Here is a 115,343-nt window from a genome sequence, read left to right as displayed (position 1 = left end):
TGGAGGTGATGTTCAGTTTCGCGTATTAAGCGTTCCGCAGACCTCTCATCATCGATATATTTACCAAGCTCCCGTGTGAAAGAAGTCAGTTGATGCCACGGGTCTGTCCTTGTTTCATTGTCATACGGCGTTAGGCTCTTCAATGGAGAAATACCAGATAACCGAGCAGAAATCTGAGCTAAATTCGGTGAAATCAAAATGTTCTGTGGTGAAACTTGGCTTAGCAGCTCCAAGTTAGGCTGGAAGCCTATGCCAAGGTTAGTAGACCCTGACAACCTAGGGGTAGAGAAGGATTGGGCCTCAGGCTCCGTCAGCGACGTAGGTATTATATCCATCGCGACCAGTGTTTCGATGATACGGATATCGAGAGCGGCAATGGCTGAACTATTAGAAGACGCAAGGCTTTTAATAGGCAGTGTTAAAACCGCAATGATGGCCATCACCACGACGCTATTAAATAAAAGCCTAAAGGCGATCATGAAACCCAGCATGATAATCTCTTATGTTCGACTAAGGCGAGAATTGATGGCGGCAAGGAAGGGGCTGCTGCCCCTTTCCTTCCGCTTTTTTAGGCTGGCGCTTTGAACATAGCAAGTTCGATTAGAACTCGAAGCGAACACCGCTATAGAATGTTCTGGGGTCACCCACGCTTATCCGGGTGTTGCCTCCTGAAGCAACAATATACTCTTCATCTGTAACGTTTTTGACACCTAGGTCGAAACGCAAGCGGTTGGCATTACCAACAGGGAGGTAGTACCAGAGGCCGGCATCGACAACGGTATAGTCGCCAAGCTCAAAGCCACGGAGCGTCTCACCAAGATTGTTAACATGGCCATTATCACCATAGCGGTTGCTGGCATAGGTAATGCCACTGCCGATACCTAGCCCCCGAAGCGCGCTTTCTGGGTTCTGGAATTCGTAGCTTGCCCAAAGGCTGGCAGTCGTGTCAGGTACGTTACGCGGTTGATTGCCGTTCGTTGCTTCGTTATCGCTAACTATTTCGGCATCAAGCAAGCCAATAGCGCCACGCAGGTTGAAGCCATCGACTGGGTTAGCGGCTATGGAGACTTCAGCACCTTTAGAGGTGATGCCACCGGTTGGTACCGGTTCTCCGTTGATGGTTTCGACCACGTTATCTTCTTCAAGGTCAAAAACAGCGCCGGTAATAAAGTAGCGGTTATCGGGAGAACTCCACTTCACGCCTGCTTCAACCTGTCGACCTTCTCTAGGATCCTGTTCGAAAGCTTCTTGATTTCCTACATATATATTTTGAGGCTCGAAGGTGTCTGCATAGCTGAAGTACAGATTTAACCCTGGCATGGTCTCCCAGACCAATCCGAGCCCCTTCGTAAGCTTGCTGCTGCTACCTGAGTCGATATCGCTTGTTGAATCTGTCAAATAGTTATCGTTATGGTAGCTGCTCTCCGATATTTCATATCTAAGCCCAAGGTCAAGCGTCACTGTGTGCGTTAGTGAGAACTCTGTAGCCGAGAATACGCCATGCGATTTTTGGCTGACATCGTAAAATTGTTCGCTGCTGGGAGAGTCAAGGTCATTAATAAGAGTGAAAGAGTCAGGCGATGATACAGTGCCCCCAATCTGAGGATTACCGCTTAAGTAACGCCACTCATGGCTGAACTCTCGATATTCCACACCCGTTGCTACACGTATTGGTATAGCCGTGTCGATTTCACCGATGAGCTGAGAGCGAGCAAATTTATATATACGCATGCGGTCTTGGTTGGCACCCACACGTCGGATTAGCGTATCTTCGGTAAGCTCGCTGCTAACATCGGCCCCTACAGAAATGACTTCGGCACGAAGATCCTCTCCCGTTTCTCTAGAATAAAAGAGCTTGCTGTCGATTTCCCAGGCTGGATCTGCCAGCGGAATGATGACGTCAAGCTCAGCAAGGTGATATTCACTGTTGCGCTCATTGGGAATATTGCCATCGAAGCGAGTATCAAAAGGAACATCCGCTAGTCGGCGTCGCAAATCCCCCTCTGGTACCGTAATTAATCCTCTATCTATTTCTCGGCGATCTTTAGAATACTCATGATTGAAGCCTACGCTTGCACCGGAATCACCATGCCAGAGTAGCGCAGAAGATAAAAACTGCCGGTCAACGTTGGTATCACGAAATGTCTCGCTGTCCTCAAGCGAGCCTGTGATTCGATAGGCCAAGTTTTGGCTCTCACCGACGGGGCCCGTGAGGTCGATAGTTCCACGTCGTTGCCCATGCTCATCGAAGGTTGTCGAAATGGAATGTTCGCGTTGAAATTGTGGCTGTTTGGTTTCTATATTAACGATGCCGCCTGGTGACATCCGGCCGATATCGGCCACGGGCCCTTTGATGAGTTGAACATTATCGATAGTGGCTGGATCAATACGGCTTTCATGACTAAAAGGAACGCCATTACGATAGAAATTATCGTTGCGGTTGAAGCCGCGAATCAATGAGTGCTCGCGGGTGCCACCATAGCCATCAGCCACAACCACATTGGGTGATAAGCGAAAGGCATCGGCCATTTCTCGAGCCTGCTGATCAAGCAAGAACTGCTCAGGAATGACGTCGATGGATCGAGGTACATCAATAATATCTTTGGGAAGACGCATTGAGGAGTCAGCGTATCTGCCTTCATAGCGAGCTGGCAAAGTTCCGTAGACGGATACCGTGTCCAGATTCTGGTCAGTTTGTCTATTAGTGACTTCCAGCCGATAACTCCCATCAGCACGGCGCACTGGCGCAAGCCCAGTACCCGCTAGCAAGCGCTGCAACCCTTCATCAACGTTGTACTGCCCCTGCAGACCATTGCTCTGCTTACCGCTTGTCAACGACGCATCAAAGGCAATCTCGATACCTGCACTGACCGCAAACCGGTTAAGGGCCGTGTCGAGTCGTCCTGCTTCGATGGAGTAACTCTGCTGAGCGGCAACGCCCTGCCCTGCTACTTGTTGGGCAAGCGCCGTGGCGGGCAATCCGCCTGCCAGGCAACTGGCCAGCAGGCCGTATTTAATGGCTCGCGCCAGAGGCGTTTGAATAAAGCGAGAGTGCGCTTGCTGCGTCGTCATGAAGATCCCCGTTGAGTGATGCATTTTTTATGTCTACATCACCTCTTCCGAACGAGAACGAGAATCCCTCAATATTTTGTAGAATTTTTTCTAACCGCCTTCTTGAAGCCCTTCGCGCTTGGCTTACGAGAATCCTGGCATAGTCTTAAAATATCGGCTTTGTCATAGCGAGTCCACTGAAGCGATCTCGGGTTAAGAGCCACCGTTGGCTGAAATTAGCTGCATTGCGGTGCTCCTTTTCATGGCGGTCAACGCTTAAACATGTCGTCCAGGCTAGTAGCGAACAACACCTCTCGCATCCAGTCTTTCAACTGATCATGGTCGGCTTGTGCAAGCGCCGTTTCCACCCACCCGGGCACCTCACCAAATTTAAAGGTGAGTTGCGTGCGTACCATCTCGCGAGCTTCCTCCAAACGTCCTTGTTGAAGTCCTTCTAGACGTCCTTCTTGCCGCCCTTCCTGCCGCCCTTCCTGCCGTTCTTTTTGGCGCCAGTTTTCTAAGTTTTCTGCCAACATATCTCTGTCCTCCACTAAGCTATGTAACTGATCCAGATTGATGCCTGCATTCAGCCGTTGTAGGTGGCGTTTGAGCCAACGGGTTAGAATTTTATCAATCCGCTCTTTGTTTGGGCCGTTCTGGATAATGCTGACAATCCTGTCTACTGCCTGCTGTAGCGAGGAGTGGTCGATTGAGGCCTTTTCAATTCCAAACACACCGCTTAAAGCACTGTGGCGCTGGGCTAATTCCTCATCAGTGTAGGCGCCTTCGTCTATTAAATAATAGCGTAAATGTGGCTGGTAGGGCTGTAAGAAAGCAGGAGGCTCGGGCTGCACCATGTCGTAAATATCTTGCTTGGCCTGCCAGCGTCGTGAACCATTATACAGCACGATGGGGAAATACCGGCGGTAGCCCTTGGCTGGCGGTGGTGGCGTTATTTTTTAATAAGTGATCGTAGAAGCAGGCGACGTAGTGCATGAGCCGAATCGGCATGGCGTGGTCGATTGTGGATTGAAACTCGAGCAGCAGGTAAAGATAGACTTCTTGGGTAGCGCCTTGCCAGTTCACTTGCACTGACCAGACCAAGTCTTCAAATTTTTCTTCAAACAGCGGGGTAATGTAATTGCCGCTATGTAGCTGCAACGTTGTGAAATCCATCAACTCGGCAATGCCCGAGGGTGTAAAACCTTCAATGAGCTGTTGAACAAACTCCGGGTAGCTGAAGAGTTCCTTGTAGCCAGTGTCGTAGTGATTGGCCATGAGTTCTCCTGTTGTGTACTAAATAGTCTATACCCTCACCGGCCACTTGCCCCCACCATGCGCGCCAGTACCCGGTATTTAAGCCAGAAGCGGTGAACCAGTGCCACCTCTTAATATGAACGGTGACTCACCCATATAGCAGCCTCATCGGATTGAGTATTTCTACCGAGGCAATATCCGGTAAGTCAGGGCGTAGATCATTGATCAAATCGACCAGCAGATCAGGCTTTTCGGCAAATAGCCGCTTGAAAACGTAGTCGTTGGTGGGGTCGAGCGACTCGCTCATCATCACTCCTCAACGCTTGGCTTCAAGGTCACCCACAGCGGCGTGCGGTACACCAGCTCCAGCGACAAAGCATCGGCGAGGCTTGCCAGGGCGCGGTCGGTATCTTCAAGCGAGAACACACCGCTCACCCGCCGGTCAGCTACCTCCGGCGCGCAGCGCAACACCCCATGGCGATAGCGCTTCAAGGTATCGAGTACCTCGATCACCCGCATGCTCTCCGCCACCAGCCGCCCCTCAAAGCGCGCCAGTTCGGTCGCGTCTAGCGGTTCGGGCGAGGTCACCCGCTCGGCATTCATGGCGGCTTGCTGGCCGGCATCCAACGTCGTCCGCCCAGCGCTTCCCCGCCGTTCCAGAGCCACCCGCCCCTCGAAAACCGCTACGTGGGTGCTATCGCTATGCTGCTGCACGCTGAAGCGGGTGCCCAACGGATAAGAAAGCCCTTCTCGCGTCATCACGCTGAACGTGCGGGCATCTGGGGTTTTAGAGGTGGTAATCAGCACCCCGCCACGCAGAAGGTGGAGTCGCCGTTGGTGGCCATCGAAGCTGACGTCAATGGCGGTATCAGTATCCAGGCGCAGCTGAGTGCCATCGCTCAACGTCACGTCACGCATCTCGCCAATGCCGGTCGCGTAGTCGGCAAACTGGCGCTGCCATTGAGGCGTGCGCGGCAGCCCAAATCCCAGGCCACCTGCGAGCAGCGCAACGCCACCCCACTGCAGCAGATGACGCCTGGAGACCTGCGAGGAGGCCTCGAATAACTCACTGCGCGCCGCATGGCGCGGCAACGTTCCCAGTTGACCGTCGACCGCCTGAAGCTGCTGCCAGGCACGTTCGTGCTCCGGCGCGGCTTGCCGCCATTGCAGGCAAGCCTTGCGCTGGGCGTCGGTGGCGTCGTCGCTCCATAGCCGTGCCATCCACAAGCTGGCCTGCTCCAGAACAGCAGGGGAGATGGTTTCTTGAGAAGGCGTCTCTTGGGAGGCATTGGCGGATGGTCGGCTCATGGCATCGGCTCGCTTAGGGTTGAGATTCATGCATGGCCTGATGGCACACCAGCAACGCCTTGGCGATGTACTTCTCCACCGATGAAACCGACACCTCCAAGGCATCAGCGATTTCCTGGTAGCTCCGGCCATCCAAGCGGCACATCAAAAAAGCCCGGCGAGGTTTATTGGGCAACCCATGCAGCAGCGCATCGATCTCGACCAGCGCTTCGATAGTAAGTGCTTGCTCCTCTGGCGAAGGCGCCATGGTCTCGGGGAGCAGGCTCAGGGCTTCAAGGTAGGCGGTTTCGATCCGCTGACGGCGATAGTGATCGATCACTAACCCCTTGGCGATCTGAGTTAGAAAACGCCGCGACTGTTCCGGCTCGGGTGTGGTGCCCCGCGCCAGTATGCGTAGGTAGGTATCGTGAGCGAGATCCGCAGCGGTATGGGAACAGCCCAGCTTGGCGCTCAACCAGCGCCTCAGCCAACTGTGATGATTATGATAGAGCGCGTCGAAAGGAGCCTCGCGCCTACCCTGCTGCTTTATCGATACCATCGCCCGTTGCCATTGATTGCCTGTGCCGAATGCCCCAAAAAGTGGGCAACACCAGAGGCAAACAATAAGTGATAATACGTATCATTACAAATGATGTGGCGACGTAAAACACCTGCAAATAACAGATCGATGCTAGGGAGTGGTTGGCTCCTCCAGTGCTTCGACAAGGGATTCGGCGAAGCGGAGGGCGGAGGGGAGTCCTCCAGCGATCCAGAAAGTGCTAGGAAGCACAATGACATCACCGCGTCTTACACTGGGCAGGTAACGCCATAAAGCAGTACGAGCTATTTGCTCCTCGAGACCAGCTGAATTATAGGATCTGATAATCACTAATCTGGCCTCAGTATCGAATAAATTCTCAACGCCTACTTGGGCATACCCCCACTGATTAGTTGCTCCTTGCCAAGCATTGCATAACCCCAATTTCTGAGAAACAGCATGCAACAAGCTATTTTCGCCAAATACACGGATATGCCTTTCATCCAATAGCTGTACATACAGCATGGGCGTACAGTCTTGCGCGACTCGCTCTCTTAGGCTGTCCAATCGCATCTGAGCTGCTTGAACAAGATGGTTTGCTTGTTGCTGTTGATCGACCAACTCACCAAGTTCGTACGTGAATATTAATAGGCGCTCCCATACATCACCCTCGCCAGTATAGGGGTAGCTATTAACAATATTCACTGGCGCCACTGAAGAAAGCCGTGCTTTTTGGCTAGTTTGCCAAGGTGCAAGTAAAACTCTGCTAGGCGAAACTTGTTGGAGTAGCTCCATATTAGGCCCTGGCAGCCCAGTCTCAATCACGTAGGAGGATTCGTAGGTATTACCTGTCCAGAAATTGAAAGAGCTTCCCTGCTTGACCATAACTGGGGATACACCTAATTCAATCAGTGTCTCCGCGACTGGAAAATCAAACGCTGCGACGGCTGAATGTGTGTCTGCTTGGGCTCCTGTAAAATGCATGGCAAAAAAAAATGCAATTATAACCTTAAATAGCATTCGACAAACAACTATCAAATCAAAAAGCATGTTTTTCTCTTTCAATAATCGCAAAAAATGATTAGCAAGCACTCACACTTTAGGTTTCTTCCTTTCTCGGATAAACAGAGAAAACACACCCACTTATGTATAGACCTCTGACAACAAACATTGGGAGGTTACCTAGTCAGCAACCTCCCTTCTAGTTCAGTAACTATAATTCATATTAAGTGAAAAGTTGCGAGGATCTCCATAGTAATTGTGCCTAGTGTTAGCTCGAACCGTCGAATAATATTTTGCATCAGTAAGATTATCCCCCTTAAAGCTAACATCAAAGTTCTCATTGAAGCGGTAACCTAGCTGAGCTGAAAGTAAGGTGTAGCCTCCTTGCTCCCAGCGATTAGTGCCATCTTCGGCATAAATGCTGCTGACAGTGTTAACACCAGCACCAATACGCCATCCTTGGTTGGCATCGTCAGAGAAGCGATAACGTGTCCAAAGTTTGAAACTATGCCGTGGCGTATCAGGTGATAGCGATAATCCATCTAAACTTGCATCACGCGTATACTCAGTATCTGTATATGCGTAACTGGCACTTACATCTAAACGTGGTAATGGGCTGCCGGAGATTTCTGCTTCAAAACCACGGCTGCGCGTCTCTCCCAGCGGGATAGAAAAAGCAGAGTTGTCGGGGTCTGTGTAGGCTCGGTTCTGATCCTCAATATTGAATACGGCAAGATGCCAATTGAATTCGCCGTCGGGTGATCCCCCCTTCACACCAGCTTCAATTTGTTCTCCTGTGCGTGGCTCAATAATCTCCCCGCTAGATTCGACCTCTGTTTGCGGCTGAAAGATATTTGACATGCTTGTATAAAAATTAATGCTTGGGGTTATTTCATAGATAATCCCGTAATAAGGAGAGAATTCTCGGCCACTGCCACTTCTATGACGCCCCCAATCTCCTTCGGCAAGGTCTGATGTAATGTCGTACCAATCGAGACGCCCGCCAGTTACTAGGCTTAGGTGTGATGTGATAGACCAGTTGGCTTGCCCGTATATGCCCTTTTGCTTCAAATAGGCGCCGACATGCCCAGCATACAGAGGATAGCTATCAGGCTCTGGCAATTCGTGTGGGGAATAGAGGTTCTGGAGTGAATGCTGATTGAAATAATCTCCCTCCCCATAAGAGTATTGACTAAGCTTGTCTTTGTCGTTGTAGCTGGCTCCTAAAGAAGTAATATGCTCGGAACCGAATAGACGAAAAGGAGTGGTTAGACTGATATCCATTGACTCGTTTTTATCTCGATTATGCCAAGAAATATTTCGAGTCAAAATGTCACCAGAGTATTCATCAAGTACTAAAGCACCTTCGCTACTCGTGACATTCATTCTATATGTTTCGATCTGATTAGCTTTCAAACTAAAGATGCCACCATTGTCAAGATAATGTTCTACATCAGCAAAGTAGCGTGTCGCATTTGCGTGCGAACGATCCCATGACGAACCGAGATAGGTTGAGCGGTCAAGATCAAATAAGTTGCCGTTGCTGGCAACGGGCAAACCAGAATGAGGGCGAGAATCCCCCGTCTGCCTAGCGACGCCGACCGATAGAGTAGTGTCTGGAGTGATATCGTATTCCAACGTGCCGTAACCAACAGAGTCTTGAGCATAAACCTCATCGACGAACGACTCTTGTTCATCGTAGACCCCCACTATCCTGCCGCGTAGGCTACCACTCTCGTTTAGCGAACCAGTGACGTCAATCGTACTGCGATAGGCGTCCCAAGTGCCGGCAGACAGCGACATATCGAAGCCAAAATCTCTCTGGGCACGTTTTCGCACCAAATTGACAGTGCCGCTGGGCTCGCCACTACCCATGAGTATACCCGTAGGCCCCCGCATGACCTCAATACGGTCGTAGAGCGCCGTGTCATAAAGCTTAGTATTAGCTAGGGCGCTGTAGGGTGCTGTAACTCGGCTTCCATCCAGCATAAGAGAATCAATATCATAACCACGAGCCCTAAGTTGATACTGATTTGGCCCGTATGTCATCACGCTGACACCGGTAGTCTGCTCCATTGCCTCCTTGAGGGAAGTCAAATTTTGATCATCGAGTCTTTCGCGAGTCAATACGCTGACCGACTGTGGGATATCCTTGATGGCCTGTTCTCTAAAACCAATGGTGGTTCGATCTGTAGTAAATGAGTCGCTGCCCTCCGTCGTCAGAGAGCTTTGCCACTCAGCCTCAACCCGCACCGTCGAGAGCTCCACATCAGCAGGCCGCTCTACCAACCGATAGCTACCATCGGCTTCCTTAACCAAAGACAAACCACTCCCGCTGAGCAGTGCCCGCAATCCCCCTTCAACGTTGTAATCACCGGATAGCCCGCGGGTTTGCTTTCCCTGGGTCAGGCTGGCATCGAAATAGATGACCACGCCGGAATCGGCGGCAAAGCGGCTGAGGGCGTTGCCCAGGTCACCGGCGGGCACTTCAAAATGCTGCGCACCTTGCTCGGCTTGTTGTGGAGAATGTTGTTGAGACTCTTGCTGGGCGTGGGCGGACAGTGGCAGCAGCACGCCGGGCAGTGATAGCGCGGTACACAGCATTGCGCCGCTAACCGCCTGGGTGAGCCGGGACTTTGTAAACGTCGTGTGGTGCATGGGTTCCCCTCTGGTGAGCAACAAAAAAGTGCGTCTTTAACCAGTAAGTCGAACGGGGAACCCAAAAGGTACCGTCATTGGCAAAAATTATTTTTCTTCATCGACTGTCACCCAATAACGCGTGCGGAAATTGACCGACACCGGGAAGGATTTACTCAGCGCATGCAGCGCCTGATCGGTATCGTCCACCCTGAAAGCGCCGGTAATACGATAATTAGCCACGCTAGGCGCGCAGCGTAAAACACCCGTTCGGTAGCGGCTCAGTTCGGCAAGAAACGCCTCCAGACGCATGTTCTGCACCACCAGCATCTGGCGCGTCCAGGCGTCATTAGTGGGTGCCAGTTCTGTCGGTGGGGAAGCGGTGTCATTGGTAAAGGTGAGCTGCTGGCCGGCAAGGCACTGGTTTTGAGACCCTGTGCGAGTAGTCACTTCCACACTGTGCTCGAACACAGCCACGTGGGTTTCCGCTTCCAGCATCCGCACCGAGAACCGCGTCCCCTGGGCCCGCACCCTGCCCTGCGGCGTTTGCACAATGAAGGGGCGCGGGTTCTCGGCACTGTCACTGGCGGTGGTCACCATGATTTCGCCTGCGCGCAATATCACCAGGCGCTCGTTGGCGTTAAAGCGGATATCCACCGCTGAGGCGGTGTTGAGTATCAGGCGGGTGCCATCTGCCAGCGTCAGCTGTTTGGTTGCCCCCGTGGCCGTGTGATGATCAGCAAGCCATAGCTCCACGGGGGCGTGGCGGTAGGCGACCACACCCAGCGTCCCCGTGCCCAGCATCAGTGCCAGGCCTTTCAACACACTACGACGGCTCGTACTGAAGTGCTGTTCGGCACGCTCCAGCGTATTCAGTGCCAGGTGGTTCGGCACTCGACCAAGCCGGGCCTGCAGTTGGTCGACCCGCTGCCAGGCCCACTGATGCATTGGGTCGCTGTCTAGCCACTGTTGCAGGGCCTGCTCGTCTGCTGGCCCGGCCTCTTCCGAACACAGGTGTGCATACCAGTGCGCAGCCGCTTGCAGCGCCTCCCGCCGGGACTGGGTCAGTTCATGGGGTGCTGTGGAAGCCAAAGGTTACAGCTCCGCTTCCAGCGCATAGAGCAAACACGCCTCGGTGGCCTTGGCCATGTATTTTTTGATTGAACTGAGCGATACGTCCAGCTCCCGGGCAATATCTGCGTAGCGCATACCCTGTAATTGCGATAACAAGAAGGCACGCCGTACTTTGTTCCCCAGGCCGCTGAGCATGGCATCCAGTTCGTGCAGGGTTTCCAGTATGATGGCCTGCTCTTCTAGCGAAATGGCAACCGGTTCCGGCTGCAGGGCCATGCTTTCCTGATAGGCCTTTTCCAATGCGTGGCGGCGGAAATGATCGATCAAAACCCGATTGGCGATGGTCGTCAGAAAACTGCGTGGCTCACGGATAGCCTCAAACTGATGCTCGGCATCGCTGCGCCCCAGAATGCGTACAAAGGTATCCTGCGCAAAATCCGCCGCCTGCTGCGAACAGCCCAAACGGCTACGCAGCCAGCCAAGAAGCCAGCGGTGATGGTCGGAATAGAGAGTATGTACCTGCTCGCGCAGTGGATAATTCCCAGACGGCATGGCTACTTTCTGGCCTCAACACTATGCAAATGATAATTATTGCCATCATATTGGGTGACCCAGGAGGATACAAGCCCTTGCTATTGATTCCTGAGTTTATGTATTTGGGAAAACACAACTGCCTTGACGGTTGGGAGGCAGATCAATGTTTGGCCCGCTAGGTGACGGCCTACTCAGTGGTAGTGCTTTCCTCCAATGCCTCGACAAGGGCCTCGGCGAAGCGGAGGGCGGAGGGGTGAACGCCGGCTATCCAAAAAGCAGATGGTAAAACGACATAATCGCCTCGCTGCACACTGGGAAGGTAACGCCACATACCACTAGTTTCGATATTGTTTTCTATACCTACCGGGAATGCACTTTCGAGGACAACCAGTCTCGCTTCTTCCACATTAAAAAGCTCCCTGATGCTTACCATAGAATACCCCCACTGATTGGTTTTTTCTGTCCATGCATTGCTTAAATCCAATTTCCGAAGCACACCCTGAAACATACTGTTGCTGCCATACACGCGGGCATATTGCTCAGTGACTAGTTGGACAATAAGCAGTGGGGGCTGAGGGCCTACGTTGCTTTTCAAGGTGTCTAGATGAGATCGCGTGTCTGACACTAGCTGTTCGGCGTTTGCTCGTTGATTGACTGACGTACCAACTTCAAGGGTAAAACCCTCAAGGGTTTCCCAAAAACCGTTACTTCTGTCACTAACATAAGGGTAGGATTCGAGAATAGTGATAGGTGCAATGCCATTTAGCCTTTGGCCTAGGCGAGTCTGACTAGGCGAAAGAAGTATTCTCTCAGGTGAAAGGTGATTGAGCAGTTCCATATTTGGGAAAGTCTGTGTCCCAATATCGGTGATATTAGCATCTTTATATTCACCTCCAGTCCATGTGTGGAAAGCAGTAATATTACCCAGTGATGCGGAACCAGGTTCAAGCGAGAGAACTGTTTCTGCAATCGACCAATCAAATACTGAGATGGGTGAGTCCGCTTTAGCTGCCATTGATGAGTTGGCTATTAACGAAAAGTATAAGACATAAGCGGTCAAGCGCCAGTTCCTGGTGATGAAGCTGAATGGGTTCACTTCAGGCCCCTTCTTAAACGATGGTCTGATGCTTTTATAGCAATGCCATCTCTTTATTGGCTGTCTATAGACTTTAATTTTTTATGACAAATAGTATTCAGCCCTGTTGATACAGGGCTGAACATCAATCGTATCAAGATGATTTTTTAGAAATCATACTCCACTGTCATCATGAAGTTTCGAGGTGCGCCGTAATAATTATGCTTTGTAGTCCCCCTAACGGTAGAGTAATACTCTTTGTCTGTTAGGTTATTGCCATTCAATGAAACATCCAAATTCTCATTGACGCGATAGCCGAGCATGGCAGAAACAGTGGTATACCCGCCCTGTTCAATACGTGTATCACCGCTTTCAGCGTAAATACTGCTGACAGTATTTACGCCAGCGCCAATACGCCAGCCTTGATCAGGCGCGTCGCTAAATCGATAACGTGACCATAGGTTGAAATTATGCTCAGGTGTGTCAGGCGAGAGTGTGAGCCCTTCTGAACTAGCATCTCTTACGAACTCAGTTTGGGTATAGGCATAACCTGCGCTGATATCCCAGCGGGGTAGCAGTTGGCCGCTGACTTCGAGCTCGAAACCTTCGCTCTTAGCCTCGCCGATGGGAATTGAAAAGCCTGGGTTATTCGGATCTGTATAGGCGCGGTTAGTGTCTTCAATACGGAAAACTGCAGCGTGCCAGTTCAAGTTACCCTCAGCGTGTGAACCCTTAATACCGGCCTCGTATTGCTCACCCTCTCTTGGCTTAATAGGGTCACCATCAGTTCCTACAGCCGTTTGCGGCGCAAAAATACCAGTATAGCTTGTATATAAGTTGAGCTCTTCGTTGAGGCGATAGATTAATCCTGCATAGGGGATAAATTCGGTGCCATCATCCCCGGACGTTTCACCACCAAGAAAGTTATTGGTTTCCCACCAATTGATACGGCCACCAAGCGCAAGTGTAAAATCATCTAAAATATTGAATCGAAGCTGGCCGTAGGAAGCATGTTGTTCGATATTAAGTTCTGTTCTCCCTGGGGTGCCGTCAAAATCTGGTTCTGTGCGGTTATGGATTGGGTCGTAAATATTCTGGGGAAGATATTGAGGAGCACCGTAGACCCACTCATTGCTTACTTCACTGTTTTGATAGCTGGCACCAAAGACAGCTTCATGGCTCGCCCCAGCCAATTGAAAAGGAGAGCTAACCTGTGTCTCTATATAATCGTCTTGCTTCTCTAGATCCCATGCGATCTGACGAATTCCAAAATCACCTGTACCTTTATCAGCAGTGAGAACTCCTTCACTACTTTTTCTTAGATTTGCATCACGGTCCAGGCGATTAGCCTTAAAGGTTATTTCGCCACCGTTAGCTAGGCGATGCTCAAGTTCTATAAAATAGCGTTGCGCATCTCCTGTCTGCTTATCCCAGTCGGATCCAAGATAGGTCGAGCGGTCTACGTTGGGCAGAGTGCCATCACTGTATGCCGGTAATCCAGAATGAGGACGAAACTCTTCATCTTGTACAGTAACACCCATTGAGAGTGTCGTTTCGGGGGATAAGTCAAACTCAAGCGTGCCATAGCCGATTTGGTTCTCTGAGTAAACGTGATCAATAAAAGAGTCTCTGTCATCGTAGACACCAACGAAGCGTCCCCGCACTCGTCCCTTGTTATCAAGCGAGCCGGTAACATCGATAACACCCCGGTAAGCATTATCTGTACCGGCAGAAAGGGAAACAGAGGCTTGGCTTTCTGCTAGCGCGCGTTTACGTACCAAGTTGATGGTGCCGCTGGGTTCACCGGATCCATGGAGAATTCCCGCAGGGCCGCGCAACACTTCAATACGATCTAGCAAAGCCGTATCGAATACTCCAGCGCTTTCCCAGGCGCTGCCCACATCCTGAACTGGACTGCCATCCATGAGAAAAGAATCAATATTATAGCCACGAGCCTTGATTGTGTACTGGTTCCCCCCGTATTCGTTCACAGTGACGCCCGTAACGTTACGCATGGCCTCGGCCAGTGAGGTAGTCCCTTGATCATCCAGACGTTCCCGCGTTACGACGCTGACGGACTGCGGCGTTTCCTTAACTGACTGAGAAGCTAAACCGATGCTAGTGCTTTCACTTGTATAGGAATTACTGTTCTCGGTCATGCCGTAGGGCAGACGTGCTCCTGTCACCTCAACCGTCGACAGCGCCACACCATCTGGCCGCTCCTCCAACCGATAACTCCCATCCCCCTGCCGTACGGCCCTAAGACGGGTGCCATTCAGCAGTCGCTCCAGCCCTTCATCAACGCCGTACTGGCCCTGCAACCCAGGACTTTGGCGCCCTTCACCTAACTCGCCAGCGCCGCTGATAAAAACACCCGCTTCAGCGGCGAAGCGATTGAGCACCGTGCTGACCGGGCCCGCGGGAATATCATATTGGCGTGTTTGCTGCTGGGCGGTTTGCGCCATGGCGGGCAGCGACAGCAGCGGCGTGACTAACAAACCGGCGGCGGCGAGGTGTACCGCCAGCGCGAGGGCGCGGCGACGCCGTGGGAGCTGACGAGTAACGGTTAGTGACGGTTGTAACGCGGTGCGTTGTTGCGGCATTTCGATTCCCCTTGCAGATGATTTTTGGCTGCTTATATAGGGGAATCGAACCAGCGTGGAAAAAGGGAACCGGAAAAGCGTTTTTTTATTATTGGCTCGTTTTATTCGCGCTCTGCCCCAGCCGCCTCGATCTTGATCCACCAGGGCATGACTTGGCGCACTTTTAACAGCGGCAAGAGATTAGCCACTGCACAGCGACAATAGACCGGACTTAAAGGCGTAGTGCCAGTTGCAAATCCTCGTGCTCAAAGGCACTGGACATGCGCGTGATCTCTGTACGTCGGGCGCCGACCTCCTTTGCCACTGACTGCCAAGTCTGCGTGGCCTCTGCCACTTCGCGGATAATGGTTCGTGCTGATTTCAAGCCTAAGCCAAAGTACTCAGCGGCCTCTTCCAGTAGCCCCAGCGAGCAAGTTCCTTCATCAAGATCAATATTAGTGGTCAGAATACGCGCCTTCATATCCACAGGTGTCGGATTGAGATCGTACGCTGGCGACAACATCCATCCTCCCCGACCCGTCCATAGGAAGCCGTGGTTGCGTAGATGATCGTCAACATTGGACACCAGCACATTGAAGGCTACCCGGCGATAGAGCTGCTCCGAATCTACCTTGGCCTGCGCGCCATGCGCCGTTAGGGCATCCACCAATTCGGGATAGCTTCCTCGCTCACCATCCCGCGATCCGGTCATCGACATGGCAGACAGAAACGGAATGCGCCAACCATCCGCGCGATCAAAGCGACGCGATAACAGCACAGCTTTCCCGGCAACCTGCACTAGTTGGTGCTTGGGAGTCTCAATACCCGCCCGTTCAGCCAGCCTGAGTGCAATCTCCTCCCAGGTTTCCATGCTGTACTCATCTGTATCTTTCGGGAACTTAGCAATCGACAAATACCCGTGCTGGTCGACCACAGACGCCTTGGGTCTGGCTCCCCCCAGTGAAGACCCAGGCGCGAAAATAAGCCGAAGATCCTCCTCGGTTTCCTCATCACGGCCAATCCGCTCGGTAATTTGCAGCAAACGACCGAGTTCAACCAGTGCGGGTACGCCTTCACTAACCGGCGCCTGAAATACGTCACCCCCATGCCAGCGAAAACGCAGCGCCCCAAGCCGGGTTTCGTCAGCCACGCCGAGTAAGTAATGCAGTTCCCCTAGGGTACGTACCTGCCGACCTTCTCGCTCTGCCAAACGCCGCTCTGCTCGCTGCATCAAACGCCGCCCCCAGGTATCCGGCGCCGAGTCACCGATCGAACCAAATAGAGGCTGCCCCGCCTGGGGCGGAAACGTGCCTGCTGTCAGGGCCAGCGCAGACTCAATCGAGAACCGGTTAGCGTCCTTGAGCCAGTCAGCGGCGTACTCAAAGGTAACGGTCTCGCCTCTTCGTGACGCCTGTCGGCGCAACAGCCCCAATTGGCGAACCTGCCCTTGCAGATCGATGTAAACGTCAACATCAGTCATGTGGCTGCTTCTTAGTGGCTACAGGCATACGCACACGCTTGGGTAGCGCTGCGGAAGAGAGGGCTTGGCCGACCTCATCCTGGGAGGGATCGGCAAGCTGCTCAAGTCGGTTGAGCATGCCCAAGGCTTGCAGTGCCGCCGCGTAGATTCCCATGCTCACGCCTGGATCACCCGACTCAATTCGCTGCAGAGTTGCCCGGCTGGTAAAGGCACGTTCCGCGACCACGGCCATGGTCAACCGCCGCCGCTGCCGTGCTTCTCGGAGGTCGGCACCCAGTTTGCGCAGCACGCGTTTAACTGCGGCAGAGGGGTAATGAGGAGTCGGCATTATGTAACCTTCATGCTTCATTAATTCCAATAATGTACTACGAAGATTACAAAACAACAATGAAATGATGAAGATTCCCAGAGAGAAAAAAGGAACCCGAAAGGTGTTTGTTATTGCTGACCAGCCTTTATTCAGAGGCTGCCCCAGCCGCCTCAATCTTGATCCACCAGGGCATGACTTGCCGCACCTTCACCGGCAGCGTGGTCTCGACCATGTTCAGGGTGCGCTCCAGATCGCTAAGCGGGAAAGCACCGAGCAGGGTGAGATTCGCCACCGCGGGATCGACCTCTAGGCGGCCGTGGTGATGCTGCCTCAGCTCTGCTGCGAAGCTCTTCAACGACATATTTTCTGCCAGCAACACCCCTTTGGCCCAGGCGGCCCGACTGCCGTCGGCAGGGTTGAGTTCGCCAATGCCGTTAGCGGCGTAGCTGGCCTGCTGCCCGGCGTCGACTACCTGGCGTTGGCCAGCATGGTCGGCATCGCCGTGGGTCTGAATAGCCACCGCGCCTTCGAACACCGCCAGCAGTTCGTCGGCCTGGCGCTGGTGCACGCTGAAGCGTGTGCCCAAGGGGGTCAGTCGGGCACTTCGGGTATCCAGGTAAAAGGGGCGTTCAGGGTCTTTACCGGTCGTAATCAGCACTTCACCCGTTACCAGTTGCAGCCGGCGCCGCTCCCGGTCGTAGTCGACGTCCAGCGCCGAGGCGCTGCTTAGCCATACCTGGGTGCCATCCTCCAATTCAATGCGGGAAATTTCGCCGGTGGCAGAGCGGTAGTCAGCGCCCCAGTAGGCCACCCATTGCGGCAAGGGTGTCCACTGCCAGGAGAGCCCTACCAGCACAGCCACTATCGCCAAGCTAGAGAGCCCACTCAGCAGATGCCACCGCCCCCGCCGCCGATGCCGCGCCGAGCTGATGACCTGGTCGGCAGCGTGGCGCTCGGTTTCATCCAGGTTGGCGGTAAAACGTCGGCTGACGCCTTCCACCTGCTGCCAGGCCCAGCGGTGAGTGTCGTTGGCATCATGCCAAGCCTGCCAGCGTTGACGCTCAGCTGCCGACATCTCCCCCGCTTGCCACTCGGCAAACCACTCGGCGGCCTCAGCCAAGGCGCGGCGCTTGGCGGTGTCATCAAGGCGAGCGGCCGAGGTCATTTAAAGGCTGGCCTCGAAACCGGCTTCGATCAACGCACACTGCAACATGGCCTGAGCCATGTACTTCTTGACCATGCGTTCGGAAACGCCCAGCTCCTCGGCAATCTGCCGATAGGGTTTACCCTGCAACTGCGACGCCAGAAAAGCCGTCGCCACCTTGTCGGGCAGCTGCGCCAGCATGCGGTCGATCTCGCACAGCGTCTCGATCACGATCTGCTGGTGTTCGACGGAAGGCAGGGTTGCCTCAGCGCGGGCGGCCAGGGCTTCTTGCCAGGCTTTTTCGATATCCAGACGGCGCCAATGATCCACGCACAGCCCCTTGGCCATGCGGCTGAGATAGGCCCTGGCGCCGTCGAAGCTATCCAGATGGCGCGGCGTTTGCAGCAGGCGCACAAAGGCGTCCTGGGCCAGATCAGCCGCCGACTCGCCACAGCCCAGCCTTCGGCTCAGCAACTGCTGCAGCCAGGGTTGATGGTGGTGATAGAGTTGGCCAAGCGAGTCCCGACAGCCCGTGTGATATGCCGTATTCTCAGCTGATTGATAGTTACTCATTAGCTTTCACTCATTCACCCTAGCCACCGCATCGCGGCTGGCGGCTTCCCGCTGCTCACCGGTGAGCTCCACCAGCTGCCCGCCGCGCATTTCCAGCAGGCGGTCGGCCTGGTCGAAGTAGTGGTCGTCGTGGCTGATCACCACCAGCGTTTTGCCGAGTGCCCTTAGTTGGGGTAGTAGTTCGCGGTAGAACACTCGCCGGAACTGGGGATCCTGGTCAGCGGCCCACTCGTCCAGCAGTAGTAGGTCGCGCTGCTCGGCCACGGCCAGCAGCATCGCCAGGCGCTTGCGCTGGCCCTGAGAGAGGTTGGCGTTAGTGACCCGGTCGCCGTCGAAGTCGAGCTTGCTCTGCATGCCTAGTGCGGCCAGCCACTCCTCCATTAGCGCCGGGTCGGGTGACTCGCCTGCGGGGCCCATCAACCGGTCAAAGAGATGCAGGTCGGTATAAATCGCCGAGAAGTGTTGGCGATAGCGTGTCCAGTCTTCTTCCCGCAGCGGCATGCCATCGACCCTTACGCAGCCGCTTTGCGGCTGGTAAAGCCCGGTGAGTAGCCTCGCTAGGGTCGATTTGCCACTGCCGTTGCCGCCGATTAGAAACACTACTTCGCCGCGCTTTAAGGTTAGATCGATGGGGCCGATAGCAAAGCCCGGCCGGGACTCCTCATCCGGGTAGCGATAGCTGACCTGCTCCAGGGTTAGCGCCTGCCAATTATGGCGCAATGCAGAGTGCCCGAATGCTTCACGGTGTTCGGCCAGGTCTAAACTGCTGATCTTTTCGAATGCCACCCGGGCGTTAATCAGCGTCGGAAAGGCACCAATGGCTTGAATCAGCGGCGCGCGCAAAAACAGCAGCGTGAGCGAGAAGGTGGTCGCCACCTGGGCCGACGACCAGCCTAGGCCGTTGGCCAGGAAGAACACCACGCCGATGGCGCCCAGCATCATAATGTTGAACCAATTCACCGCGCTCAGATGATAGGTATCACCAAGAATAAAATGGCGCCGGCAATCCTTTGCGTTAGGCGTATAGACATCGCGATACAGCCATTCGGCGCGGTCACGGTTGAGCGCCAGCTCTTTGCGCCCCTCAATCACCGACTGATAATCTGCGTAGAGACGATCCTGTATTTCGCGCAATTTGGCCATATGCCCATAGACCCGCGCCACCAAGCGTATGCCAATTAAAATAGTCACGATCACCCAAAGCGCAGTGACACCCAGCATGGCAGGCGAAAGCCACGCCAAGTAAAGCGTGGCACCTACCGTCAGCACCCCGCCCTGCACCAGTTCCGGCAAGCGTATAAACGCCACGGTCACTGAACTTACATCGGTAGAGAGGCTCGCCAGCAGACGCGCACTGCCAATCTGCTCGGCGCGTTCGATATTGGTATCCAGAATTCGCTTGATCAACTGCCCCCGCAGCCGGTAGACGAAATGGTGACCCAGCGTGGTCAGCGCCAACTGCGATGTCAGGGTAATCACCAGTAGCAGCGCTATCAGCGCCAGGAATTCGGGCAGGATGCGCCAGGGGTCGGCGAAGGTGCCCAGCAGTCGTTGATTAATAAAAGCGATAACACCGATGCCTAAGCCAGCGCTTGCCAGACTAAGCAGCACTACGGCCACAAAGGGCCAACGATAATCACGCCATACGATTCTGAACAGTTCCATTAACTTTGGCTCCTTGCAAGAGTTGAACGCTAAAGGAAGCGCTGCAGCGTGCCGTACTACCCTAACGGCGTTTCTTGGCCGGCTTATTTTCGGGTTTTAGCGGGCAGCCGCCGCACAACGGCTCATTGGGCAGTCGGTATTTGATACAGCATAGCCGCCGTACACGAGCAGGTGTTTCACCGCCCAGTTCCAGGTAACGCACTGGCTGATAGAGTGGATTACGGCGCCCATCGGGCAGCGTCTTGGTGGCGAGATAATCCAGTAGCGGTTCTCCCGCACCGCTGAATTCCGGGTGCCGCGAACAGGTCTTTCCCACGAACTCCACGTAGTGACCAAGATTGCTCCAAAACACCTTGGCAGAAAGTCCGGAGACCACAGCGAGCGCCTCGATCAGTGGCGCGCAGTGGTCATCGAATAGGCTACTGAAACGTGCCTGAAGCGTTTTTGAGGCCAGAGGGACGCCGCCATGCGGCAACCAGATACGAGCAGTCTGACCATAGTCGCCAAACGCCAGTCGCAGCTCATCCCCGCCGACCAGCAGGTCGTAACCCAATAGCAGGTTCGCCACCAGCGTCGGAATAGAGACACTGCTGAAATGAAATTTCGACCATATCGAAGCAGCAGCCAGAAAATCAGCATCGTCACCGTGGCACCGGCGGTAACGCGATAGCTGGGCGAAGAGCACTTCATGATCCAGTAGTTCAGTAGCCGCCAATGTCGTCTCATCAGGCTGACCAAAACAGGGGGCCTTGGCGTTATCCAGCGGCGGCTGGCGGTAAAGCGCCAACAACACCTCCGCGGGATCCGCCACAGCCCAAAGCTCACTCGGCTTGATCGCCACATGGCTCATAGCCGCCGCAGTCCCCACATAAAGTAAGCCCCGCCAATCAAAGAGGCGACCAAGCCCGCCGGTATTTCATATGGGAAGATAATCTGACGGCCGACCCAGTCCGCCAGCACCATCAGCAGCATGCCGATCAACGCCGCCCCCAGCAGATGCTGCCCTGCCCGGGAGAAGCCTACCAAACGCGCCATATGCGGCGCTAACAAGCCAATAAATGACAGTGGCCCGACTACCAGGGTAGCGCAGGCGGTGAGCAGTGCAACGAGCAGTAGCAGCGCTAAACGGGCACGGTTCAGCGTTACCCCAAGCGCCTTGGCCGTCGGTGCGCCTAACGGCAAGATATCCAGCCAACGTGTAAACGGCAGCGTGACCAGTGCCAGTACGGCGGCAATACCGCCGACGATAACGGCGTTGGTGATATCCACGTAATAGGTAGACCCCGCCAGCCAGGCGATCACCTGCTGGCCGCGAGGGTCGCCGCCCGCCAGCATTACGCTGCGCACGGCGTCAAACAGCGCACTAACCGCCACCCCGGTGAGCAACAGGCGCTCGGGGAGATAACCGCTCTTGCGGTTGATGCCCACTAGCACCACTAACGTCGCGAAGGCCCCCAGGGTGCCGACCCCGATCAGCATCGCGTTGGTTGGCGCGGGCAGCAGGAAAATCCCCAAAATCAGCGCGATGGCACAGCCACCGCTAATACCCAGCACTTCGGGGCTGGCCATGGGGTTAGCGGAAAGGCGCTGTAGAATCGTCCCGGCAATCGCCAGCATTAAACCGCTGGCGGCGGCCGCCATCACCCGAGGCAGACGCCACTGCATCACGTTCCAGCTATCCGGCGACAGCAAGTACCAGCCATCAACCCCCTGGCCAACCAGCAGCCCAAGCAGCGTGGCACCCAATAGCGCGAGGATTAAACCGGTGGCCAGGCGGGAAGGCACCGGGTGACGATGGGCGAAAACGCCTGCTCCTTTAGGCGGCTGGTCACCCTGGAGCTTCAAGCGTGGAATCAGCCACATTAACAGCGGTGCCCCCAGGGCTCCGGTAATCGCCCCGGTAGGGATAAAGGCCGCCACCATGCCACCAAACTGCTGCAGCAGCAGATCCGTGGTGGCCAATAGCACCGCCCCCAATAGCGCCGACCATAACAGCCGTGGGCCCAACCGGCGCGCCCCGGCCATGCGCACAATGTTGGGTGCGGCCAGGCCGATAAAGCCGATGATGCCCACCACGCTGACAATACTGCCGGTAATAAACACCGCCAGCCCCATACCCGCAAAGCGTAGATAGGCAAGCGATACCCCCAGACTCTTGGCACTGGCATCGTCCAGTTCCAACACCGCCAAGGGGCGCAGCAAAAACCACGCTGCTACGCAGCTAATTGCCAGCCGTGGCCAGAGAATAGCCACGCCGTCCCAGCCATTTTGCGCCAGCGAGCCCGCACCCCAAATTAGCAGCCCGGAGAGCGCTTCGTGGTTAAACAGCAACAACGCGGTGGAGAGCGCCCCCAAATACAAATTGACCACCAGACCCGACAGCACCACCACAATAGGGGCCAAACCGCGCCGCCAGGAGAGCAGGAAAACCAGCCCCACCGCCAGTGCGCCGCCCAGCAAAGCCACCCATTCGCGCCCCACCACTAATAAGCCAGGGGCCATTAACGTAGCGGTCATCAACGCCAAATTAGCGCCCGACGCCACCCCCAGGGTGGTGGGCGACGCCAAGGGGTTGCGCAGCACCTGCTGCATGAGCACACCCGCCAGCCCCAAACCGCCCCCGGCCAGCAGCGCGATCGAGAGGCGCGGCCACCAAGCGTAGTAGAGCAGCAGCTCGTCAACATTCTCAAAGGAAGGCGCCACTAGCGCCTGCAGGCCCAGCGCAAAACCGCCTTGGCCCTCTAGGCCAATCCAAAATAGCACCACCATCGGCAGGCTAAGCAATAAGCAGGCTTTCGCAGGCGACATACCTCCCACTCGTTGGGCAACTTGTGAGGCGCCTAGCATAGCGGGCACCCTTTTGTGATCACCGAACATCTCGCCACGCGGGGCGTAATAGGCAGCAGCGTCATTGTCTAAGCCTTAATCGTTCTGGAGGTTAATAGTTAAATTATTGACAACGATTCTAAATGATAATAATTAGCACTACAATTGACTCCTTAATTGATGCACAAGTAACGGAGCCTCCTTATGGCAGCCAAACCGAGCTACCAGCTTTTCGATATCACCCTCGCCCGGCGCACTCAAGTCAGCGCCTCGCTCGTCAGGTTCACCTTTACCGGCCCAGACGTTGGCCACATGGCGACCTACGCTCCGGATCAGCGCGTCAAACTGTTCTTTCCCGAAGGCGGTGGCAGCCTCGACCCGCTGTTTGAGATCGCCAAGCTGGAAGAGCATGACTGGTACGGCGCCTATCGCGCACTACCAGATGCCCAGCGGCCCTCTGCGCGTACCTATACCATTCGCGCCTTGCGGCCGGAGAAGGCCGAGGTAGACGTTGAATTTGTGCTCCACGGCGACAATGGGCCCGCCTCACGCTGGGCAATGCACGCCCGCCCCGGCGACCGCCTGGCCATGACAGCCCCCGACGCCAATGCGGAAGGCCCAAAGCTGGGTTACGAGTGGAAGCCCCCCCAAGGCGTGCGCCGTATTCTGATCATCGCCGATGAAACCGCTCTCCCCGCCGCCGCAGGCATTCTGGAAACCCTTGATGACCTGCCGCTCAAACCCAGGGTCGAAGCGCTGTTCGAAGTGCCCCGCAGTGATGACGTTCAGCCGCTGCCCCAAGCCGCTAAGCTGCACTGGCTGGCCCGTGATGCTGAACCCGGCTGCCAGCACGGTGAGCTGTTGATGAGAGCAGTGCGCGATATTGATTTGCATAAAGAAATTCAAGCGCTAGGCGGCACGCCTGCTAACGTTACTATCAGCGCCACGTCCAACGACGAAAGCGACGATGAGGACGGCCCGCTCTGGGAATCCGCCACTCTAGACGACAGCGCGCCCTTCTACGCCTGGATCGCTGCTGAAACCAAGGTCGCCATGAAGCTGCGCCGCTATTTAGTCAACGAGTGCGGGCTCCCCAAACAGTACGTCACCAGCATGGGCTACTGGCGCCAGGGCAAGGCCAATGGATAAAGGCGCAGCAAACGGCACGGCGCTAAACAGTGATCACATAAGCAAGCCAGCTCAAGCACCCATTGGCTGGCGAGACAGCCCTAGCCACTACGGACGCATAAGCCGTGCGCTTCACTGGCTGACCGCCGCGCTGGTCACACTGCAATTTACTGTGTTGCTGGCTTGGCGGGGAATGGGCGAAAACGCTATCACGCTGTTTTTGGCGAGCATTGGGCCTCATGGCTCGTTAGGTTTTATGATTTTGATAGTGACTATGGCACGCCTTGGCTGGGCATGGGTCAACCGCAAGCAGCGTCCTCCGCAGCCGCTCGGATGGGGTGGCCGCATAGCGCGCCTTGTACATATCACTTTTTATGCGCTCCTGCTGTGTCTGCCTGCTTTCGCCATTTTGCGCCAATACGGCCGTGGCGGGGCGCTGCGCTTTTATGGCATAGAGCTACTGCCCGAAGCAGAACGAGACATCACCTGGATGATCGCCCCCGCCGATCTGCTTCACGGCCCACTCTCGTGGCTGCTATGTGGATTAGTCATCGGCCATATTGCGATGGCGCTGATTCACCGCTTCTGGCTTAAAGACCGGGTACTGGCGCGCATGGTGGGGGCAAGGGGCCAGTAGGCACGCAAATGACACAGTCGATATTTTAGGATTCTCGTATTGTCTGAGGAGCACTGATGAGCGAATTACTCGACCCCACCAACGACTACGTTTTCAAACGGCTATTTGCCGAAGCGCCTGATCTGCTGGTCGATTTGATCAATGATCTACGCCCGGACTTACCGGATATTGCCTCGGTAGACATACTCAATCCGACCATTAAGCCTGACGAGCTATACGGTAAATACATCATTCTTGATGTCTTGGCACGCGATGGCGAAGGCCACTGCTATAATGTGGAAGTACAGGTGCGTCGCTATGATGCATGGCACAAGCGCGGTGTGTTTTATCTGGCCCGTATGCTGGGCAACCAGCTTGAAGCGGGTGAGGATTATCAGGCGCTGAACGCCTCGGTGGGACTACACCTGCTTGATTTCGATTTGTTTACTGCAACGGCGTCTGAGCGCCACCAAGCGGTGTGGCGGTTTGAAATGCGCGACGAACAACAGCCCAGCGTCTCGCTGGGGAACATTCTGCAGATGAACCTAATCGAATTGAAAAAGGCAGATCGCCTGGGGTTGACGGAAGGCCCACTACGGGCCTGGATCACCTTCTTTAAACACTGGCAGGAGGAACTCACCATGGCCAATATTGCCCACGAACCGGTTAAGAAAGCGATGAGCCGCATCCGCGAACTCAGTGCCGACGAAGAGGCTCGGCGTTTGGCGTTTGTACGCGAGCGGGCATTGCGGGACGAGGTATCGTTTTTGAACCAAGCCAAGCGCGAAGGACGGCAAGAAGGGCTTCAACAAGGGCTTCAACAAGGGCTTCAACAAGGACGTTTGGAGGAAGCCCGCGAGATGGTACGCACGCAACTCACCTTTAAATTTGGTGAGGTGCCCGAGTGGGTGGAAGCGGCGCTTGCACAAGCCGACCATGATCAGTTGAAAAACTGGATGCGAGAGGTTCTGTTCGCCACTAGCCTGGACGACATGTTTAAGCGCTGACAGCCATACGGCTATTTGCCGAAGCGCCTGATCTGCTGGTCGATTTGATCAATGATCTACGCCCGGACTTACCGGATATTTCCTCGGTAGACATACGCAACCCGACGAGGCTGCTCCGCGATAGGGTACGCGTCACGCCAAGCCTCTGGGCATGCTAAACTGCTGTTCGTATCGCCGTTTTTGTTCTGGAGGCCGCCGTGCAGGATGCCCATCGCCGTAAGCTCCCCATCGGGATTCAGACGTTCTCGGATATCCGCGAGGGCAACTATTACTACGTCGATAAAACCCCGCATATCGAGCGTTTGGTTAACCAGAACAAGTACTACTTCCTCTCGCGGCCACGCCGCTTCGGTAAAAGCCTGTTGCTGGATACCCTGCGCTGCCTGTTTGAAGGCCGCCAGGCGCTGTTTGAAGGGCTGTATATTCACGACAGGTGGGACTGGCAGCAGCGCTACCCGGTGATTCGTATTAGCTTTGCCGATGGCGTGATGCAGAGCCGTGACGGGTTGGACGAGCGTATTCGTGAGCAGTTGCGGGTTCAACGCGAACAGCTCGGCATTACCCAGCACCATAAAACCGATATACCGGGTGAATTTTCTGCCCTCATCCGCGCCGCCCACCAGCAGTACGGCCAGCGGGTGGTAGTGCTGATTGACGAATACGACAAACCGATTCTGGATAACATCCTGGCCCCCGAGCGTGCTCGGGAGCTGCGCGAGGGGTTGAAGAACCTCTACAGCGTTATTAAAGACGCCGACCCACACTTGCACTTTGTGCTGCTCACCGGCGTTTCCAAATTTAGCAAGGTCAGCCTGTTTTCAGGATTGAACAACCTCAACGATATCACTCTAGATGCCCCCTTCAGCACGCTTTGCGGCTACACCGACGAGGACATCGATACAGTTTTCGCCCCGGAACTACCCGATCTTGATCGCGATGAGATCCGCCAGTGGTACAACGGTTACCGCTGGGGTGGACGTGCGGTAACGTCCGTCTACAACCCCTTCGACGTACTGTTGCTATTTCAGAAACGCGAGTTCGGCCCTTACTGGTTTGAGTCCGCAACGCCGACCTTTTTGGTCGATATCCTCAAGCAGCGGGGAGTATTTACCCCTCGATTGGAGACCTTACAGGCAAAAGCGCAGTTGCTAGGGCGCTTTGATGTGGATGACATCACCACCGAAGGGCTACTTTTTCAAACGGGTTATATCACCATTAAGGACGTGCAGGAGCCCATGCTGGGCTATCGCCTCTATACGCTAGGCTTTCCGAATCGAGAGGTGGAAAGCAGTCTCAACGATTTATTGCTACCAGTACTGGGTATCAACGCAAGCGAGGCGCAAACTCATCAACTGGCGTTATTCGATATTTTTCAGCGCCATGATCTGGCTGCTTTGGAAGCTCACCTCAAAGCCCTTTATGCAGGGCTCCCCCACGACTGGTACCGCAACAACCCCATAGCCCAATACGAAGGCCACTATGCAAGTGTCTTCTATAGCCACTTTGCCGCTCTGGGCGTCAAAGTGACGGTGGAAGACGCCAGCCACCACGGCAAGGTGGATATGAGCGTGGACGTTGGTGGGCATATTTACCTGTTTGAGTTCAAAGTGGTCGAGCAATTGCCTGAAGGCGCGGCGCTTGCGCAAATCAAACATAAAGGCTACGCCGATAAGCATCGCGCCTCTGGCAAACCCATCCATTTAATTGGTGTGGAATTTTCCAGCGTTCAGCGCCAGATTGTAGCGTTTGAGGTAGAAACCTTGCCTAAAGGCGCTTGAACCACCCCTGGTTTACTATGGCAGTACGCTTGCCTTCACCCTGCCGCGTGAAGAGGAGTGACCTGAGCGCGTGGACGCTGTGACGCTTGCCATAGCTCATACTTGAGCTGCATTTCCAGCCACATTTCGGCGCTGGTACCCAATGCTTGCTCAAGCCTCAGTGCCATGTCGGCAGAAATACCGGCATTACCGTTCAGAATCCGCGATAGCGCAGTACGCGTCACGCCAAGCTGCTGGGCCGCCTGGGTAACAGAGATATCGCCAATGTACTCGCGCAAAACAGCGCCAGGATGAGCGGGATTATGCATGCGGTTCATGCGACCTCCTAGTGATAGTCTTGATAATCAACGAGGATGGCATCCTTACCTTCGAAAGCGAAGGTGAGTCGCCAGTTGCCACTGACAGTGATAGACCAGTGTCCTTTCAGCTTGTGGGACAATGGATGCAGCCTCCAATCCGGCGCATTCATATCCTCAGGGGCTTTTGCACTGTCCAGCGCGGTTAGCTGGATTTGCAACTTGGTCGCGTGCTTGGCCTGAATACCAGAAGTTGAGCCGGTTTCGAAGAACTTGCGCAGGCCTTTGTGTCGAAAGCTCTTGATCATATGCGCAGTGTATAGCCACGCTACACGTCTATCAACTATGTAGCCTCAGCCGTCTTTAACACTTCCTCCGTACCACCTGGCTGCTCTGGCGCCAACAGCTAGTAGCGGTCATCCAGATGTATACTTATCACTACCGTTTACAGGATCGTTACCGTGTGGATGTGGTCAGTATGGCGGTGCTTACGGATTTACGAGAGGACTTCCTGCCCACGAAGCTTTATTACCAGCGCCTGGGACTGTGAGCTAGCGTTTACCGGCGCTGGTTCGCCGCTTCTGGCTTAAAGACCGGTTACTGGCACGAATGATGGGGGTTAGTGGCCAGTAGGCTCGCAATGACACAGTCGATATTTTAGGATTCTCGTATCGTCTGAGGAGCACTGATGAGCGAATTACTCGACCCCACCAACGACTACGTTTTCAAGCGGCTATTTGCCGAAGCGCCTGATCTGCTGGTCGATTTGATCAATGATCTACGCCCGGACTTACCAGACATTGCCTCGGTAGACATACTCAATCCAACCATTAAGCCTGACGAGCTATACGGTAAATACATCATTCTCGATGTCTTGGCACGCGATGGCGAAGGCCACTGCTATAATGTGGAAGTACAGGTGCGTCGCTATGATGCGTGGCACAAGCGCGGTGTTTTTTATCTGGCCCGTATGCTGGGCAACCAGCTTGAAGCGGGTGAGGATTATCAGGCGCTGAACGCCTCGGTGGGACTACACCTGCTTGATTTCGATTTGTTCACTGCAACGGCGTCTGAGCGCCACCAAGCGGTGTGGCGGTTTGAAATGCGCGACGAACAACAGCCCAGCGTCTCGCTGGGGAACATTCTGCAGATGAACTTAATCGAATTGAAAAAGGCAGATCGCCTGGGGTTGACGGAAGGCCCACTACGGGCCTGGATCACCTTCTTTAAACACTGGCAGGAGGAACTCACCATGGCCAATATTGCCCACGAACCGGTTAAGAAAGCAATGAGCCGCATCCGCGAGCTGAGTGCCGACGAAGAGGCTCGGCGTTTGGCGTTTGTACGCGAGCGGGCATTGCGGGACGAGGTATCGTTTTTGAACCAAGCTAAGCGCGAAGGACGGCAAGAAGGACGCTTGGAGGAAGCCCGCGATATGGTGCGCACGCAACTCACCTTTAAATTTGGTGAGGTGCCCGAGTGGGTAGAAACGGCGCTTGCACAAGCCGACCATAATCAATTGAAAGACTGGATGCGAGAGTTGCTGTTCGCCGCTAGCTTAGACGACATGTTTAAGCGATAGCAGTCATGTAATAGCGCAGCATATAGCTGCGCGCGATTGCTAAGACGTCAAACTTGCCTCTACCGCCTCACTAGTCGGCTGCTCACCATCTAGCTGTTCTGTCGCCAACAGCTTGCCGCTCTCCAGCCTCACCAAACGATCCGCGAGGTGGAAGTAGCGGTCATCGTGGGTAATCACCAACACCGCTTTACCCATGCGCTTCAACTCGGGCAATACCTCGCAGTAGAACACCTCCTTGAATAACGGATCCTGGTCTGCCGCCCACTCGTCAAACACCAAAAACGGGCGATCTTCAAGGTAGGCCACTACCAACGCCAAGCGCTTACGCTGGCCCTGGGAGAGTGCCTGGGTAGTGAACGCACCGTTCTCAACGCGCACCTTGTGCTGCAGGTGCAACTTGGCCAGCAGGCGATTACCCTCCTCGTCCAGGCCATCACGCGGTGCCTCTAACAGACGTTCAAAGAGATGGAAGTCTGAGAACACCACCGAGAAAAGCTGCCGGTAGGCATCCCAGCCATCCGCCTCAACACGTTCGCCATTGAGCAACACCTCGCCACCTTCCGGCGGGTAAAGCCCCACCACTACTTTGGCCAGCGTGGTTTTGCCGCTACCGTTGCCCCCCACCAGAAACACCACTTCCCCCGGCGTAAAGCTAAGATTAATCGGCCCCAGCTCAAAGAAATCATCGCTCTGCTCGTGGTAGTACTGATGGGTGACGTCGCGCAATTCAAGCCGTTGAAAATCAGGCGCCTGAGGTGACGCCTGCCTCTCCTGCCCATGGGGCATCTCGCGTGTGATGTCATCAATTCGGCTAGCAGCTACCCGCGCCATATTGATCCGCGGAATATTGATCAGCAACCCTTCAAGGGGCGTCACCATAAACACAAACACCAGGGCAAAACCGGTCATTACCTGGGTTTGATTAGGCCCATCCCCCGCCAATACAAACAGCACCAGGCCAATAAAGGCGTACATCAGGAACTGCCCCCAGCTGGTCGAGATCACGAACAGCGACATGCCATAGGTACGCAGCCGCCGCACGCCTTCAACCGACTCCCCGAGTATCTGATCCATAAAGACTCGACTCTTGCGCTGATGCAGGCGCAGCTCTTTTGCCCCATCGGTCAGCGCGCGGAAATGCCCAAACAAGCGATCCTGCTCTGACGAGGCACTCTGGAGATAGTGAATAGCGCGTAAATGCACCAGATGGTAGCCGACAGCACCCAGCCCAATCACCCCTAAAGCAAACAAGAACACCTGCCATGAGAGCATCGCCAGGTAGCCCAAGCACCCCACCACGATGACCGTATTGGTCAAAATCACCGGCAAGCTAACGAACAGTACCGCCACGTTATTGCTGTGTTCGGTGAGCGCCGACTGGATCCGAGCACTGCCCACACGCTCGAAGTGAGCAAAGGGGGTCTCGGCCACACACTGGGCGACAAAACTGCGTAACTCGGCCAGCGCCCGTTGCCCCAACCGCTCAAACAGCGCCGTCGACACCATCCGACAGAGCATTAGAGCCACGGCAATGCCCGCAAAGGCCCAGGCAGCACTAGCGCGACTGGCGGCATCGCTGGTTAACGCCACATTGATTTGGGCAATCAGCAGCACGCTGAAAAGCCCCGAGAGAATACTGGCCAGCGCAGCAGCGGCCATCAACCCGCGGGTTCGACGAAACAGATAGGAAAGCACATTCACCTCGTTGGAAAGCGATTGAAAATCGACAGCTACTTCTAAAGACGAACCGCCCACACAAAAAGTTAATCAATATTTATGTAAACAAGCCTCATTCTCATTCGTCCTTAGATAAGGAAGTCAGTAACGCCGCCCTCCGATGGGGTGATTTTTTTGCTGTTTTTTTTATTCGTTTCTTTGACTCGTTCTTATTGATAGGAGCTTAGCGGTGTCCAGTTCTGTCCAGGCACAAACACAGGTGCACGTACCCTCTGAAAGCCCCACGGTAGCCTCGCTGCTCTCACGACCAGAAGGGGGCACCTATCGCGTTACCTATGAGATCACCACGCAGACACTTTATGTGGAAGGACATCAAGAACGTCTTGAGTGGTTGTTAGTAGATGACAACAGCACCTTGACGCTGCAGTGGGCACAGCGTTCAGCACCTCCTCTCCCGGCGTTACTGGCGGCTATCGAAGGGGCTTTTGCCTTTCACCCTGGGGCTGTAGCGCTTCGTTTACAGCTACCCACTGTTTTGCATGCCAATCTGTGTGCCAACGGAATCGCGGTTAAAGATCCCAATGGCAAACTCTGGGCCTATGCGGAGCTGTTTTGGCAGTTGCCCGCGCTTTGGCTCACCTCCCCTTCCATCTCCCCCTACCCGCAGCAGCCAATTTTGGAGAATGGAAAACGTCATCCACGCCGCCCGCCGCGCCCCAGCGGCACGGTCTATCAGCGCCATATTGCCTGGCTGAATGCCACCCTGAGTTTCCGAGTGCTTGACCTGGAACTTGACCTTGAACGCTTTAACCGCTGGATGAACGACCCGGTTGTCGCCCACTTCTGGGAAGAGCAGGGCGATCTGCAACAGCACCGCGAACGGCTGGAGCGCACGTTGCAAAACCCCAGCGTTGTGCCGCTGATCGGCTGTATCGACGGCGAACCCTTCGGCTACTTCGAGACCTATTGGGCCAAGGAGGATCGCATCGGCGCTTATTACGCTGCCGATGACTTTGATCGCGGCTGGCACGTGCTGATCGGCGAGGCTGCTTTTCGTGGGCAACCCTATGTGGCTGCCTGGATGCCCTCCATCTCGCACTACCTGTTTCTGGATGACTGCCGCACCCAACACCTGGTGATTGAGCCCCGCGTAGATAACGCCAAGATGCTGCACAACCTTGCCCAGTGCGGTTACGCCCATGTTAAGGCGTTCGATTTCCCCCATAAGCGGGCCATGCTCGGTATGCAGCTACGCGAACACTTTTTTAACGAGCGCAGTTGGATTCCGCTGCCTCCGCACCCTGGGTCAGCGCCACGACCCGACCCACGCTTCACCCCATAGACATGTCAGCCACGAGGACTCTTATGCATATTCACGACTTGATCGGCATCGGCTTCGGCCCCTCCAATATTGCCCTGGCCATTGCGCTTGACGAGCAACGTCAGGCAGGGCAAGCGAAGGATGCCTTGTTTATTGAGCGCCAGCCCTGCTTTGCCTGGCACCCGCATATGCTGCTGGAAAATGCCCATATGCAGATCTCCTTCCTCAAAGACTTGGTCACGCCGCGCAACCCTGGGAGCCGTTTCAGCTTCCTCAATTACCTCCACAGCAAAGGCCGCCTGCAAGACTTTATCAATCTGCAGACCTTCTTCCCCAGCCGCCACGAGTTCAATGACTACCTAAGCTGGACGGCCAGACACTTTGAACACCAATGCACCTATGGAGAGGATGTGTTTGAAGTACTGCCCGAAACTGACAAGGACGAGGTCGCCTATCTCCGCGTGCGTTCACGGGATGAGAGCGGCGCGGTACAGGAAAGGCTCACCCGTTCACTGGTGATCAGCGTGGGCGGCGCGCCCAATGTGCCTGAATGCTTCGCCGGGCTAAAAGACGACCCAAGGGTCTTCCACTCCAGCCACTACCTCCGGGAGTTGGAAAAGCAAGACGCCCCCAAACGCATCGCTGTGATTGGTGCGGGCCAGAGCGCCGCTGAGATATTCCTGGATCTGCACGGCCGCGAAGGCATCCAGGTGGATCTTATTAGCCGGGCATGGGCCTTTAAACCCTCGGACGATAGCCCTTTTGTTAACGAAATCTTCAACCCCGAATACACCGACTACGTGTTCAACAACCCCACTGGCCAGCGGGAAGCGCTGCTACAGGAGTACAAAAGCACTAACTACTCAGCCCCAGACTTGGCGCTGATTCAGGAAATTTACGATGTGTTCTACCAGCAAAAAGTAACCGGCCAGGCCCGCCACCGCTTCCGCCGCCGCCATGAGGTGATCGGCAGCCAAGCAGGCCCTGAAGGCGTTGAGCTAAATGTGCGTGATTTGGAGAGTGGCCATACGGATATCACCCGCTACGATGCCGTGGTGTTAGCCACCGGCTATGTACGCGACACCCATAAACGGCTGCTGGCCCCCGTTGCGGGCTACCTGCCAGATTTTGCCGTCAACCGCCACTATCAGCTCTACACCAAGCCTGAGTTCAAACCGGCTATTTTCCTGCAAGGCAGTTGCGAACCCACCCATGGCTTGAGCGACACTCTGCTGTCGATTTTAGCGGCACGGACAAGTGAAATTTGTGAAGTACTGAATGAGGCACTGCCAACAGCCCATTCCGGCGTATCAACTCCCTCACTCGTAGGCGCGGACTAACCAAGCACTATCAACGCATGGCCGCTCTCTCAGAGCGGCCCCTAATACCGAGACTTACGCCCATTATGTCCTTACATCCTGATGTCGCCGCTTTCTTAGACCTGGTCGCCGATAGCGGCAACCCACCTTTCCACACTCTTTCACCAAAACAAGCACGCGCTGCCTACGAGGCATCATCACAGATGCTTGATGAGCCAATAGCTAACGATGCAACGGCACTGAGCATCACCTGTCGAGATGGGCACCTTCTTGAACTACGCCACTACCAAGGCGAGGAGTTAGCGCCCACCCTGCTCTACTTCCATGGCGGCGGCTACCTACTGGGCAGCCTGGATTCTCACGATTCGCTCTGCCAAAGCATCGCTCAAGCAACTGGCTACACAGTGTTGGCTGTCAACTACCGCCTGGCCCCCGAGCACAAGTTTCCGACAGCTTTTCACGATGCTGAAGACGCCTATTGCTGGCTGCTGAAGCATGGAGAAGCGATGGGCATCGATACCTCACGTATCGCCGTTGGTGGTGACAGTGTAGGGGGAACCCTCGCCACGGCTCTTTGCATATCAGCACGTGACAATGGTTGGCACCCGCCACGCTGCCAAATTCTGCTCTACCCCTGCACCAGTGCCTGGCAGGACAGTGAATCCCATCGCCGTTACGCACAAGGCTACCTGCTGGAAGCAGACACCCTGCAGTGGATGTTTGGCCACTATTTAAATAGCGAAGAGGAACGCCACGACTGGCGTTTTGCGCCGTTGGAGGCTGTGGAGCTCAACAACCTACCACCTGCGTTTATCGCCCTAGCTGAACATGACCCCCTGGTCGATGAAGGCATCGACTACGTGAACCGTTTACAGGAAGCGAACGTGGACACCCAACTGACTATTTACCCCGGCATGGTGCACGACTTCGCACGCCTGGGCAGCATCACACCTGATGCCACCGGCCAGGTACGCGCGGATATCGCCAAGGCGCTACAGCACCATCTTGGCAAGCACCCAAGCCCAGTTGATGTTTAATTACCGCCGCATGGGGCACTGCATGGATGGTAAATGTAGCGCCTCTAACCACAGGTACCTTTTTAAGCAACAGAGTGTTGCAAGAGCGTACAAACTCAGAACATAATACTAATAATAACAATTACTATTAACATACAAATACCATGCAAGGGGATTACTATGCATCAACTTCGTACCGGCCTGCGCAGACACCTGCTCACTGTGGCCATTGCCAATGCCTGCGCGGCGACGCTATTCGCGGCACCGGCTGCTCTCGCTCAAGGCACTGATCTACAATCTAACGAAAGCAGCGAAACAAGTACCACACTACCTACCCTGCAAGTAACCGAAAGCCGTCTCTATGAAGAAGCCACAGGGCCTGTACAAGGTATTGCCGCCACTCGCAGCGCAACAGGCACCAAAACCGATACACCAATTATTGAAACGCCGCAGTCTATCTCGGTTGTTAGCAGTGAGGAGTTTAAAAACTACGGGGCTCGGAACTTCACTGAAGCGCTCGGCTATACTGCTGGCATCTCCAGGTTCAATGGAGCCGAACGAACCACGGAAGGGCTAAGAATTCGCGGTTTTCGCAACACAACAACCTACCGAGACGGCAGCAAATACCAAGCCAACATGTATGACGGTCAGCAAGAGCTCTATGGTCTGGAACGGCTGGAAGTACTTAAGGGCCCCTCATCAATCTTGTATGGTGTGGCTGCCCCAGGAGGCATTCTTAATGCCGTTAGTAAACGCCCCACCAGTACTCCACTACGCGAAGTTAATATCGAGGCAGGTAGTTTCGACCGACGTCAAATATCTGCGGACTTTTCCGATTCCTTGGATGAAGATGGCGTATGGTCATACCGTATTACCATGCTGCATCGGGACAGTGACAGCTTCGTCGACCACGTGCCGGATGATCGCACCTATATCGCTCCAGCTTTAAAATGGCAGCCTAGCGAGAATACTTCGCTCACCCTACTGAGTGAATATCAGCGCGACGAAACGGCCTATGTGTATGGACTACCCACCAGCGGCACCATTCTTTCTAACCCGAATGGTGACATTCCTCGGGAGCGGTTCACTGGGGAGCCCGGCTTTGATGAGTATGATAACGAGCGTTATTCGATCGGCTACTTGCTCGAGCACGACTTCTCTAACAGCCTCCACCTACAACATAGCCTCCGCACTTTCCGGGCCGATCGAGATTTTCCTCAGATAGGTCTTGGCCAAAGTATCGATCAGCGGATTTATGCCCGGAGCGCCCAGGATCGCCGTGATGCCTCATCGGGCTTAACCTCAGATACCTCCTTGCAATATGACTGGGAGGCTGGCAACACCAACAACACCAGCTTGATCGGAATAGACTACACACGACAACGCCACGAAACTGAGCGCTACAACCGAACTGTGTCATCGCTTGATTTATTTGATCCTATGTACGGAAGTGGAGAGTTCGGCGACCCGGTGGCCTTTGCATGGTCATCCAAGCAACGCAGTGAGCAGGTTGGCTTGTATGCTCAAAATCAGATGAAAATCGCTGACAAATGGGTTCTCTTATTAGGAGGGCGTCAGGACTGGACTGAATCTGAGACCTCACCCTACTTTGGCCCCACAGAGTGGAGTCGTGAAACGGATAATGCTTTCACTGGACGTGTGGGGGGAGTCTATCTTGCCGATAACGGTTTGGCGCCTTTCATCAGCTATAGCCAGTCGTTTGAACCTACCAGCGGCACTGACCGTAACGGCAATCAGTTCGAGCCCACGCGGGGTGAGCAATATGAATTAGGCGTTCGCTTTCAGCCAGATGGCTGGGATACAATGCTCACCGCAACCGCTTATGAGCTGACACAGGAAAACGTCAGCGTCACCGATCCGGTGGACACCAGCTTTCAGACACAGATAGGGGAAGTGCGTTCACGTGGTGTCGAATTGGAAGCGAAGACGGCACTAGGCCCCAATGCCAACTTGGTAGCCGCCTACACCTACACAGATGCGCGTACAACGAAAAGCAGCCCCGTTACACCCGATCAGGTGGGCAGGAGAACGGCCAATACACCCTATAACCAATTCTCGCTATGGAGTGATTATCACTTTGGCGATTTCGGCCTGCCGGGGTTGAAAGTAGGAGGTGGAGTTCGCTACGTAGGCCCAACCCGGGCGACTTGGGTAGCGGGAGAAGTGCCGTCGTTTACACTTGTCGATACGCGAGTGAGTTATGAAACTGGATCTTGGGTATATGCAGTGAATGCCACCAATCTCACTGATAAAACCTATATCGAGTCCTGCACTTATGGCTGCTACTATGGCGAGCCGAGAAGCATCATAGGCTCAGTAAGTTACCAGTGGTAACGTCATTACCAATAGAGACAATGGCAGGCGGCATCACCGCCTGCCATTGTTTTATAAAAGCCAAAATAGAAAGTATATAAATGATCGATATGGGCAACTTACCACCGTCAGGCCACAGAGCAGTTTTTTTAGTCATACTGCTATTTTTACCGCTGATCGTGCCACTTGCTAACGCTGAAGAACCCAAAAAACTCGTCACTTTCGACTATGCTATTGCAGATACACTTGCTGCTTTGCAACGCCCTCCCATAGCAATGGCTGGTTTAGCACAATATAGAAAATTAAACCAAGAACACTTACTGCCTGACACCCTTGAGCTCGGACTTAGGTTTCAGCCCAATTTTGAATATCTAGCATCATTGGAACCTGATGCCATTCTGATATCGCCACCGGCCCACTTGAATTTAGAGAATAAACTTTCCGATATTGCTGATGTAATTAAAATCCGGTTGTTTGGGAAAGAATTAAATATTTGGCAGAGCCTTGAACAACTTACTAGAAATTTGGGGAAACTGAACGATCAGCAACAGCAAGCTCAAACATTAATTGACTCTGTAGACGCTGAGCTATCATTAATAGCCACACAGATTGAAAGACCTGCAGATCCTCTGTTGATCGTAGAAATCCGAGATGACCGACATGTTCGTGTCTATGGGCCTGGAAGCCTGGAGGATATGACCCTAACCAAACTTGGATTGGAGAATGCCTGGAAAGGCCACACTAATGACTGGGGGTTCAGCACATTAACTACCCCAGAGGCATTCCAGTTAGAAGGGAAAATAATTCTGCTTCGCTCGAATTACTCTCAAGACTTACCTGACTCAACATTGCCAGCGTCAGGACTATGGCAGCATTGGTTGGATGATACATCAGTAAGTGTCAATAGAAATTATTGGCCATGGGGAGGGTTCCCATCCATGCTCCGCTTCGCTAAATCACTCAAAGAAGCGCTGGAAAATACTTAACTGTCCCGACTGCCTTCACCTGGCAGCCGAGAAGAGTAAGCATATTTGTCAGAAACCGGCCGTTAGGCCGGTAAATTCTCCTCTACACGCTTTGATGGATGCGACTCCTCTTGCAGTTTTTCCACCACCTGAAGCAACAACGAATCACTGGAAACAATCGAGAAGTGATCCTCAGAAGTTTCAATAGCCCGACATGGCGCTTGCCCCACTTGTTGCGTTAGCGCTTGCCGCTCCTCTTGTGGACGCCCCTCAGACCACCAACAATCCGCTTCACAGGTCAACGTCGGCAACGTATCAGACTCTAGGGAGAGCTTCTTAAGATGGCGTGCCACACAGAAGATCCGTGCCAGCTCCTCACCACCCAGAGCGGCATAACCTTCCCGCCCGTAGGACTTATCCGACGCCAGCAGGCGTTCTAGCATAATGGCCAGTTCCGCTTCACCCGGCTCTTCATGAGGTGTTGCGTTGTTAATATTGGCTACCATCTCGGACGGGATACCTGGCAAGATTACCGACGCATAAGCAGCAAAATCCTCCTGCCAGTTATCAACGCTCTTCTGGCCGCTACCGGGGATATAGGGATCCACCAGCGCCAACAGGCTCACCTCCTGGCCTTGCTTTTCAAGCCGTGCCGCAACCATTGCTGCCAAGGTACCACCTAGAGACCAGCCCAATATCCGGTAAGGCCCGTGAGGCTGCAAGCTACGGATAGTGGTTGCATAGTCATGAGCCATCGCTTCCAACGACGTATCACAATGCTGAGGATCTGTTAGCATCCGACACGGCAGCCCATATACCGTGCATACTCCCTGTAAACGCCGTGCCAGCGGCTGATAGTCGTAAAGGGTGCCCATACCAGCATGCACGCAAAACAGCGGTGACTGACCCTGACTCTCACCATTGAGCATAACCACACCATCCAGCAAGGCATCCGATGATTCTCCCAGCCCCAACAAGCCTGAAATGGTCGGCTTCTGCATCAGGTCACGTAGTTTGAAATCAAGCGTAGTCTCCTTTAGGGCGCGCACTCGGCTCAACACCTTCAGGCTCAGCAGGGAGTCCCCACCCAGCTCGAAGAAGTTATCAGTTTCTCCGATCCGCTCGATACCCAATACTTCCTGCCATATCTCAGCTAGCTGGCGGGCTTCCGGTGTAGAAGGGGCCACGTGCTCCCGATTTTCATCCAGCCGTGGCTCGGGTAACGCCGACTGATCCAACTTACCATTGACCATACGTGGCAGGGCTGTCAGCACCATCATATGTGCTGGCACCATGTAGTCGGGCAGATGCGCTTCGAAGTGTCGGCGTGCAAGGCGCACTAATCGATCGTTATCCGCCTCCTCATCAGCTACCAAATAAGCAACCAATTGATGGCCATTCGAGGTTTCATGGGTAACGATGGCGACATCACTCACGCCAGGTATTTCACGGGCACGTGCCTCTATCTCACCCAGCTCAATACGGAAGCCACGTACCTTCACTTGGTGATCCGCCCGGCCCATATACTCCATATTGCCATCTTCTCTCCAGCGCACCAGATCCCCGGTGCGGTAGAGACGCCCCCCTAAAGTATCGAAGGGATCGGCCACAAAGCGCTCGGCGGTCAAGCCGGTACGCCCAAGATAGCCTCGCGCCAAACCATAGCCACCGATATACAACTCGCCCACAACGCCCTTGGGTACCGGCTGTAGGTTGTCATCCAACACGTAGAGCGACCGCTCGCCCACAGGGCGACCAATCGGTGCATAGGCACAGTCAAAGGTCTCTTCGGCGGGTGTCTTCCACAGCAGTGGCGTCACCACTGTTTCGGTGGGCCCATAGCCATTAATGAACCAGCGCGGCCGCAACGTGCGGCGCGCCTTGTCATAGGCTGTCTTGGGCATCGCTTCACCACCGAAAACGTATAACTCCACCGGTGGCGTATCATCTCGCCCTTCTGCCCAGTCAGCGACTTGATTCAAGTAGGCCGGCGGGAAAGCCACGTTCGCTGCACGATAGTGTTGCAAGGCCGTATAGGCTTGTTCCGCTGTCCATAGCTCTTCTTCCCGAATGGCTAGGCTCATCCCCGAGCACAGGGCTGTCAGCCAGCGCTCATGGGCACCATCGAAGGAGAATGACATGAAGTGTAACTCGCAGGAGTCTGGTTCCATATCATAGAGCTCGCTGATCGCCTGGCAATGCATCGCCAGCGGGCCATGTGCCACCGTAACGCCTTTAGGTGTACCTGTAGAACCCGAGGTATAAATCACGTAAGCCAGGGACTCTTCGTGCACGGCCACATCGGGGTCAGCATCGTCATAACGGCTGAGATCGAGCGCCTCGCAATCCACATAAGGTATATCCTCTACCTTTGCCAAGCGCGGCAGTACCCCGTGCTGCGTTAGTAGCAGGGCCATGCCACTATCTTTGATCATAAAACTCAGACGCTCGGGCGGGTAAGTCGGATCGAGTGGCACATAAGCACCGCCCGCCTTCAGTACAGCCAACAGAGTAACAATGACTTGGGGCGAACGCTCTAGCGCCACGCCGACCCGCACATCTGGCCCCACGCCTTGCTCGCGCAGATAATGGGCCAAGCGGTTAGCCTGAGCGTTGAGTTGCGCATGACTTAAAGCCTGATCACCCATACGAAGCACAATATTATCTGGCCGTGTAACAGCATGCGCAGCGATACGGCGATGCACAGGCATGCGGGAGAATCCACTACGGCCACTCTGGCCCAATTCACTTAGTGCATCCCATTGAGTTGATTCAATCCATTCCAACTCACCCACAGGCCGCTCAGGCGACTCTGCCATCTGACGAATGAGCAGCTCCATAGCACATTTCAGTTCATCAACGAACAGCTCCGGGAAGTCGCTTCGGCTGTAGCAGTACTCGATCTCCAGCTCATCGTCGATCACCACCTGCAGATCCATCGCGTAGCCAGTTATGCCCTCCCCGGCAACCTCACCAAAGCGCAGACCATGCCGCTGCTGGTCACGCATTGTTCTATCGACGGGGAAGTTCTCAAATACAATGATGCTGTCGAACAGAGCGCGGCCCGATGACCCCGACCAGCGTTGGATATCTGCTAACGCGGCATGCTCATACTCGCGAATGCCCAGATTGGTTGCTTGCACGCTCTGCAAGTAAGCACCAACACTCTGCTCAGGCCGCGCCGCCAATGCCACGGGGATGGTGTTGATAAACAGGCCTACCATCTCCTCAGCGCCTTGCAGGCTCGGTGGGCGACCAGAGACTGTCGCGCCAAACACCACTCGTTCCTGATGACAGTAGCGCTGCAATAACACACCCCAGGCTGCCTGTACCAAAGTGTTTAGAGTCACGCGTTGCCGCTGGACAGCAGCTTTTAATAGCGCGGTATCTTGCCGTCCTAGACGGGTATAGCGTTTGGCGAAGCCCTGGGCCTCACTCTCCTGACGGGTCGACTCTGCCAGCAGCGTCGGCCCCTCTAGCCCCGTCAGTTCCGATGTCCAGAAGGCTTGGGTCAAAGCGGCATCCTGGCGCTGTAACCAGCGAATGTAGTCCCCGTAGGGCCGCCCAACGGCCGCCAAGGGCTCTTCCGCATAGCTGGCCAGCCACTCGTTAATTAGACGGGCTTCTGACCAGCCATCGGACAAGATATGGTGCCGAGTCCATATCAGTTGATAGCGGTCATCATCGAGTCGAATCAAATGCAACCAGGCTAAGGGTGGTGTCAGCCAGTCAATTTGGCGCTTAATTACTTGCTCAGCATAGGTGGCAAGGGACTCTTCAAGCCCATCTTTCCTATTGCGCCAATCCAACTGTACGATTTCAGGCTCTACTTGTGCCAAGACGAGTTGTAGTGGACGCGCCATACCCGCCTGCCATAAGAAACCCGTTCTTAGCGTGGCGTGGCGTTCGACCATAGCTTGCCAAGCCCTTACTAGCCTATTGGCATCCAGTCCACTGACGTCTACGTTCAATTGATTGACGTAGAGCCCCGGCTCTTCCGCTTCAAGAGAGTGGAAGAACATCCCCTCTTGCGTGGGCGACAGGGGGTAAACATCTTCGATATTGTCTTGGTCTAATCCTAGGGCTTCGATCTGCTCACTGCTCAGATAATCCGCCAATCCATTTAGCTCGACTTTCCGTTTTTGCGCCTCCTCCAGCGCACCGGACGCATTCAGCGCCAACTCGGCTATGCTCTGGTGCTCAAAGACTTGACGCGGAGTAACCATCCAACCAGCCCGTTGCAACCGTGAGACGATCTGAAGGCTGAGAATCGAATCACCACCTAGCTCAAAGAAGTTGTCGTGGCGACCCACTTGTTCGACGCCCAGTATCTCTGACCAGATTTCCGCCAGCGCTTCTTCCACCTCACCCTGGGGCGGCTCGTACTGCGAGTTACTGGTCAAGTCTGGTGCGGGCAGTGCCTTACGATCCACCTTACCGTTCGGGGTTAGCGGCAGCGCCTCCAGAGTGATTATCACTCCAGGCACCATATAATCTGGTAGCTTTTGTCCCAGCGTTTCGCGTAGCGAGGTAGTATCGAGCTCAACGTCGGTTTGGGGAACCACATAAGCCACCAATCTAGATCCGCTAGGCCCCTCTTGGGCAACCACCACTGCCTCGCGTATCTCCGACAGGGCTAGCAGTTGGGCTTCGATCTCGCCTAGCTCAATACGGAAACCGCGCACTTTGATCTGATGGTCAATCCGTCCCAAGTACTCAAGCTGGCCATCCTCCCGCCAACGCACTAGGTCACCGGTTCGATAGACTCGTTCGCCCGCAATAAAGGGGTCGGCCACGAAGCGCTCCGCCGTCAGTTCTGCACGACCCAGGTAGCCCCGCGCTAAGCCCACACCTCCTAGATACAACTCCCCCGCCACACCTAGGGGTGCCAAGTTGAGCGCACTATCCAAAACGTACAACTGCGTCGCCGCAATCGCCCTTCCCAGGAAAGCTTGGCAGCCCTTCACTTGATCCGTTGCTGACCAAATCGTGGTCTCAGTGGGGCCGTACATGTTCCACAATTCGACCCCCTGAGTTTGCAGATCCTCAGCCAAATCAGGTGGCAAAGCTTCACCGCCACATAGCCCCTTAAAGCCCTCTATGAGCGGAGCCGTCGTCCATGGCCAGCCTGACGAACGTAGCAACCGCCAGCCGGAGGGTGTCGCCTGCAGAACCGTCGCTTTTTCCTGATTGAGTAATTCACCCAAGGCCTTGCCATCTCGAGTCGTCTCGCGGCTCGCCAACACTACCCTTGCTCCGCTGATCAATGGCAGATACAGCTCCAGGGCGGCAATATCGAACGATAGTGAGGTCACCGCCACCAGGATATCGTCTGGGCTTAGGCCTGGGGTTTCCTGCATGCTTAATAAGAAATGGCTAAGCGCATGATGGCGCACCATCACTCCCTTGGGCCGTCCGGTGGAACCCGAGGTGTAAATAACATAGGCGAGATGTTCACTGTGCAGTGCCACCTCCGGGTTGGTTGACGCATGATGCGTCACATCCAAGCAATCCAGTTCAATAACGTTTAGCCCATCGGTCATCGGCAAGGTATCATGCAGATGTTGCTGGGTAAGCAGCAGCTCAATGCCACTATCTTCGACCATATAGGCCAATCGCTCGGCGGGGTAATCCGGATCCAACGGCACATAAGCACCACCTGCCTTAAGAATCGCCAGCAGCCCCACCACCATCTCGATGGAGCGCTCAACGGCAATACCTACCCGAGTCTCAGGTTTTACACCTAGACCGTTCAGATAGTGGGCCAGGCGATTGGCACGGGTGTTAAGTTCGGCGTAGCTCAGTGACTGCTCTTCAAATACGAGTGCCGTGCCCTCTGGGGTCGCCGCAGCCTGTCGCTCAACCAAGTGATGGACTGGAGAAGTGTCTGAATACTGTTGCGTATTCTCTCCCCACCCGTTCAACAACTGCTGTTCGTCTGCTCTGAGCAGACTGATCTCACTTAATGGTTGTCGAGGCACCGCTTGCAGGTTTTCTACGATGCCTGCAATGGCGGCACTCAGGTAGTCACACAACCGCTGAGCACCGATGATACGATTCACCTGCCCTACCAATTGGAAGCCGTTCCCAAGATCGTCCACCGACATCGTGATCGGGTAGTTGGTACGCTCCTGGCCACCCAGCACCTCCATACCTTCCCAGCTATGAACGGTGCTGCCCTCTTGCTGAGGTGCGATGTAACGATAGTTCAGCAGACTCGTGAATAGTGGCGTCCCACCAGGCAGCCCGCTGCAGCGCTGTGCGAGTCCAAGGCTGGCATGTTCATGGTGCATTAGCTCAGAAAGAGTATCGTGGGTGAGGCGTAGACACTTATTAACACTCTGGGAACCTGTTTTGATACACACTGGAAGCGTATTAATAAACATTCCCAGCGCCCGTTCGGCACCTTCAGTACCCTGCATGCGGCCGAAAAGCACGGTACCAAAAACCACATTATCCCGTCCGGTGGTTTTGCTGAGCACCAAGGCCCAGGCCAGATGGAACAGGCTGGCCGTGCTGACGCCATGACGCTGCGCCTGTTGCCGAACTTGCTGGGCCAGTTCCGCAGGCAAAGGAAGGCATACTTCCTCTATCTCACTGCCATCGCCGCGAACGTCTAGTAGTCCGAAGGGCGCGGTCGGTTCTTCAACATCGCCCAACCGCTCACGGAAGAAGGTTTCATGCTCTTCCTGGCTTACCCCTAGTCGGGCCTGTGCCACGAAGTTGCGGAAGGGTAGCGGCTTGGGCAACTCAGCTTCACGGTCTTGCTGTATCAGAGCGATCTCTTCCACCAATAACTCAAGGGTGGTGTGATCCATAACTAGATGGTGGCTAGGTAACTGTAGCAACCATCGCTCTTGCTCGGCATCGCATGCTGCCACCGCTCGTAGCATGGGTGCTCGGCGCACATCGATGCGATGATGTTCAGGATCCACCTGGGTGTATAACCATTCGGCGACACGACCAGCTACCTCATCCGGCACCGACGGCCATTCGACCTCCATTGCGGCATGCTTGTATACCACCTGCACCGGCTCACGGAGCCCTTCCCAGAGCACAGCGGTACGAAGAATATCGTGGCGGGCAATGAGCTGGTTAAAACCAGCAATAAACCTGTCCAATCGCTCCCGACCATCGAAACCAAGTAGACAGGGAAGCACATAAGTATCTCCCCGGTGCCGCAGACGGTGATGGAAAAGGATGCCCTCCTGCAACGGCGCCAATGGGTAGATGTCCTGGATGTTGGCAGCACCGCCGGGCACTGCCGCTTCGATCACGCCGATCTCTTCGGCATTGAGCTCGATGAGTGTCAGCATGCCCGGCTGGAGAACCTGACAGTCGTGGGGGATCAGATTGGGCGGGATGGTGATCTCAGCTTGCTCGGGCGCTTGCGTCAGCGCTTGAGCAAAGGCCGCCAGCTCCGAGTACTGGAATAATGTACGAACCTGCGCAGTCAGACCTTGATGCCGCATTTTCTCAAGCACCTTCAGAGCCAGCAGCGAATGCCCACCCAACTCAAAGAAATTATCGTGACGCCCAACCTGCTCCACCCCCAACACCTCGCTCCAGACCTTCGCCAAGACTGCTTCCACCTCTCCTTGCGGTGGCTCATACTGCGAGCTACTGGCTAAATCCGGTGCGGGCAGTGCCTTACGGTCTATCTTTCCATTGGCATTCAACGGCAGCGCATTGAGGATGACCACAGCCCCCGGCACCATATAATCCGGTAGTTTTTGACCCAGCGCTTCTCGTAGTGAGCTGATGTCGAGTTCACTCTCGGCCTGGGGAACCACATAAGCGACTAACCTAGCGCCACCGAGACCTTCTTGTGCCACCACCACCGCCTCACGCACCTCCGGCTGAGATAGTAGTTGAGCTTCAATCTCCCCCAGCTCAATGCGGAAGCCACGTACTTTCACCTGATGGTCGATACGCCCCAGGTACTCAAGCTGACCGTCTTCATGCCAGCGTACCAGATCACCAGTGCGATAGAGCCTCTCTCCCGAGCCAAACGGGTCAGCAACAAAACGCATCGCTGTCAGGCTACAGCGGTTCAAATAGCCGCGTGCCAAGCCTGCTCCTGATACGTAAAGCTCTCCAGGAATCCCTATAGGGGTACAATTAAGCTGGCTATCCAATACATATGCGCCGAGATCCGGTAGGGTAATCCCTATAGGACTACGCTGACCTGCCAGGTCATCAACTGTCACACGCCGATAAGTGACATGCACCGTGGTCTCAGTGATGCCATACATGTTGATCAGGCGGGGATGGTCATCACCGAAATGCTCAATCCAAGGGCGTAAGCTTTCCGGCTCCAAGGCTTCGCCACCGAAGATCACCACACGCAGTGCTAAATCTTCTGTGTTATAGAGATCGGGGGTAGCCATCAACTGCCGGAAGGCAGAAGGCGTCTGGTTTAGTACTGTCACTTGTTCCCGGCATAGCAGCTCAAGGAAGTCCTCTGGCGAACGGCTAACCCAGTAGGGCACCACGACGAGTTTTCCGCCAGTGCACAGTGCCCCAAACACCTCCCACACAGAGAAATCGAAGGCGTAAGAGTGGAACATCGTCCAGGCATCTTGCTCGTCAAAATTGAACCAAGGTGCAGTGGTATCAAGTAATCGCGTCACGTTCGCATGACATAGCTGCGCCCCTTTAGGTTGCCCTGTGGAGCCCGAGGTGTAGATCACATAAGCAAGATTTTCACCATGCAGCGCCACGTTTGGATTGGTCGACGCATTATGCGTCATATCCAACTGATCCAGCTCAATGACATTCAGGCTTTCAGCTACTGGTAACGACTCGCGAAGATGTTGTTGGGTAAGCAGCAACTCGATGCCGCTGTCTTCGACCATGTAGGCCAACCGATCACTCGGATAATCTGGATCTAGAGGTACATAAGCGCCACCCGCCTTAAGAATACCCAACAGCCCCACCACCATTTCGATGGAGCGCTCCATGGCGATGCCCACTCGGATTTCAGGCTTTACGCCTAGTCCGATCAGATAGTGAGCCAGTTGGTTGGCACGAGCATTGAGTTTGGCATAGCTGAGTGACTGCTCTTCAAATACGAGTGCCGTGACCTCTGGGGTTGCCGCTGCTTTACCCTCAAATAGATGATGAATCAGAGAAGTGCCTGAATACTGTTGCGTATTTTCTCCCCACTCGCTCAACAGCTGCTGTTCGCCTGTTCTGAGCAGGTTGATCTCACTTAATGGTTGTTGAGGCGCCACTTGCAGATTATCTACAATACCTAAAATGGCTGAGTTCAAGTAATCACACAGCCGCTGTGCACCAATCATTCGGCTAACCTGTCCTACCAGTTGGAAGCCGTTACCTAGATCGTCCACCGACATAGTGATCGGGTAGTTGGTGCGCTCCTGAGCCTCCAACAATTCCATGCCTTCCCAAGTATGAACAGGGGTTTCCTCTTGTTGAGCCGCGCCATACCGATAATTCAGCAAGCTTGTGAATAGCGGTGTTCCCCCCATCAAGCCACTGCTGCGCTGTGCTAACCCGAGACTGGCATGTTCATGGTGCATTAACTCAGATAGGGCACCGTGGGTTTGGCTCAGACACTTATCTACTCCCTGGGCACTGGTTTTGATGCGCACAGGAAGCGTATTAATAAACATCCCTAGTGCACGCTCTGCCCCCTCAATGCCCTGCATACGGCCGAACAAAACGGTGCCGAACACCACATCGTCCCGCCCGGTGGTTTTGCTTAGCACCAAAGCCCAGGCCAAGTGGAACAGGCTAGCCGTGCTGACACCATGCCGCTTGGCCTGTTGCCTCACCTTCTGGGCCAGTTCCGTGTCCAAAAGAACGCGTACTTCTTCGATATCGCTGCCATCGCCGCGAATGTCTAACAACCCAAAAGGCGCTGTCGGTTCTTCAATATCTCCCAACCGCTCGCGGAAGAAGGTTTCATGCTCTTCCAGGCTTATCTCTAGCCGGGCCTGCGCCACGAAGTTACGGAATGGGATCGGCTTGGGCAATTCGTCCTCGCGGCCTTGCTGGATCAGGGCAATTTCTTCCACCAGTAGCTCGAGGGTGGTGTGATCCATGACCAAGTGGTGACTAGGTAGCTGCAGCAGCCAGCGGTTCTGCTCAGCATCGTGGGCAGCCAGCGCCCGAATCATAGGTGCTTGGCGCACATCGAGGCGGTGGTTCTCAGTATCCACCTCGGCATTCAGTCGTTCGGCAACGCTTTGTGATGGGACACCATCCAGGGTTAGCCACTCTAGGGCTAATTCGGCATGCTGGTATACCACCTGCACCGGCTCACGCAGGTTTTCCCACAGTACAGCAGTGCGAAGGATGTCGTGGCGGGCAATCAGTTGATTAAAACCGGAAATGAATGTTTCCAGCAGTTCTCGGCTGTCGAAGCCAAGCAGACGCGGAGCGACATAGGCATCGCCCTCTTCCTGCAACCGGTGGTGAAAGAGGATACCCTCCTGTAGCGGTGCTAGCGGGTAGATATCCTGAATATTGCTAGCACCGCCAGGCACTGCCGCTTCGATCACGCTGATCTCTTCGGCATTAAGCTCGATTAGCGTCAACATCTCAGGTTCGAGAGCTTGACAATCGTGGGGAATCCGGTTGGGCGGGATGATGATTTCCTGCCGCTCTGATCTCTGCGTCAATACCTGGGCGAAGACCGCCAGTTCCGGGAATTGGAACAGCGTGCGTACCTGCGCCGTTAGCCCCCGATGCCGCATTTGCTCCAACACTTTCAGAGCCAATAGCGAATGACCACCTAACTCGAAGAAATTATCGTGACGGCCCACCCTTTCGACGCCAAGTATTTCTGACCAGATTTCCGCCAGCGCTTCTTCCACCTCGTCTTGAGGCGGCTCGTACTGCGAGCTACTAGCCAAATCCGGCTCGGGCAACGCCTTGCGATCTACCTTGCCGTTAGCATTCAGCGGCAGTGCATCGAGAGTGACCACAACTCCCGGCACCATATAATCTGGCAACTTTTGACCCAATCGATCGCGTAATTTACTGGTGCCGAGTTCACAGTCGGCTTGGGGAACCACATACGCCACCAGTATCGAGCCACCAGGGCCTTCTTGGGCGACCACCACCGCCTCGCGAATTTCCGGTCGCGATAGCAGTTCAGCTTCGATCTCACCTAACTCAATACGTAGGCCGCGTATTTTCACCTGGTGATCAAGGCGGCCCAGGTACTCGAGCTGACCATCCTCTCGCCAGCGCACCAGATCGCCAGTGCGGTAAAGGCGTTCGCCCTCGGCGAACGGATCAGAGATAAAACGCTCCGCCGTTAGATCACTGCGATTGAGATACCCACGGGCTAGGCTTACCCCGCCGAGATAGAGCTCTCCCGCAACACCCGTTGGCGCCAGGTTAAGCTCACTATCCAAGACATAGGTACGGGTACTGCTAATGGGTCGCCCAATGGGAATCTGACGGTGAGCGTCACCACGACACCACCAGTGAGTGACATGAATGGTGGTTTCTGTGGGGCCATAAAGATCGTGCAGGTTGGCACCCTCAAGACACTCAGCTACGTCCTGCTGTAACGTGGCTGGAACGGCCTCGCCACCGCACATAATATGCTTGAGTCGCGTCTTGGCCTTCACATCGGGATAGGCCAGGAAGGCCTTGAGCATTGAAGGCACAAAGTTGAGCGTGGTGACGCCGTGCCGCTGGATCAGCTCGATGATGCGCTCTGGATCTCGATGATCTCCTGGTTGGGCAATCACCAAACGTGCCCCGACACTCAGCGGCCAGAAAATCTCCCACACAGAGACGTCGAACCCGAACGGTGCCTTATGCAATACGGCATCGGTATCGATGAGCTGATAGGTCTCCTGCATCCAGACCATACAGTTGGTCAAGGCCTCATGGCGGATGGCGGCGCCCTTGGGCCGCCCGGTGGAGCCCGAGGTGTAAATCACATAGGCGAGGTGCTCGCCGTGAATCGCCACCGCCGGATCGGTAGAGCCGTGATGTGCAACGTCCAGCCTATCTAACTCAACAACGCTTAGGCCATCAGCTACCGGCAGTGACTCGCGCAAGTGGTGCTGAGTCAGCAACAGCTCGATGCCACTATCGTCGGCGATGAACGCCAGCCGCTCCGAAGGATACTCGGGATCCAGTGGCACATAGGCGCCCCCCGCTTTGAGAATCGCCAGCAACCCCACCACCATCTCGATGGAACGCTCCATGGCAATACCCACTCGGGTCTCAGGTTTTACGCCTAGGCCGATAAGGTAGTGAGCCAACTGGTTGGCGCGGGTATTGAGTTCGGCGTAGCTGAGTGACTGATCTTCAAATACTAGCGCTGTGGCCTCTGGGGTTGCAGCAACCTGTCGCCCAATTAGGCTATGGATTGGCTGAGCATCGGTATACCGCTGTGTGTTTACACCCCATTCCTGTAATTTTAGCTGTTCATCTTTACCTAGCAGCTCGATATCGCTCAACGCGCGTTCTGGCACCTCCGCCAGCACCTGTAGAATAACCATATAGTGCTGAGCTAGGCGCTCAATGGTGGTTGCATCAAACAGCTCTTCTGCATAAACGAAGCTTGCCTCCAGGCAGCCATCCTTGCGCTCTACCACATTTAGCGTCAGTTCTAACTGTGCTCTTCCCTGTTCCAGCGGCCAGGTGCTCAGTTCCAGTCCTGGTAGCGTCTGCAGTGATCCATGATCTTGCCGCTGGTGATTGAACATCACCTGGAACAGCGGCGTGTGGCTCAGGCTACGCTCGGGCTGAAGCGCTTCCACTAATTGCTCAAAAGGGAGATCCTGATACTCTTGTGCGTCCAACGCCGCACGTTTGCTCTGTTGCAGCGCCTCAGCCAAGCTCCGGCGACCATCCAACTGGTTGCGTAATACCTGAGTATTAACGAAAAAGCCCACCACACTTTGGGTTTCCGTGCGGTGACGGTTGGCAATCGGTACCCCAACCCGGATATTTTCCTGCCCCGTATATCGATACAACAGCGCTTGGAAACCGGTGAGTAACGTCATAAACAAGGTGGCACCCTGCGCCTGAGCTCGCTGACGCAACCCGCTTACCAATAGCTCAGGGAACATAATTTGGTGGCACGCAGCATGATAATGTCCATCGTTGCGACGCGGGCGATCAGTCGGTAGTTGCAGTACCGGGTGCTCGTCACCCAGTTCCGTCTGCCAATAATCAAGCTGACGCTCTTTCTCGCCCGCTTCCATCCATTGACGCTGCCATAGCGCATAATCTGCATACTGAATCGGCAAAGCTGGCGACTGCCAAGTCTCACCCATCACACGGGCACGATAGTCGGCAGTAAACTCATCAATGATCAACTGCATTGACCAACCATCAGAGATGATGTGGTGAATCACCACTACCAGAAGGTGTTCCTCTTCGGCTAAGCGCAATAGCCCCACCCGCAACATTGGCCCCTGCTCCAAGTCGAAGGGGTCATTGCAAAGCCGATCAACCTGATTTTCTATTGCAACCTCTTGCTCATCCTTCGCCATATGGCCTAGGTCGACCTCATGCAATGCGAAGTTGCTATCAGCCTGCACCACTTGCATCACCCCGCCCTCGCCATCGTCACGGAAGACCGTGCTCAATGCCTCATGACGAGATATTAAGGCGGCGAAGCTACCCCGCAGTGCTCCAGAGTCAAGAGCCCCCTTAAGGGTCAGAGCACCCGTAATATGGTAGGCGCTGCTTTTAGGATCCATGCGCCACAGAAACCACTGGCGAAGCTGGGCATAAGAGGGTGAGCAAGTTTTCTGTTGTGATGCAGGGCGAGAAAGAATTGGGAACTGGCCAATGCCTAACCCCTGTGTACGAATCTTGTCGTAAACCACGCGGCGCTGCTCGGCAGGCAATCCGGCAAAGCGTTCCGCAATACGACGGGTATCGATATTACTCATTGAACGGTATCCATGCTGTCGATGAAGGAATCAATATCGGAGAGCGATTGCTCAAAGGGGTACCCACTGTTTAGTGCGGCTATACATTCTGCTAAATCGCTAAGTAATGGATGTTTAAACACTTCAGATATTTTGAGCTCAACTTGCATATCTGCTTGAACGCGAGCCACTATCTGCACAGCAAGTAGCGAGTGCCCCCCCAGCTCAAAGAAGTTGTCGTGGCGACCCACTTGTTCGACGCCCAATATCTCTGACCAGATTTCCGCCAGCGCTTCTTCCACCTCACCCTGGGGCGGCTCGTACTGCGAGTTACTGGTCAAGTCTGGTGCGGGCAGTGCCTTACGATCCACCTTACCGTTCGGGGTTAGCGGCAGCGCCTCCAGAGTGATTATCACTCCAGGCACCATATAATCTGGTAGCTTTTGTCCCAGCGTTTCGCGTAGCGAGGTAGTATCGAGCTCAACGTCGGTTTGGGGAACCACATAAGCCACCAATCTAGATCCGCTAGGCCCCTCTTGGGCAACCACCACTGCCTCGCGTATCTCCGACAGGGCTAGCAGTTGGGCTTCGATCTCGCCTAGCTCAATACGGAAACCGCGCACTTTGATCTGATGGTCAATCCGTCCCAAGTACTCAAGCTGGCCATCCTCCCGCCAACGCACTAGGTCACCGGTTCGATAGACTCGTTCGCCCGCAATAAAGGGGTCGGCCACGAAGCGCTCCGCCGTCAGTTCTGCACGACCCAGGTAGCCCCGCGCTAAGCCCACACCTCCTAGATACAACTCCCCCGCCACACCTAGGGGTGCCAAGTTGAGCGCACTATCCAAAACGTACAACTGCGTCGCCGCAATCGCCCTTCCCAGGAAAGCTTGGCAGCCCTTCACTTGATCCGTTGCTGACCAAATCGTGGTCTCAGTGGGGCCGTACATGTTCCACAATTCGACCCCCTGAGTTTGCAGATCCTCAGCCAAATCAGGTGGCAAAGCTTCACCGCCACATAGCCCCTTAAAGCCCTCTATGAGCGGAGCCGTCGTCCATGGCCAGCCTGACGAACGTAGCAACCGCCAGCCGGAGGGTGTCGCCTGCAGAACCGTCGCTTTTTCCTGATTGAGTAATTCACCCAAGGCCTTGCCATCTCGAGTCGTCTCGCGGCTCGCCAACACTACCCTTGCTCCGCTGATCAATGGCAGATACAGCTCCAGGGCGGCAATATCGAACGATAGTGAGGTCACCGCCACCAGGATATCGTCTGGGCTTAGGCCTGGGGTTTCCTGCATGCTTAATAAGAAATGGCTAAGCGCATGATGGCGCACCATCACTCCCTTCGGCCGTCCGGTGGAACCCGAGGTGTAAATGACATAGGCGAGGTGCTCACCATGCAGAGCTAATTCGGGATTATTCAAGGCATGGTGCGCTACTTCTAGACGATCCAGCTCGATAACGCTCAGACTCTCAGCTACCGGTAACGTATCGCGAAGATGCTGCTGAGTAAGCAGCAGCTCAATGCCACTATCTTCGACCATATAGGCCAACCGCTCGGCAGGGTAATCCGGATCCAACGGTACGTAAGCACCACCTGCCTTGAGAATCGCCAGCAGCCCCACCACCATCTCGATAGAGCGTCCCACAGCAATTCCCACTCGGGTTTCAGGTTTTACGCCTAAGCCAATCAAGTAGTGGGCTAAACGATTGGCGCGGGTGTTAAGCTCGGCGTAGCTAAGTGACTGCTCTTCAAAGACGAGTACCGTAGCCTCTGGGGTTGCCGCAGCTTGGCGCTCAATCAGATGGTGAATCGGCGGAGCATCGGAGTAATGCTGCGTATTCACTCCCCATCCCTGCAATTGATGCTGCTCGGTTTTATTGAGCAGCTCGATATCTCTCATCGCTCGCTGCGGCCTTGCTTGCAGATGTTTTACGATGCCTGCAATGGCAGTTTCCAGGTAATCACATAGCCGCTGCGCACCGATTATACGGCTCACCTGACCAACCAACTGGAAGCCGTTCCCAAGATCGTCCACCGACATCGTGATCGGGTAGTTGGTACGCTCTTGAACGTCCAGCACCTCCATACCTTCCCAGCTATGAACGGTGCTGCCCTCTTGCTGAGGTGCGATGTAACGATAGTTCAGCAAACTGGTAAACAGAGGCGCCCCCCCAGATAGACCACTACAGCGCTGCGAGAGGCCAAGGCTGGCATGCTCGTGGTGCATTAGCTCAGACAGAGTATCGTGGGTGTGACGCAGGCACTTATCGACACCTTGAGTGCCCATTTTGATACGCACAGGGAGCGTATTAATAAACATCCCCAGCGCCCGCTCGACTCCCTCGGTACCCTGCATGCGGCCGAACAGCACGGTGCCGAACACCACATCGTCCCGTCCGGTGGCTTTACTCAGCACCAGTGCCCAGGCTAGATGGAACAAGCTGGCCGTGCTGACACCATGGCGCTGGGCCTGTTGCCGAACTTGCAGGGCTAGTTCCGCTGGCAAAGGAAGGCGAACTTCCTCGATCTCGCTGCCATCGCCACGAACGTCTAACAGGCCGAAGGGCGCGGTCGGTTCATCAATATCGCCCAACTGCTCTCCGAAGAAGGCCACATGCTCTTCATGGCTTACCCCTAGTCGGGTCTGGGCAACGAAATTGCGGAATGGAAGGGGTTGCGGTAGCTCATCTTCGCGGCCTTGCTGGATCAAGGCAATCTCTTCTACCAGTAGTTCGAGGGTGATGTGATCCATGACTAGATGGTGGCTAGGTAACTGTAGCAACCATCGCCCTTGCTCGGCATCGTATGCGGCTACCGCTTGTATTATCGGTGCTTGGCGCACATCAAGGCGATGATAATCAGGATCTACCTCAGCATTCAGTTGTTCGACAACACTAAGTGAAGAAACATGATCCAATTCTAACCATTCAAGCTCCAACTCGGCATGCCTACACACCACCTGCACTGGCTCTCGTAAGCCCTCCCAGAGCACGGCGGTACGCAGAATATCGTGTCGGGCAATGAGCTGGTTAAAACCGGCAATAAAGGCCTCCAGCCGTTCTCGGCTGTCGAAGCCAAGCAAGTGTTGGGTCACATAGGCATCGCCCTCTTCCTGCAGTCGATGGTGAAATAGGATACCCTCCTGCAGAGGTGCCAACGGGTAGACATCCTGAATGTTGCTGGCTCCACTCGGCACTGCTGCTTCAATCGCACTGATCTCTTCGCCATTGAGTTCAATCAAAGGCAGCATCTCGGGCTGGATTGCCGAGCAGCCATCTGGAATACGGTTGGGCGGGATAATGATTTCCTGCCGCTCTGATGTCTGCGTTAGTACCTGGGCGAAGGCCGCCAGTTCTGGGAATTGAAACAGCGTGCGTACCTGCGACGTTAGTCCCCGATGCCGCATTTGCTCCAGCACTTTCAGAGCCAATAGCGAATGGCCGCCCAGCTCGAAGAAGTTGTCGTGGCGGCCCACCCTTTCGACGCCAAGTATCTCTGACCAGATTTCCGACAGCGCTTTTTCCACCTCGCTTTGAGGCGGCTCGTACTGCGAGCCACTGGCCAAATCCGGCTCGGGCAGAGCCTTACGGTCTACCTTACCGTTGGCATTCAACGGTAGTGCATCAAGCGTGACCACGGCTCCCGGCATCATATAGTCTGGCAGATGTTGGCTCAACTGCTCGCGTATTGAGGTGGCGTCAAGTTCCATGCCGGCTTGGGGAACCACATAAGCCACCAACCTCGGGCCACTAGATCCATCTTGGGAGACCACCACCGCCTCGCGAACCGCCAGTTGCAATAACAACTGCGCTTGAACTTCCCCCAACTCCACACGATGTCCTCGGATTTTAACTTGATCATCCATACGACCAAGGAACTCCAAGCTTCCGTCTGGCAACTGCCGCACACTGTCGCCGGTGCGATATAAACGTTCTCCTTCACCAAAGGGGTCAGCTACAAATCGTTCCGCCGTCATATCAAGGCGCCCCAGATAACCGCGGGCCAACCCCACCCCTCCTAGATAAAGTTCACCGTTCACTCCTTGAGGCACAAGGTTCATCCAAGGGTCAAGTACTCGAATTTGCATGTTACGCAAGGGGGTGCCAATCGGTAGCGTGGATGCTCGCTGATCAGCGCTTTCATGTCTTTGTGTCAAAGCTCCGACAGTGGTCTCAGTGGGGCCATAATGGTTAACAACTTGGCAAGATGGATTTAGTTCTGAGATCCAGTTAACCAGAGACCAATCGCTTGCCTCCCCACCAAGAACCAAACACCTTCTCGGCAATGTATTTAATGGATTCTTTATACTCATTAAAGCGCGCAAATGGCTAGGCACTATTTTGAGGACATCAATTTCATGCTCATGCATGTATCTAGTAAAAGCATCTGGATCAAGCGTGCGATCAGATGAAATCAAATGAAGAGTTCGACCCTTGCACAAGGCACCGAATAGCATGGTATGGCCTAAGTCCGCGGCTATTGTCGACACCATTGCAAAACTACGAGCATCATTAGATAACGCTAAAACCTCCAGAACCCCTTCCACATAATTGCTCAGAGCACCATGCGTGATCCCAACCCCCTTAGGTCGTCCAGTAGAGCCCGAGGTGTAAATCACGTAGGCTAGATGTTCGCTATGCAGTACCACTTCTGGATTGGTAGAGGCATGGTGTGCTACTTCTAGTCGATCCAGCTCAATAATGCTCAGCCCATCAGTTACCGGCAGCGTCTTACGTAAGTGTTGCTGGGTGACCAACATCATGATGCCGCTGTCTTCGACCATATAGGCCAGCCGCTCGGCGGGGTAATCCGGATCCAGCGGCACATAAGTGCCACCCGCCTTGAGAATAGCCAGTAACCCCACCACCATATCAACCGAGCGCTCCATGGCGATGCCTACTCGGGTTTCAGGTTTTACACCCAAACCAATCAGATAGTGCGCCAAGCGATTGGCGCGGGTATTGAGTTCTGCGTAGCTGAGTGACTGATCTTCGAATACTAGCGCTGTGATATCAGAGGCTGCCGCTGCTTGGCGTTCAATTAGATGGTGAGTAGGTAGAGCATCAGGGGATCGTTGAGCGACACCTCCCCATTTCTTCAATTGAAGCTGTTCATTCTTATCAAGTAGCTCGATATCACTCAACGCAAGTTCTGGCATCTCTGCCAGCGCCTTTAAAAAAACGACATAATGCTGCGCCAGTCGTCCAATGGTGGTGGAATCAAACAGCTCTTCAGCATAAATAAAACTTGCCTCAAGGCAGCCATTAGTACACTCCTCCACATTTAGGGTCAGCTCGAACTTCGCCTCTTTCTTTTCTAGTGGCCAGGTACTCAACTCCAACCCTGGCAGTGTCTTCAGCGCACTATGATCCTGCTGCTGATAATTGAACATCACTTGGAATAGTGGCGTGTGACTCAGACTGCGCTCCGGCTGCAGCGCTTCTACTAACTGCTCAAAAGGCAGATCTTGATGTTCTTGAGCACCAAGCGCCGCACGTTTTGCCTGTTCTAGCGCTTCGGCCAAATTCAGGCGACCATTTAACTGATTGCACATCACCTGAGTATTGACGAAAAGCCCTACCACTCCTTGAGTTTCTGTACGATGCCGATTGGCGATTGGCACGCCTATCCGAATATTTTCCTGCCCTGTATAGCGGTACAACAACACCTGAAAGCCCGTCATTAGCGTCATAAACAGGGTAGCTCCCTGAGTCTGAGCTCGTTGACGCAACCCTCTCACCAGCGATTCGGGAAGTACTATGTGATGGCGCGCAGCGTGATAATGTCCATCGTTGCGGCGCGGACGATCGGTCGGCAACTGCAGTACCGGGTGTTCGTCGCCAAGCTCCCTCTGCCAGTAGTCGAGCTGGCGCTCTTTCTCGCCAGCCTCCATCCATTGACGCTGCCAGAGTGCATAATCAGCGTACTGAATCGGCAAAGCTGGCGGCTGCCATGTCTCACCCGTTACCCGAGCGGAGTAGTCCGCTGCAAATTCATCGATGATCAACTGCATCGACCAGCCATCGGAGATGATGTGGTGCATTACCACTACCAACAGGTGCTCATCTTCAGCTAAACGCAGTATCCCCACCCGCAAAAGTGGCCCCTGATCCAAATCGAAAGGATCATTGCAAAGCAGAGCAACTTGATTATCTATCGCCGCTTCGCGCTCAACCTTCGGCATATGGCCTAGGTCGACCTCATTCAATGCAAAGTTGCTCTCAGCCTGCAGCACTTGCATCACCTCGCCCTCGCCATCGTCACGGAACACCGTGCGCAATGCCTCATGACGAGATATTAAGGCGACGAAGCTACCCTGCAGTGCTCCAGTATCCAACGAACCCTTCAGGTTCAGAGCGCCAGTAATATGGTAAGCGCTGCTTTGAGGATCCATGCGCCACAGAAACCACTGGCGAAGCTGGGCATAGGAGAGTTCGCAGCTTTCTTGGCTCTTTCGACGGATGATGGGCAACTTAGAAAAGTCGATATCCTGCTGCCTCAAAGCCTTAAGAAATGCACTCTGCTTATCCCGTGAAAGATGAGAAAATCGTTCAGCAATGATGCGTTTATTGAGTTCCATATCAGCTCTCCATACCGTCTAATAGGGCCGCCATCTTTTCGAGCTGTGCGCCCTCTTCCTCTTTCACGCCTTCACTCCATTCCTGAATGGACTCACACATCAAGACCAAAGTGGCTTGCTCGAAATAGATGCGCAGGGGAAGTCGTATAGAGAAATGTTCTTCCACTCTGGCTTGCACTCTTAGAGCCAATAACGAGTGCCCCCCTAAGTCGAAGAAGTTGTCATGACGCCCCACCCGCTCGACGCCAAGGACTTCAGACCAGATCTCTGCCAGCGCTTCTTCTATTTCTCCCTCGGGCGGCTCATATTGTGAGTTATTAGCCAAATCCGGCTCAGGCAATACCTTGCGATCCACCTTGCCGTTGGGGTTCAGTGGTAACGCATCGAGCGTGACCAGTACTCCCGGCACCATATAGTCCGGCAGTCGTTGCCCCAGCGCTTCACGTAGTGAGCTGGTGTCGAGTTCACTATCAGCTTGGGGAACCACATAAGCGACTAACCTAGAACCACCGGGGCCTTCTTGAATGACCACCACCGCTTCGCGAACCTCCGGCTGAGCTAATAGCTCAGCTTCGATTTCACCTAGCTCGATCCGCAAGCCACGGATTTTCACCTGATGATCGAGGCGGCCCAGGTACTCGATCTGACCATCCTCCCGCCAGCGCACCAGGTCGCCGGTGCGGTAGAGGCGTTCTCCCCGTACAAAAGGATCGGCGACAAAACGTTCTGCGGTAAGGTCTGGGCGGTGCAAGTAGCCCCGTGCCAACCCAATGCCTCCGAGATAGAGCTCCCCAGCGACACCAGTCGGTGCCAGGTTAAGATCGCCATCCAGTACGTAGGTGCGGATACCGGTGATTGGCTGGCCGATCGCTACCTGATTGCGCCCATCGTCTTGGCAAGTCCAGTGGGTAACATCAATAGCCGCTTCGGTGGGGCCATAGAGGTTGTAGAGCCCCGTGCGAGGCAACCGAGCAAATACTTGGTTCTGCAATTCAGCCGGCAGCGCTTCGCCGCTACATACCAGACGCGTCAGGCTGGTGCAGGCCTCGACCTCGCCATGGGCCAGGAAGGCCTGCAGCATTGACGGCACGAAGTGCAGCGTGGTGATCTTGTGGCTACGGATTAGCTCGACCAGCTGTGCCGGTTCGCGGTGGGCTCCCGGCGGCGCCATTACCAGTCGTGCCCCCTGCATCAGCGGCCAGAAGAACTCCCACACAGAAACATCGAAACTGAATGGCGTCTTCTGCAACACCGCATCGTCAGCCGTCAGGTCGTAAGCTTCTTGCATCCACTGTAGGCGGTTAGTAAACGCATGGTGGCGGTTGGCCGCCCCCTTGGGTCGCCCGGTAGAACCAGAGGTATAAATCACATAGGCGAGGTGTTCACCATGCAGTGCCACCAGTGGGTTGGTTGTCGCATGATGCGTCACATCCAACTGATCCAGCTCAATCACGCTCAGGCTTTCACCTACCGGCAACGTATCGCGAAAATGCTGCTGGGTAATCAGCAACTCGATGCCGCTGTCTTCGACCATATAGGCCAGCCGCTCGGCGGGATACTCCGGATCCAGCGGCACATAGGCACCACCCGCCTTGAGAATACCCAACAGCCCCACCACCATCTCGATGGAGCGCTCAACAGCGATACCCACCCGCGTCTCAGGTTTTACGCCTAGGCCAATCAGATAGTGGGCCAGCTGGTTAGCACGGGTATTGAGTTCGGCGTAGCTGAGTGACTGATCCTCGAATACTAGCGCCGTGGCCTCTGGGGTTATCTCGACGCGGTGTTCGATCAGATGATGAATCGGGTCGGTCTTGGCATAGTGCTCGCCATTGACGCTCCAGGCTGCAATTTGCTGTCGCTCTTCATCACTTAGCCACTCGATTTCCCCGACTGGTCGAGTAGCCGACTCACTCAACTGCTCAAGCGCTCTAACCAGATGTTGGATCAATAGCGCAGCAGTGGAATCGTCTAGCTTTGATCGTGAATAGCTGCAGCAAAGCTCCAATGTTTCCTTTTGGAAGATGGCTAGGGTTACGGGATAATTGGTTTGCTCACGGTTAACCACTTCGCCAAATGCCAGCTCGCCCGGCAGGTTCTGATGCAATGCTGCATCAACGGGATAGTTCTCGAACACCAGCAAACTATCGAACAACGACTGGCCACCCTGCCCCGCCCAGCGTTGGATGTCGTAAAGCGGCGTATGCTCATGTTCGCGACTCGCCAAGTTTTGTTCCTGTAACTGGCGCAACCACTCATCGATCCGAAGCGAGGGATCCAGTGAGACAATCACCGGCAAGGTATTGATGAAGGGGCCGATCAACTGCTCTGCCGCCGATAGCTCCGCAGGTCGCCCGGCTACGGTCGCGCCAAAGCAGATGCTATCTTGCCCCGTGTAACGGGCCACCAGCAGCGACCAGGCGCCTTGCATAAGCGTATTGAGCGTTATGCGAGTCGCTTTGGAGAAATTCTCCAGTCGCTGAGTGGTCGTGCTATCCAGTGACAGGATGATCTCTTGATGCCCTGCTTGCGCTTCATGGGGTCTAGGCATGGCACTGACGAGATGCGTAGGCGCATCGAGATGCTGTAATTGGTCACGCCAGTAGGCTTCACTGGCCTGAGCGTCACGGCGCTGTAGCCAAGCGATGTAATCGCGATAGCGCCCCTCTGTAGGTGGCAGCGCCTCCCCGGCGTAACAGCGCAGTACCTCACCCATCAGTTGCGAGGTACTCCAGCCATCCAGCAGCAGATGGTGGCGCGTCCAGATAAGGCAGTGCCGGGAGTCTGCGACTTTAACCAGCGCCAGACGCATCAGCGGCGGCGCCGTCAGGTCGAATGGCGCCCGTTGCTCCTCGGCCAGCTTCTCAAGCGCCGTTGATAGATCCGCTCGTTCGCGCCAATCCGCTTCGAACCACGGCAGTTCGACGGTGCGTGCTACCCACTGCAGCGGCGTTCCAGCGGGCTCCAGGAAGCCGCTACGCAATATCTCATGGCGCCCGAGTACGTTTTGCCAGGCACGCCGGAAGCGTTCGACATCCAGGTGGCTAATTTCCACCTGCAACTGGTTGAGGTAGGCCACCCCCTGGTCATCGTAGAGGCTGTGGAAAAGCATGCCCTCCTGAAGTGGTGACAGCGGATAGATATCCACCAGTTGATCGGTGGCAACAGGCAAGCCGTCCAGCTGCGCCTGACTCAGCCCCGCCAGCGGGAAGTCTGATGGCGTGGCGCCACGAACGCCGCTGTCACAGTGCTCAATCAATGCCTCTAGTTGCGCCTGGAAGCTTGCTTGCAAGGCATGTATCGCTGCCTCGCTGTGAATCTCACGACTGTAATGCCAGTCAAAGCGCAGTTGGCCCTCCTGAACCCAGGCCACCACCTCAATCCAGGTACGGCGCTCACTTTGCGCCGCGCGGGGTTGCCCGGCGTTCTCTTTGGCGAGCCGCCAGGCCGAATCGTCCTGCAGGGAGCGGTCAAACTGGCCTAGATAATTGAAAGTGACCTGGGGGTAGGCTCCGCCCATCAGCGCGGGTTCCTCTTTCAAATAGCGCAGCACGCCGTAGCCGAGCCCCTTGTCGGGCACTTGGCGAAGTTGCTCTTTGATTGCTTTTAGCCTCGAACCCGGCTCCGTATTACCCGGCCTCAGGCGAACTGGGTAGAGGGAGGTGAACCAGCCCACGCTGCGACTGAGATCGAGATTATCGAACAGGTCTTCGCGGCCATGGCCTTCCAGTTCGATCAGTGCGCTGTCTCGCTCCGCCCATTGGCACAGGGCGCTCGACAGTGCCGTGAGAAGTAAATCATCCACCTGGGTGCGATAAGCTTTATGCACCGGCCCCAGCAGTTGCGTGGTCGCCTCAGTAGACAAGCAGCCAGCAAGCGATGCGGTATCGGCAACGGTGTTGCTGCCCTGGAGATTCTGTGCCGGTAGGCTAGGCTCCGGCTCTTTGACAAGACCTTCCCAATAGGAGCGTTGCTCAGCCAACGCCTCCGATGTGGCGTAGTCGGCCAGGGCGCGCGCCCACTCATCAAGCGAGGTGGTGGCTGGTGGCAGATCGAGCGCCTTTGCTGCACTTAACTGCGTGTAGGCCGCTTGCAGATCATCGAGGATCACGCGCCACGAGACGCCGTCTACCACCAGGTGGTGGGCCACTAGCAGCAGTCGCCCGCCGCGCTCACCTCCCAGTGCCATCCAGATGGCACGGAACGGCCGCGCCAAACTCAGGCTGCGCTGCGCAGCATCGGCGGCCTGGGTGATAGCCTGCGTTGGATCCGCCTGATCGCTCAGGTCGAGGTGCTCGAAGAGATCATCGGCTAGGTTGCTATAGGCTTGTTGCCAGCTATCGCCAATGCGCTCAAAGCGCAGCCGCAAAGCGCCATGAGGATCGACCACTGCCTCAATGGCGCGCCGTAGCCGCGCGGCATCTACATCACTGGCCGCTTCCAGCATCAACGACTGATTCCAATGGTGTGGCTCGGCAAAGTTCTGCTCGAAGAACCAGCGCTGTACCGGCAGCAGTGCGAAGGGGGCCACCTTATCGGGCGCAACCGCTTGTTTAGGGGCGGCAGCCGCCAAGGGCGTGGCCATCGCCGCCACGGCGGCAACGGTCTGCCCTTCCATCAACTGCTTGGGCGTTACCTTGTAGCCACGCTTGCGCGAGCGCGCGACGATCTGCAGGCTGAGGATGGAGTCGCCACCCAGTTCGAAGAAGTTGTCATTACGACCCACCTGCTCACAGCCGATCACATCGGCCCAGACCGCTGCCAACGCCTCCTCTGCTTCTCCCTGGGGAGCTTCAAAGGCTTTGCCACTACCGGTTTGCACCGGTTCAGGCAGCGCCTTGCGATCCAGCTTGCCATTGGCGGTTAGCGGTATGGCATCCAGCCGTACCATGGCGCTGGGCACCATATAGTCCGGCACGCGCTCGCCTAGTTGCGTGAGTAACGCGTCGTCATCGACGTCGCTCCCGGCTGCCATCACCACGTAGGCGTACAGTTGTGTGCGGCCTTCTTCGTTCTCCCGCGCGACGACTTCGGCCTCCGCAATACCCGGCTGATCGCGCAGCAGGGCAGCGATCTCGCTCGGTTCCACCCGATAACCGCGAATCTTGACCTGGTCATCCACACGGCCAAGGAACTCCAGGCTACCGTCGGCCAGTTGGCGCACACGGTCACCGCTGCGATAGAGCCGTCCGCCTGCATGGAAGGGGCTGGCAACGAAACGTTCCGCCGTTTGCCCCAGGCGCTTTAGATAGCCTTGAGCCAACCCTGGGCCACCCAAGTAGAGCTCCCCAGCAACGCCTTGCGGCACCGGATTAAGCCAGGGATCGAGCACATAGGCCTGAGCATTGGCCAGCGGCGTGCCGATCGGCAGTGTGCTGGCACCTCGATCGGCTATGTCGGCCTGCTGGGTGAGAATACCGACCGTGGTTTCCGTAGGGCCGTAGTGATTAAGCACCTGGCAGGTTGGCTTGAGTTCGGCTATACGCTCCAGTAGCGCCCAGTCGGTCGCTTCGCCGCCCAGGATCAGGCGTTCGCTCGGAAGTACATCCGCCGGGGTTGCAGCATTCAACAGCGCACGTATGTGGCTAGGCACAATTTTGAGCACATCCACCTGCTGTTCACGCATATAAGCTGCAAAGGCATCCGGGTCGAAGGCGCACTCGGGGGAAATGAGGTGCAAAGTGCGCCCGGTGCACAAGGCACCAAACAGCACCGTATGCCCCAGATCCGCCGCCACCGTCGACACCATCGCCATATTGCGGGCATCCTCTGGTAGCGCCAGCGCCTCCAGTACCCCCTGCACGTAATTGGCTAGAGCAGCGTGACTCACCGCCACTCCCTTGGGCTTGCCCGTGGAGCCAGAGGTATAGATCACATAGGCCGTCTGCTGAGGATGGATAACGGGCCGTTCATGCTCTACTGACGCAGGAATATCCTCGGCAAACGCCAGCGCCATTACCGGAACGTCACCACTCCAGTCGCAAGCTGTGCAGCTCAGCATTAAGCGAGCGCCACTATCCGCCAGTTGATAAGCCAAACGCTCCGTTGGCAGTTGCGGATCCAGGGGCACGAAGGCCCCACCGGCTTTAAGTACGGCGAGAATGCCGAGTACGTATTCACACGAACGCTCGGCGTGAATGGCAACACGCACTTCGGGGCCAACGCCCTGTGCGACCAGTGCCTGGGACAGACGCTGGACTTGGGCATCCAGGATGGCGTAGGTATAACGGTACTGCCTATCGTCTACGGCTAACGCCTCAGCATTAGCTGCCACCGCTTTCGACAGCAGGGTAGGTATATCCTGAGCAAGAAATTCGCTTTGGTTGCCTTCCAGCACGGAGATAGGCTCGGGTAGCGCCAACATCTCCGTTTGAGACTGCGGATCAGCGACGACCTGCTCAGCCAGGCACCGGAATGCCTGACAGAAACGCTCAATCGTAGCGGCATCGAACAGCTCTGCGGAGTAGGCGAATAGACCTGCTATTCCCTCAGGCTCATCGCAAAAATCGAGACTCAGATCGAAGTGGGCAATGCCCGTGAATACCTGCTCAGCTTGAACGGTCAGGCCAGCCACGTGGCGATCCGCCTGCCACATTTCCTGCTGAGTGCACTTCACCTGGAACAGTGGATGTACACCCGGTTGACGTTCGAGCTGGAGCGCTTCGACTAACTGATCGAAAGGGACATCCTGATGCAGTTGGGCATCAATCAGGGTGGCATTCACCTCCGCCAGCAGACGTTCGAAATTCGTGGTGGGATCAACCTGAGTGCGCAGCACAACGACATTGATAAGGTAACCAATCAAGCCCTGAAGCTCGGCTTTATGCCGACTGGCAATGGGGGCCCCTACCTTGATATCTGTCTCACCGCTAAAGCGATGCAGGGTCAGCTTTAGTAGTGCCAAGATCACGGCGTAGAGCGAAACGCTTCGTTCACGAGCTAGGCTACGTAGCCGCTCGCTCAACTCATCGGTAAGCGTAAAGCGCAATTGGCCTTCACTCGGTGCGGACAGCGCTTGGCGTGGACGATCCAACGGCAATGCCAGCGGGAGATGATCCCCGGCGAGGCGTTCACACCAGTGAGCAAGTTGGCTCTGCCGCTCACTACTATGCTGCTGACGCTGCTGCCAAACCGCATAATCTGCGAACTGTATTGGCAGTGGTGCAAGCTTGACATCTCGCGGTGTGCAGGCGGCCTCATAAAGTGCGCATAAATCATCGATGAGCACCTGTACTGACCATCCATCGCCAGCAATGTGGTGCTGAACGACAGCTAACACATGGTGCTCCGTGGACAAGCGGTAGAGGACGACGTTTAAGGGAGGCGCCTGTTCAAGATCAAAAGGCTGCCGCGCCAGTTGAGTGAGTGCGTCATGCAGTGCCTGCTCCTGTTCAACCACAGTATCACCGGGCATCTCGTTACAGATCAGCTCAGGACTCCAGTCCTGCGCTAGCCGCTGAACAGGTTCTCCCGCCTCACTCAAGGGATAGTAAGTACGTAAAATGTCATGGCGCTGAACCAACGCCTCCAGCGCTGCATTGAGCGCTGATAGGTTCAACACCCCCTTGAGGTGCAGTGCCCCTGCCATATTGTAACCAGCGCTCTGGGGGTCGAGTTGCCACGTCAGCCATAGGCTACGCTGCCCTTCTGACAGCGTTATATCGCCTTGACGTTGAGCATCTTCAAGGCGTGGGATGACCAGCGCCCGTTGATCCGATGATGCCGCCAGGCATGCTTCGATAGCTTTAGCCATGGCAGACAAGCGCGGTTGCTCGAACAGTGCGTGCAGCGATAGTTCGATGCCCCAGTGATCACTGATGGCGGCGGCTAGTCGAACCGCCGCCAGCGAATTCCCCCCGCTGGCGAAGAAGTGAGCATTACTTCCCAGCGGCGTTTCCTTGTTGTCTCCCAGCACTTGGCGCCAGAGCGTCGCTAACGTCTGCTCCGTTTCGCTCCCAGATTCCACGAGAGATTGTGATGACTCGCCACCACTAGCGTCCCCATCGTCGCCGCCGCTGACAAAATGCCCAAAGGCGTGAATGGCGTAGGCATCAAGACTGCCCGCTTCCCAGCCTTGGCGGCAGGCGCTGCGCTGTAGCTTGCCGCTGGAGGTTTTGGGGAGGCCACCGGGGTTGAGTAGTAGCGCGACAGAAAGCGGCTCATGGCAAGCGGATCCCACCGCCTCCCTTAGCGCCTCGATCAACTTCTCGGCGGGTACCAGCTTCTGCATACCCCGGGAGACTTCTGCCGCAACGCCGATCCCTTCAGCGCCTTCCGGCGTGGTCACGGCAAAGGCCGCCACGCGCCCTTTGCGCACGGCTTCCACTTCCGCCTCGATAGCGCTCTCGATATCCTGGGGGTAGACGTTGTTGCCGCGCAGAATGATCAGGTCTTTAATACGCCCGGCGATATACAGCTGCCCTTGGTGCAAAAAGCCTAAATCGCCGGTGCGTAGCCAGCGATCGTCTTGGGCGTTATGGCCTTCTGCTTCGGCATCGTGAGCGTCGCTATCGTGAGCCCCGGTACGTTGCCAGCTAACGCCATCACGGGTAACAAAGGTTTTGGCCGTGGCTTCAGGGTTGTGCCAATACCCATGTGCCACGCTGGGCCCATTGATCCAGATCTCGCCAACGTCACCTTCGGGCAGCGAGTGAAGCCCCACGGGATCGACAATATCGATAGCGTGATGGGGTTGCGGCGTGCCACAGCCCACCAGGGTATTGCCTTCGGCTGTTGAGGACGCCTGCCCCTGGGCCAGCAATTGTTGCGAAAAAGCCGTGCCCACCACGCCCGTACCGCGCGAATTACAGCTAACCAGCAGCGTGGCTTCAGCTAGACCATAGCAAGGGGCTGCGGTATCAGCAGAAAAGCCCGCAGGGCGGAAGCGTTCAATAAAGCCAGAGAGGGTTGCGTGGCGTACCGGCTCGGCGCCTGAGAACGCGACCCGCCAGCTGGATAAATCGAGTGTCTCAATCTGTTCGTCGCGAAGTCGATCAAGGCACAGCCGGTAGGAGAAATCGGGGCCACCACTGATGGTACCCCGGAAGCGCGAGATCGCTTCCAACCAGCGTACCGGCCGCTGCAGAAAGAAGGTTGGGCTCATCAGCACGGCGGGAATGCCACTATAGATAGGCTGCAGCAGGCCGCCGATCAGCCCCATATCGTGGTAAAGCGGTAGCCAACTAACGAAGACATCATCAGCACCAATCGAGAAACCTGTCTCGATAGCGCGCTCGTTGGCCATTAGGTTGCCATGGCTGACCATGACGCCTTTTGGCGTGGCCGTGGAGCCTGAGGTGTATTGCAAAAAGGCGATATCATCGCGCTTGGGGCGATGCTCGACCCAGTGTTCAGCGCGGCTCTCATCTACGGCGTCCACGGGGATCAGTTCGGCGCTACCGAAGCCCTTGCTGGCCGATGCGACCACATCGATAATCGTCGTAGAGGTAAGCACACAGGCAGCCTGGGAGTCGGCGGCAATGGCGAGCAGACGTGCCAGGTGCTGCTGTTTGGCCGACTCCGGCGGGAAGACCGGCACGGCAATCACCCCGGCGTACAGGCAGGCGAAGAATGCCACCACGTAGTGCTCATCGTTATCCAGCAGGATCAAGGCACGCTCACCCGCCGGGAACCGCTGCTGGAGCTCGCTGGCCAGGGCACGCGAACGCCGCTCCAAGGTGGCGTAATCAAGGGTGGTATCACCTTGGGCGTTCACCACAATCAGCGCCCTGTCATGGGGCCTTTCCTGGGCTAAGCGACTTAAATGCTTTACAAAGTTGTTAGAAACACCATTGTGGGGCGAGCTACTGAACGTTGTCTGGGCGTGCCTAATATTCATATGCGTACCTGCTGGAATTCCTGGCCGTGGGGTTGAGCCGTTATCTTCAGTCTTTGGAGAGGTTGCCGTGCCCTTCCGCCATGGCGACGACGACTTTGCGCGGCCCTTTAAACGGCGTGCGCGCATGGGCGACCAGCATGTTGTCGAGCATCAGCACATCGCCCGCCTGCCAGGGGAACATCACCGTTTCGTCGGCCAGGACGCCGCGGATCTCATCAAAAATGGCATCGTCAATGGGGCTGCCATCGGCAAAGAAGACGTTGCGCGGCATGTCTTCGGGGTCAAGCAGCTCTTCTAGCGATTCACGCACTTCTGGCTGCAGGTTGGAGACATGGAAAAGATGGCCCTGGTTAAACCACACCTGCTCACCGGTGACTGGGTGAGTCTCTATGCTTTGGCATAGCTGGGTAGTACGCAGGTCGCCATCGGGTTTCCATTCACAACGAATCCCCGCACGCTGGCAGAATGCCTCCACTTCGGCGCGGTCTTCGGTGTTAAACACCTTTTGCCAAGGCATATCAAAATCGCCGTAGTTGCGTACGTAGAGAATGCCGGGTTCGAATCGCTCACGAATTTCTGCCGGCATACGGCGGTAAATGGCGCGGCTATCGGCAATAGGGGTTTCACCGCCCTCAGGTGAAGCGGTGACACAGTGGAACCAGATTTTCATCGGCCACTCGCGGGTGTATGCCTGCTCATTGTGGAGTGGGATATGTTGATGAGCTGGGTATTCGGTGGAGGTATAAATACCCGATGACACCGCTGAGCGTGGCGTAGAAGCGAACTCGTAACTCAGCAGCGGATGACCAAAAGCGGCGGCAAACTGCTGAAAATCATCAACGGAGGGAACATCGAAACCTCTTAGCAGCACCCCACCGACTCTGGTCACCAGTGACTCAATATCCGCACGCAAATCACCAAAGGCTTCCAGCAGCGGCTGCCCTGGGTAGGTGGGGGAAATCATAATGGGCAGCTCCGAATCAGCAGGCCCCTGACGTTGGGATATGACGTTGGTTTGTTGCGTTAGTGTTGCGCTTTGGCTGTCCATTATTGATCTCCTAAAAAGTCGTTGAGTAGCGTTAACTCTGGGCATAGCTCTTTGCATAGCCCAGGGCAGCGGCATAGCCACTCGGCGCTGGCAGCGGCCATGCCTGCAGAGGTGATGACACGGGAAGCGAGTGCTTAAGGCAGTAACTAGCAGGCGGCACTGCAGCTGGGCTAACCGAGAGCGCTTGCAGGTGGTCAGCGATTCCTAAACCCAAGGTCTTGAGTACCGCTTCTTTAACCACCCAGCGCTCCATGAAGGGCAGCGTGGCGCCGCGAATGTGGTCGCGCTGCTCGCTCGGCGATAGCACCATCCCGTGCAGCGGCGCCAGTTCGGCATCGGATCGACGACGCTCAATATCGACCCCCACAGAGCCGCCGGGAGCGAGCGCGATAAGGGCGACATGGCCAGAGTGGGAAACATTGAAAGCAGGCCCATCAACGTTTTCCAACGCGGGTTTGCCGTAAGCGTTCTGAGTGAACACCAGCTTTTCTGGCGCTATACCGGTGTGCGCGGATAGCAGCCGTCGCAGGGCAGCGCGTGTCGCCACGGCACGTACGACATCGGCGTGATGGCGAAGCCGCTGGGCGCGCTGCCACTCAGCCCGGCTCAGCAGACGATCATCGTCGTCCGCTACCGGGGCATTCAGGTCGAGCGCTAAGCGCCATACCTCAAGCCCTTCGGGCACCCCTTCAGCTAACCGCAGGCGCTGCATGAGGCACCTCCTCAAGCCGTCGGGCCAGTGCCCGCTTTAGGGTATTCAGCACTTGCGGTTGCTGCTGGCGAATAAAGAAGTGCCCTCCTTCGAACCAGTCTAAAGAGAACGCCCCGCCGGCTTCCCGCTGCCACGCTTCCAGGCGCTCTTGCTCGATATCGTCTTCACGCCCGGCGAGTACCTTTAGGGGGTAAGCAAGCGGCGACCCGCCGCGATAGCGAAAACTACGACAGAGGCGGTAGTCCGCCATCAAGATATCGAGGGTAAGGCGCAGCAGCTCTGGGCTTTCGAAGACCTCCTCTGGGGTGCCGCCCTGTTGGCGCAAATCTGCGATTAAGGCCTTATCGTTATCAAGCCCCGCCAAGCGCTCTGAGTCGCGCATTGAGGGCGCCGCGCTACCTGAGGCGAATAGCATCCGTGGCTGAGGGCGCCCCACATCGCGCAAGCGTGCCGCCATGCCATAGGCCAGCAGCGCCCCCATGCTGTGGCCGAACAGGGCAAAATCACCGCGCATCCGCGTTGCCTGCTCTTCGCACAGCCGCACCACCTGGGTCTCGAAGTCATCGATAAGCGACTCACCCAGTCGCTCACCACGCCCAGGCAGCTCGACGGGATATACCTCGATCCAGGCGGGCAACTGGCGCTTCCAGCGCAGATACATGGTGGCGCTGGCCCCGGCGCAGGGCAGGCAGAGCAGTCTTAAACGCTTAACCTGCATCCACCTGCTCCGCCTCAGCGTTGGCCTGCTCATCCATCCACTGGCGCAGCGAGAGCGGCCGCATATCGGTCCAGGTTTTTTCGACGTAGTCGAGACAGGTTGGTTTATCGCCGAACACGCCAGTATCGGTCCAGCCCGCGGGGATCGCTTTCCATTCGGGCCAGAGGGAGTACTGCTCTTCGTGGTTGACTAATACGCGGAAGACACCATCTTCACGATCAAAACAGCTTGTCATGGAATTAACCTCATCGTTGCCAAAGGAATGAGAAATAAAACGCAATTGCTTCTCATTACTTAGTGACGAGTGAGGAACCAGAAAATTTAATGCTGGAAAGGAAGAAAGTAGAAAAAATAGGGGGAGGGGTCGCTAGGGCGTCGACATAGCATTACCCTTGCCAGGCTAAAAATTGCTCCGACGGGAGGCAGCGTTAGCTCGCGACCATTGAGTTAGCCTGAAAATCGAAGGAGGAGAGTAAAAAAGTGGCTTATCAGCTACGCTCATCACCGCTTGGGATCAGCCCTGTTAGCATCCAGAGCTGTTCTGCTTCATGAAAGACTCGGCGGTGCTGGGAAGAAGCCGCTAACCAAGCATGCAGCGCTTCGCGATCAGCGTCGCTCAACGTCTCTTCATGCTCGCGCATCAGCCAATCTAGCGCTGTTTGCCAAACGGCATCGTCGCCGCTGTCGTTATCCATCGTTACTGTCAACCCTCGCTATTGCGGCCTGCTTATTACCTGCCTATGGAAGCGTCTGATATTCTCAACGCTATTGGCTGACAGTGTAACAAAGCGACAACAAAGAGGGGACGGAACGCCGATTTACTTATCTGGCAACGACCGACCTTGTAGCGACTGGTGGCAATGAGACAGCGCATCGCGAATCATAAAGTTAACTGACGTGGTAGACACACCTAGCTGTAGCGCTACTTCCCGCTGGGTATGGTTTCCCGAACGGTAAAGCTCAAAGGCGCGTCGCGTACGCTCTGGCAGTTCGTTCAACGATTCGACCACCTGGGCCAATGCCTGGCGATCAATGGCAATCACCTCAGGTGAGTGTGATGCACAAGAGGCGTTATCCCCCTCCTCTGCTTTTGCAAACAGCGCTGACTCAAACGCGGAACGACGGCAGCGGTCAATGGCGAGATTGCGCACCACCCGTGACACGTAGGATATGGGCTGCTTTACCTCAAAAAGCGTGGTCGCCTCTGAAATTTTCAGATAGGCATCCTGCACAACATCGTCGGCTTGATCAGCATTGCCCAATACTTTTGCGGCGACACAGCAGAGCCGGGGCCGCTGATTAACGAAGATGTCTTCTAACTCAGCGCTCCAGGTCTGGGTATCCACAGCACGGCCTCCTGCCTTGATTAACACCACGAAATAAATGGCAACAATTATTATTTGCGTTACCATCGGGTAAGTCAACCGGTGTGAGCTAATCCACTTTTTATAACGATATGCTGGTTCACCGAGTGGCTACATAACGTCCTTCTGTCCCTTTCTATGCGTAAGGCGTTTTCTCCTTGCCCCTCCTGATGCCCGCCATGCATTGACTTCACCCATAAGCCATTCATAATACAAATAATAACGATTAATATTTACCAAAATGACCAAAAATCTTATCCACGCATGGACATGTGAGCAGAGCTTACTCTGCAAAGTTGAACATTTAACTATCCTCATGACGCTAATTTATATGAAAACACAGGCATCATTGTGAAACATAAAAATGGTATTTTTAGTCGCTCTGCAAGCCATGCAAGAGTCGCTTTATCAGTCGCCTTACTAATCAGTGTATCAGTGAGTAAGGCGTTACTGGCAGATGACGAAAACAGCGTAGCTCCCTTGGCAACGTTTGATTTCGCCATTGCAGAGACACTCAGCGCGATTGGTCATCCTCCCAGGTTTTTAGCGGGTCTGAAGGGATACGAAACCTACACACGTCAAGGTGGCGTTATTCCCACTACGACTAACCTTGGCTACCGTTTCCTGCCTAACTATGAACTACTAGCAAGCCACCCTCCCCAGCATATTCTGATTTCTCCGCCCGCACATGCCAGCTTACTGCCGAGGCTAAGAAAAATTACTGATGTTATGGAGTATCCGCTTTATAACTATGCCGATGGTGATGGCAACCATAGCGACTGGGAAACGATTGAAGCGTTGACTCGTCAGTTGGGTACCCTCGTCAATGACGCTGCCGCATCGGAGCAGTACATTGAGCAAACCAACCGTTACTTTGACGACTTAAAAAGCCAGCTTAGCAGCATCGACGAACCTGTTTTAATGGTACGGCTAGTGGATGAGCGCCATGCCCGCGTTTATGGCAAAGGAAGCGTTGAAGGCATGGTATTAAATCGCCTTGGCCTTCAGAACGCCTGGCAGGGCGACTTAGGTCAGTGGGGGATGACGACCGTCAGCGCAACGTCCCTGTTTAGCATCAACGCTAAAATGATATTCCTTGAAAGCCCCTACGACCCTTCGGGTGGACAGCGTCAACTACTCGCTGATGGCCAGTGGCGGCACTTACCAACCGTGAAAGAAGGCAACTATCTCATTATTCCTACCAACTACTGGTCTTGGGGAGGGCTACCTGCCGCAAGGCATTTTGCCGAAAGTCTTGCCAACCATCTAATTGAAAGCGCCGCACCGCCAGCAAGATAGGCGATGCGGCGCGAGCGATTAAAACCCCCCTTCAGTACCTATGCGCTACCAATCGTAGGACACAGTTCCCAGTACGGTGCGTTCGGCCCCCCAATAGCAACGCCCTCCGTTGTTACAGCGAGCCACATACTCACGATCAAAAAGATTATTGGCGTTGAGTTTAGCACTCCAGTTATTGCCGAAATCATAACCAATGGCCGCATCGACTAGCGTCTCACTACCTATCTCAAGTGTGCCGTAATCAAGACTTTCTGGAGGATAAGCGTAGGATTTACCTAGGTAACGGACACCAAGACCAGTTTGTAGGCCGTTCAATGCCCCCTGCCGGAAAGTATAATTGGCCCAAACAGAGGCCTGGTGACGCGGAATTCCTGTAATTTGCTCATCTTCTAAACGCGAACCGGCATCTTCGACAATCCTGGCATCGATATAACTATAGGCAGCAGTCAGGCTCAGGCTTTCGTTAATATCGCTCTTAACCTCTACTTCTAAACCCTGGGATTGTGTCTCACCAATCTGGCGATAGTCACCGGAGCTGCCGTCGTAGCTAACATCATCTTGTTTAGTGATGTCATAAGCAGAAACCGTTACCTGGGTATTCCAACCCTCCGGCTCGTATTTCACCCCTAGCTCTACTTGGTCGCCGGTAATAGGTTTGAAGTTGTCTTCAGTGTTAAGTTGAACCGGCACGAAAGTAGTAGAGTAACTCACGTAAGGAGAGATGCCGTTGTCAAACTGATACATCAACCCGGTTTGCCAGCTGAATGCTTCGTCGGAGCGCTGAGTATCTTCATTAGCTGCGGTATAATCATCGTATTCACTATCCGCCCAGTCGTAACGACCTCCCACCAATGCAATCAACCCGCCGACTTTGCCCTGCCATTGAGCATAAGTTCCGGCCAAATTTTGCTTTAGATCGCCATCACTAGAGAGACTGGAGGTTTGCGGCTCGCTGCTATACTGAGGGTCAAAAATATCAATAAGATAGAATTCACCACTGGCGATGTCACTAGCATACTGGCTCTGTACGAATGACGTCCTATCGAAGCTGGCGCCGAACAACACAGTGTTTTCGAGCGCTCCGGTGGTCACATTGCCGACCACTTGGTTATCAATGGAGTAGATTCTAGACTCGTTGGCGCGATCAAGATTATAGGCGCCAATGTTAGAACCGTAACCTGCATCAACGAACTGCAACCAGGTTTCCTGCCGATCTACCAGAGATCGCGTATACCGCCCGTTTTGGCGAAACGTCCAATCATTATCAAAGCGGTGCTCGTATTCGTAACCTAATGTCCAAAATTCCCGCTCAAAGCCATCCCAGTCAGGGTGCCCTAGGTTGGTGTCGGTGCTCAATTTACCGCCTGGATTGTCGAGCAGAGTACCCGACGCCGGTAGCCCTAATTGAATCTCGGTGCTGTCTTTTTGATATTGTCCCAGCAATGTCAGGGTATCCCTGTCGCTCAGATCGATGGCCAGCGAAGGGGCAAAGTAGATCCGGTCGTCCTCCATGCTATTGATTTGCGTATCAGCCTCGCGAATCAGGGACACCATTCGACCACGAACGCTGCCATCTTCATTCAGAGCGCCCGACACATCAGAGGAGAACTGCCGTCGGTCATGGGTACCATAGCTAAGATTGACCTCTCCCTGTCGTTCATACGTAGGGCGCTTGCTAACCAAATTCACCATGCCACCGGGCACGTTTTCACCGTATAAAATCGATGTCGGCCCCTTGAGCACTTCAACCCTCTCTAAGCCATATGGCTCGGCCGAAGTGGCATAGGCATTAGACTGCACGCGTAAACCATCTCGATAGGTACCGTATCCGTAATCACGCTGGTTCATACCGCGGATATAGAAAATATCACCAGCCAGCGCATCCCCCCCAGGGTAGTTGGCACTGTTAACACCAGGTACGTAATCCAAAATGTTGCCCAGCGTTTGTGCCCCCTGATCCTCAATCTGGTTTCGCGTTACCACCGATATTGAGCGTGGAGTCTCGGACAGTGGAGTATCTGTTTTTGTTGCCGTTAGGCTACGTTCCGCCTGATAGCCTACATCCGGGCCCTGCGCCCCTACCCTTTCTGCGGTTACCGTTAGGCTCTCCAATTGCGAGATCGATTCTTCCTCCTGGGCTGCAGAATAAGTTGGCACTGCAGCCAATGTGGCAACCAACAATCCGCTCTGACAGGAGAGAGCGTATTTTCCCTTGAACATGCAGCTGTTCCCTTTTTAAGAGCGTGTGAGAATTAAATATAAAATAAATCTATATAATTATCATTTATATTTAATAAAAAATTCACTCACACATACCTTTCTTCGCACCCTCATTACAAGCTAACCATTCGAAAATTCTCTCGTTCTTATAGATATCCAGCTTTCTCTGCTACTCATCTTGCCACCTCACCTAGTGAAACCACATACGCCATTCACTAACGATCTCGTCACTAGGCAGTACAAACTTTGGGCATGCTAGACTGTTGACTATATTGCTGCTTTGCCCTGGAGACCCACCGTGACGGATGCCCACCGCCGTAAGCTCCCCATCGGGATTCAGACGTTCTCGGATATCCGCGAGGGCGACTATTACTACGTCGATAAAACCCCGCATATTGAGCGCCTGGTTAACCAGAACAAATACTACTTCCTCTCGCGGCCGCGCCGCTTTGGTAAAAGCCTGTTGCTGGACACCCTGCGCTGCCTGTTTGAAGGTCGCCAGGCGCTGTTTGAAGGGCTCTATATCCACGGCAAGTGGGACTGGCAACAGCGCTATCCGGTGATTCGTATTAGCTTTGCCGATGGCGTGATGCAGAGCCGTGAAGGGTTAGACGAGCGTATTCGTGAGCAGCTTAGGGTTCAACGTGAACAGCTTGGCATTACTCAGCACCATAAAACCGACATACCGGGTGAGTTTTCCGCCCTCATCCGAGCCGCCCACCAGCAGTACGCCCAGCGGGTGGTTGTACTGGTTGACGAGTATGACAAGCCTATTCTGGATAATATCTTAGCGCCCGAGCGCGCCCGGGAACTGCGCGAGGGCTTGAAGAACCTTTACAGCGTGCTTAAAGACGCCGATCCACACCTTCACTTTGTGTTGCTTACTGGTGTTTCCAAGTTCAGCAAGGTCAGTCTTTTTTCGGGATTGAATAACCTAAACGATATCACCCTGGATGCCCCCTTCAGTACGATTTGCGGCTATACCGACGAAGATATCGATACGGTGTTCGCCCCAGAGCTGCCCGGTCTTGATCGTGAGGCGATCCGCCAGTGGTATAACGGCTACCGCTGGGGTGGCAGCGAGGTAGCCTCTGTCTACAACCCCTTTGACGTGCTGCTACTGTTTCAGAAACGCGAATTTGGCCCGTACTGGTTTGAGTCTGCGACGCCGACATTTTTGGTCGACATTCTTAAGCAGCGCGGAGTGTTTACCCCCTCGTTGGATCATTGGGAAACCGAGTATGAACTGCTCAGCCAGTTTGATGTGGATCAGATCAGCACCGAAGGCCTGCTATTTCAAACCGGCTACCTGACTATTCAGCAGGTAGAAGAGCCCCTTGTAGGCTACCGCCAGTACACCCTGGGCTTTCCTAACCGCGAAGTCGAAACCAGCCTCAACCATGCGCTGCTGCCGTCACTGGGGGTCGAGAACGCCCCACGTGAGCGCCGTACGCTGTTTCGCCATTTAAGCCAGCACGATATTGCCGGGTTAGAAGCACACCTCAAAGCGCTCTACGCTGGACTCCCTCACGATTGGTACCGTAACAATCCCATTGCCCGCTACGAAGGGCATTATGCGAGTATCTTTTACAGCCATTTTGCGGCCCTGGGGCTGGATGTGACGGTAGAGGATGCCAGCCACCACGGTAAGGTGGATATGAGCGTGGATTTTGGTGGGCATATCTACCTGTTCGAGTTCAAGGTGGTTGAGCAGCTGCCGGAAGGTAAAGCGCTGGCGCAGATCAAACACAAAGGCTACGCCGATAAACACCGCGCCTCTGGCAAACCCATCCACCTGATCGGCGTGGAGTTTTCCAGCGCCCAGCGCCAGATTGTGGCCTTTGAGGTGGAGACCTTGGCTTAGCCATCAAGCTATCCGTCACTGTCATCGGCGTGTCATGAATGGCTAGTTACATTGAATGGATACAGTTTTAGCCATTCACTACGACACGATGAATGCCCAGGAGAAACACAATGCTTGATAGCAGCAATGACCTGCTCGAAACGGTGAAGCAGGCAGCGTACGAGGCGGGTGCGCTGTTGCGCGAGGGATATTCGCTCAAGGGTAGGATTGCCTTTGAGCAAAAGGGGGCGTCAGACTTTGTCAGCTACTACGATACGGCTGCGGAAAACATCATTATCGACTGTATCAGCAGCGTTTTTCCCGATATCGCTTTCCTCGGTGAAGAGAGCGGCCTGACACCCACCGATAGCAACTATACCGTGATCATTGACCCTCTTGATGGCACCAGCAACTTCCTGCATGGAGTGCCTCACTTCTCGGTCTCCATTGCAGTCACCAAGGGCAATGAGCTGATCATCGGGGTTGTTTACCACCCCTTGCTTGATGAAATGCTGTGGGCAAGCCTTGGCACCGGCGTCTTCCTCAACGACACGCCGCTCACCACGCCGGAACCGCGCCCCCTCAACGAGATGCTAATAAGTACCTGTTTGCCCTACCACGCCAAAGGCGACTGTACGATAGCCATAAGCCAACTCGCCGCCTTAATGCCCCAGGTAGCCGGTATCCGCAGCCCAGGCTCGGCGGCGCTGGAGCTCGCTTATACCAGTCTGGGCCGCTTTGATGCCTTTTGGTCTCAAGGGGCTGCACTCGACTTTTGGGATATCGCCGCCGCCATTGTGATTGCCCGAGAGGCTGGCTATACCGTCACGGATCTCACTGGCGAGCCGAATCCCGCTCAATGGCGCAGCTTACTGGCGGCACACCCTGAGAGGCATGGCCAACTGCTAGCGTGTTTAGCGTCTTGCTGATACACGATCAACATCATCTCTAATCGTATCGGTTAGCCAATCAATCAGAGGCTAACCGCCTGAGACCTCTCCTGTTCTGGTTTCCACAAGCGGCGTTTGCCCTCTATCTCGTAAATCTTTTCATTTTTTTGTTAAAAATGAGAACTATTAGCACTAGAATGGAGCCATTATCATTAACCCTATTGCCAGGAGTGATTCATGTTCGAGGTCAGAGGCGCCACTTTTGAGATTAATGGCAAACCGATTCTAAATCCCATTGACCACAGCTTTCATGAAGGCAAGGTTTACGGCCTGATTGGCCATAACGGCTCGGGCAAGTCGACGCTGATCAAGCTAATGGCCCAGCAGCAGCCGGTAAGCCAAGGGGAGGTTCACTTTGATCAGCGCCCACTGAGTGACTGGGGAAATCGAGAGTTCGCCCGTCAGGTGGCTTACCTGCCCCAGCATTTACCGAGTGCAGAGAGTCTTACCGGACGCGAGCTAGTCGCCTTTGGCCGCTACCCTTGGCATGGCCTGCTAGGGCGTCACAACCAGAAAGACAAAGATGCCATTGATCGCGCCATCGCCCTAACCCACACCGAGGCCTTTGCCGACCGCCTGGTCGATACGCTCTCCGGTGGTGAACGTCAGCGGGTGTGGCTGGCCATGCTACTGGCTCAGGGCAGCCGTTTCCTGCTGCTGGATGAGCCCTTAGCAGCACTGGATATTGCCCACCAAATCGAAGTGCTAGCGCTAATCCGCAAGCTGTGTGATGAGTTAAATCTGGGGGTCATTATTGTCCTCCACGATATCAACATGGCATCGCGCTACTGCGACGAGCTGATGGCACTGCACAGTGGCCGCCTGCTGGCTCATGGCACCCCAAACGATTTGATGTGCGACAGCACCTTAGAAGCAATTTATGGATTGCCGATGCAGGTCATGAAGCACCCCAACGGAGAGCACAATATCGCCGTGGCTCAATAAAATTCACCTCTGTGGTCGGGCACGTTTAGGCGAGCACCTGCTTTAATCGGCAGGCGTTTGAGCCCGCCAGTTAAAAAGCTAGTGCACTGTTAGATATTGATCTGAGCAACGGCGTCTTCGCTTGCCCGTGCACGCTGTTCGCCTTTCAGCTCGCTTAGCTGGCCCTTCGACATCTCAAGCAACCGGTCGGCGTGGACGAAGTAACTGTCGTCATGGCTGATGGCAAACACGGTTTTCCCCATCGCTTTTAAGTTCGGTAACAGCTCGCGGTAGAACAGCCGCCGGAACTGCGGGTCTTGATCCGCCGCCCACTCGTCCAGCAATAAGATATCGCGCTTCTCGGCAATCGCCAGCAGAAGCGCCAGACGCTTACGCTGCCCTTGGGAGAACTGGGTGTTAATAACGCGATCACCCTCCCACTGCAGCTTGTGCTGCATCTGCAGTCGCTCAAGCCAGGTATCAACGACCTGCGGGTCAGCAGGCAGGCCTTCAGGGCCCATGGTCTGATCGAACTGATGGAAATCGGTAAACACGCTGGCAAAACGGGCGCGAAACGCCTCCCACTGAGCAGCAGTGACCACCTGCCCATCAATCTTGATGGTGCCACTTTGGGGGCGGTATAATCCCGAAAGCAACCTGGCCAGGGTCGACTTACCGCTGCCGTTACCGCCAATCAGAAACACCTGCTCACCGCGCACAAGGGTCATATTAAGAGGCCCCACCTGGAAGCCCTCGCCCTGGGCAGTGTCCGGGTAGTGGTAGGTGACTTCCTCCAGCTCCAGACGCTGCCAATCGGCCAGCGTATCGTCGACGGCAAAGCTTGATTGGTACTCGGCTAGCTCCAGGCTGCTCAATTTATCAAACGCGACCTGGGCACTGATCAGCGTTGGCCAGGCGCCCACCGCCTGAATGAGCGGCGTACGCAGGAACAGCAGCGTCAACGCGAAGGTGGAAGCCACCGTGGTATTCGCCCAGCCCAATCCATTAGAGAGGAAAAACACCACCCCGATGGCACCCAACATCATAATGTTAGACCAGTTATTGGCACTTAAATGGTAGGTATCGGCGCGGATGATATGGTGACGATAGTCACGGGCATTGGCGGTATAGCGCTCGTCATAAAAGCGCCGGGCACGGTCGCGGTTGAGCGCCAGCTCTTTGCGCCCTTCAATGGCCGCCTGGAAATCCTTATATAGACTGTCTTCGCTTTCACGCACCAGGCGAAAGTGGCGATACACCCGCGACACCAGCACCCAGCCCACGCCCATGGTAAACGCAATCCACACCACGGTGATCACCACCATTTGCGGCGAGAGCCATGCCAAGTAAGCCACCGAAGCGAGCGTTAGCACCACCCCCTGAATTAGCTCCGGTAGGCGTACAAAACCAATGGTGATATTGCGCACATCGCTGGACAGGCTAGCCAGCAAGGTGGCGTTGCCCAACTGCTCCAAACGCTCGATATCGGTGTCGAGAATCCGCTTTACCAGCCGTGAGCGTAGGTCAAACACAAAGTGATGCCCCAGCACAGTCAGTGCCAGCTGCGTACTCAGCGTAACCGCCAGCAGCACCGCCAGCAGGCCTAGAAATTGCGGCAACGCCGCCATACTGCCTACTTCAATAAGCCGCTGATTGATAAACGCAATCACCCCGACCCCTAAGCCAGCGCTCACTAGGCTCAGAGCAATGGCGCCCAGAAAGGGCCAGCGGTAGTGATGAAATACTAAGCGCAGCAGTTCCATAGTGCTCCTTGCCTTCCTGTAAAGAGCGCTGAAGTCTACCAGCAGCACCTCTTACCAAGAAGGCGTCATTTATATTGGCTTCAAACCGATGTCCTGGCCGTCTGTTTCAAAAGGCCATTCCAAAGCGCTATTTCTAAGCGCTATCCCAAAGAGCTATTTCTAAGCGCTATCCCAAAGAGCTATTTCTAAGCGCTATCCCAAAGAGCTATTTCTAAGCGCTATCCCAAAGAGCTATTTCTAAGCGCTCTTTCTAAGAGCTATGTCAAATGGTTATCCCAGCGGAGTTCCAGACTGGCGAGCAGCTCAGGCGTTGCAGAGTCAGGCGTTACTCGATAGAGCCCGCCCTGGCCGGAGGAGACCAGAAAGCCGCCGTTGCCGTCGCAGCGGGCGCCGGCGGCGTCGGGCAGTGCCAGGCTGGCAACCAGCTTGCCTTGGGCGGCATCCAGCAGCAGCACCTGGTTGCCACGGGGAGCGGTCACCAAAACATTGGCCGAGACACGGCTAAACGCCACGCTGGCGATGTAGTGATTCAGGCTGGCGGTCACTTCTTCGGGCAGCGGCAGCTCTGAGAAGCGCCCGGCGGCATCCAGACGGCAAATCAGCGGATGGGATTCCCACTCGGGGCCTTCAAACTGGTACCCGGCAACCACCGTGCCGTCCGCCGCTACGTCCAGATGACGGCAGCTTAGCTGGTGGTGCGAGGGCGCGTGACGGGCCGCTATTTCGCCGCTGTGACGATCCATCAGCAGCAGCGCCGGGGCCATGGTGTCCAGATTGAGTTTTACCCGGCCATAGTCAGGGTGGGTCTGAATGCCGCCCAAGCCAATCACCAGGGTGTCGCCGTCCGGCATCAGCCGAAGCTCATGAGGGCCGATGCCGCCCAGTGGCATATCGCGCACATGGGCGTAGCCGCTGGCAGCGTCGTAAACCCGCACCAGCCCGGCGCTGTCCTCCAGGCGATTTGCGGTGACATAGAGGTAGCGCCCGCTTAGATCAAACACGCCGTGGCCGTAGAAGTGGTAGCCCTCTCCCGCGGCAATGGTTTGGGCTAATTGGCGGCTGTCGCCATCAATCACGTGCATCCGCGTGCCGGGGCGGCGGGCAAACAGTACCGCCTGGCGGGAATCTGGCCGTAAACAGCCGCCGTGGCAGCGCTCGGGCACCTCGATCATAAAGCGGGTCTGGCCATCCAATGCCACCCCAGCGATGTAATGCCCCCCGCTGGGATCATCCACCGCGCTAAATAGCCAATCCACCTCTTCACGGGCGGGCAGCGCCCAACTCAGCGGCGTCAGCGCCATGGCGACGCTGCCCAGTCCCACTTTAAGCACCTGGCGTCGCTGCATGGCTTAATCTCCATCGCTGGAGTTAAAGCCTCGCACCAGCCCCAGCTCACCAGCGATCTCGTTACCCAGCAGATGGCGTAGCTGGCTAATGTCGAGGTAGAGGGATTGCAGACCGCGAAACGCCTCTTCGTCTTCAAGGGCTGGCACTAAGCCCGACGATTGCTCGCTGGCCTGGGCAAGCGTCTTATCCAACTGATCACGAAACGCCTCGGCTAGCGGTAGCGCACCGGCCTCGCGCAGCAGCGCGGTAAGGCCCGGCAGGAAGCCGGTACGCAGGCCCTCCAGGCTGCTCTCTACCAAACGAATCGAGTTGCCGCTGCGCCAGGCTTCCGCCAGGTAGCCGTTGGCGGGCGCACCTTTAAGGCCCATGGGCTCACCGAGACGTTTATCTTCGAGTAGTTCGAGGGCCTGAATGGCGCTGGCCAGGGTGGCCTCGGTATAGCGCTGGGTATCGTCCGGCGCAATATAGTGCTCGCCAAAGGCCTGCCAGTCGCGGTGTAGCGCGTTTGTGGTATCCGCAAGGTGGGTGGTGATGGCCTGCATCAGGGCACAGGCGCTGGCGTCGCTAAGGGCCTCTTCGTCCATGGCATCGTCATAAAGCAGGTACTCAAGGGCGGGAAAGCCCTGGATCGCCACGCTGTCAGCGGCGATATCCTGGGCATCCGGTGCGTCGGCTGCTTGCAGCCATCCGCCCACTTTGCGGCCTACCAGGTTTTTACGATCCGGCCAGAACTGCAGCTGCCAGCCCCGGCTGTTCTGCTCCACCGGGCCAAACTGGATAAAGCGCACCGCCTGCCAGGCTTGATAGGCGTTCAGCCAGTCAGTTTCCAACCGCTGCCTGAGCGATTCATCGGGGGCTTGGCAAAAGCGTGTGGCGCTCGCCTCCAGGCGCTCGGAGGCGGCGCTTAGCTCGGCATACTGCATCTCTACCGCACCGTGCCATATATCCCGCGGCGCGGTGTTCTCCGTAGCAAAAGATAGCGGTGCAGCCAAAAATGCACAGGCCAGCAAACCCAGCCGACGAAACGCAGCCATCACATACACTCCTTAGTAATCAATCTTTTCAACAATTCAACGACACTTACAGGGACTCAAGAAAACGAATCAGTTCAGCGCGTTGGTCTTCGGCCAAGTCACGGTAGCCTTGAGTGGCCTCTTCCGCCTCACCGCCGTGCCAAAGAACCGCCTCTTCCAGGGTGCGGGCGCGGCCGTCGTGGAGAAAGCCCGCTCGGGGGTTAACCCTTTGCGCTAGGCCAATACCCCACAGCGGCGGGGTGCGCCATTCGCGGCCGTCGGCTTTAAACTCGCTGCGATGGTCGGCCAGGGCGTCGCCCATGTCGTGCAGCAGCAGATCGCTATACGGCCATATGATCTGATCCGCCAGCGCAGGGCGGTCAGCATCCGCGGCGGTGCGATGGCGCGGCGTATGGCAACTGGCGCAGCCCAGGGCATTAAACCGTTCAGCTCCCTGCTTCACCGCCGGGTCATCCATATTGCGGCGCATGGGTACTGCTAGGCTGGAGGCATAGAAAGTTACAAAGTCGGCCACGTCATCGCTGACTTCGGGCGTGCCGCCGTTGGGAAATTCATCGCACCCCTGGCTCTCCATGCAGTCGGTTTGCGGCACGAGGCTGGAGGTGAGCCCCATATCCCCGGCGAAGGCGTGTAGGCTCTGTTGTTCAATGCTGGGCTCACCCGCCTTCCAGCCGAAACGCCCCAGTTTGGTGGTGCCACTGCGCAGGTCCCAGACCTGATTGTAGCGCCCGGAGATACCGTCACCATCAGCGTCGTCAGGGTCAGCGGCCGCCATCAGATCAGCCTCGGGAATCGCCTCTAGCAGCCCAAGGCCAATCATGGGCGGCGCCAGCCGCGGCGAGGTCTGCAGATCCTTGGGCAGCTCGCCGTAAGCAGGCTCGGCAATCGAGTAGAGCGGTTCCTGCAAGGTGACGCTGGTGCCATCAGTGAAGCTCACTTCCCGAGGGCGATATTCAATCACCATTTTGGCCTCGGGCTTGGCACCGCTAATCGCTGCGGTTTGTAGCTGCAAGCCGTAGTTAGGTACCGGAAGCGCGCCGCGCTGCTCCAGTGTTTCTGGATCCGCTTGGCTAGCGGGCAGCGAAAGGCGCAGAAACAGCGCGATAGGGTTTTCGTCGCCGGTGGGTGGGTGCCCGCGACCATCCTTGAGGTGGCACCCTTGGCAGCTATTGGTATTGATCAGCGGCCCCAGGCCATCCCGGGCCTCGGTGCTGGCGGGTGCCGCCACCCAGGGGTTACGAAAGAAGCTATTGCCAACGCTGAAATCAAGGCGCTTGGTCATCGACATATTACCCAGCGGCAGCGAGTAGGCGTTATGGTCAAACTGCTCTACCGAGCCATCGCCACCGCTCATGGGCGTCGTTTGGATGGGATACGCCTGGGTGGGCGATTCAGCGGCCTGCAAGGGCGCTACCAGCAGGGCAAGGATGACACTACTGTGGATTAATCTGCTGGGCAGCCACTTGGCGAGGACAATAAACCGGGGTAAGCGGTACATGGTGATACCTTGAAAAGGATGATACGGCATACGAGCCATTCAACAAAAAGCAACAGAGCCGCTCGACAGTTACACCATCGGCGGCTCAGAATTGACGCTAGCCCTTTCTAGAACTGGTGACCTGCGTCATCAGGCTGCAGCGATGTCACGCCCAGTGAGCCCGCGGCCTGTTCGATGGATCCGGTTTGCGCTACCAGGGTGAGAATCGCCTCGTTGATCAGCTCGCTGCCCTGCTCATTGCCCGGCGCGATCATCATGTCAAAAGCCATCGGCGAGCTTTCCGCCTCAGCCGCCTGCTTGATAGCATCGAGGCGCGCCATGGTAGCTTCAAGCTGCTCACCAAGGGTGTCGGCAAGCTCGCTATCTTCCTGAGCCAATAGGTCTTGCAGCGAAGGCCCCTCGACCACGCTGCCATCAAGGCGCTGATAGCTGCCGGTGTAGATATTCTGAACACCCTGACCATTGTAGTAGTGGGAGTTGTGGGTATTGTCGCTGAAGCAGTCGTGCTCATCCTCAAAAGAGTTGGCTTCCAGCGCCACCTTCATACGCTCACCCGCTAACTCCCCCAGGGAGAGCGAGCCCATGCCGAACAGCATGCGGCGCAGGCCCTCCTGGTCGCTCTCCGCCAGTAGTTCCTGGCGATAGTTGCCCTCTGTTTCCGGTGCCCACTGGGCCACCATCCACTCAAGATCATCAACTAACAGGTCGGAGACCGCGTCCAGGTATGTGCGACGACGGTCGCAGTTGCCATGGGTGCAGTCGTCGCCGGTTTGAAAATCACTCACCGGGCGCTCGCCGCTGCCCGCCTCAAAGCCGTTCAGATCCTGCCCCCAGAGCAGAAACTCGATGGCATGGTAGCCGCTGGCGACGTTGGCTTCCGAACCGCCAATTTCATTCAGGTCGGCGAGGAGCTCCGGCGTGATCTCGCTAACGTCCAGGCTTTCGCCCCCAACAGTGATTTGCTCGTTGGCAACAATATTGGCGGTAGCGCCTTCATTGCCCAGCTCATGCTGGTAGTCGTCGCCTTCCACATAATCGATCATGCCCTCATCCAGGGGCCAGGCGTTTAGCTGCCCTTCCCAGTCGTCGACCACGGCATTGCCAAAGCGGAATACTTCGCTCTGCTGGTAAGGAATACGTGCCTGCAGCCAGGCTTGCTTGGCGGCGTTCAGGGTCTCGGTAGTGGGATTGGCCAGCAATTCGTCGATACGCTCGTTCAGTGCCTGGGCGGCACTCAGTGCATCGGCGTAATTGGCATGGGCCAGTTCGGCGTAGTGGTGAACCACGGCGTCGGCGCTAACGGTATCGTCAGCAGCAGCCGTGTCGACAACAACAGCGGCAAAAGGCATCAGCGCGCTAAGCGCAACGATGCCAACAAGAGGGCGACGGAGCATGATGGCGGGCATTACAGTATCCTTTAGGCTGGGCGTAACAGAAACTACTCACATAAAGTGCTAGGCAACCTGAGAGGGTTGGGTGCGCTAGCCATGCATGAAATGTAATTCATTGACCTATGAGATTCAATCCTATTTATGTCTAGATAGAGAGCAATACCGGGGTTAGTCGTCCTTTTTTGCTTTATGTCATTTATTCTGTCCTGGGAACACCGCCATGCTGGATTACAAACTGCTTCACGCCTTGGCGACCGTAGTGGAGTGCGACGGCTTCGAGCGCGCTGGCGATATATTGGGACTCTCTCAATCAGCCGTCTCCCAACGCATTAAAGCGCTGGAAGTCCGCCTTGGCCAGCCGGTGCTGGTACGCCACCCGCATCTTGCTCCCACCCCTGCTGGCCAGCGGCTGTTGACTCATTATCAGCAGGTACAGCTTTTAGAGCGTGACCTGCGGAGCTCCCTGCCCACGCTTGATGATCAGGCTCCTCGCCTGCGGATCGCCATCAATGCGGATAGTTTGGTCACCTGGTGGGCCGAAGCGGTCGCCACTATCTGTCAGCAGGAGGGGTTGCTGCTGGATCTGGTCATTGAAGATCAGGATGTAGGGCTCAAGCGCTTACGCGATGGCGATGTAGCGGCCTGCCTGTGCGCGGCGCCACAACCGATTGCCGGGGCACGCTGTGTAGCGTTGGGCGAAATGCACTACCACCCGCTTGCCTCCCCCGCTTACGTGGCGCGACACTTCCCCGATGGGCCCAGCGATGAGGCTTTTAGAAAGGCACCCGCCATTGTCTTCGGCCCTCATGATCAGTTGCAGCACCAGTTCCTTGCCCAGTGCGGCTACCATGGCCCCTTTCCTTACCACCTCTGTCCCTCTTCAGAAGGGTTTGTGCGCTTAGCTTCAGCCGGGATCGGCTACGGCATGATGCCTCAGTTACAGGTCGGCGAATTAATGGCCAGTGGCCAACTCGCCAGTGTGGCTCCTGGGTATTCTTTAGCAGTACCGCTCTATTGGCATTTTTGGCGCCATAGCGGCACTTTGATGCAACGGCTTACACAACATTTGAGTTATATCACTCCTAAAGCATGAGGGTTTTAAACGCTCCCTTATGCCAAAGCCAACTACACTCAGAGAGCTGATCGCATGGCGTAGGTAAATTTAAGCAGCTAGCACTATGTCGATGCATTAGCGGCCCCCGACGGGTAAGGGAACCCAGGGAACAGCAATCGGGGTAAAAAAACGAAAAAAGCGATGCCCTATGCATGCACGACGTTTTATAGCGGGTGCTTACACCGGCTTATTGCTGCTGCTTGCGGTTTGTTTTATGCCGTGGGCGCAGGCAAACACTCCTCTATCCGCATCGCCAAGCCAGGCGAGTTATTCACTCGCCCCTTATAACGAGTACTGGCACGCAGACAAAACATCTTTAACGATTAACGATTTACTCGCCCAGCCGCGACCTTTTCAGCCAACCCAAGACGCTCAAGATTTAAATTTCGGTTACACCCGAGGTGAAGTATGGCTGCGCGCTCAGGTGCGCAACAATTCGCCGACCCCCCAGCGCTGGATAGTGGAGTTCGAGTACCCGTTCCTGGATTACGTCACTCTTCACACACTCCGCCAACAGCGCAGTGATATGCAGCGAAGCGGCAGTGCGGTTCCCGTTGAACAGCGCGCACTCGCCCACCGTCAGGCGGTTTTTCCACTGGAGCTAGCCGCTTTTGAGACCGTCACGCTGTACACCCATGTGGCTGCCTCAGGTAGCAAGATGCTTAGCTATAACTTGTTAGCACCCGAGACATTTTATACCCAAAATGATCGACATAATTTTTGGCTAGCTACCTACTTTGGCATGCTGCTGGCGATGGGTTTATATAATCTGCTGCTATTTTTTGGCCTAAAAGAGCGCATCTTTCTTTATTACTCGCTATTTGTCGCTGGCTTTGGCCTTGCTATCTTGGCATTTAACGGCATTGGCACACTGATGTTTTGGAGCTTTTTGGGTGAAAACACCTCGCGTCTGGTAGCGCTCGGCTTCACTTTCGCATCCGCCATGGCCACGTTGTTTGCACAGAGTTTTCTTAACACCGAGATATACTGCCCACGCTGGCATCAGGTATTAAACACCTTCCGTTGCTACTGCTGGCTGGCCGTTATCGCGTCACTGCTCCTGCCGATTCCTACGGCGCTTCACATTATGGATGTGACGGGGTTTATGGCGGCGTTACTGCTCCTGATATGTGGCAGCTACTGCAGTTTACGGCGCCTACCCAGCGCTAGAATGTTCGTGTTTGCGTGGTCGGTATTCCTGCTCGGCTCAGGCATCTTTGCGCTGCGCAACCTGGGCGTATTACCCGCCAACTTTATTACTCTTCACGGGATTCAAATTGGCTCAGCGCTAGAAATGTTGCTGCTCTCATTTGCTCTGGCAGCGCGCTTTAACAAACTCAAACGGCAAAAAGAGCGGGCTCAGGCCACCATGCTAGCCGCGCTTAAAAAGCAGGAAGCCGTGCTGGAACAAAAAGTCGCCACCCGTACGAAAGCGCTGGAGCATTTAGCCAACTGCGATATGCTAACGAGTTTATTAAATCGTCACGGTCTGGCGCGCTGCGCCGAAGAGGTTCTCGAGCGTAATCGTCAACTTGGTCAGCGCTTGGCGTTACTGATGCTCGATCTTGATCGTTTCAAACCCATTAATGACTGCTACGGCCATGAGGCAGGAGATTTTGTATTACAACAAATAGCTAAGCGCATCGCTAACCTGGCGCGTGTTGGTGATCACTGCGCACGCTTTGGCGGCGATGAGTTCATTATTATCATGGAGAATATTGAGCCCGACGATACGCTTGAGAATATTCAGGCCCGTATCGGGGAAGCCATTCGCTCACCGATCAAACTCCCCTGCGGCGAACGAGTCAGTGTGGGCGTAAGCATCGGCGTTAGCACTTGCCAGGGGACAGACAACACCACGCTAGAGAGTTTACTGCGTGAAGCCGATAGCCATATGTACGCTGTCAAATCTCGCCAAGCAGTAGAGTGCTATCGCTACGGCTCGGCGGGTTAGTCTTTAGCCATTTTCAATGGCCGTTAATCAAACAGGCTCATACGCTTCATCACGTTATCGCGTTTGATTTTCCAATGGAATATGGCCCCCGCGACGTGCAGTACCACCAAGCCTAAAATGGCCCACCCCAGGCGCTCATGCCACATAAACAGCTGTTCAGATAGCTGCTCGCGCTCGCCAATTAACCCTGGCAAATGCCAGTGGAAAAACTCAACGGGAAATCCGCCACTTGCCGTTGCTGCCCAGCCCAACAAAGGCATGATAATGAGTGCTAAATAGAGCAAATGATGGACGCTGGTACTAACTACTCGCTCAAAGGCGTTTAAAGGCGGTTCATGGTCGGGCACCACAAAGGCCAGGCGGGTAATAATACGTAGCGTCATTAGCAATAGTATCAACACCCCCAGCGTTTTATGGCTGGTATAAAGCAGGTTCGTAAGCATATTGCCGACTAGCGCAACGGTGCGCTCATAGCCCAAAAAGCCTAACGTTAAACCGCTGGCCAAAGAGAGCAACACCGCGCCCGCCACCAGCCAGTGCAACACCCGATGCGGGTAGATATAGTGATCCAGTTCGTGCATGTAGTGCTCCTAACTGCCAATGCATTGGCTTTTTAGTCTAGTCAGTAACGCTCCCTTACGCTGATTAAAGCACTACGCGGCCATCAACGCTAAACGTTACTAACGAAATACCTTATAGCGCCTGCTCGGGCGCTGCCAGCTGTTCGCGTATTAACTCGCCCAATCGGCGCGCAGGCTCCGAAGGCCGGTGCGGCGCACGGTGCAGCGCCAGCTCAATCATCGGCAGCGCCGGCAGCCCGCTGCTCTCATCCAGCGGCCTCAGCGCTGGGGTTAGCATGCTGCGAGTCACCACCACGATGGCCAACCCAGCGGTAACAATCGGTGCCAACCCCGCCATGGACTGGCTGGTATAGGCAACCCGCCAGCTACGCCCGGCTGATTGCAATGCCTGCTCGGCCACTTCACGAAACACATCTGCCCCTGGGGAGTAGAGCGCCAGCGGCAGCGGGTCACTAAGCAGCGGCTGCTGGTTCATTCCTACGGCCCACAATAAAGGCTCCCGGCGGATAACATCGCCGCCTGGCGAGTTACGCTGCCGGGTTACCAGGGCTAAATCCAACTCTTTGGCTTTTACCTGCTCGACGAGGTGCGTGCTGGTACCGCAGATCACCTTTAACCCGACCGCGGGATAAAGCTGATGAAAGTAGGCAAACACCGAGGGCAGCAGCGAGGCGTAATCTTCAGGAATCCCCAGGGTAAGATCCCCGGTGACCTGACGAGCCTGCATATCACTCCATGCTTCATCATTAAGCGCTAATAGCCGTCGGGCATGGCTGAGTAATCGCTCACCTTCTGGAGTAAAGCGTATTCGCCGCCCTTCCCGCTCGTGCAGCGTGAGCGATAGCTGCGCCTCTAACCGCTGTAGCTGCATGCTCACGGTTGACTGGGTATACGCTAACCGCTTTGCCGCCGCCGTTACACTGCCGGTGTCCGCGATGGCCACCAGGGTACGTAGCAGGGTTAGATCCAACGTGGGTGCACGCATATACCAGTCCTCATCTATCAGCCCTTATTCATCACCATTCTTGATAATAACGATCATAAAAGATCGATATTGTGATGTGTTCATAATGAGTATGCTGCTCAGCACATTCACTAATCAAGGAGAACTCTTATGCATCCCGTTCACTCCCCCGCGTTATTTCCACGTTGGTACAGTGTTGGTGCGGCGTTAGTGGCCGTGATGCTTTGGAGTGCGGCGCCGCTGCTGGCCGAGTTTGCCAAAGCGACACCGCCCTTGCAGCTAACCGCCGTTACCCTGTTAGCAGGGTCATTAGCAACACTACCGTTAAGCCGCCGGGGTAACGTCGCCGCCTGCGGCGCGGGCTGGCAACTGAGTGTTTGGGTGGGTATCCCGCTGCTCATCTTTGGCGCCGTCAGCACCTACTTTATTGGCATGCGGTTAGCGCCCGCCGCCGAAGCGGCGCTGATTACCTACACTTGGCCGGTGCTGTTTGTACTGCTCAGCCAATGGAGCCGTTTTGGCCGCCTGCAGATTGCGGGGGTTGTCGGCGCACTGATTGCGTTTTCGGGTGCGGCGCTGCTGCTGGTTCCTCAAGCTATCAACGGGGGCCTGGGAGGCGCCACCACGGGCTACGCGCTAGCCTTGTTGGCCGCCTGCTGCTGGGCAATCTATTCATGGTTAAGCCAAGCAGCGCCAGTGGCGTTAACGCCGCTGCTGCCGCGGCTACTGCTCATCGCCTGTGCTATTGCCTTGACCGCGAGCCTGGCACTGGAAGGCACGCTAGCTTTTCCCAGCGGGGAGGCATTGCTGGCAGGTATCGCCCTGGGGTTAGGGCCGTACGGAGTAGCCATGGTGGCGTGGGATAAAGCGTTGCGCTGGGGGCACGCGAGCCTGGTGGGCAGCTTGGCCTATGGCGTGCCGATCCTGGCCGCCCTGCTGCTGGTGCTGGCAGGCATGAGCGTACTCGACTGGCGTTTACCCGCCGCGGCCGTGCTGGTGGTGGTAGGCTGCCTCAAAGCTGGCCGTTAACCCCTTACCATTTGCTCCTCACCACCGACCAATAGAGTAACGCCCCTATCACGATAAGCGACAGGGGCGTTGGGCATTATTGATTAACGCTGATAATTAAAGCTCTGGGGGAATATCCGTCGGCTCCATCTCAAGGCTTAATTCGAATAAGCCGCTACCGGTAGCGCTAAAGCCTCGTGCGCTTACCGTGTAAGTGCCGGGCAGCAACGGCTCTTGAAGACGTGAGTCGGTACCGCCTGCGCCGTCGTCATCGCTGATGGCAACGCCTTGACCACTAACTTCGATAAAGGTATCAAAATCGGCAGAGCGCATCTCCAACGTCACTAACGAGCTCTCTTCTACCTCCAACTGGTACGTCAGCGGCTCTCCGCTGTACCAACCGTTCAGCACTTCACCAGGGGTAAGCGTGCCTTCATTACGCAGTTCAACATCGGGCATATCGCGCGGTTCCATGGTGAGCGTAAACATGCCGCTGCTCTCGCCATAGGCTGTGCGTGCCGTTAACTGATATTCACCGGGAGCCAGAAAATCAGCGATGCTGGCATCTAGATTACCGGCACTATCATCATCTTCTCGGTAGTAACCGTTAGGCCCCTCAAGTACCAGATACGAGTCGATGTCGCTGGAGCGCATGTCAATCTGGTACATGCCAGCTTCTTCTACTTCTACTTGGTAGCCAAGGTCCTGACCACTGTACCAACCGTTGAGAGAGTCATCGGGAGTGAGCGCTCCATCATTGCGCAGCTCGCCATCTCCCGGTAACTCGTGAGGCTCTACTGAAAGCGTATAGATGCCATCACCATCACCGTAGGCGCTGCGTGCCGTCAGCGTATACTCACCGGGCTCCAGGAAATCAGCAATACGTGCGTCTAAATCACCGGCGCTGTCGTCGTCTTCACGAGCGTAGCCATTCGGCCCTTCAATCTCTAGGTAAGCGTCGAAGTCGTCAGAACGCATTTCCAGTTGGTAGAGACCTGCTTCCTCTATGTTCAAGGTGATTTCACGGGCATCACCCTGCAGCCAACTGTCGATAGGCTCACCCACTGCCACTGTGTCGGCGTCCGTCAACTCAACGGCGCGGCTGTCAACGGTAAACGGGCCATAGCTGTGGGCATCAGCACCGCTAACCACCACCACGTAGTCACCACTCTCCTCAATACGGTGACGAACGATGGGCGCATTGTCGAGTAGCTGTAACTGATCATCATAAAGCGCGACAACGCCTTGCAGAGCGCCGTTGAGAGAAATCTCAACGATCTCATCCTCTTCCAGTGAGATTGCATAGCGCATGAAGCGGCTACCATCGTTACCGTTCAGTTCGCTGGCCGAGGTGATTTCGCCACGCAGACGCTCATCAAGCGTGAGCTTTTCAAGGCCAACAATAGCCTCGGCAACCGCCGGCTGATCAGTTGTGTCTACGCTTTCCGCAGGCGTTTCATCAGCAGTTTGCCCTGGCAAGGGAATAAGTTGCGCGGCGAGAAAACCCACGGCGGCGCCACCAACCGCCACCAATACAAACGCAAACGAAGAGGATTTAGCCATGAGCTGTTCCTTGTTGAGTCGTAATGACAATCATTAATTAGATAAGCAGTCGTGATTATAAGCTGCTTACTCAATTAAAGTGAGCGTTTCATAAAAAATGCTGCATTGCGCAACGACCATTCTTTATGCATCTCATACCTGGGCTGATAAGTCACTGAAACCCAAGGCCACATAAGCAGAGATTAAAAAATCTTGAAATTGAACCTATTTGCATCGATCTTCTCAAAGCTTGCTGACTCGTTGCGACAAGGGTAGTATCGACAAGCCTATCAGGCACCTCATCAAGAGTGCGGGATTCGCAACACGCAAAACCGAGGTACTCCTATGGGAGCTCAAAAACGACTGATCCGAACGTTTTTTTTTGCAGCGTTAATCTTTAGCTGCGCTGCCAATAGTGCTTTTGCACACGAAACAGAAATACAGGAGGGCGTTGCCTCCTTTTACAGTGATCGCTTTCAAGGGGCGACCACTGCAAGCGGAGAGCCCTTTGATCAGCAGGCGCTGACAGCCGCTCACCCTAGCCTCCCTTTGGGGAGCAAGGTGCTGGTAACAAGGCCCGATACAGGGCAAGAAGTTGAAGTTCTAATCAATGACCGCGGCCCCTTCGTTAAGGGACGTATCATTGATTTATCCAAGCGGGCCGCACGAGAGCTTGGCATGATTCGCCGGGGCGTCGCGCCGGTCATGGTCACCTTGGTTAATTAACGCAAAGCACCCTTCAGTATACCCATCAGGGCGGCCCGCAATGGTCGCCCTGTTTCTTTATGTGACTTATCTCCCGATACATTAACGAACTTGCAAGCAGGCTAATGGTCTCTATGCTGGAAGGAATTCAACACGCGAAGTATTTGCAGGAGGCACTTATGCAGTCACAATTTTATACCCTGACCGATTACCCCAACGGCCTACCCGACCGCGCTCTCTTCAAGCTAGAGACACAAACGCTGCCTGAACTGGCTGAGGGCGAAGTGCGCATTCGTAACCACTGGCTTTCCGTTGACCCTTACATGCGTGGCCGCATGAGCGGCATTCGCACCTATGTGGACCCGTTTGAACTCGGCAAGCCCATGGAAGGCGGCGCCATTGGCGAAGTTATAGAGACCAATGATCCCAGCTTGAAAGTGGGCGACAACGTCAGCCATATGGGCGGCTGGCGGGATATCGCCCAACTGCCTGCACAAGTGGTCACAAAACTACCCGATCTTGATGTTCCTGAGCAGGCCTATCTAGGTGTACTGGGAATGCCCGGCATGACAGCTTGGACAGGCCTCAACCTGATTGCCGAATGTAAGCCTGGCGATAACGTTTTAGTCAGCGCCGCCAGCGGTGCAGTTGGCTCGCTAGCCGTCCAACTGGCTAAAGCGAAGGGCTGCCATGTGGTGGGTATTGCAGGCGCAGCACACAAGCTGGCCTGGCTCGAGTCGCTGGGCGTTGAACCGGTGAGCTACCGCGAGCGCACCGCACTGGAGTTAAGCGACGCCATTAAGCTCGCCAGCCCCAACGGCATTGATGTGTATTACGAAAACGTGGGCGGCATCTGCCTTGAAGCGGCACTCAGCCAGCTAAATGAAGGCGCACGAATTGCCGTGTGCGGCATGATCGACAGCTACAATGCCAAAACACCGACCCCCGGCCCCAGTAATCTCGCACAGCTAGTGGTACGCAAAGCTAAAATGCAGGGATTCATTGTTGCCGACCATTGGTCTAGCTACCCCTATTTCCTGAACGAAGTAGCCCCTCAGGTAGCGGAAGGCAAGCTGGTTTATAAAGAGACAGTCAAGGAGGGCCTGGAGAGCACCCCCGATGCCTTCCTCGCCCTGTTTGACGGTGGTAACACCGGTAAAATGCTGGTCAAGCTATAACCCCCCCCCTGCCGCTACGTCAACGATGTGGCGGTAGGGGATCGCCAAAAATAATCAGCAAATCGTTAGACCAATGGCGAATTGATAATTAAAATCATCTCTCTGAAATGTGTGTTTTAACCCATCGGCGCTGTCGATGGGTTAAAGCGCGTTGTCGGTACGTTGTTAAAAGGGGGCACCTCATGGAAGAAAGCACGCGCGATCACGGTAAAGGGCCAGCAATTGTCGTTGGCCTGTTACTACTTATTGTCGGCTTGGCGCTCGCTTTAGGCGGCAGCAAGCTAATCAGCGTAGGCGGCAGCGCCTACTACTTAATCGCCGGGCTTGGCATGATTGCCTGCGGCATTTTATTTATCCTGCGTCGCGGCGCCGCTCTATGGCTCTACGCGCTGATTCTTTTGGCTACCTTGGTGTGGGCCCTGTGGGAGGTTGGCCTCGACTGGTGGCAGTTAGTGCCCCGCGTCGCCATCCTCTGCTTAATCGGCATTCTGCTGCTCCTGCCCTGGTGGCGTAAGCCGCTAGGCTCAAAAGGCGGCAGTCTGGCGCTTGTTGGCAGCATTGCTGCCGCTGTTATCGTGGCCATTGCCAGTCAGTTTAACGATCCTGGCACTATCGAAGGGTCGCTGGCAGATAGCGAGACAGCCACCGCCGATAGCGTCAACCCTGCCCAAGTGGCAGGCGATGACTGGCCCGCCTATGGCGGCACCAATGCGGGCACCCACTACTCTTCGCTCGATCAGATCACTCCGGAAAACATCGGCGAGCTTGAAGAGGTATGGCGCATTCAAACCGGTGACGAAGCGGGCCCCAATGCGCCCCCCGAAATCACCAATCAGAATACCCCGCTGAAAGTGAACGACAGTTTGTATATCTGTACCTCGCACAGCCGGGCGATGGCGCTGTCTCCCGAAACAGGTGAAACCCTATGGGCGTTTGATCCTGAAATCAGCACTATGGGGGCGGATGACTTTTCTGGCTGGGCGCATATGACCTGCCGCGGCCTCGCCTACTATGACGCCGCAAACTATTCTACTGACACTAACGACGCTGCCACCGATAGCACAGAAGAAACAAACAGTGACGCTGCGCCGAGCAGTGCAACGGCTCTCTCTTTCGACATCTTCGATGACAGCGATATTTTCAGTCTGGATCTCTCCTTCTTGTCCCTGCTGTTTGGTGTTGAAGAAGAAAACGGCGCCCCGCAGCAACCCATGCTCAGCGAGACCGACGTCATGTGCCCTCGCAGGCTGTACCTACCCACGGCAGATGCACGCTTGATTGCGCTGAATGCTGACACCGGTGAGCGGTGTGCCAGCTTTGGCAATAACGGTGAAATTGATCTCACCAACAATATTGGCGAGTTTTCTCCAGGCGGGTACTACTCCACCTCCCCTGCTACGGTGACTGAGAACCTGATTATTCTAGGCGGACATGTCACCGACAACAGCTCTACCGACGAGCCGTCCGGCGTTATCCGCGCCTTTGATGTACATACCGGCGAGCTGGTATGGAACTGGGATAGTGGCAACCCAGACAATACCGACCCGCTACCAGAAGGCGAAACCTACACGCGCAACTCCCCCAACGTATGGGCACCGATCAGCGTTGATGAAGCGCTAGGCTTGGTTTACCTGCCCATGGGTAACGCTACGCCTGACCAGTATGGCGCCGACCGCACTGAGAACGATGAAACCTACAGTGCAGGTCTAGTGGCACTCGACCTGGAAGATGGTCAGGTTGAGTGGGTTTACCAGTTTGTGCATCACGATCTATGGGATATGGATACACCCGCGCAGCCGGTACTGATTGACCTGGCCACCAATAATGGCACCCAGCCCGCGGTTATTCAGCCGACCAAGCAAGGCAGCCTGTATGTATTGAACCGCGAAACCGGCGAACCGATTGTACCCATTGAAGAAGTACCGGTTCCGCAAGGGGCTGTGGAGGGCGACTGGACGGCCGAGACGCAGCCGCGTTCAGCGCTTAACCTGCTACCACCGCCGCTCACCGAGCGCGATATGTGGGGCGCTTCCCCGTTTGATCAAATGATGTGCCGCATTCAGTTCAACTCTTTGCGCTACGAAGGCCAGTACACGCCACCTTCACTGGAAGGCAGCATCGTTTATCCAGGTAACGTGGGTGTGATGAACTGGGGTGGTATCGCAGTTGACCCCGAACGCCAAGCGCTCTTCACCGGGGCTAAATATCTGGCGTTCGTTTCCAAGCTGGTACCCCGCGAAGAAGTTGAAGAGGGCCAAGGCTCTGCCAGTGAGCAAGGCCTACAAGTTAATGAAGGGGCACCCTATGCCGTTGAACTCGGCCCGCTGCTTTCAGTACTCGGCCTGCCCTGCCAAGCGCCTTCCTGGGGCGATGTGGCGGGTATCGATCTGCAAAGTAACCAAGTGACCTGGAAACACCCCAATGGCACCACACGCGATAGCATGCCGTTTGACCTGCCAATTGGTTTGAACGTCGGCGTTCCAGCGCTAGGCGGCCCGCTGACCACCGCAGGCGGTGTTTCGTTCTTGAGTGGCACGCTGGATCAGTACCTGCGCGGATACGATATCACCACCGGTGAGGAGCTGTATAAAGCGCGCCTACCAGCAGGTGGTCAGGCCACACCGATGACTTACACGGGCCAGGATGGCCGCCAGTATGTGGTCGTTACGGCGGGGGGTCACGGTACCTTTGGTACCAAGATGGGCGATTACGTGATTGGCTACGCACTACCGGAGTAACCGGTTAGCTTAGCGTCATCACCAACGAGAACGGGCGGCCTCATAAATGAGAGCCGCCCGTTTTTTTATTGATAAAGCGTTTAGGAAAGTACTTCTTAGCAACGCACCGCTTAGAAACGTACCTCTAACCCGCCATAAACACTGCGTCCAGGCGCCGGTTCGTAGAAACGGCCAAAGGTGCCGTTCAAGCGTACGTTGGCGTAGTGTTCTTCATCTAAGAGATTGCGCACGCCCACATACGCATTCAGCCGTGTATCGCTCCCCAACTGCCAACCATCGCCCACCCGCAGATTCACCAGCCAGTAGCTATCGACCTCTGTCTCATTGGCGTTGTCCGCCACCATATCGCCCACGTACTGGGTTTCCAGCGTGGCAAAGCGCTCATCCAGACCCTGCCAAGTGAGTTGATTGACCCAGGTTTGCTCGGGCAGGCCAGGAATGCGATTCCCGCCAAAGCTTTCAGTTGGTGTAGCAAATTGATCAAACTCATAGCTCGCCAGCGTAAGAGCGCTATCCAACCGCCATTGGTCGGCGAGCTGCCAGCCTAGCGCCAGCTCAATGCCGTCGCGGTCGGTATCGCCTGCGTTTTGGTAGAAGGTGCGACCGCCGTCATCATAAGGCACCAGCTCATCGCGCACGCGTACCGAAAACAGCGCCAGATCGTAATCCATCGCCAGTGGCTCAATATAACCCCGCAGACCCACCTCACGGTTCCAGGCTTTTTGCGGCGACACCGATGGGTTAAAACCGCCTCCCGAGGGATTAGCAAACTCTGAGAACGTCGGCGTTTCAAAGGCCGTACCGGTGTTGATATAGGCTTGATGCTGCGGACGGTAACGATAGCTTAGCCCCGCCGAGCCGCTCCACTCGTTGAAGGTTTGCTTGCCGCTTTGGTCGCCATCGTCCTGGTAGCGGTCATCTACCTCCAGCTCTACTCGGTCGAAACGTGCGCCAAGCGAGAGCGTTACCTGCTCGGTCAGCGCTAAATCGCCCTGGGCAAATACCCCAGCGGAGGTCGCCGTTTGGGTCTCTTCCGCCAGCTGCTCGCCGACAACGCCTTGGCCGTTTACATCGTTGCGGAAGCGCTCATCGTCTTGGCGGGCCACATCAACACCGGTGATATAGCTCAACGGCAGGCTACCCAGGCTGACTTCATGGTGATACTCAGCGCTCGCGCCCAGGTAATCACGCTGATAGCCAATGCGGCTATCGCCCACATAGGGCAGCTGCTGCTCAAAATCGCGCTGGGCGATAAAACCTTTGAGATACAGCTCGCCAGGGCCAGCGGACAAATCCTCGTACTGTAAGCCAATAAGCTGCTGATCTACGTTCTGTCCTGCATCCAACGCTAATGAGTTCGGCGCCGCTTGATCACGGCCACTGGCCACTTCACCGGCGTTCAGCGCGCCGGGGTCTTCGGAGCGGGGATTGTCCAGTAGATTGATAATCGCGGTTAACGCCCGGTCGCTGCCTAACTCCCGGCGCAGCTTGGCATTCAGCAAGTATTTCTCTGTTGAGCTCTGCTCCCGATAGCCATCCACATTGAGCGCTGAAAAGCTCACATGGTGCGACCAATCCCCCTGGGCGCCCCCTGTTTGCACAACCGCCTTACGGTAACCATCGCTTCCCACTTCGGTACGCACACTCGAGCCAGGGTTCTCACGCCCATCGGCGGTGGTAATATCAATCACCCCACCTGCTGCGTTGCCGTAGAGCACCGAAGAGGGCCCACGAATCACTTCGATGCGCTCGGCGCTGTCCAGATCAATGGCATCTAGCTGCGCCTGGCCATCCGGCAGCGTATAGGGAATACCATCCACCATCACGGTAATACCGCGCACCCCAAACGGCGCCCGGGCGCCAAAGCCGCGAATGGAGATTCGCTGGCCTTGGGCGAAGTTATCGCGATTCTGCAAGAACACCCCTGGCACACGAACTAACGCCTCATCCAGTCGTGTACGCTGCTGCCCCTGAGCAATCACTTCATGGTCAAGCGTTGAAACCGCAGCGGGCGTCGCGTAAAGCTCCCGCGATAGCCGAGGCGCCGTCACTTCCAGCGTGGCCAAGCTATTGCTATCGGTCGGACTCTCTTGAGCCCAGCCTGGGCTTGCACCAAGGCAGCTGAACAAGCAAAAAGACGTGGTGGTGACTTTTAACGGTACTTTTTTTAACGATGCTTTGAACACAGGATCCCTTCCAAACAGCATAGAGCGGAAATAAATGGCGGAGTTGAACGATTGTCTACTCGGCTAGTCGTAGAGAATTAGCCAAGGCATGGATAAATAGATTGATCGTGCCTACACTTGTACAAGTTACCCCAATGAAAGCAAAGGAGGCTTCATGGCGTTTACAGCGACTGATCCAATCAAGATGATTTTTGCCGTAATACTTCCCCCACTCGGCGTATTTTTTGAGGTCGGTTTTAAAGGGCATTTCTGGCTGAATATCATTCTAACGCTATTTGGCTTCGTACCGGGCATCATTCATGCGTTTTATGTAATATTGAAACACTAGGTCTTAATAGCCGGTTTTTAAGAGCCACGTATAGTCAAAACGATGCCGTCCAAGTTAACGCTTGGGCGGCTTTTTATATCATCACGATAGGCGCGCATGGCGCCGCTTATGCAACGCATGAACGCGCTCATCCAGCTCCGCTATCGGGCCTTCCACCTTGAGCCCAGGCACCACCTGCTGAATAGGCAGGGTCGCGACTGGCGACGGGGCCACACCCAAATCGGCCAGCCAGCGACTCAGCTGTTGAGATGAACTGACGTAGACAATACGCCCAAGTCCTACCCAACCGTGGGCAGCGGCACACATAGGGCAGTGTTCACCCGACGTATAAACGGTCGCCGTTGCTCGCTCCGCCGGCGTCATATGCTGCGCTGCCCAGCGCGCCAGGAAGAATTCAGGGTGCTGAGTAGAATCCCCTCCAGCAATGCGGTTACGATCTTCTGCCAACACATCACCTTCGGCACCTACCAGTACGCTGCCAAAGGGTTCATCACCCGCGTCAAGAGCCTCTTCGGCTAGCTCAACGGCACGTGTTAAGTAAGCGAGCTCTCGATCATCCAACATGGGCTCTCCTTATAGTCGTCATTGGCCTACTGCATTTACCCCTTTGCCGTCGCTGGTGCTTTTTCGACAAACTCCTCTTGCAACTCCTCTCCTTCACTACGCGCTATCACGGAGGTGCCGACCAAGTCGCCTGTCACGTTCAGCGCCGTACACCCCATTCCTACCAGTGCATCGATAGCGGTGAGCAACGCGACGGTTTCAATTGGTAGGCCCACCTGGGCAAACACCGTGGCGATCATGATGATTCCGGCTCCCGGCACCCCTGCTGTGCCCACCGACACTAACGTGCCGATCAACACTATTTGCACCATGCTAATGAAATCCAGCGGTGCACCAATCACGTTGGCGGCAAACACCGCCGAGATGGCGATACGAATCGCCGCTCCATCCATATTTAAAGTAGCCCCTAACGGCAGACTAAAACCATAGATGCTTTTGGGAATTCCTAAGCGGTGGGCAGCATTAACCGTTAGCGGTAACGTACCCGAGCTGCTTTGGGTGGCAAACGCCGTGGCCATGGGCGTACGGGCTTCGCGAAAAAAGGTGCGCAGCTTCACGCCAAACAGCCGCATGATGCCGCAATAAATCAGCAGTTGAGTTGCCAGGGCGATATACAGCACAACCACCATATCACCTAGTGAGAGTAGCGTTTCCAGCCCCTGCTGACTCACCGTTTCAGCAACAATCGCAAACACGCCGATGGGCACGTAGTGCAATACCCCCGACATTACTTTTAGAGTGACCTCATTTAGCGATTCAATCACCCCATAAAGGCGTTCACCCATGGCATGCTGGCGCTCTGATTGGCGCATTTTAAGCAGCGCGATGCCAAACACCAGCGCCGTAAAAATAATGCCAAGCATATTGAGTTCGGCAAACGCACCGATAATATTATCCGGCACTATATTCAGCAGCGTATCGACAACGCCTGGATTCTCGGGCACCGAGAAACTGGCGCTCTCATCCAACGTCATACCGCTACCAGGATTAAACAGCGTGGCAACAGCTAAGCCCACCATAATCGCCAGCGCCGAAGAGGTAAGGTAATAGCCGAACACCTTACCGCCCACGCGACCCGCACTGCCCTCGCGGGACTGATTCACCCCCACCATTAGCGTAAACAGCACAATCGGGACAATCAGAAAAGTGAGCAGCCGAAGCAGCAAATCGCCTAACGGCGCTAACCAAACCGCTACCGGCTCCCCGCCCACCAGCCCGACCACAACACCCAGCACCAGTGCGATGGTGACGCGTAAAATCAACGACGCCTGACAATAGGCCTTCCATATGCGAGTCATTTAAGTCCCTATAGGTTTACATGTGTGAGCGGGTCTAATGTGAGCAGCACGTGCACCACTTATACATCTCATTCTATTAGTGTGGCACAGCGATATCGATAAGACAGGAGGCGGCAATAAATCAAGGCGGTACGCACTTCCTCTGCAGACAGCCGGAGACACAGCCCATCAATGTGGCAGGCCCGGTGGCTTTTTATAGTGCGCAGACGTACCAAGCATGCGCAGCCTTGTGCATGCTTGTTAATTTAGCGATTACTTTATGGACACCGATGGCGTTAACATACACTGGAAAGCCAAATACCCTCATTCAAGCATTGAGGTATTGTTAGCCCTAACGAAGCCCTCTGCAACTAACGTATCAAGTCAGATTATCTTTACAAGAAAAGGAGTTTTCGCATGCGTTTTTCTCTCACCTGTTTAACGGTATCCACATTGGCATTGATGACAGCAGGCTGCGCACAACATTCCGCCACGACCAGCGAAAACAGTCTGGCTGAAATCCGTTATGAAGTAGGCCCTTGCTACGGCACCTGCCCTGTCTATAGCGTTGCGGTTGAGGCGGATGGTACGACCCGCTACACAGGTGAACGCCACACGGCCGTGGAAGGTGAGCGTACTCAGGCAGGCAATGAGACCATTTTTCGTTCGCTGCAAGAGCGACTAGCTGCCATGCAACCCGACATGGGAACAACGCAGCAAACCCTTGATTGCGAACCGCGTGCCACCGACCTGCCACACTACACAGTGACTTGGGTTAATCAGGATGGCGCACAAGCGGTACTTGAGCACGATACTGGCTGTCACTCTGAAAACGGTCGCGAACGAACCAAGATCCTAAAGAGCCTTAATGCAGAGCTTGGCATTGAAAATTGGGTACAACAGTAAGTGCGATAGCCAGTGCATAATCACTAATGGCAGCTAACACGCGATATCTTTGCCCAAGGAGCGTCAATGCATACGATCAACCCGCGCAAGCTACACCAAAGCAAATGGACGGCTGCCCAGCCAAGCAATAAAGAGAAGCACTTTATGGTTACCCAGCTGCTGCGCGATGAAGAAGAGAACCTAGTAGAGGTCGTGATTGAGGCTGTGTACTCTCATCGCGAGCTCATTTTGCCGTGGCAAAGCTTAAAAGATGACAGCGTTTGGAAAGTGGGCTGGCAATAGAGGCTGTTTAGTGGGCACAACGGTAAGATAGCCAACAAAGGCTTTGACATACGCAACATTTCATGACACTGTAGCTACAGTTGGTTAGCAAGCAAGCATGGTTTCAGAAGTGTACGAAAAAGATTTAGAAATGTACGAGATAGACGTGTACAAAATCTTTCGGCAAGACTGTAATTGTATTCCTTGTTTTATCCGCTATTAATCTGGGTGATACCAGGAACTTTACTAAGCGCTTTGCGCGAAAGGATTTTTACTATGTCTACTGGCACAGTTAAGTGGTTCAACGATACTAAAGGCTTCGGTTTTATTGCTCCTTCTGACGGCGGCGATGACCTGTTTGCCCATTTCTCTGAAATTCAAGCAGACGGCTTCAAAACCCTGCAAGAAGGTGCTAACGTTTCTTTTGACGTTACCCAGGGCAAGAAAGGCCTTCAGGCTTCAAACATCAAGCAAATTTCCTAAGCCTAAGTCTCTCAAGAGATAGCGCTTTAGAATTTGCTCGAACCTTTCGAGGTTCGAATAACAAGGCCCGCTTATGCGGGCCTTGTTGCGTTTGAACATTGCGAATGTGGCAAGTACGACAATTCCCTTCAGCCCCTGAGTTAGGTAAAAGCTAAACTCGAAGCCACTGTACTACCCGCACATCTACCGTAGTGACCAATGTCTCCAGTGCCGCTGCGCGTGCACGCCCTTCTGCACTGGCCCGATAAAGGTGCGGCGTCATCGCCAACAGATCGGCAATTTCTTCGCTTCTCCTCAGTGTTAATGAGTAACTTACTCTCTCGCTGCTATGCTGCGTAAAGCCCGCAGGTGCTTCTACCTCGCTTGAACGCTCAGGCTTTAACGTCGGGTAAATAATCTCCCGTAACTCCCGCAAATGATCGGGCCCTGCCTCCACTTGTAGCCATACTCCGCCAGTTTTCAATACCCGAGCAAACTCGCTCACTACCGGAAAGCCAAACATGCACAGCAAGCTATCCAGCGCACCCGCCTGCACCGGTAAGTGCGCATTGCTGCCCACCACCCAACTGCTTAGCGGTGCCTGTTTCGCATCCTGCTTGGCGGCAGCCAGTACCGCCCACTTGGAAATATCCAGCCCCATCAGCAAAAGTGATGGTGAGGAGGCAGCAGCGTGAGCTAATTGACGCAGGTAGTAACCTTCGCCACAGCCTGCATCCAGGCAGCTAAACGGCTCACTGCTTAGCGTTTGGACCTCAGTGTGGTTCAAGACTGCACGACTGACGGCGTCCGCAATGGGCTGGTAGTGCCCCGCCTCAAGAAAGCGTTGGCGAGCAGCTACCATAGCCTTACTATCGCCCGGGTCATGGGAGCGCTTTTGCTGCACCGGCAGTAAGTTAATGTATCCCTGTTTAGCGATATCAAAACTGTGCCCGGCCGGGCAGCTCCAAGCGTTGCCCGATCGACTTAGCGGTTCGCCATCTAATGGGCAGGCCAGCGCCTGGAAGGGAGTGATGCTCATAGCTGTTTCTGTAACCATTGTGGAAGAGGTGTAAGCGCAACGGAGAGCGGATCATTTAGCGCGTCACCAAGACAATACCCGCCAAAATAACGCCGCCACCCAGCACGAAATTGATACTGAGCGGCTCATTGAGCAACAGGGTACCAAAAAGCACGCCGAAAAGCGGGCCTAGAAAAGAGAACACGCCCAACTGGGACGCGCGATAGCGGCGAAGCAGCGTGAACCACAGCATCAGCGCAGCAAATGAAATAATCAGCGCCTGAAAAACGAGGCTAGCAACCGCCATGGAAGTAAACTGCGCGCTCATTAACTGCCCCGACAGCGCTGCCACTGGCAGTAGCAGCAGCGCCGTCACACTCAGTTGATAGCTCAGGGTGAGCTCCGCGGGGGCCTCGGAAAGTGAGGTCTTGCGGATCACCACCGTCGTAGCCGCCCAAGAGAGCCCGGCGAGCAAACCCAGCGCATCGCCGATGATAATCTCGGTGCTATAGGAGCCGCTCGGCGCCATGGCAATCACCATGCCCAGAAAGGCCAGACCGACGCCCCACCACTGACGAGTGGAGAGCTGCTCCCCAGGCACCCAAAGATGCAGTCCAAGCGCGGCGAAGATGGGCGCGGTGTAGAGAAAGACCGACATATGCGATGCCAAGGTGTAGGTTAGTCCCCAAGCGACAAAAGCGAACTCAGCAGCAAACCCGAGCCCAACAAGTAACCCAGGCCCACAGTGGTGCCCCACATCCACCCAGCGAATGCCGCGCCAATAGGCGAGCAACGCGACCAGGCAACCGGCGATGGTTGAGCGCAGGGCTATCTGCACCACAGGTGAGATATCCTCAGCCACTCCTTTAATTGCCACTTGCTGGAACCCCAGCACCAGACAAAACAGTAGCATTAGCGATGCTCCCATAGCATCCACAGACTTTCGCTGCGAACGCCCTGCCATGCTTACAACATGGGCATTTGAGGCTAGCCTTTGATTATTCACTGTGAGCTCCTATAACATTAAGGCGCTCATTGCAGCAGGAAGGGAAACGGCATACAAACGATTACTTATCGGGCCTAGGCTTAGGAAAACTCACGCTATGAGAATTGAGAGACTACCGCTGAATGCACTGCGTGCGTTTGCCGAAGCGGTGCGAGAAAATAGCTTCAAAGCCGCCGCGTATCGTTTGGGGGTTACCCCTGGCGCCGTTAGCCGACAGGTCAAACAGTTGGAGGATCACTTGGGCGTGGTGCTGTTTGAACGTCACGCCAATGGCGTGTGTGCAACCGAAGCAGGCCGGGGGCTTGCTGAAGATGTGCAAGCGGGTCTTTTGCGCATCGCCAGCGGCGTGCAGAACGTCACCGAGCGCTCAGAAGACGCTTTTCGCTTGCTACTGAGTGCACCACCCTCGTTCCTACAACTTTGGCTACTCCCCCGTTTACCCGGTTTTGAAGCCAATGAGCGGCAAATAGAAATCTCCCTGGATGCCGAGGCGCGCTTAACGCCGCCGTTATGGATGCCCAATAGGGCACGCTTATCGCTGCGCTACGGCCAGGGGCCTTGGCCCGGCGTTACCAGCCAGCGTCTATTTGAAGACACCCTCTTTCCTGTTTGCTCGCCCACCCTGTTAGCGCAGGAAAATATACACGAGCCCGCTGACTTGCTGGCCCAGACACTGCTCACCGTGGATTGGTGCAGCCATGCAGTTCACCCTATCCCAAGCTGGCACGATTGGTTTAAAAACGCCGGGATGGCAATAAAAAAGATCCCCCAACAACGTCAATACTCGCTCTACAGCTTGGCGCTCGATCAGGCTATTGCCGGGCAGGGCGTGGTACTGGCCAGCTACCCATTGGTGGCCGACCGGCTCGCCAGCGGGGTATTGGTGCGCCCATTTGCGGAACGCTATCCGCTCGCTTCTCCGTTTGCCTATGAACTGATCCTGCCTTCTGAAGGCGTAACACCACCGGCGGCGGCACGCTTCATCGAGTGGTTGGAGCAAGAAGCCGCTCGATTTCGGGACACATCGCTTTAGCCTTCTCGTTTGTAATCCTGAAACAGCCCATACTGCCACTGCCTTACTGCCAGCACTGAAGTGGTGCCAAATCGCTGGTGAATAGGCAGCCCGCTCTCCCGTTCACACAGGGAATGAAACTCTTTAGCAAGGCGCTGCATGGTCTGCTGCCATTCGGCATTACCCGCTGGGGATAGCAGGCCATTGAGCACTACGAGCTTTTCACGGTCACTATCAAAACGGGAACGGAAAAACTCATTGGCAATATGTTGTTGAAAGAAGCGTTGGATCGGCCCGTCCGCCCGCCAGCGGAAATTGGCGGCTACCCGCCGCCTGATGCGGTTGCCGGGAAGTAGCTCAATAAGTTTAAGCCGCTCAAGCTTGAGTAGCTGCCGGGTACACTCCGGTTCACTTAGCTGGTACTGGTGATGAATTTCGTCGAAGCTATAGCCATTGATAACGCACACAGCTACCAGAAACAGCTCTCGGTCATCGACAATGCTTTGCTCCTGGGCCTGGGTCAGCTCCTGCAGACGCTGCTCCTCTGCCTGCATGGCCTGCACCAGTTCAGCAAACTCAAGATTAAGCTGATCACAAATGCACTCTAGCCGCGCCAAGGTAAAGTGCTTTTCAGCGAACAGGCGCTTCACCGAGGCCTCGCTCAGCGCCAACCACTGAGCAACATCGGCATAGGTTTTACCCTGAGCGCGAAGCTGGCGTTTTAGCATTTCAATCAGCGAATCGGCTTGGGACATAAAAACCTCATTAGGCAACGTGAAAGGGCACGACGCATAAAAGTAGCAAATACTACTACCAATCAGCACCCATGACACAACTTCGCGCATCAGAGTTGCATCCAGCGAGCCTCATGTAGAAAGTGCTACGACTTCCAGGAATTGATAAGGCAACACCACCATGCATCGACTGCTGCACTTGAAGGGCGCCTTGCCCTATCTGATCGCCATCTTTCTCAATGCGTTTGTGGACCTAGGCCACAAGATCGTGATTCAGAATACGATCTTCAAAAGTTACGATGGCACTGCCCAGGTTGTGCTCACCGCGCTGGTCAACGGGCTTATCCTGCTGCCGTTTATCCTGCTGTTTAGCCCGGCAGGCCATGTGGCCGACACTTACCCCAAGGTACGCATTCTGCGCACATCGGCCTGGGCCGCGGTGGTAGTTTCTCTGGGCATTACGGCGGCTTACTATCAGGGCTGGTTTTGGCTGGCATTCGCGATGACGCTACTGCTGGCCATTCAGTCGGCCTTTTACTCACCGGCCAAATACGGCTTGGTGAAAGGGCTGTTCGGCAAGCCTCGCCTGGCGGAAGCCAACGGGCTGATCCAAGCCGTCACTATTGGGGCCATTCTGGCGGGCACCGTAGCGTTTACCGCGCTGTTTGAGACCTGGGTAATGCCAGATGATCAAACCCCAGCGCAGCTGTTGCGCCAAATAGCACCACTGGGCTGGCTACTGGTACTCAATAGCGCTATTCAGGTGGCGACGCTTTACCGCCTGCCGCTGGATAACACCACGCGACCGGATACCCCGCTCACCTGGCAGCGCTACATCAAGGGCGCTGCCCTGAAAGATAACCTGCGGATTATCGCTCGCCAGCCCGTGATCAGGCTGTCCATTATCGGCCTTGCCACGTTCTGGTCGGTGGGCCAAGTGCTCCTGGCTGCCTTCCCCGCGTATGCCAAAGATGCCCTCAGTATTGATAACACCCTGGTACTGCAAGGCATTCTAGCCGCTAGCGGTATCGGGATCGCGCTGGGCTCTATGCTTGCCAGCAAGCTTTCACATAACCGCATAGAAACGGGCTTGATTCCCGTCGGTGCCGTCGGGGTGGCCATGGGTTTATGGTGCCTGCCGCTGTTAACCACGCCTGTTGGCCAAGCGCTGAACTTTGTGTTTATCGGCATGATGGGTGGGCTGTTTATTGTGCCACTTAACGCGCTGATTCAGTTTCACGCCGCCGACAACGAGCTAGGCACCGTCCTGGCCGCCAATAACTGGATTCAAAACATCGCCATGCTGGGCTTTTTGCTGCTCACGGCGCTGTTCGCACTGGCGGGTGTTGATAGCCACTACCTGCTGCTACTCATTGCCACGGTGGCGATGGTCGGCGGCGGCTACACCATTATTAAGCTGCCGCAGAGTTTGGTTCGCTTTCTGTTGAGCTTCCTGCTGACCCGCCGCTATCGGGTCGATGTGCATGGTTTGCAGAATCTGCCCGCCCAGGGCGGCGTGCTGCTGCTGGGCAACCATATCAGTTGGGTGGATTGGGCCATGGTGCAGATCGCTAGCCCACGCCCGGTACGCTTTGTGATGCTCAGATCGGTTTACCAGCGCTGGTACCTCAACTGGTTCTTAAAATCCCTGGGCTGTATTCCCATCGAGCGCGGCAGCGGTGCCGAAAAGGCCTTGGCCGATGTCGCTGAACAACTCAACGCGGGCGAGGTAGTGTGCCTATTTCCAGAAGGGGCGATTAGCCGCACTGGCCAGCTGGGCGAATTTCGCCGCGGCTATGAGCGCGCCTGTGAAATGGCTAACCCCGATGTAAAAATCGTGCCTTTCTACCTGCGCGGCCTGTGGGGCAGCCAGTTCTCCCGCTCCTCCAGCAAATTAAAAGAGCTACGCAACGCGCCGCTGCACCGTTCGGTAGTGGTCGCCTTTGGTAAGCCGCTGCCTAAAGATACCCCCGCTGATGTGCTTAAACGGCGTATTTTTGAGCAGGCTACCCGTTCCTGGCAGCGGGCCATGGGTGCGCTACCCACCCTGCCTAACGCCTGGATTCAAAGCGTTAAGCGCCGCCCTAGCGACCTTGCCCTGGCGGATACGCTGGGCCGCCCACTCAACGCAAGCCAAGCGCTCACCGCCAGCCTGCTGATGGCAAAACGGATTCGCAAACCCAACCCAGGACAGAACGTTGGCCTGCTGCTGCCCACCAGCAGTGCCGGGGTCATTGCCAATATGGCCACGCTGCTGGCCGGTAAAACACTGGTGAACCTGAATTATACCGCCGACCAGGAAGCACTTTCCTCGGCCCTTTCCCAGGCGGAAATCACCACCGTGTTCACCTCAAAGCGCTTTGTGAAGAAGCTTGAGCAGCGCGGGCTCGACGTTCGCCAATTGCTTAGTGAGCAGCAGGTGGTCTTTTTAGAAGACCTGCAGACCATGATTGGTCGTGCCGAGCGCTTGAGCACCTGGCTTGCGGTGAGAATACTGCCGACTTGGCTACTGCAGCGCTGCTTCTCCCACGGCCATGATGCCGATGCCACCGCTGCCATCCTGTTCTCTAGCGGCAGCGAAGGCGAGCCCAAGGGCGTGATGCTTAGCCACCGCAACCTAATGGCCAATATCAAACAGACCTCTGACGTGCTCAACACCCAGAGCAACGACGTGGTAATGGGCTCACTCCCGCTGTTCCACGCCTTTGGCCTTACAGTCACCCAGTTGCTGCCGCTGATTGAGGGGCTGCCACTGGTGTGCCATCCCGACCCAACCGATGCCCCTGGCATCGCGGGCGCTATTGCCAAGCACAAAGCCACTATTATGTTCGGCACCTCCAGCTTTTTAAGGCTGTTTGTACGCAGCACAAAGGTGCACCCGCTGATGCTGGAGAGCTTGAGGATCGTGGTCGCTGGGGCAGAGAAGCTCGATGAAAACGTGCGTAACGACTTTGCGCTGAAATTCCACAAGCCCATTTACGAAGGCTACGGCGCCACCGAAATCGCCCCAGTTGCTTCCGTCAATCTTCCCGATGCCATGGGCGTTCACTATCAGCAGGTACAGCGGGGCAGCAAGCCAGGCTCCGTGGGTATGCCGCTGCCCGGCACCAGCTTCAAAATCGTCGACCCGGAGAGCTTCGAGGAGCTACCTACCGGCGAGGCCGGCATGATTTTGATCAGCGGCCCGCAGATCATGCAGGGCTACCTCAACGACCCTCAGCGCACCGCCCAAGCGCTAAGGGAGATGGATGGCCAATACTGGTACGTGACGGGCGATAAAGGCTTTATCGACGAAGACGGCTTTTTAACCCTGATTGACCGCTACGCCCGCTTTGCCAAGATCGGCGGTGAAATGATTAGCCTCAGCGCCGTTGAAGCGGCAGTTAAAGCGGCCTTGGAGAATACAGACACGGCGTTGATGGCGGTTAGCATCCCCGATAGCCGCAAAGGCGAGCGCATTGTACTGCTGTCAGAAACAGCGCTAGACGCCAAAACTGTCAAGGCCACCATGCTCGCCAACGGTACGCCAGCCATGATGGTTCCCAGCCACTGGTTTACGGTGGAGACCATTCCTCATCTTGGCTCTGGGAAAGCAGATTTCGCAGAGGCGAAACGTTTGGCTCAAGAATTGATAGGGGAAGAACTGAAGCATTAAAAGCTAATGTTGGAATGAGATACTGTACAGCAAAGCCCAAACTCAATATGCGCTGTGCAGCATCTAACCCGGGGGAGCGCGAAAGCAAGAGGCGACCGCCAATGAGGAGGAAGGCCAGACCAGATAAGCCCTGTATCGACTTCCAAACACGCGGTTGCCTCAGCCATTTAGCGGCTCTCTCCAAAGCGAAGACGACAAAGCCGTAGAAGAGCATAGCGATTAGGGCATGGCTGATCCCCATCCCAAGCCCTCCCAACCAGTAGGCTGTTCCATCAGTGCTCAGGAACTGGGGGAAGGCCGCAACATAGAAAATAGCGGGCTTTGGGTTGAGGATATTCGTGAGATAGCCTCGCACGAAGGCTTCTCCTCCGCTAATCCTAGACATGGTTTCAGTTTCAAAATCTGTCGCCTGAGACCCAATAGCGGGCGTTTTCGTTAGCGCAACTCGCAGCGCCTTGATGCCGAGCCAGATAAGATAAGCAGCCCCCACGAACTTGATGATCGTGAATAGCGTCACAGAGGCCGCAATGATTGCTCCAACGCCGACGAGAGCCAGCATGGCATGAGATATGATCGCTGCACAGAAGCCTAGGATCATCACCACCCCAGTAACACGGCCTTGAACTGGCGTTGCTTGAAGCAGCAGAAACAGGTTCGCGCCAGGCGATACCACGATGAGTGTCACGATGGAGAGAAAGGTCAGGTAGTCGTGAAGTGGGACCATAGAGCCTTTTCCTGTAACGCGAAATTTGAGAAATAGAAACGAAATGCTGAACTTTTATTCCGGGAACTCAGGGTTTAAAGGTACTTTGAAAAGAAGCTTCGAATCAGCTCGTGGTGCTTATTCTGCCCAGCGCTACTGGGTATATGATCTTCGCCTTCGTAGTAATGCACTTCCGGGCTGCGGCCATGCTTGAGTAGGCGCTGTTCCAAGCGCTTGGTCATTTCAACCGACCACATACGGTCTTGCGTGCCATGGGAGAGAAACAGCGGCCCAGGGTAGCGTTCGATTTCAATCGGCGTGGTCGGCAGCAAGCCTTCGTGACTATCACGCCATGTCCAGGCGCGTTTGCTGACATCCCAGGCTTGCCAGCCCGGGTCACCCGCATCGCGGAAGCTACGGGCATCAAAGGCACCGCACACCACATCGGGCGGGCTATGGGCGGCGATAGCATCAGGCAAACCAGCAACGGTATCTCTAGCCATCAGCGAGCCGAGCAATAACGCGTGTTCGGCACCGCGTGAAATACCATAAAGCCCTACCCGCTCATCAACGAACTGGAAATCTCTTAAGGCTTTAAACGCTTCCACGCTGCGATCCAGTGGGTAATCGACAATATGCCCGGCGTTCCAGGCATTACCACCGCTTGAGTAGCCATAAGGAAATGCCAAGAAACCATGGGCGGCGAATAGCATCGCGTCACGATGGCTCCAGCCTGCCCACGCGCCTTCAGAGCCATGCAGCAGCATGACAGCTGGAAAAGGGCCATCCCCCGATGGGCCATAAGTGACGCCCCAACCGGGTAGTGCGCGCTGCATGATATTTAATGGCATTTAGACAACCACACCTTAGCCATAAGTTTCTCTGCCATCCCCATGTTATTCATTCTTCTTGGGTTCATACAGTACCGCGCCTCAGAATCGTATAAAGTTTAACTAGTTTAACTAGCTTAACAGTTGAAGATATTGCTTCCATAGCATTGAAATCTTATTAATAATTAGACATCGCTGAAACCAAGGATATTCCTATGCACCAGCCAATCGCTGTTTTCGACGCTGGCATTGGTAGCTATGCCATTGTTGCCGAGATACACAAGCGTCTTCCGCAACAGGATATTGTGTATTTCGCTGATCGGGCGAGCTTTCCTTATGGGAGCAAAGGGCGGGAAGAGCTACTCGCTGTCATGCATCGCACCCTGCGCTTTCTTGAGGGCTATGCACCCTCTGCTATCGTCATCGCATCGAACGCACCGTCTATCATGGTACTGGATGACGTTCGTCAGAACACCTTGGTGCCATTATTCGGCGTCTACCCACCCATCGAAGAAGCACTCGCCCTGTCGGCGAGCGGCAAGATTGGCATCATGGGGGTGCATTCACTCATCGAAAGCTCACCGCTAAAACACTTCATCGCTCGCAATGCGCCCCACCCGGAGAATGTCAGTCTGATCAATGCTTCGTCCATGGTGGAGCTTGTCGAGAACGGCGCCTTTCTATTTGACCCAAAGGCGACGCAGAAAGCGGTTACCTCTTTTATCGACGGCGTCTTCCGGCAGCACCCCGATATCGACACTCTGACTCTTTCGAGTACGCATTTACCATGGCTTCGCTCCTTCTTCGAAGCGGCGAGGCCCAGTTGCCGATTCCTCGATCCCGCCGAGTCGATTGTCGCTGGATTAGGTGATGGCACGCCGGGTACAGGCCAAATTCAAGGTCTAGTGACAGAAAGCGAGGCCTATGATATTGAAACATTCCGGCGTATGTTGCAGCAGTTCGGCGTGGACATCCCGTTAGAGGTGGTCTCAGTGCCATGAGGCGCCTATCAAGTCAAAACGCGCAGCTTTTCCCTGGGTTCTTTAAACGAGTCGGTAGCGATGCCAAACCGCTCCGAAAGCTCGCAGATTTGGCGCCAGTTCAGCTTGCGTCGCCCACTGAGAACTTCAGACACCACCGACTGAGCGCCAACTTCCGGTAGCTCGCTCTGCGCTATCCCATGCTCCTGCATAAGGTAACGAAGCACCTCACTTCCTGTCACCTCAGGCATCGGGCGATGCGCTTCATCATAGGACTCAATGATATCACCCAAGCGATTCGCCAGACCGGCAAGGGGATGGGACTCATCTTCACCGACAAGATCAAGAATCTCATCCAACGCCTCGACCCGGGCGTCGTATTCCGCTTCTGTATGTGGGTCGCTAAGAAGAGGGGCAAGATAAACCCAATGGGCGGCAGCTTGTTCAACGAGTGCGTGCATAGTCACTCCTTTTTCCACTTCCCCTTGTCATACTCTTTGTGATCAAGGATATGGCGGATAAATACTTTTTTGCTCTGATAATGAACAACAGCGATTAGCCTCAGCTTGTTGCCACCTATGTCAAAAACGTGGAAATTTCCCACTTTACCAGTAGCTGGAAATAGCGCTTTCATGGCATTGAAATCTTTTGGATCATTAGACTTCATCAGCCGATACCAGGCTTCTAAAGCAGTGGCAGTCTTTGGATTTGCTCCTATAGCTTCCCAGATACGCTTCTGTGTGATGACGTGCACTAGCAGAGCCCTCATTTACATAGTCACTTTATAGCAAATCGCGATAAATAGCAAATTGCTATACACGAGAAAACAGCACCTGCCACTGCCTAAAGGCCCTCTACTCCGATGGTTTCACCTCAGCGCTATCTACTTCCCCTGCGCTTTTGCCTTGGGCCCCACGGGCGATATCGTTGTGACTGATCACCACAATATCTCTTGGCCACCACTCTGGGTGGTTATCACGGATAAAGGCCAGCAGTTTCTCGCGTACATTCATTTCCGCTGTCCAACCGGCTAACGGATCTGAGGTCATGAGGTAGCAGGTGACCGTTTGCGCCGTGCCGGTTTGTGCGGTCACGTAACAGAGCAATTTATGGTGCTCGATAACGCTATTTTCTTCTTTAGCGAATTCGATAA

Annotated in this window: 80 protein-coding genes and 2 pseudogenes (2 of these 82 running past the window's edge); 28 read left to right on the top strand and 54 right to left on the bottom strand. The window is 55.2% G+C overall.

All coding sequences use genetic code 11. The features are described 5' to 3' along the window. The 20 genes from ACT3UM_RS14890 to fhuB form a co-directional block, all read right to left on the bottom strand. Positions 1-491 carry the 5' portion of an ABC transporter substrate-binding protein gene (locus tag ACT3UM_RS14890; protein ID WP_498900058.1) on the bottom strand. It extends 412 nt beyond the left edge of the window, so the window shows 491 of its 903 coding nt (coding positions 1-491); its start codon is at positions 489-491; its stop codon lies beyond the left edge, outside the window. 109 nt (positions 492-600) lie between these two features. Then, positions 601-3,072, bottom strand: coding sequence for a TonB-dependent siderophore receptor (locus tag ACT3UM_RS14885; RefSeq protein WP_498900056.1), 2,472 nt, complete (start codon positions 3,070-3,072; stop codon positions 601-603). Between the two features lie 248 nt (positions 3,073-3,320). Further along, positions 3,321-3,908: an RpnC/YadD family protein gene (locus tag ACT3UM_RS14880; RefSeq protein WP_498900054.1), complete on the bottom strand. Its 588-nt coding sequence runs from the start codon at positions 3,906-3,908 to the stop codon at positions 3,321-3,323. 40 nt (positions 3,909-3,948) lie between these two features. Further along, complete coding sequence (locus ACT3UM_RS14875) at positions 3,949-4,329, bottom strand: Rpn family recombination-promoting nuclease/putative transposase (protein WP_498900052.1); 381 nt, start codon at positions 4,327-4,329, stop codon at positions 3,949-3,951. A gap of 127 nt (positions 4,330-4,456) precedes the next feature. Then, positions 4,457-4,615: a hypothetical protein gene (locus ACT3UM_RS14870; protein WP_498900050.1), complete on the bottom strand. Its 159-nt coding sequence runs from the start codon at positions 4,613-4,615 to the stop codon at positions 4,457-4,459. A 2-nt stretch (positions 4,616-4,617) separates the two neighbouring features. After that, a complete protein-coding gene (locus ACT3UM_RS14865; RefSeq protein ID WP_498900048.1) occupies positions 4,618-5,616 on the bottom strand; it encodes a FecR domain-containing protein in 999 nt (332 codons plus the stop codon). 13 nt (positions 5,617-5,629) lie between these two features. Continuing rightward, a complete protein-coding gene (locus ACT3UM_RS14860; protein ID WP_498900046.1) occupies positions 5,630-6,154 on the bottom strand; it encodes a sigma-70 family RNA polymerase sigma factor in 525 nt (174 codons plus the stop codon). 132 nt (positions 6,155-6,286) lie between these two features. After that, the gene (locus ACT3UM_RS14855) at positions 6,287-7,183 is read right to left on the bottom strand and encodes an ABC transporter substrate-binding protein (RefSeq protein ID WP_498900044.1); all 897 of its coding nucleotides are present in this window, start codon (positions 7,181-7,183) and stop codon (positions 6,287-6,289) included. A gap of 156 nt (positions 7,184-7,339) precedes the next feature. Next, positions 7,340-9,793, bottom strand: coding sequence for a TonB-dependent siderophore receptor (locus ACT3UM_RS14850; RefSeq protein WP_498900042.1), 2,454 nt, complete (start codon positions 9,791-9,793; stop codon positions 7,340-7,342). Between the two features lie 87 nt (positions 9,794-9,880). Then, positions 9,881-10,864, bottom strand: coding sequence for a FecR domain-containing protein (locus ACT3UM_RS14845; protein WP_498900040.1), 984 nt, complete (start codon positions 10,862-10,864; stop codon positions 9,881-9,883). 3 nt (positions 10,865-10,867) lie between these two features. Next, positions 10,868-11,398, bottom strand: coding sequence for a sigma-70 family RNA polymerase sigma factor (locus ACT3UM_RS14840; protein ID WP_498900038.1), 531 nt, complete (start codon positions 11,396-11,398; stop codon positions 10,868-10,870). Between the two features lie 169 nt (positions 11,399-11,567). After that, the gene (locus ACT3UM_RS14835) at positions 11,568-12,476 is read right to left on the bottom strand and encodes an ABC transporter substrate-binding protein (RefSeq protein ID WP_498900036.1); all 909 of its coding nucleotides are present in this window, start codon (positions 12,474-12,476) and stop codon (positions 11,568-11,570) included. A 146-nt stretch (positions 12,477-12,622) separates the two neighbouring features. Beyond that, the gene (locus tag ACT3UM_RS14830) at positions 12,623-15,058 is read right to left on the bottom strand and encodes a TonB-dependent siderophore receptor (protein ID WP_498900034.1); all 2,436 of its coding nucleotides are present in this window, start codon (positions 15,056-15,058) and stop codon (positions 12,623-12,625) included. Positions 15,059-15,269: 211 nt separating this feature from the next. After that, the gene (locus tag ACT3UM_RS14825; RefSeq protein ID WP_498900032.1) at positions 15,270-16,517 is read right to left on the bottom strand and encodes a type II toxin-antitoxin system HipA family toxin; all 1,248 of its coding nucleotides are present in this window, start codon (positions 16,515-16,517) and stop codon (positions 15,270-15,272) included. After that, positions 16,510-16,845, bottom strand: a complete 336-nt coding sequence (locus tag ACT3UM_RS14820) for a helix-turn-helix domain-containing protein (protein WP_498900029.1) — start codon at positions 16,843-16,845, stop codon at positions 16,510-16,512. The genes ACT3UM_RS14825 and ACT3UM_RS14820 overlap by 8 nt, the downstream gene beginning before the upstream one ends. Before the next feature lie 127 nt (positions 16,846-16,972). Beyond that, positions 16,973-17,992, bottom strand: a complete 1,020-nt coding sequence (locus ACT3UM_RS14815) for a FecR domain-containing protein (protein ID WP_498900027.1) — start codon at positions 17,990-17,992, stop codon at positions 16,973-16,975. After that, entirely contained in the window at positions 17,993-18,544 is a 552-nt protein-coding gene (locus ACT3UM_RS14810) for a sigma-70 family RNA polymerase sigma factor (protein WP_498900025.1), read from the bottom strand. Between the two features lie 6 nt (positions 18,545-18,550). After that, entirely contained in the window at positions 18,551-20,209 is a 1,659-nt protein-coding gene (locus tag ACT3UM_RS14805; RefSeq protein ID WP_498900023.1) for a multidrug ABC transporter permease/ATP-binding protein, read from the bottom strand. A gap of 61 nt (positions 20,210-20,270) precedes the next feature. Continuing rightward, complete coding sequence (fhuF, locus tag ACT3UM_RS14800; RefSeq protein ID WP_498900021.1) at positions 20,271-21,059, bottom strand: siderophore-iron reductase FhuF; 789 nt, start codon at positions 21,057-21,059, stop codon at positions 20,271-20,273. Continuing rightward, positions 21,056-23,056, bottom strand: coding sequence for a Fe(3+)-hydroxamate ABC transporter permease FhuB (fhuB, locus tag ACT3UM_RS14795; RefSeq protein WP_498900019.1), 2,001 nt, complete (start codon positions 23,054-23,056; stop codon positions 21,056-21,058). Before fhuB ends, fhuF begins: the two co-directional genes overlap by 4 nt. Before the next feature lie 183 nt (positions 23,057-23,239). Here fhuB and ACT3UM_RS14790 point away from each other — a divergent pair, with 183 nt between their 5' ends. The 4 genes from ACT3UM_RS14790 (at position 23,240) to ACT3UM_RS14775 (ending at position 27,564) form a co-directional block, all read left to right on the top strand. Next, positions 23,240-24,184, top strand: coding sequence for a siderophore-interacting protein (locus ACT3UM_RS14790; RefSeq protein WP_498900017.1), 945 nt, complete (start codon positions 23,240-23,242; stop codon positions 24,182-24,184). Then, positions 24,177-24,800, top strand: a complete 624-nt coding sequence (locus ACT3UM_RS14785) for a cytochrome b (protein ID WP_498900015.1) — start codon at positions 24,177-24,179, stop codon at positions 24,798-24,800. The genes ACT3UM_RS14790 and ACT3UM_RS14785 overlap by 8 nt, the downstream gene beginning before the upstream one ends. 56 nt (positions 24,801-24,856) lie before the next feature. After that, complete coding sequence (locus ACT3UM_RS14780; protein ID WP_498900013.1) at positions 24,857-25,786, top strand: Rpn family recombination-promoting nuclease/putative transposase; 930 nt, start codon at positions 24,857-24,859, stop codon at positions 25,784-25,786. Positions 25,787-25,983: 197 nt separating this feature from the next. Next, positions 25,984-27,564 (top strand): ATP-binding protein, encoded by a 1,581-nt coding sequence (locus ACT3UM_RS14775; protein ID WP_498900011.1) that lies wholly within the window; start codon positions 25,984-25,986, stop codon positions 27,562-27,564. Positions 27,565-27,599: 35 nt separating this feature from the next. Here the strand turns inward: ACT3UM_RS14775 and ACT3UM_RS14770 are convergent, their stop codons facing one another. Next, positions 27,600-27,881: a HigA family addiction module antitoxin gene (locus tag ACT3UM_RS14770; RefSeq protein WP_066320712.1), complete on the bottom strand. Its 282-nt coding sequence runs from the start codon at positions 27,879-27,881 to the stop codon at positions 27,600-27,602. Between the two features lie 8 nt (positions 27,882-27,889). Continuing rightward, positions 27,890-28,168, bottom strand: coding sequence for a type II toxin-antitoxin system RelE/ParE family toxin (locus ACT3UM_RS14765; RefSeq protein WP_498900008.1), 279 nt, complete (start codon positions 28,166-28,168; stop codon positions 27,890-27,892). A gap of 116 nt (positions 28,169-28,284) precedes the next feature. Between ACT3UM_RS14765 and ACT3UM_RS14760 the strand changes: the two genes are divergently transcribed. Continuing rightward, a complete protein-coding gene (locus ACT3UM_RS14760; RefSeq protein WP_498900006.1) occupies positions 28,285-28,410 on the top strand; it encodes a hypothetical protein in 126 nt (41 codons plus the stop codon). A gap of 138 nt (positions 28,411-28,548) precedes the next feature. Further along, positions 28,549-29,442, top strand: a complete 894-nt coding sequence (locus ACT3UM_RS14755; RefSeq protein ID WP_498900004.1) for an Rpn family recombination-promoting nuclease/putative transposase — start codon at positions 28,549-28,551, stop codon at positions 29,440-29,442. A 39-nt stretch (positions 29,443-29,481) separates the two neighbouring features. Here ACT3UM_RS14755 and ACT3UM_RS14750 read toward each other — a convergent pair whose 3' ends face one another. Continuing rightward, positions 29,482-31,137 carry a cyclic peptide export ABC transporter gene (locus tag ACT3UM_RS14750; protein WP_498900002.1) on the bottom strand — a complete coding sequence of 552 codons (1,656 nt, stop codon included), beginning with the start codon at positions 31,135-31,137 and terminating at the stop codon, positions 29,482-29,484. 211 nt (positions 31,138-31,348) lie between these two features. Between ACT3UM_RS14750 and ACT3UM_RS14745 the strand changes: the two genes are divergently transcribed. The 5 genes from ACT3UM_RS14745 (at position 31,349) to ACT3UM_RS14725 (ending at position 38,095) form a co-directional block, all read left to right on the top strand. Further along, positions 31,349-32,461: a GNAT family N-acetyltransferase gene (locus tag ACT3UM_RS14745; RefSeq protein WP_498900000.1), complete on the top strand. Its 1,113-nt coding sequence runs from the start codon at positions 31,349-31,351 to the stop codon at positions 32,459-32,461. Between the two features lie 23 nt (positions 32,462-32,484). Beyond that, complete coding sequence (locus ACT3UM_RS14740) at positions 32,485-33,780, top strand: lysine N(6)-hydroxylase/L-ornithine N(5)-oxygenase family protein (RefSeq protein WP_498899998.1); 1,296 nt, start codon at positions 32,485-32,487, stop codon at positions 33,778-33,780. 65 nt (positions 33,781-33,845) lie between these two features. Next, on the top strand, positions 33,846-34,796 hold the full coding sequence (locus ACT3UM_RS14735) for an alpha/beta hydrolase (protein ID WP_498899996.1): 951 nt from the start codon (positions 33,846-33,848) through the stop codon (positions 34,794-34,796). Between the two features lie 159 nt (positions 34,797-34,955). Continuing rightward, positions 34,956-37,130 carry a TonB-dependent siderophore receptor gene (locus tag ACT3UM_RS14730; protein ID WP_498899994.1) on the top strand — a complete coding sequence of 725 codons (2,175 nt, stop codon included), beginning with the start codon at positions 34,956-34,958 and terminating at the stop codon, positions 37,128-37,130. Positions 37,131-37,210: 80 nt separating this feature from the next. Beyond that, positions 37,211-38,095 carry an ABC transporter substrate-binding protein gene (locus ACT3UM_RS14725; protein WP_498899992.1) on the top strand — a complete coding sequence of 295 codons (885 nt, stop codon included), beginning with the start codon at positions 37,211-37,213 and terminating at the stop codon, positions 38,093-38,095. A 62-nt stretch (positions 38,096-38,157) separates the two neighbouring features. On the opposite strand, the gene ACT3UM_RS14720 is transcribed toward ACT3UM_RS14725, so the two are convergent. From ACT3UM_RS14720 to ACT3UM_RS14670, 11 genes and pseudogenes are all read right to left on the bottom strand, one after another. After that, entirely contained in the window at positions 38,158-51,972 is a 13,815-nt protein-coding gene (locus tag ACT3UM_RS14720; protein WP_498899990.1) for an amino acid adenylation domain-containing protein, read from the bottom strand. Next, a complete protein-coding gene (locus ACT3UM_RS14715) occupies positions 51,969-55,604 on the bottom strand; it encodes a non-ribosomal peptide synthetase (RefSeq protein WP_498900072.1) in 3,636 nt (1,211 codons plus the stop codon). Before ACT3UM_RS14715 ends, ACT3UM_RS14720 begins: the two co-directional genes overlap by 4 nt. Next, positions 55,590-56,942, bottom strand: a pseudogene (locus ACT3UM_RS14710) (non-ribosomal peptide synthetase); the annotation flags it as partial. The pseudogene ACT3UM_RS14710 and the gene ACT3UM_RS14715, both read right to left, overlap by 15 nt. Before the next feature lie 171 nt (positions 56,943-57,113). Then, positions 57,114-58,349, bottom strand: a pseudogene (locus ACT3UM_RS14705) (condensation domain-containing protein); the annotation flags it as partial. 187 nt (positions 58,350-58,536) lie between these two features. Then, positions 58,537-68,373 carry an amino acid adenylation domain-containing protein gene (locus ACT3UM_RS14700; RefSeq protein WP_498899988.1) on the bottom strand — a complete coding sequence of 3,279 codons (9,837 nt, stop codon included), beginning with the start codon at positions 68,371-68,373 and terminating at the stop codon, positions 58,537-58,539. 46 nt (positions 68,374-68,419) lie between these two features. Next, positions 68,420-69,421 carry a TauD/TfdA family dioxygenase gene (locus ACT3UM_RS14695; protein WP_498899986.1) on the bottom strand — a complete coding sequence of 334 codons (1,002 nt, stop codon included), beginning with the start codon at positions 69,419-69,421 and terminating at the stop codon, positions 68,420-68,422. Positions 69,422-69,452: 31 nt separating this feature from the next. Beyond that, the gene (locus ACT3UM_RS14690) at positions 69,453-70,133 is read right to left on the bottom strand and encodes a 4'-phosphopantetheinyl transferase family protein (protein WP_498899984.1); all 681 of its coding nucleotides are present in this window, start codon (positions 70,131-70,133) and stop codon (positions 69,453-69,455) included. Beyond that, a complete protein-coding gene (locus ACT3UM_RS14685) occupies positions 70,111-70,851 on the bottom strand; it encodes a thioesterase II family protein (RefSeq protein ID WP_498899982.1) in 741 nt (246 codons plus the stop codon). The genes ACT3UM_RS14690 and ACT3UM_RS14685 overlap by 23 nt, the downstream gene beginning before the upstream one ends. Then, positions 70,841-71,086 (bottom strand): MbtH family protein, encoded by a 246-nt coding sequence (locus ACT3UM_RS14680; RefSeq protein ID WP_498899980.1) that lies wholly within the window; start codon positions 71,084-71,086, stop codon positions 70,841-70,843. The genes ACT3UM_RS14685 and ACT3UM_RS14680 overlap by 11 nt, the downstream gene beginning before the upstream one ends. 253 nt (positions 71,087-71,339) lie before the next feature. Beyond that, positions 71,340-71,546, bottom strand: a complete 207-nt coding sequence (locus ACT3UM_RS14675) for a DUF4880 domain-containing protein (RefSeq protein WP_035577080.1) — start codon at positions 71,544-71,546, stop codon at positions 71,340-71,342. Between the two features lie 123 nt (positions 71,547-71,669). Then, on the bottom strand, positions 71,670-72,197 hold the full coding sequence (locus ACT3UM_RS14670; RefSeq protein ID WP_498899978.1) for an RNA polymerase factor sigma-70: 528 nt from the start codon (positions 72,195-72,197) through the stop codon (positions 71,670-71,672). A 453-nt stretch (positions 72,198-72,650) separates the two neighbouring features. Here ACT3UM_RS14670 and ACT3UM_RS14665 point away from each other — a divergent pair, with 453 nt between their 5' ends. Further along, positions 72,651-73,514 (top strand): ABC transporter substrate-binding protein, encoded by an 864-nt coding sequence (locus tag ACT3UM_RS14665; protein WP_498899976.1) that lies wholly within the window; start codon positions 72,651-72,653, stop codon positions 73,512-73,514. Between the two features lie 45 nt (positions 73,515-73,559). On the opposite strand, the gene ACT3UM_RS14660 is transcribed toward ACT3UM_RS14665, so the two are convergent. After that, positions 73,560-75,734 (bottom strand): TonB-dependent siderophore receptor, encoded by a 2,175-nt coding sequence (locus ACT3UM_RS14660; protein WP_498899974.1) that lies wholly within the window; start codon positions 75,732-75,734, stop codon positions 73,560-73,562. 298 nt (positions 75,735-76,032) lie between these two features. On the opposite strand from ACT3UM_RS14660, the gene ACT3UM_RS14655 reads away from it, so the two are divergent. The 3 genes from ACT3UM_RS14655 (at position 76,033) to ACT3UM_RS14645 (ending at position 79,472) form a co-directional block, all read left to right on the top strand. Beyond that, a complete protein-coding gene (locus ACT3UM_RS14655; protein WP_498899972.1) occupies positions 76,033-77,598 on the top strand; it encodes an ATP-binding protein in 1,566 nt (521 codons plus the stop codon). A gap of 110 nt (positions 77,599-77,708) precedes the next feature. Next, entirely contained in the window at positions 77,709-78,506 is a 798-nt protein-coding gene (locus ACT3UM_RS14650) for an inositol monophosphatase family protein (protein ID WP_498899970.1), read from the top strand. Positions 78,507-78,704: 198 nt separating this feature from the next. Beyond that, complete coding sequence (locus ACT3UM_RS14645; protein WP_498899968.1) at positions 78,705-79,472, top strand: ABC transporter ATP-binding protein; 768 nt, start codon at positions 78,705-78,707, stop codon at positions 79,470-79,472. An 89-nt stretch (positions 79,473-79,561) separates the two neighbouring features. On the opposite strand, the gene ACT3UM_RS14640 is transcribed toward ACT3UM_RS14645, so the two are convergent. The 5 genes from ACT3UM_RS14640 to ACT3UM_RS14620 all read right to left on the bottom strand — a co-directional run bounded on the left by ACT3UM_RS14640 (position 79,562) and on the right by ACT3UM_RS14620 (position 86,499). Next, positions 79,562-81,214: a multidrug ABC transporter permease/ATP-binding protein gene (locus ACT3UM_RS14640; protein ID WP_498899966.1), complete on the bottom strand. Its 1,653-nt coding sequence runs from the start codon at positions 81,212-81,214 to the stop codon at positions 79,562-79,564. Positions 81,215-81,471: 257 nt separating this feature from the next. Next, entirely contained in the window at positions 81,472-82,560 is a 1,089-nt protein-coding gene (locus ACT3UM_RS14635; RefSeq protein WP_498899964.1) for a DUF1513 domain-containing protein, read from the bottom strand. A 3-nt stretch (positions 82,561-82,563) separates the two neighbouring features. Next, positions 82,564-83,595: an imelysin family protein gene (locus ACT3UM_RS14630; protein WP_498899962.1), complete on the bottom strand. Its 1,032-nt coding sequence runs from the start codon at positions 83,593-83,595 to the stop codon at positions 82,564-82,566. A 46-nt stretch (positions 83,596-83,641) separates the two neighbouring features. Next, complete coding sequence (locus ACT3UM_RS14625) at positions 83,642-85,093, bottom strand: di-heme oxidoreductase family protein (protein ID WP_498899960.1); 1,452 nt, start codon at positions 85,091-85,093, stop codon at positions 83,642-83,644. Between the two features lie 107 nt (positions 85,094-85,200). Further along, a complete protein-coding gene (locus ACT3UM_RS14620; RefSeq protein WP_498899958.1) occupies positions 85,201-86,499 on the bottom strand; it encodes an imelysin family protein in 1,299 nt (432 codons plus the stop codon). Between the two features lie 205 nt (positions 86,500-86,704). On the opposite strand from ACT3UM_RS14620, the gene ACT3UM_RS14615 reads away from it, so the two are divergent. Beyond that, entirely contained in the window at positions 86,705-87,577 is an 873-nt protein-coding gene (locus ACT3UM_RS14615) for a LysR family transcriptional regulator ArgP (protein WP_498899956.1), read from the top strand. Positions 87,578-87,746: 169 nt separating this feature from the next. Then, entirely contained in the window at positions 87,747-89,552 is a 1,806-nt protein-coding gene (locus ACT3UM_RS14610; protein ID WP_498899954.1) for a 7TM diverse intracellular signaling domain-containing protein, read from the top strand. A gap of 23 nt (positions 89,553-89,575) precedes the next feature. Here the strand turns inward: ACT3UM_RS14610 and ACT3UM_RS14605 are convergent, their stop codons facing one another. Both ACT3UM_RS14605 and ACT3UM_RS14600 read right to left on the bottom strand, forming a co-directional pair. Continuing rightward, a complete protein-coding gene (locus tag ACT3UM_RS14605) occupies positions 89,576-90,133 on the bottom strand; it encodes a cytochrome b (protein ID WP_035577052.1) in 558 nt (185 codons plus the stop codon). Between the two features lie 112 nt (positions 90,134-90,245). Beyond that, positions 90,246-91,118, bottom strand: a complete 873-nt coding sequence (locus ACT3UM_RS14600; RefSeq protein WP_144810408.1) for a LysR substrate-binding domain-containing protein — start codon at positions 91,116-91,118, stop codon at positions 90,246-90,248. Positions 91,119-91,247: 129 nt separating this feature from the next. On the opposite strand from ACT3UM_RS14600, the gene ACT3UM_RS14595 reads away from it, so the two are divergent. After that, positions 91,248-92,126, top strand: a complete 879-nt coding sequence (locus ACT3UM_RS14595; RefSeq protein ID WP_498899952.1) for a DMT family transporter — start codon at positions 91,248-91,250, stop codon at positions 92,124-92,126. A gap of 96 nt (positions 92,127-92,222) precedes the next feature. On the opposite strand, the gene ACT3UM_RS14590 is transcribed toward ACT3UM_RS14595, so the two are convergent. Next, a complete protein-coding gene (locus tag ACT3UM_RS14590; protein WP_498899950.1) occupies positions 92,223-93,668 on the bottom strand; it encodes a hypothetical protein in 1,446 nt (481 codons plus the stop codon). 324 nt (positions 93,669-93,992) lie between these two features. On the opposite strand from ACT3UM_RS14590, the gene ACT3UM_RS14585 reads away from it, so the two are divergent. From ACT3UM_RS14585 to ACT3UM_RS14575, 3 genes are all read left to right on the top strand, one after another. Further along, positions 93,993-94,373 (top strand): septal ring lytic transglycosylase RlpA family protein, encoded by a 381-nt coding sequence (locus ACT3UM_RS14585; RefSeq protein WP_498899948.1) that lies wholly within the window; start codon positions 93,993-93,995, stop codon positions 94,371-94,373. 158 nt (positions 94,374-94,531) lie between these two features. Beyond that, complete coding sequence (locus ACT3UM_RS14580) at positions 94,532-95,530, top strand: NADP-dependent oxidoreductase (protein ID WP_498899946.1); 999 nt, start codon at positions 94,532-94,534, stop codon at positions 95,528-95,530. A gap of 182 nt (positions 95,531-95,712) precedes the next feature. Next, positions 95,713-98,268 carry a glucose/quinate/shikimate family membrane-bound PQQ-dependent dehydrogenase gene (locus tag ACT3UM_RS14575; RefSeq protein ID WP_498899944.1) on the top strand — a complete coding sequence of 852 codons (2,556 nt, stop codon included), beginning with the start codon at positions 95,713-95,715 and terminating at the stop codon, positions 98,266-98,268. A 110-nt stretch (positions 98,269-98,378) separates the two neighbouring features. On the opposite strand, the gene ACT3UM_RS14570 is transcribed toward ACT3UM_RS14575, so the two are convergent. Further along, on the bottom strand, positions 98,379-100,397 hold the full coding sequence (locus tag ACT3UM_RS14570; protein WP_498900070.1) for a TonB-dependent receptor family protein: 2,019 nt from the start codon (positions 100,395-100,397) through the stop codon (positions 98,379-98,381). A 211-nt stretch (positions 100,398-100,608) separates the two neighbouring features. On the opposite strand from ACT3UM_RS14570, the gene ACT3UM_RS14565 reads away from it, so the two are divergent. Then, positions 100,609-100,782 (top strand): YqaE/Pmp3 family membrane protein, encoded by a 174-nt coding sequence (locus ACT3UM_RS14565; RefSeq protein ID WP_009722289.1) that lies wholly within the window; start codon positions 100,609-100,611, stop codon positions 100,780-100,782. A gap of 81 nt (positions 100,783-100,863) precedes the next feature. Here ACT3UM_RS14565 and ACT3UM_RS14560 read toward each other — a convergent pair whose 3' ends face one another. After that, positions 100,864-101,346, bottom strand: a complete 483-nt coding sequence (locus tag ACT3UM_RS14560; protein ID WP_498899941.1) for a nucleoside deaminase — start codon at positions 101,344-101,346, stop codon at positions 100,864-100,866. A gap of 35 nt (positions 101,347-101,381) precedes the next feature. Continuing rightward, positions 101,382-102,644: a dicarboxylate/amino acid:cation symporter gene (locus tag ACT3UM_RS14555; protein WP_498899939.1), complete on the bottom strand. Its 1,263-nt coding sequence runs from the start codon at positions 102,642-102,644 to the stop codon at positions 101,382-101,384. A 396-nt stretch (positions 102,645-103,040) separates the two neighbouring features. On the opposite strand from ACT3UM_RS14555, the gene ACT3UM_RS14550 reads away from it, so the two are divergent. The 3 genes from ACT3UM_RS14550 to ACT3UM_RS14540 all read left to right on the top strand — a co-directional run bounded on the left by ACT3UM_RS14550 (position 103,041) and on the right by ACT3UM_RS14540 (position 104,273). After that, on the top strand, positions 103,041-103,529 hold the full coding sequence (locus ACT3UM_RS14550) for a DUF6438 domain-containing protein (protein ID WP_498899937.1): 489 nt from the start codon (positions 103,041-103,043) through the stop codon (positions 103,527-103,529). Between the two features lie 66 nt (positions 103,530-103,595). Continuing rightward, entirely contained in the window at positions 103,596-103,811 is a 216-nt protein-coding gene (locus ACT3UM_RS14545) for a TIGR02450 family Trp-rich protein (RefSeq protein ID WP_035577031.1), read from the top strand. A gap of 255 nt (positions 103,812-104,066) precedes the next feature. Beyond that, a complete protein-coding gene (locus ACT3UM_RS14540) occupies positions 104,067-104,273 on the top strand; it encodes a cold-shock protein (RefSeq protein WP_007111402.1) in 207 nt (68 codons plus the stop codon). Between the two features lie 151 nt (positions 104,274-104,424). Here the strand turns inward: ACT3UM_RS14540 and ACT3UM_RS14535 are convergent, their stop codons facing one another. Both ACT3UM_RS14535 and ACT3UM_RS14530 read right to left on the bottom strand, forming a co-directional pair. Beyond that, a complete protein-coding gene (locus tag ACT3UM_RS14535; RefSeq protein ID WP_498899933.1) occupies positions 104,425-105,291 on the bottom strand; it encodes a putative RNA methyltransferase in 867 nt (288 codons plus the stop codon). Positions 105,292-105,346: 55 nt separating this feature from the next. Further along, positions 105,347-106,183, bottom strand: coding sequence for a DMT family transporter (locus tag ACT3UM_RS14530; RefSeq protein ID WP_498899931.1), 837 nt, complete (start codon positions 106,181-106,183; stop codon positions 105,347-105,349). A gap of 190 nt (positions 106,184-106,373) precedes the next feature. Here ACT3UM_RS14530 and ACT3UM_RS14525 point away from each other — a divergent pair, with 190 nt between their 5' ends. After that, positions 106,374-107,309: a LysR substrate-binding domain-containing protein gene (locus tag ACT3UM_RS14525; protein ID WP_498899929.1), complete on the top strand. Its 936-nt coding sequence runs from the start codon at positions 106,374-106,376 to the stop codon at positions 107,307-107,309. Here ACT3UM_RS14525 and ACT3UM_RS14520 read toward each other — a convergent pair. Beyond that, entirely contained in the window at positions 107,306-108,043 is a 738-nt protein-coding gene (locus ACT3UM_RS14520; RefSeq protein ID WP_035583091.1) for a helix-turn-helix domain-containing protein, read from the bottom strand. The two genes, ACT3UM_RS14525 and ACT3UM_RS14520, sit on opposite strands and share 4 nt — an antisense overlap. 160 nt (positions 108,044-108,203) lie before the next feature. Between ACT3UM_RS14520 and ACT3UM_RS14515 the strand changes: the two genes are divergently transcribed. Beyond that, the gene (locus ACT3UM_RS14515) at positions 108,204-111,677 is read left to right on the top strand and encodes an acyl-[ACP]--phospholipid O-acyltransferase (protein ID WP_498899926.1); all 3,474 of its coding nucleotides are present in this window, start codon (positions 108,204-108,206) and stop codon (positions 111,675-111,677) included. Here ACT3UM_RS14515 and ACT3UM_RS14510 read toward each other — a convergent pair. After that, positions 111,577-112,401, bottom strand: coding sequence for a LysE family translocator (locus ACT3UM_RS14510; RefSeq protein ID WP_498899924.1), 825 nt, complete (start codon positions 112,399-112,401; stop codon positions 111,577-111,579). The two genes, ACT3UM_RS14515 and ACT3UM_RS14510, sit on opposite strands and share 101 nt — an antisense overlap. Before the next feature lie 74 nt (positions 112,402-112,475). Beyond that, positions 112,476-113,231, bottom strand: coding sequence for an alpha/beta hydrolase family protein (locus ACT3UM_RS14505; protein WP_498899922.1), 756 nt, complete (start codon positions 113,229-113,231; stop codon positions 112,476-112,478). A 194-nt stretch (positions 113,232-113,425) separates the two neighbouring features. Between ACT3UM_RS14505 and ACT3UM_RS14500 the strand changes: the two genes are divergently transcribed. Beyond that, positions 113,426-114,211 carry a glutamate racemase gene (locus tag ACT3UM_RS14500; RefSeq protein ID WP_498899920.1) on the top strand — a complete coding sequence of 262 codons (786 nt, stop codon included), beginning with the start codon at positions 113,426-113,428 and terminating at the stop codon, positions 114,209-114,211. An 8-nt stretch (positions 114,212-114,219) separates the two neighbouring features. On the opposite strand, the gene ACT3UM_RS14495 is transcribed toward ACT3UM_RS14500, so the two are convergent. The 3 genes from ACT3UM_RS14495 to ACT3UM_RS14485 form a co-directional block, all read right to left on the bottom strand. After that, positions 114,220-114,651, bottom strand: coding sequence for a helix-turn-helix domain-containing protein (locus ACT3UM_RS14495; protein ID WP_498899918.1), 432 nt, complete (start codon positions 114,649-114,651; stop codon positions 114,220-114,222). A gap of 2 nt (positions 114,652-114,653) precedes the next feature. Then, positions 114,654-114,944 (bottom strand): type II toxin-antitoxin system HigB family toxin, encoded by a 291-nt coding sequence (locus tag ACT3UM_RS14490; protein WP_498899916.1) that lies wholly within the window; start codon positions 114,942-114,944, stop codon positions 114,654-114,656. Between the two features lie 100 nt (positions 114,945-115,044). Further along, positions 115,045-115,343, bottom strand: partial view of a mechanosensitive ion channel family protein gene (locus ACT3UM_RS14485; protein ID WP_498899914.1) — the 3' end only. It continues 1,429 nt past the right edge of the window; 299 of the gene's 1,728 nt are visible here — the last part of the coding sequence; its start codon lies beyond the right edge, outside the window; the stop codon is at positions 115,045-115,047.

Origin of the sequence: Halomonas sp. AOP13-D3-9 (assembly GCF_052379125.1) — a bacterium.
In the GTDB taxonomy this organism is placed as follows: Bacteria; Pseudomonadota; Gammaproteobacteria; order Pseudomonadales; family Halomonadaceae; genus Vreelandella.
This window is presented reverse-complemented; position numbering and strand designations above follow the sequence as displayed.

What these genes read in the sequence shown, in the direction of transcription:
- ACT3UM_RS14885 (WP_498900056.1), bottom strand. Translation starts at nt 3,072, where the DNA reads ATGACGACGCAGCAAGCGCACTCTCGCTTTATTCAAACGCCTCTGGCG.
- ACT3UM_RS14880 (WP_498900054.1), bottom strand. Translation starts at nt 3,908, where the DNA reads ATGGTGCAGCCCGAGCCTCCTGCTTTCTTACAGCCCTACCAGCCACAT.
- ACT3UM_RS14875 (WP_498900052.1), bottom strand. Translation starts at nt 4,329, where the DNA reads ATGGCCAATCACTACGACACTGGCTACAAGGAACTCTTCAGCTACCCG.
- ACT3UM_RS14870 (WP_498900050.1), bottom strand. Translation starts at nt 4,615, where the DNA reads ATGAGCGAGTCGCTCGACCCCACCAACGACTACGTTTTCAAGCGGCTA.
- ACT3UM_RS14865 (WP_498900048.1), bottom strand. Translation starts at nt 5,616, where the DNA reads ATGAGCCGACCATCCGCCAATGCCTCCCAAGAGACGCCTTCTCAAGAA.
- ACT3UM_RS14860 (WP_498900046.1), bottom strand. Translation starts at nt 6,154, where the DNA reads ATGGTATCGATAAAGCAGCAGGGTAGGCGCGAGGCTCCTTTCGACGCG.
- ACT3UM_RS14855 (WP_498900044.1), bottom strand. Translation starts at nt 7,183, where the DNA reads ATGCTTTTTGATTTGATAGTTGTTTGTCGAATGCTATTTAAGGTTATA.
- ACT3UM_RS14850 (WP_498900042.1), bottom strand. Translation starts at nt 9,793, where the DNA reads ATGCACCACACGACGTTTACAAAGTCCCGGCTCACCCAGGCGGTTAGC.
- ACT3UM_RS14840 (WP_498900038.1), bottom strand. Translation starts at nt 11,398, where the DNA reads ATGCCGTCTGGGAATTATCCACTGCGCGAGCAGGTACATACTCTCTAT.
- ACT3UM_RS14830 (WP_498900034.1), bottom strand. Translation starts at nt 15,058, where the DNA reads ATGCCGCAACAACGCACCGCGTTACAACCGTCACTAACCGTTACTCGT.
- ACT3UM_RS14825 (WP_498900032.1), bottom strand. Translation starts at nt 16,517, where the DNA reads ATGACTGATGTTGACGTTTACATCGATCTGCAAGGGCAGGTTCGCCAA.
- ACT3UM_RS14820 (WP_498900029.1), bottom strand. Translation starts at nt 16,845, where the DNA reads ATGCCGACTCCTCATTACCCCTCTGCCGCAGTTAAACGCGTGCTGCGC.
- ACT3UM_RS14815 (WP_498900027.1), bottom strand. Translation starts at nt 17,992, where the DNA reads ATGACCTCGGCCGCTCGCCTTGATGACACCGCCAAGCGCCGCGCCTTG.
- ACT3UM_RS14810 (WP_498900025.1), bottom strand. Translation starts at nt 18,544, where the DNA reads ATGAGTAACTATCAATCAGCTGAGAATACGGCATATCACACGGGCTGT.
- ACT3UM_RS14805 (WP_498900023.1), bottom strand. Translation starts at nt 20,209, where the DNA reads ATGGAACTGTTCAGAATCGTATGGCGTGATTATCGTTGGCCCTTTGTG.
- fhuF (WP_498900021.1), bottom strand. Translation starts at nt 21,059, where the DNA reads ATGAGCCATGTGGCGATCAAGCCGAGTGAGCTTTGGGCTGTGGCGGAT.
- fhuB (WP_498900019.1), bottom strand. Translation starts at nt 23,056, where the DNA reads ATGCTAGGCGCCTCACAAGTTGCCCAACGAGTGGGAGGTATGTCGCCT.
- ACT3UM_RS14790 (WP_498900017.1), top strand. Translation starts at nt 23,240, where the DNA reads ATGGCAGCCAAACCGAGCTACCAGCTTTTCGATATCACCCTCGCCCGG.
- ACT3UM_RS14785 (WP_498900015.1), top strand. Translation starts at nt 24,177, where the DNA reads ATGGATAAAGGCGCAGCAAACGGCACGGCGCTAAACAGTGATCACATA.
- ACT3UM_RS14780 (WP_498900013.1), top strand. Translation starts at nt 24,857, where the DNA reads ATGAGCGAATTACTCGACCCCACCAACGACTACGTTTTCAAACGGCTA.
- ACT3UM_RS14770 (WP_066320712.1), bottom strand. Translation starts at nt 27,881, where the DNA reads ATGAACCGCATGCATAATCCCGCTCATCCTGGCGCTGTTTTGCGCGAG.
- ACT3UM_RS14765 (WP_498900008.1), bottom strand. Translation starts at nt 28,168, where the DNA reads ATGATCAAGAGCTTTCGACACAAAGGCCTGCGCAAGTTCTTCGAAACC.
- ACT3UM_RS14760 (WP_498900006.1), top strand. Translation starts at nt 28,285, where the DNA reads ATGTATACTTATCACTACCGTTTACAGGATCGTTACCGTGTGGATGTG.
- ACT3UM_RS14755 (WP_498900004.1), top strand. Translation starts at nt 28,549, where the DNA reads ATGAGCGAATTACTCGACCCCACCAACGACTACGTTTTCAAGCGGCTA.
- ACT3UM_RS14740 (WP_498899998.1), top strand. Translation starts at nt 32,485, where the DNA reads ATGCATATTCACGACTTGATCGGCATCGGCTTCGGCCCCTCCAATATT.
- ACT3UM_RS14735 (WP_498899996.1), top strand. Translation starts at nt 33,846, where the DNA reads ATGTCCTTACATCCTGATGTCGCCGCTTTCTTAGACCTGGTCGCCGAT.
- ACT3UM_RS14730 (WP_498899994.1), top strand. Translation starts at nt 34,956, where the DNA reads ATGCATCAACTTCGTACCGGCCTGCGCAGACACCTGCTCACTGTGGCC.
- ACT3UM_RS14725 (WP_498899992.1), top strand. Translation starts at nt 37,211, where the DNA reads ATGATCGATATGGGCAACTTACCACCGTCAGGCCACAGAGCAGTTTTT.
- ACT3UM_RS14720 (WP_498899990.1), bottom strand. Translation starts at nt 51,972, where the DNA reads ATGAGTAATATCGATACCCGTCGTATTGCGGAACGCTTTGCCGGATTG.
- ACT3UM_RS14715 (WP_498900072.1), bottom strand. Translation starts at nt 55,604, where the DNA reads ATGCCGGGAGCCGTGGTCACGCTTGATGCACTACCGTTGAATGCCAAC.
- ACT3UM_RS14700 (WP_498899988.1), bottom strand. Translation starts at nt 68,373, where the DNA reads ATGAATATTAGGCACGCCCAGACAACGTTCAGTAGCTCGCCCCACAAT.
- ACT3UM_RS14695 (WP_498899986.1), bottom strand. Translation starts at nt 69,421, where the DNA reads ATGGACAGCCAAAGCGCAACACTAACGCAACAAACCAACGTCATATCC.
- ACT3UM_RS14690 (WP_498899984.1), bottom strand. Translation starts at nt 70,133, where the DNA reads ATGCAGCGCCTGCGGTTAGCTGAAGGGGTGCCCGAAGGGCTTGAGGTA.
- ACT3UM_RS14685 (WP_498899982.1), bottom strand. Translation starts at nt 70,851, where the DNA reads ATGCAGGTTAAGCGTTTAAGACTGCTCTGCCTGCCCTGCGCCGGGGCC.
- ACT3UM_RS14680 (WP_498899980.1), bottom strand. Translation starts at nt 71,086, where the DNA reads ATGACAAGCTGTTTTGATCGTGAAGATGGTGTCTTCCGCGTATTAGTC.
- ACT3UM_RS14675 (WP_035577080.1), bottom strand. Translation starts at nt 71,546, where the DNA reads ATGGATAACGACAGCGGCGACGATGCCGTTTGGCAAACAGCGCTAGAT.
- ACT3UM_RS14660 (WP_498899974.1), bottom strand. Translation starts at nt 75,734, where the DNA reads ATGTTCAAGGGAAAATACGCTCTCTCCTGTCAGAGCGGATTGTTGGTT.
- ACT3UM_RS14650 (WP_498899970.1), top strand. Translation starts at nt 77,709, where the DNA reads ATGCTTGATAGCAGCAATGACCTGCTCGAAACGGTGAAGCAGGCAGCG.
- ACT3UM_RS14645 (WP_498899968.1), top strand. Translation starts at nt 78,705, where the DNA reads ATGTTCGAGGTCAGAGGCGCCACTTTTGAGATTAATGGCAAACCGATT.
- ACT3UM_RS14640 (WP_498899966.1), bottom strand. Translation starts at nt 81,214, where the DNA reads ATGGAACTGCTGCGCTTAGTATTTCATCACTACCGCTGGCCCTTTCTG.
- ACT3UM_RS14635 (WP_498899964.1), bottom strand. Translation starts at nt 82,560, where the DNA reads ATGCAGCGACGCCAGGTGCTTAAAGTGGGACTGGGCAGCGTCGCCATG.
- ACT3UM_RS14630 (WP_498899962.1), bottom strand. Translation starts at nt 83,595, where the DNA reads ATGGCTGCGTTTCGTCGGCTGGGTTTGCTGGCCTGTGCATTTTTGGCT.
- ACT3UM_RS14625 (WP_498899960.1), bottom strand. Translation starts at nt 85,093, where the DNA reads ATGTACCGCTTACCCCGGTTTATTGTCCTCGCCAAGTGGCTGCCCAGC.
- ACT3UM_RS14620 (WP_498899958.1), bottom strand. Translation starts at nt 86,499, where the DNA reads ATGCCCGCCATCATGCTCCGTCGCCCTCTTGTTGGCATCGTTGCGCTT.
- ACT3UM_RS14615 (WP_498899956.1), top strand. Translation starts at nt 86,705, where the DNA reads ATGCTGGATTACAAACTGCTTCACGCCTTGGCGACCGTAGTGGAGTGC.
- ACT3UM_RS14610 (WP_498899954.1), top strand. Translation starts at nt 87,747, where the DNA reads ATGCATGCACGACGTTTTATAGCGGGTGCTTACACCGGCTTATTGCTG.
- ACT3UM_RS14605 (WP_035577052.1), bottom strand. Translation starts at nt 90,133, where the DNA reads ATGCACGAACTGGATCACTATATCTACCCGCATCGGGTGTTGCACTGG.
- ACT3UM_RS14600 (WP_144810408.1), bottom strand. Translation starts at nt 91,118, where the DNA reads ATGCGTGCACCCACGTTGGATCTAACCCTGCTACGTACCCTGGTGGCC.
- ACT3UM_RS14595 (WP_498899952.1), top strand. Translation starts at nt 91,248, where the DNA reads ATGCATCCCGTTCACTCCCCCGCGTTATTTCCACGTTGGTACAGTGTT.
- ACT3UM_RS14590 (WP_498899950.1), bottom strand. Translation starts at nt 93,668, where the DNA reads ATGGCTAAATCCTCTTCGTTTGCGTTTGTATTGGTGGCGGTTGGTGGC.
- ACT3UM_RS14585 (WP_498899948.1), top strand. Translation starts at nt 93,993, where the DNA reads ATGGGAGCTCAAAAACGACTGATCCGAACGTTTTTTTTTGCAGCGTTA.
- ACT3UM_RS14580 (WP_498899946.1), top strand. Translation starts at nt 94,532, where the DNA reads ATGCAGTCACAATTTTATACCCTGACCGATTACCCCAACGGCCTACCC.
- ACT3UM_RS14575 (WP_498899944.1), top strand. Translation starts at nt 95,713, where the DNA reads ATGGAAGAAAGCACGCGCGATCACGGTAAAGGGCCAGCAATTGTCGTT.
- ACT3UM_RS14565 (WP_009722289.1), top strand. Translation starts at nt 100,609, where the DNA reads ATGGCGTTTACAGCGACTGATCCAATCAAGATGATTTTTGCCGTAATA.
- ACT3UM_RS14560 (WP_498899941.1), bottom strand. Translation starts at nt 101,346, where the DNA reads ATGTTGGATGATCGAGAGCTCGCTTACTTAACACGTGCCGTTGAGCTA.
- ACT3UM_RS14555 (WP_498899939.1), bottom strand. Translation starts at nt 102,644, where the DNA reads ATGACTCGCATATGGAAGGCCTATTGTCAGGCGTCGTTGATTTTACGC.
- ACT3UM_RS14550 (WP_498899937.1), top strand. Translation starts at nt 103,041, where the DNA reads ATGCGTTTTTCTCTCACCTGTTTAACGGTATCCACATTGGCATTGATG.
- ACT3UM_RS14545 (WP_035577031.1), top strand. Translation starts at nt 103,596, where the DNA reads ATGCATACGATCAACCCGCGCAAGCTACACCAAAGCAAATGGACGGCT.
- ACT3UM_RS14540 (WP_007111402.1), top strand. Translation starts at nt 104,067, where the DNA reads ATGTCTACTGGCACAGTTAAGTGGTTCAACGATACTAAAGGCTTCGGT.
- ACT3UM_RS14535 (WP_498899933.1), bottom strand. Translation starts at nt 105,291, where the DNA reads ATGAGCATCACTCCCTTCCAGGCGCTGGCCTGCCCATTAGATGGCGAA.
- ACT3UM_RS14530 (WP_498899931.1), bottom strand. Translation starts at nt 106,183, where the DNA reads ATGCTACTGTTTTGTCTGGTGCTGGGGTTCCAGCAAGTGGCAATTAAA.
- ACT3UM_RS14525 (WP_498899929.1), top strand. Translation starts at nt 106,374, where the DNA reads ATGAGAATTGAGAGACTACCGCTGAATGCACTGCGTGCGTTTGCCGAA.
- ACT3UM_RS14520 (WP_035583091.1), bottom strand. Translation starts at nt 108,043, where the DNA reads ATGTCCCAAGCCGATTCGCTGATTGAAATGCTAAAACGCCAGCTTCGC.
- ACT3UM_RS14515 (WP_498899926.1), top strand. Translation starts at nt 108,204, where the DNA reads ATGCATCGACTGCTGCACTTGAAGGGCGCCTTGCCCTATCTGATCGCC.
- ACT3UM_RS14510 (WP_498899924.1), bottom strand. Translation starts at nt 112,401, where the DNA reads ATGGTCCCACTTCACGACTACCTGACCTTTCTCTCCATCGTGACACTC.
- ACT3UM_RS14505 (WP_498899922.1), bottom strand. Translation starts at nt 113,231, where the DNA reads ATGCCATTAAATATCATGCAGCGCGCACTACCCGGTTGGGGCGTCACT.
- ACT3UM_RS14500 (WP_498899920.1), top strand. Translation starts at nt 113,426, where the DNA reads ATGCACCAGCCAATCGCTGTTTTCGACGCTGGCATTGGTAGCTATGCC.
- ACT3UM_RS14495 (WP_498899918.1), bottom strand. Translation starts at nt 114,651, where the DNA reads ATGCACGCACTCGTTGAACAAGCTGCCGCCCATTGGGTTTATCTTGCC.